The following is a 115,343-nucleotide window of genomic DNA, read 5'->3' on the forward strand; positions in this document are numbered from 1 at the left end:
GCAGGAGGACTATGCGCACTATCCGCTGGCCGACCTCCAGAAATTCGCCGGCCTGCCGCCCGGCGTGCCGCTCTTCGACAGCCTGCTGATCTTCCAGAACTATCCGGTGGAAGAAGCGCTGGCCGATGCGCTGCCCGGCCTGCGGATCGGCGCCTTCCAGGTGTCCGATCCGAACAATTACCCGCTGACGCTGGTCGTGACGCCGGGCAAGCGCCTGTCGCTGCAGGTGCTGTACGACGACGGCCGGTTCGATCGCGACACGATCGTCCGCCTGCTGCGCCATGTCGAGACCCTGCTCACCGGCCTGGCCGGCGCGGACGATCGGCCGAACCGCAGCGTTGCGCTGCTCACCGCCGCCGAGCGGGACGCCCTCCTGCGCGGCTGGAACGACACGTGCGCGCCGGTTCCGGCCGACCGGACGCTGCCCGAACTGATCGAGGCCGTCGCCGCCGCGCATCCGGAGCGCATCGCGGTGCGCTGCGGCACGGAGGTTCGCACCTATCGGGCGCTCGTCGAAGGCGCGAACCGGATCGCCGCGCGGCTTCTGCACACGGCGACGCTGCAGACGGACGACCGGATCGCCGTCTGGATGCCGCGCTCGCCGCTGATGCTGGAAACGATCCTGGCGATCTGGAAGTGCGGCGCGGCGTACGTTCCGGTCGATCCGGCCTATCCGGCCCAGCGGGTCGAGACCCTGCTGACGCTGGCCCGGCCGGCCATCATCGTCGGCACGGACTGCCGGCCGCCGCCGGCGCTTGCGTCGATCCCGCTGGTCGATCCCGCCCGCCTGCCCGCCCGTCAGGATGCCGAAGCGCCGACGCCGCGCTGCCGGCCCGCGGACCTCGCCTACGTGATCTTCACGTCGGGTTCGACCGGCCAGCCGAAGGGCGCGATGGTCGAACATCGCGGCATGCTCAATCACGTGCTCGCGATGGCGCGCCGGGTCGGGCTCGACGCGCGGAGCGCGGTCGCCCAGACCGCTTCGCACTGCTCCGATATTTCGATCTGGCAGTGCTTCGCGGCGCTGGCGTCGGGCGGCACGACGGTGATCTACCCCGATGCCGTGATCCTCGAGCCCGCACGCCTGATCGACAGCCTGCACCGCGACCGCATCACGGCGATGCAATTCGTGCCGTCCTATCTCGCGACCTTCCTCGGCGAACTGGAACGGCACGCGGCACCGGCCTTCCCGCACCTCGACACGCTGCTGACGATCGGCGAAACGCTGCAGCCCGCCACCGCGCAAGCGTGGTTCCGCCTGAATCCGGCGGTCCGGCTCATCAACGCGTACGGGCCGACCGAAGCGTCGGACTCGGTCGCGCATTACGGCATGACACGCGCGCCGGATCGGCCGGCGATTCCGATCGGCCGGCCAATCGAGAACCTGCGCCTCTACGTCGTGGACGCCGACATGAATCCGTGCCCGGCCGGCGTCAAGGGCGAGATCTGCATCGGCGGCGTCGGCGTCGGGCGCGGCTACCTGTTCGACGAAGCCCGCACGCGGGCGGTGTTCCGCGACGATCCGTTCAGTCCGGAACCGGGCGCGCGCCTGTATCGCACCGGCGACATCGGCTGCTTCGACGCGGACGGCAATCTCCACTTCTTCGGCCGCCGCGACTTCCAGGTCAAGATCCGTGGCTATCGCATCGAGCTCGGGGAAATCGAAGCCGCGCTGACCGGTCTCGCGGGCATCTCCCACGCCGTCGTGGTCGCCCGCGAAACGTCGGATGCCGAAATGACCCTGTGCGCCTACGCGTCGGGAACCGGCTGGACGCCCCCACGCGTGCGCGACGCACTGCGCGACACGCTGCCGGCGCATATGGTGCCCGACACCGTGATGCTGCTGCCGGCGCTGCCCGTCATGCCGAACGGCAAGGTCAACCGCGCCGCGCTGCCGCTCCCCGATGCCGCGTCGGTGCCCGACGGCGTGCCGGCCGAACCGCGCACGCCGGTCGAAGCGGCGCTGCTGCGCCTCTTCGCCGAGGTGCTCGGCCGCCGGCCGAACGGCGTCGACGCCGATTTCTTCGAGCAGGGCGGCCAAAGCCTCAAGGCGATCCAGCTGGTCAGCCGGATCCGGCGCGAACTGAAACGGGACGTCACGGTCGCCGACATCTTCCATGCGCCGACGCCGCGCGCGCTCGCGCGGAAGCTGGCTGCCATGCCCGCCGACGGCGCCGACCACGACGACGCGATCATCCCGGCGCTGGCCGTGCAACCGTCCTACGCGGTGTCTCGCGCACAGAAGCGGATCTGGCTCGCCAGCCGCGGCGCGGATCCGTCCACGTACAACATGGCGGGCGCGCTGCAACTGGACGGCGCCGTCGACACGGCGCGCCTCGTCCGTGCGTTCGACCTGCTGGTCGATCGCCACGAGAGCCTGCGCACCGTGTTCGCGATGATCGAAGGCGAGTTGCGGCAACGCATCCTCAGCCGCGAAGCCTCCGGCTTCCGGGTCGAGCAGCGCGATCTCGCGGACGATGCCGGGCCGCAGGCGATCGATGCGCTGATTCGCGCGGCAGGCGAGCAGCCGTTCGATCTCGCGTCGGGGCCGCTGTTTCGCGTCACGCTGGTGCGGCTCTCGCCGGTGAAGCACCTGCTGCTGCTGAACATGCACCACGTGATCTCGGATGCGTGGTCGATCCGCGTGCTGACCGACGACCTGCACGCGCTGTATGCCGGACACGACCTGCCGCCGCTGTCGATCCAGTATCGCGACTACGCCGCATGGCACAACGCGAGCCTCGCGGGTCCGCGTGCCGCCGCGCATCGCGCGTACTGGCTCGCGCAACTGGCGGCGCCGCTGCCCCGCCTGCAACTGGCATCCGACTTCCCGCGTCCCGAGCGGCCCGGTCATGCCGGGCAGGCACTCGAAGTCGAACTGCCGGCGCCGCACGCGGCGGAACTCGCGACGCTGGCCCGCGCGCACCATACGTCGCTCCATGCGGTGCTGCTGGCGTCGTTCTGCGTGCTGATGCACCGCTATACGGGGCGTGAGGACATCGTCATCGGCAGCGTGTCGGCCGGGCGCGACAGCGAGCCGCTCGAATCGCAGATCGGCGTGTATCTCAACACCGTCGTGCTGCGCGTGCCGGTGCGGGCATCCTCGACCGTCGCCGACGTGATCGACGGCGTGGCGACAGCCTCCGCGCAAGCGCTGGAGCATGCGTCCTATCCGTTCGACGTGTTGCTGGAAGACCTGAAGATCCGCACCCCGGCGGGCCATTTTCCGATCTTCGACATTCAGGTGAACCACGTGTCGATGCCGGCGCCGCAGCCCGGCCTGCGCATCACGGACATCTCACCGGCGGACACGACGGCCAAGTTCGACCTGTCCTTCCAGGTCGTGGAAAGCGAAGGCCGGCACCTGATCCAGTTCATCTACAACACGCACCTGTTCCGCCCGTCGACCATCGCCACGATGCGCGATCGACTGCTCGCGATCCACGACGTCTTCCGCCGCGACCCAGCCACGCCGGTCGATCGCATCCCGCTCTCCGGCGAGGCCCCCGCCGCCGGCCCACGGGCCCGGGTCGGCCTGCGCCTGAAGCGCGCGCCCGAGGTCACGGCCGACGACGCGCTCGAGGAGAAGACGTGATGCGGATCGTCCCGAGTTCGAGCGGCGCGCGCCGTGCGCGCCGCTTCGGGTTGTTTCAGGTGAACAAAACGTTTCAAGGAGTGTCCTGTGCAAGACAATAACGTGCTGGTCACCGACCATCGCTATGCCTCCACCGCGCGTTTCTGGCGCGAAAGCCTTTCCCGGGTCGCCGGCGTCTACCGGATCGCGGCGTACGCCCCGAATCAGCAACCGGGTCGCCCGCTGTCCCGCACGGTGCGGCTCACGCCCGCGTCGCTCGACCTGTTGCGGCGCATCGGCGACGGCGAGCTTGCCGAGTTCGCCGTCACGACGGCGGGCATTGCGTTCCTGCTCTGGAAATACTTCCGGATTCCGGTCACGGTGCTCGGCACGCCGGCGCTGGCCGCGCATCCGTCGGCCCAGGCTGCCACCGTGCCGCTGATCATCGAGGTCCGTCCCGACGAGCGCGTCGAGGACTACCTGTCGCGCGTGGCCGCGATCGTGGAAGACAGCTACGCCGAGCCTCACTTCCCGCTTGAAACGCTCGTGCGCAACGAAAAGGACATGGCGCTCGCGCAGCTCACGAAAGTCGCGCTGGCGGACGATCGGGTGCATCACGCACCGACCGGCCGGGACGACGACCTGCAGTTGCATCTGCGGCTCGCGCGCGGCGAAATCGAGCTTCGTTACAGCGCCGCCATCGAGCCTTTCATCGTCGACGGTTTCGCCGGCAGCCTCGGCGCGGTGCTGGAGGCATTCGAACACCTCGACACGCCCGTCGGCGACATCGCATCGGCCCCGCCGGAAGAGGGCCCGCTGCTGGCCGCCTTCAACGAAACCGCGACGACCGGCCCCAGCCACCCGACGGTCGTCGCCATGTTCGAAGCGCAGGTCGCCCGCACGCCGACGGCGCCGGCCCTGGTCACCGACAGTGCGCTGATGACCTACGCCGACCTGAACGCCCGGGCCAACAGCCTCGCGCATCAATTGCGCGAGCACCACGGCGTCGGGCCGGAATCGCTGGTCGGCATCATGCTCGACCGTTCCGAATGGATGATCGTCGCGATTCTCGGCATCCTGAAGGCGGGGGCGGCGTTCGTTCCGCTGGACCCGGCGTATCCGGCCGAGCGGATCAATCACATCCTCGGCGACACCGGCCTGTCGCTGCTGGTGACCCAATCGAATCAGCTCGCGCAGTGGTATGAGTTCTCCGGCGTGACGCTGCTGCTGGACCAGGAGCTCCCCGGCTGGACGCCGCGGCCGGACAACCCGCCGTACCGTGCCGAACCGGCGCACCTCGCCTACGTGCTCTACACGTCCGGCTCGACCGGGAAACCCAAGGGCTGCCTGCTCGAACACCGGAACCTGGCCCACTACATCGCGTGGGCCGCCGCGTATTACTTTCCGGAAAGCACGACCGGCAGTTTCGGACTGTACAGCTCGCTCTGCTTCGATTTCACGCTCACCAACCTCTTCTGCCCGCTGGTGCGCGGCAAGACGCTGCGCATCTATCCGCAGTCGGAGAGCATCGACACCATCCTGGCCCGGATGTTCCAGCCCGGCAGCGGCGTCGACACCCTCAAGCTCACGCCCACCCACATTCACCTGCTGGAATACATGAACCTGGCGCGCTCCGGCGTGCGCAAGGTGATCGTGGGCGGCGAGGAACTGACGCCCCAGCACATCGCCACGCTGCGCAAGATCGATCCCGCGATCGAGATCTACAACGAGTACGGCCCTACCGAGGCGACGGTCGGCTGCATCGTCGAGCGCGTCGAGCACGCGCCGTCGACGGTGCTGATCGGCCGGCCCATCGCCGACACCCGCGTGTACATGCTCGACGACGCGCTGCGGCCGGTTCCGCTCGGCGTGCCCGGGGAAATCTGCCTTGCCGGCGCGGGCCTCGCGCGCGGCTACCACCAGCGGCCCGACGTCACCGCCGCGAAATTCGTCGAGCATCCGTTCCCCGGCGAAGCGCGCCTCTATCGCACCGGCGACATCGGCCGGTGGCTGCCCGACGGACGAATCCAGTGCTACGGACGCATCGACCACCAGGTCAAGATCCGCGGGCACCGTGTCGAACTCGGCGAGATCGAGGCCGCGATTGCCGCGCACGAGGATGTCGTCGGCGCGGCGGTCATGCTGCGCGAATCCGCCCACGGGGTGCGCAAGCTGGCGGCCTACGTCAAGGGCGCGCCGAGCCTGAACGTGCCGGACCTGCGGGCCTATCTGGCCGGGAAGCTGCCGGACTACATGGTCCCGTCCGACATCATCCCGATCGCCGAATTTCCGCTCAACGCCAACGGCAAGCTGGATCGCCCGGCGCTGCTGGCGCTGGAGCCCAACGCCGCGTCCGACGACGCCCGTCTCGACGCCGCCGCGCTCGACGCCACGCCGATTCAGCTCGAGCTGGTGCGTATCTGGCGCGACGTGCTCGACAATCCGGCCGTCGATCTCACCGGCCGCTTCTTCGACTACGGCGGCGATTCGCTGCAAGCCATGCAGCTGGTCTCGCGGATCTGGAGCAGCTTCTCCGTCGAGATCGGCATCGACGCGATCTTCGAACTCCAGACCATCAGCGCGGTGTCCGACCTGATCGAAGCGTCGTCGCCGCACGCCGGTTCGACGGCCGGCGCCATCGTGCCCCGCTCGCGCGCGAACGACCTGCCGCTGTCCTTTCCGCAGCAGCGGCTGTGGTTCCTCGCGCAACTGGAAGGCCCGTCTGCCACCTACAACATCTCGAGCGCGCTGCGCTTCGACGGCGAACTGGACATCGCGCGCCTGCAGGCCGCCGTGTCCGAGATCAGCCGGCGTCACGAGATCCTGCGCACGACGTTTCCCGCCGTTGACGGCCGCGGCGTTCAACGCATCGCGCCGCCGGCGCCGGTCGCGCTCGACGTCGTCGACGTCGCCAGCGAATCCGACACGCTCGCGCGGCTCGCGGAGGAAGCCGACCGCCCGTTCGATCTCGCCGCCGGCCCGCTCTATCGCGTCGTGCTGTATCGCGTCCATGAGCGCCTGCACGTCTTCGGCATCGTGATGCATCACATCGTTTCCGATGCGTGGTCGTCAGGCATCCTGATCGGCGAGCTGGCCGCGCTCTATGCCGGCGAGTCGCTGCCGGAACTGGCGGTCCAGTACGCGGACTACGCGGTGTGGCAGCACGAACGCCTGGCGTCCGCCGACACGCATCGGGAACTGGCGCTCCTGAGCGCCGCGCTGGCCGATGCGCCGGACCTGATCGAGCTGCCCACCGACCGCCCGCGGCCCGCCATCCAGCAGTTCCGCGGCGCGGTGCTGCCGTTCCAGCTGGACGGCGAACGCGCCGACGGCCTGCGCGCGATTGCCCGCGCGTCCGGCACCAGCACGTTCATGGTCGTGCTCGCCGCGTATGCGCTGCTTCTGTCGCGATACAGCAACCAGCAGGACCTCGTCATCGGCTCCCCGATCGCCAACCGGCGTTCCAGCATGACCGAGCCGCTGATCGGCTTCTTCGCGAACATGCTCGCGCTGCGCGTGGACCTGTCCGGCAATCCGACCTTCGGCGAACTGCTGGCGCGCGTGAAGCGCGTCGCGCTGGACGGCTACAGCCGCCAGGAAATTCCGTTCGAGCAGGTGGTGGATTCGCTCGCGCTCGAACGCAACCTGAGCCGCACGCCGGTGTTCCAGGTCGTGTTCGCGTACGAGAAAGCGCCGTCCGAGGCGGTGAGCTTCCCCGGTCTCGTGGCCACGCCGGTGTCGGTCGAGACCCACACCGCGAAGTTCGACCTCACGCTGCATGTGCAGGATGCCGACGACGGCCTCGCGGGCTCGCTGGAATACAACCTCGACCTGTTCGACGCCGCCACGATCGATCGCATGGCGGAGCACTTCCGCACGCTCGTCGATGCCGTGATCGCCGATCCGGACGCGCCGCTCGGCGCGCTGCCGTTGACGAGCGACGCGGAGCGGAACCGGGTGACGGTCGAGTGGAACCGCACCGACACGGATTTCGGCGACGCCGCCGCGCAACCGCTGCATCGGTTGTTCGAACAGCAGGTCGAGCGCACGCCGGATGCCGTCGCTGCCGTCTTCGATGACGTTTCGCTCACCTACGCCGAACTCAACCTGCGCGCCAACCGCCTCGCCCATCACCTCATCGCGCTCGGCGTCGGCCCCGATGCGCTCGTCGGCGTCGCGATGGAGCGCTCCCTCGACATGAGCGTCGCATTGCTCGCGGTCCTCAAGGCCGGCGGCGCCTACGTCCCCGTCGACCCCGACTACCCCGCCGAGCGCGTGCGCTTCATGATCGACCACGCGCAGTTGCGCTGGCTTCTCACCCAGCAGCATCTGCGCGACGCGCTGCCCGAGACCGACGCACACGTGATCGTCGTCGATACCGACTCGCTCGACCTCGATGCCGCGGCGACGTCCAACCCCGCGCCCGCGCTCAACGGCGACAACCTCGCCTACATGATCTACACGTCCGGCTCGACCGGCCGGCCCAAGGGCGCGCTCAACACCCATCGCGCGATCACCAACCGCATCCTCTGGATGCAGCACGCCTACGCGCTCGGTGCTGACGATACGGTGCTGCAGAAGACCCCCTTCAGCTTCGACGTCTCGGTCTGGGAACTCTTCTGGCCGCTCGTCACCGGTGCGCGCCTCGTGTTCGCCCGCCCCGGCGGCCAGCGCGAGACCGATTATCTGGTCGACCTCATCGAGCGCGAACGCATCACCACGATCCATTTCGTGCCGTCGATGCTGCGTGCGTTCCTCGACCATCCCGACCTGGACGCGCACTGCGCGTCGCTGCGCCGCGTCGTGTGCAGCGGCGAGGCGTTGCCCCACGACCTGCAGCAGCGCTGCCTCGAGCGCCTGGACGTCAAGCTGTACAACCTCTACGGCCCGACCGAGGCCGCCGTCGACGTGACCGCGTGGGAGTGCCGCCGCGACGATCCGCACCGCATCGTCCCGATCGGCCGGCCGATCGCCAACACCCGCCTCTACATCGTCGACGCGCAGATGCAGCCCACGCCGATCGGCGTGCCAGGCGAACTGCTGATCGGCGGCACGCCGGTCGGGCGCGGCTATCACGGCGAACCCGAGCTGAGCGCCGAAAAGTTCATCGCCGACCCGTTCTCCGCCGACCCGCTCGCGCGCCTCTACCGCACCGGCGATCTCGCGCGCTACCGGCCCGACGGCAACATCGAGTTCCTCGGCCGCATCGATCACCAGATCAAGCTGCGCGGCCTGCGCATCGAACCCGGTGAAATCGAGGCCGCGCTGCGCACGCATCCGTCGGTCGACGACTGCGTCGTGATCGCGAAAACCGCAGGAGCCCGAACGTTCCTGATCGCCTATGTCGCGACCGCCGCGCGGGACATCGCCGGTCTGCGCGATTATCTGGGCGGCAAGCTCGCCGACTACATGGTGCCGTCGCAGTTCGTCGTCCTTGCATCGTTGCCGATGCTGCCCAACGGCAAGATCAACCGCAAGGCGCTGCCCGCGCCGGCCGACGGGGTCAACGTGGTCAACGTGGCCCAGCCGCACGCGCCCGCCGTCACGCCCCGGGAAATCCTGCTGGCGTCGATCTGGCAAGACGTGCTGCAGCTGCCTTCCGTCGGCATCCACGACAATTTCTTCGAACTCGGCGGCGACTCCATCCTGAGCATCCAGGTGATCGCGCGCGCCAATCAGGCGGGGCTGCGCGTGACGGCGAAGCAGCTGTTCCAGCATCAGACGATCGCACAGCTGGCCGCCGCGCCCGAGGAGCGGGCAGCCTACGTGCCGACCCTGAGCCCGCTGGGCGATGCGCCGCTCACGCCGGTGCAGCACTGGTTCTTCGACCAGGAGATCGACGCGCCGTCGCACTTCAATCAAACGGTCCTGATCCAGGTGCCGGCGGATCTCGACGCATCGCGGCTCGCCGACGCGTTCCGGCAAGTCTACGAACATCACGACGCGTTGCGACTGCGTTTCTCGCACGATGCGGGCCGCTGGACCCAGCACGTCGTCGCCGGCGGCGAGATGCCGGTGCTCTTTGCGAAACAGGTGATTGCCGGCGACGCCGGCGAGCGCCTGGCGGCGATGCGCGCCGCCGCCGCTGACGCGGAGCGCGGCATCGACATCACGTATGGCCCGTTGCTGGCCGCCCGGCTCTTCTGCGTGGCCGGCGAACCGCTCGCCCGCCTGTTCGTGTCGATCCATCACCTGGCGGTGGACGGCGTGTCGTGGCGCGTGCTCCTCGAGGACTTGCATGCCGCCTACCACGGCCAGCCGTTGCCCGCGAAAACGACGTCGTTCCGCGAATGGGCGCTGCATCTGCAGCAACTGGCCCGGTCGCCGGCCATCGGCGACGAAGCGCGACTGTGGCAAGCGCTCCTCGCGCAACCCGTCGAGCCGATGCCGCTTGACTATCCGGCCGCAGGTGCGCCCAACAATGTGGCCAACAACGCGGTCGGCGACGCGTCGTCCGTTTCATTCGAGCTGGACGAAGCCGACACCACCGCGTTGCTGCGCCGGCTGCCACGGGCCTACGACACTCGCATCAACGACGTCCTGCTCATCGCGCTCGCGCAAGCCTGCAGCATGGTCACCGGCAACGCCCGCACGCGGATCGATCTCGAGAGTCACGGCCGCCACGTATCGGATGCGCCGCTCGACCTCACCCGGACGGTGGGCTGGTTCACGTCCATCCACCCCGTCGTGCTCGACGCCGACGCGATGCACACGCCGGAGCAAGCGCTGCGCGCCGCGCGCCAGCAGCTGCGCCGGATTCCGGCCGACGGTCTCGGTTATGCGCTGCTCCGCTACCTGAGCCCCGACGCCGCCGTGCGCGACAGTCTCGCCGCGTTGCCGCAGGCCGATATCCTCTTCAACTATCACGGGCAGCTCGATACCGTGTTGCAGCAATCCGACGGCTGGCGCCCGGCGGCCGAAGACCTCGGTTCGCTGCGTGCCGGGCGGTCGCAGCGCACGCACGCGTTCGAGATCGTCGCCGCCGTGGTCGACGGCAAGCTTCAGGTGGACTGGCGCTATGGCGAGCGGCTCCACCGGCGGCAGACGGTCGAGAACCTGGCCGCGCACTTCAGGGACCGGTTGCTCGGCTTCGCGGCGTCGGTCCCCGACACCGCAGCCGACGACATCGACGAGAGCTACCCGCTCTCGTCGCTGCAGCAGGGCATCCTGTTCCATTCGCTGTACGACCTGGATCCTGCCGCCTATTTCCAGCAGTTCAGCTTCGTCGTCAGCGGCCCGCTCCAGGTGCCGGCGCTCCGGCAGGCGTGGGCCCATGCGCTCGCGCGCCATGCCGTTCTGCGCACCGCGTTCGCATGGGCCGATCGCGACCAGCCCGTCCAGACCGTGCTGCACACGGTCGAGCTGCCGTGGACAGTGCTTGACTGGCGGCACCGCGATGCGTCCCGCCGCGCTCAGGACTTCGATGCGTTCCTCGCCGACGACCGCAAGCGCGGCTTCGATCTGCAGCGGGCGCCGCTGTTCCGCTGCACGCTGATCCAGGAAACCGACACGCGCCATCGCTTCTGCTGGAGCGCGCACCACATCATCCTCGACGGCTGGAGCACCGCGACCCTGATGAAGGAGGTGTTCGACGACTACCTGTCGCTCGCCCGCACCGGCACGCCCGCGGTCGCGGCGTCGGTGCCGGGATACCGCGCGTACATCGACTGGCTCGCGCGTCATCCGCGCGCCGCCGACGAAGCCTGGTGGCGCGCCGAGCTGGCCGGCTTCCGTGCCGCCACGCCGATCGCGGCCAGCCCGGCCCGGCAGACGACCGGCGACGCCGCGCGGCAGGACAAGCGCCGAACCCAGCAATTCCTGCTGGACGAGGCGCTGACCGCGCGGCTGCACGCGCTCACGCGCACGCATCGCGTCACCCTCAACGTGCTGATCCGCGCGGTCTGGGCGTTGGTGCTGCGGCGCCACGCCGGAACGGACGACGTCGTCTTCGGCGTCACCGTGTCCGGTCGGCCGCCGCTGCTCGACGGCGTCGAGTCGATCGTGGGGCTGTTCATCAACACGCTGCCGCTGCGCCTGCGTATCGCGCCGGAGCGGCCCTTCATCGAATGGCTGGCAGAGGTTCACGCGGCCCAAACGGCGATGGAGCCGCACTCGTACAGCTCGCTGGTCGACATCCAGTCGTGGAGCGAAGTGCCCGCCCGCGACAGCCTGTTCGACAGCCTGCTGGTTTTCGAGAACTTCCCGGTTGCCGCCGCCCCCGATCTCGGGCCGGACGACATCGAGATCCTCGACACCCGCGCGTTCGCGGAATCGAACTACCCGCTGACCCTCACCGTACACCCGGACGCGCGCATCGGCTTCCATATTTCGCACGATGCGCACCGCGTCGCGCCGGATGTCGTGCGGCAGATGCTCGACACCCTGCGCGCGTTGCTGGAACGATTCGCCGACGACCCGACCCGGCTGACCGGCCAGCTCGCCGATCCGCCGGCCGCCGACGGCCAGCCGGGCGCGCCGCGCGGGGCAGCCGGGCCGACGATCGAAGCCGCCGCCGGTGCGGCCACGACGGCACGCGCCGTCGCGCCCACCGCGGACGAACGCACGTTGCTGGAGATCTGGCAGCGGATCTTCAAACGGGACGACATCGCGGTCACCGACAACTATTTCGACCTCGGCGGCCACTCGATCATCGCGATCCAGCTGATGGCCCATGTCGAGAAGGCGTTCGATCGCCGGCTGCCGATTTCCTGTCTCTTCGAGAATCCGACGATCGAGAAACTGGCGGCGGCGCTCGCCGCGAAAGAACCGTCCGCGCCTGCCGGCGGACTCGTGCCGATTCGCGACGGCGGCCCCGCCGCGCCGCTCTTCCTGCTGCCGGGCGCCGGCGGGAACGTGGTCTACTTCCATCCGCTCGCGCACCACCTGAGCGGCGCCCACGCGATTCACGGGCTGGAAGCGCTCGGCCTCGACGGCGCGTGCGAGCCGCTCACCCGCGTGGAAGACATCGCGACCCGTCATGTCGAACGCATCTGGCCGCTGGTGGGCGCGGGTCCGTACTACCTCGCGGGCCATTCGTTCGGCGCGCACGTGGCGCTGGAGATGAGCCGGCAACTGGTCGCCAAGGGCGCCGACGTGAAGCTGCTGGCGATCCTCGACGCGTCCGCGCCCATCGACAGCCCGGCCGCCATGTACTGGCAGGACTGGGACGACACCGAATGGCTGGTCGCGATCGCCCACGAAATCGGCACCTTCCTCGGCGCCGACCTCCAGGTGACGCGAGCCGACCTCGTCCCGCTCGATCCCGACGGCCAGGCCGACTTGATCCTCGCGCGGATCGGCGACCGCGGCAGCTGGTTCGCGGACGCCGGGCCCGACCGCCTGCGCGCGTACCTGCGCGTCTATCAGGCCAACTTCAAGTCGCACTACGCGCCGCACGCCACGCCGCTGCCCGTGCCGATCGCGTTGTTCCGCAGCACCGAGCACGATCCCGACGACTACGCGCCGTCGCCCGAGATCGCGCAGCTTCGCCTGGACCCGGCCTGGGGATGGTCCCGCTTCTCGACGCTCCCCGTCGCGGTGACGGACGTCCCCGGCGACCACCTGACCATGCTGCTCGATCCGCATGCCGGCGCCCTCGCCGCCCATGTCAATTCGTTCCTGGAAAAACAACCCTCATGAAACTGAAATCAACGCCGACGATCGACAACACTTTCGCCCGCAAGGTCTGCATCAACCTGGACCGGCGTCCCGACCGCTGGGAAGCGATGCAACGAAAATTCGCAGAGCAGAACATCCTCACGGTGGAACGGCTGTCCGCCGTCGATGCAAAACAGGTGAGCGTGCCGGAATCGTTGAGCCACATGCGTCCGCAGGACTACGGCTGCACGATGAGCCATCTCGCCGCGGTGAAACAGGCGAAGGCCGCCGGCGCGAGCGAAGTCCTGATCTTCGAGGACGACGCGTTCTTCGACGCCGAGTTCGCCGCGCGCTTCCCCGAGTTCATCGCGCAAGTGCCGGACGACTGGCACATGCTGTTCCTGGGCGCGTATCACTTCACGCCGCCCATTCCCGTCGCGCCGAACATCGTCAAGGCCGTGGAGACGCTCACCGCGCACGCGTACGTCGTCAGGGACTCGCTTTACGACGCGTTCATCGCGATCAACGAAAACCCGCCGGCGATCAACGACCGCAACAACCTCGTGCTGCAGCAGACGTTCAATTGCTACTGCTTCGAGCCGAACCTGGTCGGACAGGAGTCCGGCTACTCCGACATCATGGACGAAGTGATGCCGGAAAAGCCGCTGACCTATTCGATGCCCATTCCGGACGGCTGGTGACGCCTGCCGCCCCGTGCTCGCCGCGAACCCTCACTCGACAGGCCATTGAACCTCATGCAAACCACCACCGTTGACCTCGAAGCGGCGTTCGTACAGGCCGCGCTGGATGCGCTTCACCGGGACTGCAAGCTCGGCGACGCGATTTCACTGGCTTACGGGAAATGCGAATCGACCGCCGGCGTGATCGACCTGATTTTTCCGTTGATCACGAAGAAACTGCGGATCGACTACATCCTCATGTACAGCATCGAAAGCAATCCCCGCACGCTCCTGCAATTTCTTCGGCAGGTCGAGTCGCGGCTGGCACGGAACGAAAACTGGACGGCTGCCTCGGTCGAGGCCGCGTTGCGGAGCGTGGCCGATTCGACGGACAGCGTCGGCTGGGCGCGTGCGCAGCGCCTGCTGAAGTGCTGCATCCTGTTTTCCGATTCGCCGCTGGGCATCGTGGAAAGCATCACGTTCCTGGGCCGGCACGAAACCTCGTCGAGGTTGAGATCAGCGGCAAGCAATGTCGAACTCAGCCACCTGATCAACTGAGACCTATTGGCCATTCATGGATTCCGCTCAAAGCAAATCGCCGCCCTGGCATTCCGCCGTCACCCTGATGTGGCGCAGTCATCCCTGGCTGACGCTGGGCACGGTCCTGACGGGCCTCGTCAGCGGCATCGCGTCGATCGTGGGCGTCGGGTTGATCAGCACCGTGCTGCACGACCCGTCCGATCGACAGACGCTGCTGCTGATGTTCATCGCGGTGAACGTCATCGCGGTGGTCTGCAGGAGCGGCGCGGCCGTGATGCCGTCCTATGCGTGCATGAAGGTCATGACGAGATTGCGCGTCAACCTGTGCAAAAGGATCCTGGCGACCCCGCTCGACGAAATCGACCGACGCGGCGCCCCCCATGTGCTGACCATGCTGACGCAGGACATTCCGCAACTGAGCCAGACGCTGCTCACCATCCCGACGATCATCGTTCAATCCGTCGTGCTGATCTGCAGCATCGTCTATCTCGCCTATCTCTCGTGGATCGTTTTCGCGTCGACGATGATCCTGACCCTCGTCGGCCTCGTGCTTTACCTGTTCTTCTATCGGAAGGCGGTCAATTTCACGGAGCGGGTTCGCGATGAATTCGTCCAGTTCAACGAATACACGCATGGCCTCGTGTTCGGCATCAAGGAACTCAAGCTCAACCGGGCGAGGCGCCGCTGGTTCACCCGGGCCGCGATCGAATTGTCATCGAAGCGCGTGGCGGGATTCAACTACATCGAACGCTTCTGGTTCATGAGCGGCGACAGCATCGGCCAGATCACCGTCGCGGTGCTGCTCGGCTTCCTGTTGTTCGGCGTGCCTTCGCTCGGCGTCGTGGATCCGTCCGTCCTCACGGCGAGCATCCTGGCCGTGCTCTACATGATGGGGCCCTTGACCATGCTGATCAATATCCTGCCGGTGGTGGCCGAAGGCAAGACCGCGCTCGCCCGGCTGGCGGAATTCGGTTTCCTGATCGACGACACGCAGGACGCACGCAATGAGCCGCCCGTTCCGGGCGCCGTGGCATCCCCATCGCCGAAGTCATGGAAGGTCATCGAGTTGAACGAGGTGACGATGAACTACCGCGACAATGAATCGTCGGCCGACTTCGTGCTCGGCCCCATCAACATGACGATTCATGCCGGAGAACTCGTCTATGTGATCGGCGGCAACGGCAGCGGCAAGAGCACGTTGGGCAAGGTCCTCAGCGGCCTCTATGCGCCGACCGGCGGCACCATTTCCCTCGACGGAACAGTCATCGACGACGATGCCCGGGAACGCTACCGAAACCTGTTTTCCGCCGTCTTCACCGATTTCCATTTGTTCAATCGCATCATCGGGCCGGATCGCGGCAATGACAGCATCGAGCTTGCCCGGAAGTACCTCGACACCCTGAAGCTGGCGGACAAGATCGAGATTTCCGGCCGCACCTACTCGACCACCCGCGCGCTCTCGACCGGGCAACGCAAGCGCCTGGCGCTGCTTTGCGCGTACATCGAGGATCGTCCGATTTACATCCTGGACGAATGGGCCGCCGATCAGGATCCGGTCTTCAAGCGATTTTTCTATGAGGTGCTGGTTCCCGACCTGAAATCCCGCGGGAAATGCGTCGTCATCATTACCCACGACGATCAGTACTTCAAGCTGGCGGACCGGGTCATTCGCCTCGATAGCGGCCGCATCTTCTCCGATACGGCCGTGTGCGCCGTCCCGGCCGAAGCCGCCGGATGAGCCGCGATCCTGATGGGGACACGATGCGCGCCGTCCGTCGCAGACGGGCGGAACGCTCGCCGTGCGCCGTACCGGATTCGACGACCGGCGATGCGTCTGTCCCGGCAAACCGTTACAGACGCATTCGCACGCGGGTGTTTAAATCACGTCGGCATCCATGCGCGCACGCGCAGCTTCAACGTCTCATCAGGAATCCTTTCATGGAGTTCAGCAGATTGTTCGCACACGTCGGCGAAGCGATCTCGAGCAGCGGGAGCCGACGTTTCCCCCGAATGATGTACAACCTGATCGCCGCGGCGGTCCCCGTCGACGAGATCCGCATTGCGGAGCTGGCGGTCGACGACTCACCTGACGGCCATCCCGCGGTGCGCAGCCTCGGCGCGGTCGGCGCGGCGCTCGCGAAGGCCGGCGTGGCCGCTGCCTGTTGCGGGCCGCAGATGCCGCCGCGCCCGGGGGCGAGCCCCCTGCACGTCGACGACACGCTCGCCGGCCACGGCCCGATCCACGCGCAACTCGACCGCTTCATCGTCATGCAGGCGGCGGTCGTGTCGCCGCGTTACGCGCAATTTCACCTCGTGACCCGCAAGCGGGGCCACTGTTACGTGATCTCGTTGTATCGCACCTGTACGTTCGACGATTTCTCGCCGCAGGAGCGGACCTTCCTCAAGGAACTCTCGCACGTGCTGTTTCCGATCGTCGAGAGCCATGTCGCGGCGCTCGATTCGACGCCGCCGCCCGCCCAGGTGACGCTCGCCGCGCCGCCGGCGACGCAATCGGGCCGGGAGCGCGTGGCGCGGCGGTTCGCCGAGCGTCTGCGGCAAGCGGGCGTCAAGCTGTCCACGCGCGAGATCGAGGCATGCACGGCGCTGCTGGCCGGCGACACGGTGCCCGCCATCGCCATGCGTTTCGCGCTGCGCGAAAGCACCGTCGAGACCTACCTGAAGCGGGCCGCCGTCAAGTTGGGCTTCAGCGGGCGTCATGGCCTGACGCGCTGGATGCTCGACGAGACGGCCGGGGCCGCGACGGAAGCGGGCGGGGACGGCATGCGAAGCGTGCGGCGCGACTACGCGTCGCCGCGCATCGGAACCTGAGGGCTCTCGGCCCGAACGGGCCCATCCGGCGGCGCGGCGCGCGTCAGGTGCGGCCCGCCAGGCACTTCAGCGTGCGCGACGCCGACGCAGGCGCAGGCGACGCGCGAAACTCCATGGGACGACTGCCGCCGGTTTCCATCTCGCGTCGCACGTCGGCAATCTAGCCGGCGCCGCAACCCGCGCTGCCGCACCCGGTGACATCGTCGTCATCGCCCGCGACGACTCGCGTCGGCGCGGGCGCGTGCGGCAGCCATCCCGGCCAGTCGGCCGGCGGCGTGCGTCGCACGTCGGCGGCATGTCGGCGTCACGCCGCCGACGCGCACGGGACGGAATCGTCGATCATCCATTTCGTGAGCCCGTGCCGGCCGCTGATGCCGAGCTTCACCGCGGCGCGCTTGATGTACGTCTCGACCGTACTTTCCTTCACACCGAGCTCGCCGGCCATTTCGCGCAGCATCTTGCCCGCGAGCAGGCCGAGGCATACTTCGTTTTCACGCGCCGACAGCACGACCCGCGCGCGCGCGAGCCGCGATTCGAACTCATGGCGCAGCGCGTCGACGCCGGGCAAGCCTGCCGTCGCACCGGGCGCCGTCACGCATTCGAGCGTGCCGTGCCGACGCGTCGACGCATGCCACTCGACGAGCGGCAGCAGCGTATCGGCGAAATTCTTCAGGAACGACATCTCCTGCAACGAGAAGTCGCGATGCGATGCCGTGCGATGCAGCGAGATCACGTAGCGGCGATTCGCCTTGCCCGACACGAGATGGCACTGAAATCCGCCGCCCGGCCCGCGCGGCGGCGCGACGTCGCCGCCATTGCCACGCCGCAACAGCGGATTGATGTGAATGAGCTGCCGGTCGCAGGCCGCCAGAATCCGGTTCAACGGCGGATGCGCGGCCGGTTCCCGCTCGCCGTGCGCGGCCGGCGCGCCGCGCCCGTCGCCGCCCGGCGCGCCGAACGCGCCGAGCGATTGCACGCGGACGACTTCGCCCGCCGGCTCGTCGAGCGTCCATTCAGTCATCCGGGTGATCGCGAGCGGAATCGATTCGACCAGCAATGCATGCATGTCGGATGCGAACCGCTCACTGCCGGCGCTCGAAATCACCTTCCCGAGCTTCGAGAACATCTGACTCTCCTTGTTGTGCGTGCTTGAGGACCTGGCGCCACGCCGGCGCGCGCGAGCCGGCACGGTTGGCGCGGCGCGCGTCGGGTCGCGCTGTGTCGCACGCGTTATCAGGCGGGCAACGCGCGCCGCCGGCGCGCGATCCGGAACACGCCATGCGCGTACGAACGATCGTCAGGCACGGCGAGCGCCGCCGCGTCACCGACGATCGAACCGACCGATGACGAACGGGAAACCGGCACGATGTTTCCTCCGTATCGAACCGCGCGAGGCGGCGGGCGTCGCATCGATGGACGTTCATGACGGGCGACGCTGCCAGCAGCCGAAACGTCCATTTCGGTCGATGCGCGTGGCGGGACGAAAACGCGCCGCCGCCGGACGTGCTGAAGACCTGAATCGGACAACCCGGCGCCGGCTCGAAGCAGGCGCGCTCCCGGCGAATTCAACGAAAAATCGCGATCAAAAAGCGAAACGATTCTTTCCATTGAATTTGGTCCATGTATATCCCAGCCGCGTATGATAGCGATGATTTAAGACATTTGCAGTTAACCCGACATCCATTTTTTAAAACCACATCGCCCGCTAACCGGAAATCGATCAATCCGCAAGCCACTCATCGTCATTATTATCAACGCACGAATAAATCAACCTCCGTTTACCACGAACTTTGGTAATAATCGCCCCGGCGACGCATACCACGAATTTTCATCCGGAAGCGCCATTCGAGAGAGGAATTGTCGGATTTCACCCGTACCCTGCTTATCGATCTGGTTTCAAGTCATATCTTCCGGAAGTTATTTCGATTCGCTCAACAATCGATTCAATATGCGCGGCGGCGAAGCATAATTTCCGCTCCAAGCCCACGGTTGCGGGTCTCCGAGACCGGTGTTGCAAAATACCCACAAAGGACGAAGCCATTTTCCGCCATAAAATTTCCATATTAAATGACTCGAAATTCGTCAACTCCGCGGCTTGTCACCCGATAGATAAATTGTTACGCTTTCGACCGAAATATACGACACACCTTCAATCAACCTTGAATTGCGGCCGGGTTTATTTAAAAAATCGAAACATGGCGATTAATATTCACGTGAAGTCATCTTTTATCGATCGCCACGGCTAGCGCTTCGCCGCACGCGATTCCGTCGAATTTCCCTATCCGCTCGTCGACAGAACAGGCCGACGGCCAATTGCAGCAATCTCCCGGCGGCTTTTCGATTTCCTTTTAGACGCCCGTGGCGATGCGCGGTCGCGCATTGCCGAACGCATCGTTATTTTTCAATCCTGCCCGACCCGAGCGCGACGCTTCCCGAGCGTCACGCCTGCATCGATTGCCACACCAGTCTCAACGCGTCATTTGTCGTCTTTCCAATCTTCAAAACAATGCCGAAAAATTGGAGCACACCATGAGTCACGACTTCCGAGACGAACCTGCGCCGCGTCGCGCCTTCCTGGCCGACATGGCGAAGCTCGCGGCGGCCGGCATCGTCACCGGCTGGACACCGCTCTACCAGATCGCGGCACACGCGCGGACGGCCGGCGACACGCCGCCCGGCTTCCCGGCCGACATCCCGCTTTACAAGCAGGCGTTCCAGAACTGGAGCGGCGAGATCGCCGTGCAGGACGTATGGACCGCCGCGCCGCGCTCCGCCGACGACGTCGTCGCGACCGTCAACTGGGCGCGCGCGAACGGCTACCGGATACGCCCGCGCGGCTACATGCACAACTGGTCGCCGCTGACGCTGGACCCGGGCGCCGGCGCCGCGAACCTCGTGCTGCTCGATACGACGAAGTCGCTGACGGCCGTCTCCGTCGACACGTCCGCACGTCCGGCGCGCGTCACCGCCCAGACAGGCGTCTCGCTGGAGTCGTTGCTCGCGACGCTCGAGCAATATGGCCTCGGCGTGATTGCCGCGCCGGCACCGGGCGACATCACGCTCGGCGGCGCGCTCGCGATCGATGCACACGGCACCGCCGTGCCGGCGGCCGGTGAAACCCTGCAGCCGGGCCATACCTGGGGCTCGCTGAGCAATCTCGTGGTCGCGCTCACCGCGGTCGTGTTCGATCCGGCCCGGCAGCAATACGTGCTGCGCCGGTTCGAGCGCGGCGATCCCGAGATCGGCGCGTTCCTCGCGCACATCGGGCGGGCGTTCGTCGTCGAAGTCACGCTGACGGCCGGCCCGAACCAGCGGCTGCGCTGCCAGAGCTACGTCGATATTCCGGCATCCGAACTGTTTGCGCCGGCCGGCTCGACGGGCCGCACGATCGCGTCGTTTCTCGATCGCTCGGGCCGGGTGGAAGCCATCTGGTTCCCGTTCACGACCAAGCCGTGGCTCAAGGTCTGGACGCCGACGCCCAGCAAGCCGCTCCTGTCGCGCGCCGTCACGCAGCCGTACAACTATCCGTTCTCCGATTCGATCTCGCAGACCATCTCGGATCTCGTCAAGCGGATCGTGATCGGTGGCGAAGGCGCGTTGACGCCGCTGTTCGGCCAGACGCAGCTCGCCATCACGACGGCCGGTCTCGCACTCACCCTCAGCGGGGACATCTGGGGCTGGTCGCGCACCGTGCTGCAGTACATCCGGCCGACGACGCTGCGCGTCACCGCGAACGGCTACGCGGTGCTGGCGCGGCGCGCCGACGTGCAGCGCGTGATCAGCGAATTCGTGCAGTTCTATCAGAACCGCGTCGACGCGTACAAGGCGCGCAACGCGTATCCGATGAACGGTCCCGTCGAGATCCGCGTCACCGGTCTCGACAAGCCGGCCGATGCCGGCGCGGGCGCGGCCGTGCCGGCGTTGTCCGCGCTCAAGCCGCGCCCCGACCGGCCGGAATGGGATACCGCCGTGTGGTTCGACATCCTAACGTTGCCGGGCACGCCGGGCGCCGATCGCTTCTATCGCGAGATCGAGCAATGGATGCTCGCGAACTACACCGGCTCGTATGCGACGGTGCGCCCCGAATGGTCGAAGGGCTGGGCCTATACCGACACGGCCGCCTGGCAAGACGACACGATGCTCACCACCACGATTCCGAACCTGCATCGTGAAGGCCAGCCGGCGTCGAGCAGCTGGGATACGGCGCGCGCGACCCTCGAACGCTACGACCCGCACCGGATCTTCCGGTCGCCGCTGCTCGACCGGCTGATGCCGTAGGGAGCCCGGCGGAAGCCGGCTGCCATGGCCGCCACGGAACGGATGACGATGCGCGAACCGTGCAGGTTCGCCAGGTCATTCAGGATGTGGCGGCCGGCAGGCTGGAACCGTGGCGAGCGGCGGCACGGCTGAATCGACGACCCGACAGGCTCGCCTGCGGATCGCCAGGCCGCGGCGGGAGCACGGCCTCGAAGCGCTCCGGCCAATGCACGACTGTCGAAGCGATTGCCGGATGCGGCGCGTGATTCGACAACGGCTCCGCGCAAAACCGCGTCGGCACCCCTGTCACACTGCCATCGGTCGATCGTCAAAAGGCGACCGGTCGGCCGCAGCCGGCCGCCCCTCCCCGCCTTACGCCGCGGCCGCTTCCGCCCACGGCGGCCGGAAATCCAGCCCGAGATGCTCGCTGATCGCGGCGTCGAGCCGCTCCACCGCATCCCGCTCGATACGCGTGATGCCCGGATGCCAGATGTCGACGAGCAGGCAAACCCGCGGCTCGTTGCTGTCGTTCCAGCTTTCGTGCTCGAACGTATCGTCGAAAATGATCGCGCGCCCGTCCGGCCACTCGCGAATCTCGTCGCCGACGCGCAGCCGCGAGCCGCGCGGCACGATCAGCGGAAGCTGGCAGGTCAGCTTGAGATTCGTCGTGTCCGTATGCGGCGGAATCCGCGTCCCGCCCTGGATCACCGAAAAGATGAAGGCGCCGCTCGGGCTGAGGAAGTCCTGCACCTGCCGCATCAGCGCCGCGGTGCGCGGGCAGCGGCGGCAATTCTCCTCGACCTCGGGCTCGCCCTTGCGCCTGAAATAGAACGACCCCCAGTCGTTGCGCCGGATCGACTCGAAACGCCCTGCCACCTGCTCTTCGTACGGCAGCAGCATCGGCGTGGTCACCTGGGCGAGAAACTCCTCGCGCAGCACGTCGACCGACGCCTCGAGCGTCGACGTGAACGCCTCGAGCGCCGGATAATCGGACGCCTCGTACCACGGCTTGCCGTCCAGCCCCGGGAAATAGAACAGCAGCGGCCGCTGATGTTTCGGCAACGCGGGCAGCGGAACCCGCCCCGTGTTGATGTCGACGAACTCGATCACGCGTTCGAGCTCCGCTGTCCCGTACTGCGACACGAGCGCCTCCAGCGTCTCGTGAATCGCGATGCGCATCTCCTGTTTCAAAGTCGATCTCCTTGGCTATCGTGGGGTGACAAACACAAAAATTGCCGCTTCCGCATGACGCATCACACATGAATCGAAACGGTGCGCCCGGCCTACGCGCGCGCCGTCGTCTTCGCCTCCTCCATCGGGTCGGCGGCCCAGCCGCCGATCGACGCGCCGTACCCGGCCGCCGCCGCGACCAGCACGCCGACGCCGCACCACACCGCCTGCACGCCCCACTGGCTGACCAGGTAGCCGAGCAGGATCGACGCGATCATGCTGCCGAGCTGGAACACCAGCGAAAAGAACGAGACGGCGCGCGATCGCAACGCATCGGGCGTCCGGTGATGCAGCACCGCGTTGACCACCGCGCCGGCGATGCCGAGAAACAGCGCGACCCCGCTCAGCACGGCGCCGAACGCGACCACGTGATTCGCCCAGCGCGTCAGTACGAGGCTCGCGGCGAGCCCGGCGAACGGCAGCGACACGGCGAGCGCCGGCCGTGCGGCGCAATGCTTCATCACGCGATACGACACCCAGCCGCCCGCGCCCTTGACGACCAGCATCAGCGTGAGGAACAGGCCGAACGCCCAGGTCGCGCCATGCATCGGCACGAGCGTCTTCAGCACCACCGGCCAGTAGCTCTCCAGCACCGACACGACGCCGCCGAGCAGCATGCAGAGCAGGATCAGCGGCCGCACCGCGCCGCCATGCCACGCGAAGCGCACCAGTTCGCGCAGATCGTCGCGCATCCGGCCGGCCGGCGCGGGCTCGGGCGGCGCCTGCTCCGCCTCGGCGAAAAACCACGACGTCAGGCCCAGCAGCACGATGAACAGGCCGCATGCGAGCGCCAGGCCGATCCGGTACGGGTTGTCGAACAGCCGGCTGCCGATCAGGTCCGGGAGCACGCCGCCGACCAGCGACATGCTCGCCAGCCCGAGCGCGGAGGCCAGCTCCGCGCGGCCGAGAAAATAAGGAATCCGGTTCGTCTCGCCATGCTCGCGCAGCAGGCCGACATACCACGCGTCGACGGTGCCGGAACTCATCGCGCGCGCGACGCCGAAGCTCGCCGCGGCGAGGTACAGCACCGGCTTCTGGCTGAAGCACAGCATCAGCGCGCAGCCGATGCTGTTCATCAGCAGCGAGACGCGATAGGTCCGGATCCGGCCCACGCGGTCGGCCATCGCGCCGAACGGCAGTTCCAGCGCGATGGTCGACAGGCTGAACACCGCCGCGTAAAGCCCGATCTCGAACAGCGTGAAATGGCTGTGCAGCAGGAACAACGTGACGACCGGCAGCACGAGGCCGAAGGTGCCCCACAACGCCGCCTGCTGCAGGCAGTACCGCAGGTGGACGGTCATCGGCCGTCCTTGCCGCCGGACTCGAGCAGCAGGTACTCGCCGTCTTCCGAGCTGCCGGCGCCGATCTCGACGAAGCCGCACGCGGCATAGAACGCCAGCGCCGGCACGTTGGCGCGCAGGCACTTGAGCCGGTAACGCGTGGCCGGCCAGCCCGGCAACGCGCGCAGCAGCGCCCGGCCGATGCCGCTCCGGTGGTGCGACCGGTGCACGTGCAGGTGATGGATGAAATGGTCGGGCTCCCAGACCGACACGAAGCCGGCGAGTCGCCCGCGGTCGTCCTCGGCGACCCTCAGCCGCTCGCCTTCCGTCTGGGCCTCGAAATCGGCCAGCTGGAACGTGCCGGCCGGCTGCCAGACGAAGGTCTCGCGGCGCGAGCGCAGGAACAGTTCGCACAGGGCCGGCGTATCGGCGGCCACGGCGTCACGTACGATGATCTTCATGATGCGCTTACCTCGCGGCAGTCGTGGTTGCCGGGCCCGTACAGCCCGGCAGGCTCGCCATCACGTCGGCGACGAAACGTTCGGTATCCCAACTGTGGTCCACCGTCGCGCCCAGCCGCGTGATGACCGCGCGGCACGACGGCACGATCACCACCAGCTGGTGATTGAAGCCGTCCATCATCATCAGGTCCGCCGGCAGCGACGGAAACCGGCGCGCGCCGCCGACGCCGGCGTTCAGCCACAGATGCGCGCCGAGCCGGCCGTCGTGCCGCGCCGCCTGGGGCGTCGCCATGAAGCGCACCCAGTCCGGCTCGACGATGCGCGTGCCGCGCCACACGCCTTGCTGCAGGATCAACTGGCCGAGCTTCGACCAGTCCCGCGCCGACGCCAGCATGTAGCTGCCGCCGACCAGCGTGCCCGACGCGTCGGGCTCCATCATCGCGGTGCGGATGCCGAGCGGCTCGAACAGCCGCGCCCGCGCGAACGGCACGATGTCGAGCGGCCGCGGCGAGATCGCGCGCGCGACGATCTTCGCGACCAGCACGCTGCCGCCGCTCTGGTAGTCCACCTCGCGGCCGGGCGCGACCTTCAGCGGCCGGCTCGCGACGAAGCGCGCCATGTCGGTCGACTGGTACAGCATCTTCGTCGTGTCCGAGCCGGGCAGATAGCCTTCCTGGTAATCCAGCCCGCTCGTCCATTGCAGCAGGTTGCGCAACTGGATCGCCTGGCGCGGATCGCCGGGTTGCGCCCAGTCGTCCAGCAGGTGATCCTGCGTGAGCGTCAGCTTGCCGTCGCGGGCCAGCACGCCCGCCAGCAACGCGGTGACGCTTTTCGTCATCGACCAGCCGAGCAACGGGGTGTGGGCCGTGACGCCCGGCGCGTACCGCTCGCCGACGAGCTTGCCGTCCTGCCGCACGACCACGGCCAGCGTGTTGCGCAGCGACGCGGGCGACGGCTCCGCCATCGCGCGATCCAGCACGGCGCTCAGCGCCGGCAGCGGATCGGCCGGCGCGACATCGTCGGCGTTGCCGTAGTGGTCGACGTAGCCGGCATCGGCCGCGGCGGGCGGCAGCGCGAGGCCGCGGCCATCCGCGCGCAATGCGTCGATCGCGCCGGCCGGCGCGATCGTGCAGCCGAGGCCCGGCCGGTACAGCGCGACCGTCGAACGCAACACGCCGAGCCCGGCGGCCTCGACGGTCTGTCGCGCACGGTCGATCCGGTACGTGACGAAGTTGAACAACGGATTGATCGGCTTGACTTCGCGCGCGAACAGCGCACGTGCATCGCCGTCGCCGCCGGCGAGCACGCGCACGCACAGGTAGTGCGACGCGTAGCCGGTGGCGGCGGGCAGCGCCCAATACAGCAGGCCCGCGGCAATCACCAGCAACAGCACGGCCGTGGCGGCGAGCATCTTGAAGGCGGCAGCGACACGGGACGGATGACGATCCGGCATGGGAGTGGGTTCCTGGTTCGACGATTCGACGAGACGAGACGACACGAAACGATGCGGGCGGCCGCGCGGCCGCCCACGCTCAGAGGATGATTTCCTTCTTCAGGTACAGCCGCTCGGACTGGATGTCGTGCGCGTGACAGCGGGCGATCAGCTTGTCCGATTCGACGATCGGCAGCGACGTCGGCGCGTATTCGATGCTGGAGATGAACTTGAGCCACGGCTCCGCGCCCATCGCATAGACGAACACCTGGCGCGGCGCGAAGCATTCGACCAGCGGCCACGCGCGCGCGCAGTCGGAGCCGTTCAGCCGGCGGTTCTGGTCGAACTGCCGCCCGAGCGGCTCGTTCAGGAGCGCGCCGTACAGCCAGGACATCGGCGCGCCTTCGCATTCCATGCCGATGAACAGCGTGCCGATCCGGCCGATGCGCCGCGCGATGCGCTGGTACAGCTCCGGCTGCAGGTTGTTCGAGTCGGCCGCGAACAGCATGCTCTTGCCGTCCACCTTCAGCGCGAACGCCATCTTCGCGGCGATATGCAGATCGCCGTGCTCGCCGAGGAACGGCAGCGCCACGATCTCGCCGCCGGGCACGGGCACGCTGTCCAGCTCGCCGACTTCGACCACCCGCTCGAACCCGCACGCCTCGAGCGCGAGCCGGATCGACGGGTCCTGCAGGAACCCGCCGTGGCTGCGCGGCACCACCAGCGTGCCGATCCGGTGCCGCAGCTGCAGCAGGCTCTCGAGCACGATGTGATCCTGGTGGTTGTGGGTCAGCAGCACGTAGTCGATGCGCTCGGGCAGATCCGCGAACGTGAACGGATCGTCGCCCTGGCCGAGCGGATAGCCGACGATCGGATCGGTCAGCAGCGAAAATTCCGCGGTCTCGACCAGCACCGTCGCATGGTTGAAGTAGCGCACCCGCACCGGCTGCCCCGCACGCGCCGGCGCCGACGGCGGGCGCGGCGGCGGCGCGTCGGTGAACCAGGTTTCGAGCGCCGCGCGCCGCTCGGCACCGCCCTCCGCGTGAACCAGCAGGCGATCGATCAGGTCCGGCGCGGCGCCCGCGTGGCGGGCCGCGAACAGTTCGTCGTACAGCACGTCGCGGAATGGCAGGCGGATCTGCACCATGTGCTCGTCGGGAAAGCGCGGCGTGCTGAGCATGAAGCTCCGGTCGTCGCTGGTCGCGAGGAAGCCGTTCACGCTCTGCAGCGCGTCGAGATAGCCGGCGCTGTCGTACAGCAGCCGCTCGAACAGCCGGTACGACGCGTGGCCGCGCAGGTCGTAGCCCAGCTCGACGACACCCTTCAACGGCTCGGGCACCCGCGCATACAGCGGCGACAGCGTGTCGCCGCCCCCTTCCCGCGCGAGCAGCTCGTCGAGCTCGCGCAGCGCGTCCGCCAGCGCCAGCAGCGGCGCGGCGCGCGTGCGGGTGTCGCGGATCAGCGCGTCGACCGCCGGCACGAGCTCCCGGCCGCCGTTGAGGAACGGCCCGCCGGCCATCTTCGCGGCGGAACGCCGGTGCAGCTCGGGTGCGCGGATGAAGGATTCCATGATGCGCAGGTGCACCTGCTTCATCACCAGCGCGCAGGTCGCCGGCTGCAGCAGGAACGTCCACGCATACCACTGATTGACCAGCGGTTCGAAGACGACGTTCGGTTTCAGGTAGATCGGGGTCATGTCAGGAATGATCGTGTTCGACTACGGGAACGGCGGCGTCGGCGACGAGCGCGAGCGCAGCCTCCATGTGCTCGCGCCACCGGCGCAGCAACCGTTCGGCGGTGGCGCGCGTGTGCACGGTGTCGCTGTAACGGCACTCGAATGCGAGTTCGCCGTCGCCCGCGACGCAGACGAGGTTCAGCAGGTGCGAACGTTGGTCGGTCGCCGCGCGGTCCGCGCCCACCGCCTCGGGCGCGGCGGAGAACCACGCGGAAGGGCGCGCGGCGGCCGCCGAGACGAAATCGACGCTGACCTGCGGCTGCACGCAGCGCCGCCACGCGTCGGCATCGACGCCGGCGGGCGGCGGCACGTCCGCGCCGCCCAGCGCCGCCGGCGGCAGCGCGGCGAGCGCCGCCTCCCACGCGCGCAGCGCGGCGACGCCCGGCGCGCCGGCGTGCTGCGGCAACAGCAGCGGCACGTCGCAGACGAAGCAGCCGAGCGCGCGCTCGACCGCCGGCCCGTCGTCGAGCCAGTCGCGGCCGTGCCGGCCGAGATCGGCGACCACCGCGCCGCCCGCCCACTCGGTCAGCGCGCGCGCGGCCGCCGCGATGGCGACGGTGGCGGCTTTCACGCGCAGGCGCTGCGGCACGACGGTGAGCATCCGTCGCGCCGCGTCGCCCGTCAGCCGGTCGCGCACGACCTGCTGGCTGGCCTCCGCGTTGTCGCCGGGTGCCGCGTGCCGATCCCGCGGCAGCGCGACGTTGGCCGCCATCGACGCGAAGTACGCGGCGGCAATGCGCGCGTCCAGCGCACGCAGATAGGCCGGGTACGCGAGCGTCGGCGCGGCCAGTGCCGGCGTCCGGCCGTTCGCATGCGCCGCATATGCGTGGGCCAGGTCGTCCAGCAGCACCGCCCAGCCATGGCTGTCCGCCACCAGCCCGTGCACGACGAGCAGCAGCCGGTCGCCGGCCGCGCCGCACCGGTAGTGCGCGATCCACACCAGCGGCCCGTGCGCGAGATCGAAGCCCTGCTGCAGCGTCGCGCCGTGCGCGGCGATGAAGCGGGCCGCGTCGTCCGCCGTGCCGAGGTCGTGGCTGCTGAAGCAGCGCTGCACGGCGTCCGCGTCCGCCGGCGCGATGCGGCCCGCCAGCGCGTGGGCATCGAATACGCAGCGCAGCCCCGGGTGCGCGTCGAGCAGCGAGCGGAACGCGGCCCGCAGCGCGTCGGCGTCGAGCGGCTGTGCCGCCTGAACGAGCAGCGAGCGGTTCCAGTGGTGCGCGTGCGGGCGCTGCAACACGCGCCGCTGATACGGCGTCAACGGGAACCCGGACGCGTCGTCCGCCTCCGGCCGCACCGCCAGCGGTCGCAGGCAATCGGCCAGATCCGCGAGGGTCGAGGTCGAGAAGAAGTCCTGAGGATCGACCGTCCAGCCCGCCCGGTTCAGTTGCGCGACGGCGCGCAACACCAGGATGGAGTCGCCGCCGAGCCCGAAGTAGTTGTCGTCCCGGCCGATCCGGTCCAGCCGCAGCACGTCGCGCAGCACCGCCAGCAGCGCGCGCAGCGGCGGCGCTTCGTCGCCGTCCGCGGCTTCGTCGGGCAGCACCGCCGTCGACACCCACTGGCGGTCGATCTTGTCACCGGACGTCTTGGGCAGCGACGGCACGATGGCCAGCGCATGCGGCACCAGGTGCGCCGGCGCCACGCGGCGCAACGCACGCAGCCGCGCGCGCGCCGCATCGCGTGGCGTGGCCGGCGCATCCGACGCGTCGGGACCCACGACGATGAACGCCTCCACGCGCAGCGCCGGCGCATCGGGCCCGCTCGACAGCCGCACCGCCGCCTCGCGCACGCCGTCCTGGTCGAGCAGCAGCGCCTCCACCTCGGCCAGGTCGACGCGAATCCCGCGCACCTTGATCTGGCGATCGCTGCGGCCGAGGTAGACCAGCGCGCCGTCCGCGTCGCGACGCACGAGGTCGCCGGTGCGATACATGCGCGCGCCCGGCTGGCCGGCGAACGGATCGGGCAGGAAGGCGGCGGCCGTCTGCCCGGGCCGGCCCGGATAGCCGCTCGCGAGCGCACTGCCGCCCAGGTAGAGCTCGCCGCGGCACAGCGGCGGCACCGGTTGCAGGTGCGCGTCGAGCACATAGGCGGTGGTGCCCGGCAGCGGCGCGCCGATCGGCACGTCGCGTTCGTCCGGGCGCGCGGCGGCCGGCACGTCGTGCACGACGGACGTGATCACGCTTTCCGTCAGCCCGTACGCGTTCATCAGCGCCACGCGGCCGCCCGTCACGGCGCGCCATGCCTGCACCGCCGCGAGCGGCACCGTCTCGCTGCCCGTCACGACCAGGCGCAGCCGCGCCGGCAGCGCGGCCTCGCCGAGCCGGATCGCACGCACCCATTCGCGCCAGAACGACGCGGGCAGGTTGAGCACGGTCGCGCGCCCCGCATCGAGCAGGTCGCTGAACGCACCGAGCGTCGGCCATGCCGCGCGATCGAGCAACAGCAGGCAGGCGCCGGCGGACAGCGTCGTGAAAATCTCCTCGATCGACACGTCGAACACGAGCGACGAGAACTGCACGACGCGATCGTCGGCGGTCATCCGATACGCGGCGCACAGCGCCTGGATCTTGTGCGCGACGGCCCGATGACTGACGTCGACGCCCTTCGGCACGCCGGTCGAACCGGACGTGAACAGCGTATAGGCGGCCTGCTGCGGATCGATGCACGCGGGCAGCGCGCCGGCGGGCGCGTCGCCCAGCGCGGCGAACGCGATCGCCGCGCATCCGGGCCATGCCGGCGCCGGCGCCGTGGCGTCGTGCACGAGCAGCACCGGCGCCGCCTGCGACAGGATCGCGTGCTGACGTGCGGCCGGCGCGGCGGGATCGAGCGGCAGGTAGGTCGCCCCGGCGCGCAGCACGCCGAGCAGCGCCACCAGTGCGTCGAGCCCCGTCGGCAAGCACAGCGCGACGCGGTCGCCGGTGCGCACGCCGTGCGCGAGCAGCGCGCCCGCGACCCGGTCCACCCGGGCCCGCAGCGCCCCGTAGCTGAGCGTCTCGTGCGCGGTGGCGACCGCGGGCGCGGCGTTGCCGGCCGTCAGCGTGCCCGACAGCAGCGACACGAGGTCGGACGCCGCCCGCGCAGGCGCGCCGGCGGTGCCGGACGCCGCCTGCCATGCCTGCCGCTGCGCGGCCGACAGCACGCCCGCGTCGCCCAGCGGCGCATCGTCCGGCAGCGTCAGCAGCAGGTCCAGCGCCGCGTGGAACTGTTCGACCACCTCGTCCGCCTCGCCTCGCTCCAGCACGCCGTCGCGTGTCAGCAGCACGCCGCCGTAGCCTGCGCCGTCGCGATGCAGGTTCATCGTCAGGTCGTATTCGGTTTCCGTTTCCGGCGTGTCCTCGAACGCGACGTCCAGCGCACCGATCCGCACATGGCGAACCGGCGCCTCCTGCATCGAGAACACCACCTGGAACAGCGGCGTCAGCGACGCGTCGCGCGGGCCGGCGAAACGCTCGACCAGCTTTTCGAACGGATAGTCCTGATGCGCGTGCGCGGCCATCACGCAGTCGCGCACCCGTTCGATCCATGCGCGCGTGCTGCTGGCCGCCGGGAACGCCACGCGCAATGCGAGCAGGTTGACGAAAAAGCCGACGAGCTCTTCGGTGCGGCTCGACGCGCGGTTGGCGACCGGCGAGCCGACCACCAGGTCGCGCTGCCCCGTGCGCCGCGACAGCATCAGCAGGAACGCGGACAGGAACACGACGTACGGCGTCGTCCGCAAGCGCCGCGCCAGCGCGTCGACCTGTGCGGCGCGCCCGGCGTCCACCGCGACGCGGCCGCTGTGCGCGAGGCGCCCGGGCGTGCGCGCGCGGCGTCGGTCGCCGCCGAGGTCGAGCACCGGCGCGCCGTCCAGGTGCGCCCAGAACGCCTCGTGCGCCGCGTCGTGCCCGGCGGCGAACCGCGCCGCCTGCTCCTCGCTGTAGTCCGCGTAGTCCCACGCGGGCGGCGCGGCCTCCGGCGCGCGCCCCTGGCTCGCCGCGCCGTACAGCGACGCGAGATCCTGCGCGATCAGCCGGAACGACCAGCCATCGACGACGATGTGATGGAACGACATCAACAGGCACGCTCGGCGCGGCCCGAGTTCGAGTAGCCGCGCGCGGAACAGCGGCGGCCGCGCGAGATCGAACGGCTCCGCCCGCAGCGCGTCGCGATGCTGCGCGATGAACGCGCGCAGCGCGTCGTCCGTGTCGTCCGTGTCGCCGGTGTACGCATGGATCGACAGCGCGACCGCCGCGTCGGCGTGCACGTGCTGCTCGCCGCCGCCGTCCGGCCCCTCGTGGAACGACGTACGCAGCACCGGATGGCGCGCGACCAGCCCGTCGAGCGCCGCGTGCAGCGCGGCGCGGTCGACGTCGCCGTGCAGATGTAGGCATTGCGGCAGGTGGAAGACCGAACCGCCCATGCCGAGCCGTTCGAGCGTCCACAGCCGGCGCTGCTGGAACGACATCGGCGCGCGGCGCGGCCCGGCGGCCGGCCGGCCAGCCGGCGTCGTTGCCGCCCGCTCGGCGGGCTGCGCGGGTGCCGCCTGCATGCGAATCGCGCAGGCCAGCCCGTCGATCGTCGGCGCACTGAAGAACGCCTCGAGCGTCAGCTCCGCATTCAGTCGCTCGTGAATCCGCGCGAGCACGCGCCCGGCCAGCAGCGAATCGCCGCCCAGCGCGAAGAAGTCGTCGGTCGGCGTGATCCGCTCATGGCCGAGGCATTCCGTCCAGATGCGCGTCAGCGCATGCCGCACGTCGTCGGTTTCGACCGCTGCGGCGCGCGGGGTGTCGACCGCAACCGGTGCAGCAACCGGTGCAACGGCCGGCGCCTGCGGCTGCGCGCGCTCGATGGGGCCGCCCTGCTGGGCCGGCAGCCAGTGGCGCGTGCGCTCGAACGGATAGCCCGGCAACGGCAGCCGCTTGCGGCGCTCGCCCGCGTACGCGTCGCGGCGCGTCAGCCGCGCGCCCTTCGCCCACAGCCGGCCGTAGCCGGCGAGCAAGGTCGCCATCGTGCGCGGCGCGCGCTCCGTGAAGCTTGCCAGCACCGCGTCGGCCGGCGCGCAGCGATGCGCGCGCACCAGCGCCGCCAGCACGTCGCGCGGGCCGATCTCGACCCACAGCGCGTCGCCCAGCGCCGCCAGCGTCCGCACACCCGCCGAAAAACGCACGGTGCCGAGCACGTGCGCGGCCCAGTACGCGGGATCGGTGGCGCGCTGCGCATCCAGCAGCGTGCCGTCGAGGTTGGAGATCATCGGGATGCGCGGCGCGCGCAGCGTCATCGTCGCGGCATGCGCGTGCACGCGCGCGGCCGCGTCGGCCATCATCGGCGAATGGAACGCATGCGACGACGCGAGCGGCGCATGCGCGACCCCCGCGTCGTGCAGGTGCGCCGCGAACGCGTCAACCGCGTCCACCGGGCCGGACACCACGCACTGCAGCGGCCCGTTGACCGCCGCGACGGCGAGCGTCGGCGGCAGCTGCGCGGCCAGTTCGTCCTCCGCGATCGATACCGACAGCATCGCGCCGGCCGGCTGCGCCTGCATCGCCGCCGCGCGCGCCGCCACGAGGCCGACCGCGTCGTCGAGCGAGAACACGCCCGCGCAGCACGCGGCGACCAGTTCGCCGAGGCTGTGGCCGATCAGGTAGTCCGGCGTCACCCCCAGCGCCGCCCACGCCTGATACAGCGCGTACTCGTACGCGAACAGCAGCGGCTGGACCAGCGCCGTATCGGTGGTGCTCGCGTCGCCCAGCAGGTACGGTTCGAGCGCCAGCCCGGCCGCCCCCGCGAACCGCCCGCACACGTCGTCGAGCGCGGCGCGGAACACCGGGTGCTCGCGATGCAGGTCGCGCGCCATCCCGGCGGCCTGCGCGCCCTGCCCGGTGAACAGGAAAATCACCGGGCGCGCGGGCGGCGCGTCGCCGGTGGCCGGCCACCCGCCCGCGGCCAGCGCGTCGAGCGCCGTGTCGCGCGACTCGGCGACCACGAACGCACGGCACGCGTGGTCCTGTCGGGCGGCCTGCAGCGTATGCGCGACGTCGGCCAGCGCCCATTCAGGGTGGCGGCGCCACGCGGCGGCTAGGCGGTCCGCCGCGCGCCGCAGCCCGTCCGGCGTGGCGGCGGACAGCCGCAGGCAATGCGCGGCGGCGGCCGTCGGCGCATCCGCCTCGGGCGGCGCGGCTTCCAGGATCACGTGCGCATTGGTCCCGCCGATGCCGAACGAGCTGACGGCCGCGCGGCGCGGCGTGCCGCCGTCCGGCCAGTCGGCCGCTTCCGCCGTGAGGCGGAAGGCCGCGTCGTCGAGTTCGAGCAGCGGGTTGGGCGTGTCGAAGTGCAGCGTGCCCGGCACCGTGCCGCGTTCGAGCGCGAGCGCCGCCTTGATCACGCCCGCGAGCCCCGCCGCGCTGTCCAGGTGCCCGACGCTCGTCTTGACCGCGCCGAGCAGGCGCGGGGCGCGGGCCGGGTGCTGGCCGTAGGTCGCCTTCAGCGCGGCCATTTCGATCGGATCGCCGAGCAGCGTGCCGGTGCCGTGCGTCTCGACATAGCCGACCGATGCGGCGTCCACGCCCGCATCCGCCAGCGCGGCGCGGATCACCCGTGCCTGGCCCGCAGGGCTCGGCGCGGTGTAGCCGGCCTTGTCGTGGCCGTCGTTGTTGATCGCGGAGCCCTTGACGACCGCATACACGTGATCGCCGTCGCGGCGCGCACGATCGAGCCGCTTCAGCACCACCGCACCCGCGCCGCTGCCCTCGACGGTGCCGCTCGCGGCCGCGTCGAACGCGCGGCAATAGCCGTCCGCGGAAAAGATCCCGCCGGTGCGGTGCAGGTAGCCCGGCACGCCGTCGACGCCGATCGACGCCGCGCCCGCGAGCGCGAGTTCGCAGTCGCCCTGCGCGACCGCGCGCGCGGCCATGTGCAGCGCGACCAGCGACGTCGAGCATGCGGTGTTCAGCGTGACCGCGGGGCCGGTGAGGTTCAGCCGGTAGGCGATCTGCGTCGCGGGCTGGTTCAGCACGTTGATCTGGTACAAGCCGAGCGCGTCGACCGCGTCGCGGTTGCCGAGCACGTGGTTCGCGAGGTACTGGCTCGCGCCCACGCCGACGTAGACGCCCACGTCGCGCGCGAGCCCGGGCCCGGCATAACCGGCGTCCTCGAGCGCGCGGTAGCTTTCCTCCATCAGCTTGCGCTGCTGCGGATCCATGATCTCGGCTTCGCGCGGCGTATAGCCGAAGAACGCGGCGTCGAAACAGTCCGGATCACGAATCAACCCGCGCGCGGCGACGAAGCGCGGATTGCCGAGCAGGTCGTCCGGCACGCCGAGCGCGCGCAGCCGCGCGTCGTCGAGCCGGGTGATGCCGTCCTCGCCCGCGAGCAGCATGCGCCAGAACTGCTCGACGTCGTCCGCGCCCGACACGGCCGCGCTCATCCCGATGATCGCGACGTCGCGGCTGTCGACGGGCGATGCGCTCGCGGCTGCGGCCGCGCCGTCGGCATCCGCATCGGCCGACGACGCGCCGGACGCGGACAGCCAGCCGGCCAGCGCGCGAATCGTCGTGTAGCGGAACAGGTGATCGATGTCGACATCGCGGCCGAATTCGCGACGCAGCCGCGCCTGGCACTGGATCAACGCGAGCGAGTGGCCGCCGGCGTCGAAGAAGTTGGTGTCCGGATCGATCTCGGCGAGGCCGAGCACGTCGCGCCAGATCGCCGCGACCGCGCCCTCGGCATCGCCGGGCGTGCGGGGTGCGGGGCCGGCGGAATCGGTGGCGCCCGCCGCGTCGAGCGGCCAGTCGGCCAGCCGGAGACGATCGATCTTGCCGCTGCCGGTCATCGGCATCGCGTCGAGCACGACGATCCGGTCGGGCACCATGTACGGCGGCAGCGCCTGTTGCGCATGCGCCTTCAGCGCGCCGTCCGGCAGCGCGCCCGCCGCCTGCACGAACGCGCAGAGCACGGCGCCCGCGCTCCCCGAACGCGCGAGCACCGCGACCTTGGCGACCCCCGGATGGCGGCCCAGTACCGATTCGACTTCGCCCGTCTCGATGCGGAAGCCGCGCACCTTGACCTGCTGATCGTCGCGGCCCACGAATTCGAGGTCGCCGTGCCGATCGAAGCGGGCCAGGTCGCCGGTGCGATACAGCACGCGATCCGCATCGCCGGTCGCGTACGGATTCGGCACGAAGCGCTCCGCGCTCAGCTCGGGCCGGTTCAGGTAGCCCGACGCCAGCGCGCGCCCGGACAGGTAAAGCTCGCCGGTCACGCCGATCGGCAGCCGTGCGAGATCGGGCGCGAGGATATGCGTGCCGACGTCGCCCACCGCGCGGCCGATCAACACGGGGCCGCTCGCGCAGCGCCATACGGTTGCGTAGATGCTGGCCTCGGTCGGGCCGTAGGCGTTGAACAGCGGCGCATGCGGCAGCACGCGCGCCGCCAGCTCGACGGTCGCCGGCAGCAGCGGCTCGCCGGCGGCGAACACCGCGCGCAGCGGGCTCGCCGCGCCGGCGTCGAGCGACTGCAGGAACAGGTGCAGCATCGACGGCACGAAATTGACTACCGTCACGCGATGCTGCTCGATCGCGCGCTGCAGGTAGCGCGGATCGTACTGGCCGTCCGGCCGCGCAATCACGATCGCCGCGCCCTTCATCAACGGCCACAGCATTTCGGTGAGCGAAACGTCGAACGATTGCGCGGTCTTCCACAGCACGCGGTCGCCCGCGGCCAGCGGATACGTGCGGGCGAGCGCGTCGAACAGCGCGAGTATGCCCTCCTGGCGGCACAGCACGCCCTTCGGCGTCCCGGTCGAGCCGGACGTATAAAGGATATAGGCCGGGTCGCCGGGGCTGACGCGCGGCGCGGCGGCCAACGCGGCCGGGCCCGCTTCCGCCAGCGCCGCCTGCTCGACGAAGCGCGCGCCGCACGCGCGCAGGCAGGCGGGCGCGGCGGCATCGCCGACGATCGCCGCCGGACGCGCGTCATCCACCATGAAGCGATGGCGCGCTTCCGGCAACGCGGGATCGAGCGGCAGATACACGGCGCCGATCCGGAACAGCGCGAGCACGGTCCGCAGCGTCGCCGCCGTGCGGCCCGCGCACACCGCCACGACGTCGCCCTGCCGCACGCCCAGCGCGACGAGCGCAGCGGCGTGCCGGTCGCACTGCTCGAGCAGCGCCGCATAGGTCGTTTCGCCCGCGTCGTCGATCAGCGCGACGGCGTCCGGCGCGGCGGCCGCGCACGCGGCGAGGCGCTCGCCGACGCTCGCGCCGGCCGGCCGCCCCGGCTTCGGCGCCGCCCAGTCGTCGAGCCGCGCGAGCGTGGCAGGCAGCAACCACGCTGCGGCGGGTGCGCCGGCAAGCCGCCGCAGCGCTTCGTGCTGCGCGTGCGCGATGTCTTCCGCGTCGGCGCGCCGCAGGCTGTCGGCCCGGTAGCCGACGATGCAACGCAGCCGCTGGTCGCTCGCGGAGACGGAAAAATCGACCTGCACCGGAAAGCTGTTGACCGCATGGCCGTCGCGGCCCGCGAGCATCCGCACGTCCGCGTCGTCCAGCTCGCGCAGCACGTGGAAGCTCGTGAAATTGAACAGCACCTCACCCAGCTCGATCCCGCCGTTGTCCTGCCGGATCTGCTGCGACGGATAGAAGCGGTGCCGGAAAATGCCCGACTCGATCTCGAACACCTGCCGCACCTGCGCGACGGGCGATGCCGCGCCGTCGAGCGCCGCGCGCACCGGCACCGAATTCAGGAACAGCCCGACCGCACGCGCCGCATGCTCGGTCTCGGGCCGCACGTGCGTCACCATCGACGTCAGCACGTCGCCCCGCCCGCTCAGCGCCTGCAGCGCGCGCAGGTGGGCAGCGAGCAGCACGCTCTTGAGCGGCACGTTCGCGTCGCGCGCGAGCGCGCGCAGCGCCGCCTCCAGCTCGGCGGAGACCTCGACCTCCAGGTAATCCACCCGTTCGTCCGCCGCGTCGCCTGGCAGCGGCGCGCGGCGCAGCGACAGCGCCTGCGCGCCGTCGAGCTGGCCGCGCCAGAAATCGCGCTGGGCCGGATCGGCGAGCGCGGCCTGTTCCAGTTCGATGAAATCCCGGTAACCGGCCTGCACCGGCTCGTCGTCCCGCGGATTCCGCGGGCCCGTCAGGCCCGCCGTGTAGAGCCGGATGAATTCGGCGGTCAGCGCGGCCTCGCTCCAGCCGTCGAGTATCGCGTGATGGAAGCTCCACACCAGCTTGAAGCGCTGCGCCGCCAGCTTGAACACGAAGCAGCGAAACAGCGGCGCGGCGGCGATGTCGAACGCGGCGAACCGCTCGCCGTCCATGAACGCGGTGATCCGGGCGGCCTGCGCCGCCGCGTCGAGCGCGGTCAGGTCGGTGACCGTCAGCGGAATGCGCGCCGTGTCGAACACGAGCTGCAGCGGCACGCTGAACCCCTCCATCCGCAGCGCGGTGCGCAACGCCGGATGGCGGGCCGACAGCCGGTCGAGCGCATGGGCAAGGCACGCTTCGTCGTACGCATACGCGAGCTCGTAGCCGATCACGTCGTGGTACACGCTCGAACGCGCGTGGCGCAGGCCGTGATAGAGCATCCCCAGTTGCAGGCGGCTGAGCGGATACGCGTCGACGACGCCGGCCGGCAGCCGCGCGCGGTCCGCTTCGCTCGTCAGCGGCGCCCGGGCCACGGCGGCCTCGGCCGGCGCAACTGCAACGGCGCCCGCCCCCGCGCCGCGCTGGCGCTCGATGTGCTCGCCCAGCGTCCGCACGCTCTGGTGGACGAACAGGTCCTGGATCTCGAATTCGAGCCCGTGGCGCTGCGCCTGCGCCTTCAGCCGGATCGCCAGCAGCGAATCGCCGCCGAGATCGAAGAAGCCGTCGTCGAGGCCGAACCCGCTGCGGCCGAGCACGTCTTCCCACAGCGTGCGCAGCACGCGCTGCGTGTCCGTCAGCGTCTCGGGCGCCGCGTCGACGGGCGCTTCGGCCGGCGTGAGCCGCGCGAGCGCGGCCCGGTCCACCTTGCCGTTCGCCGTCAGCGGAATGTGCGGCACCGCGTGGAAGCGCGCCGGCACCAGATGATCCGGCAGCGACGCCCGCAGCTGCGCGCGCAGGCCGGCTTCGTCCGGCACGTCCGCGCCCGTGCCCGGGCTTGCGGTCCAGTACGCGACGAGCTGCTTGTCGCCCTGCGGCGTCGCATCGACCGTCACGACGGCGGCTTGCACGCCGCGGCACGCGGCCAGCGCCGCCTCGATTTCCGCCGGCTCGATCCGGTAGCCGCGCAGCTTCACCTGCCGGTCGCGCCGGCCGAGGTAATGCAGCGCGCCGTCATGCGCCCAGTAGCCGACGTCGCCGCTGCGGTACATGCGGGCGCCCGGCTCGCCGCCATGCGGATCGGGCACGAACGCGGCCGCGGTCAGGTCCGGCCGGTTCGCGTAGCCGTGCGCGACGCCGGGCCCCGCGATGTAGAGGTCACCCGCCGCGCCGGCCGGCAGCGGATTCAGGTCGTCGTCGAGCACATACACCGACGTGCCCTGGATCGGCATGCCGATCGGCACCGTGCGCCCGGCCGCCAGCGCGCCGCGCACCGGGTACGCGGTGGCGAAGGTCGTGGTCTCGGTCGGCCCGTAGCCGTTGACCACCTGGCCGTGTTCCAGCAGCGCGCGGGCGCGCGCCACGTGCGGCAGCGACAGCACGTCGCCGCCGCAGACGAGGTAGCGCAGCTGCCGCAGCGCGTCCGGCGCGTGATCGACCATCGCCGCGAACAGGCCGCTCGTCAGCCACAGAATCGTCACGCCCGCGTCGACCAGCAACGGCCCGAGCTGGTCGAGCGACGCGTCGCGCCCGACCGGCACGACGAGCGACGCGCCGTTCAGGAGCGCGGTCCAGATCTCGAACGTCGACGCGTCGAATGCCGTCGGCGCGAACTGGAGGAACACGTCGTCCGGCGTCACGTCGAGATAGGCCGGCCGGTAGGCGAGCCGCAGGATCGCCTGTTGCGGCACGATGACGCCCTTCGGACGATCGGTGGTGCCCGACGTGTACATCAGGTACGCCGGCATCTGCGCCGGCAGCCCGCTCGCGACGAACGCGCCGTCGCGCGCGGCGATCTCGTCGTCGTGGTCCTCGAGGACGATCAGGTTCAGATAGCCGTCGCGCAGCGCATCGGTGCGCGCCACCACGTCCTCGCGCGTGACGATCACGCTCGCCTGGCTGTCGTCGATCAGGAATCGCAGCCGCTCCGCCGGATAGCGGCTGTCGAGCGGCACATACGCGCAGCCCGCGTTGAGCACCGCCAGCATCGCGACGATCAGCTCCGCGCCCGGCTCGAGGCACAGGCCGACGGTCGAGCCCGGCGACACGCCGAGATCGCGCAAGTGATCCGCCAGCCGGTTCGCGCGGATGTTCAGTGCGTGGTAGTCGAGCGTCGCGTCGCCGTGGCGGATCGCCGTGCGGCCCGGATGCTGCCGCGCGAGCGCGTCGATCACCGCGCCGATCGAGTCGGGCAGCGGCTGGCCGAGCGGCCGGCTCTGCCAGCCGCGCAGCGCGTCGAGCGTGGCCGCGTCGCCGCGCGCGAGCGTGCCGAACGGCGCGTCCGGCTGCGCGGTCAGCGCGTCGAGGTACTGCGCGTAGGTGCGCGACAGCCGCTCGATATCGGCGGCCTCGAACAGATCGGTGCGGAACACCGTGCAGCAGCGCACGCCGTCGGACGTCAGCTCGGCGAACAGCGTCAGGTCGAACTGCGCGTAGCGGTACAGGTCGTCGCGCACCGTCATCGCCGGCATCCCGGCCGGCGTCGCCGGCTCGGCGGCGCCGGGCACCGCGCCTTTCGTGTCCTGCAGCACGAAGTTGACCTGGAACAGCGGGCTGCGCGCGGCATCGCGCGCGACGCCGACCTGCTCGACCACCTGGTCGAACGACACCGCCTGATGCCGCAGCGCGTCGGCGACGGTGTCGCGCTCGCGCTCGACCAGCGCGGCGAACGTGGCGCAGCCTTGCCGCGCGGTGCGCAACGCGAGCAGGTTCGCGAAGAAGCCGACGATGCGCTCGCTGCCCGGATGCACGCGGTTCGACGCGGTCGTGCCGATGCAGAAGTCGTCCTGGCCGGCGTAGTCGCCGAGCAGGCACCGCCATGCGGCCAGCATCACGGTGAACAGCGTGCCGCCCTGCCGGCGCGCCAGCGCCTCGGCCCGCGCGCGCACGGCGGCGGGAATCGTGAAGAACACCAGTTCGCCGTCGTGCGCGCGCCGCGGCGGGCGCGGCAGCGCGAACGGCAATTCGAGCGTCGTCGCGCCGGCCAGCCGGCCCTGCCAGTAGGCGAGGCTCGGCGCGCTGTCCGCGGCGCCGCGCGCCTGCTGCCACAGCGCATAGTCCGCATAGTGCGGCTCGTCGTCGGCCGGCGGCTCGAGCTCGCGGCCCGCCAGCCGCGCCGCGTAGGCGCGCCACCAGTCGGCCAGCATCAGTTCCAGCGACCACCCGTCGACGATCAGGTGATGGGCGGTCAGCACGAGAATCTGCCGGGCGTCGCCGACACGATGCAGCGACACGCGCAGCAGCGGCCCGTGCGCCAGGTCGAACGGCTGCGCGATTTCGGCGGTGATCGCGCGGGCGATGTCCGCGTCGGTCGCGCCCGCCGCATGATGATGGACGGGCAGCGCCGGATCGAGCTCGGGGTGCACACGCTGGTACAAGCCGCCGTCGCGCGCGTCGAACGTCGTGCGCAGCGCCTCGTGCCGCGCGACCACGTCGCACAGCGCCGCCCGCAACGCCGCTTCGTCGAGCGTGCCCGCGATCTCCAGCACGTGCGGCACGTGGAAATGGCCAGCGCCGCCGCTGATCGCCATCTGCACCCACATCCGCACCTGTTCCGCCGACGCGGGCAGGTCCGCCGGCCGCGCCTGGCGGGTAATCGCGTCGCGGCTGCCCGCGCCACGCTGCCTGCCGAACGCTTCGAGCAATTGGCGACGCTTGTTTTCGGTGGAATCGTTATGCGACATCAAACCAGCTCTCCCGACGATGAAAACAGTGTGAGTAGTTCGTCCATGTCGTCCGGCGCGAGGCGATCGAGCAGCGCGTCGAGGCGGTCCTCCCGCTGGGCCTTCTGGCCGAGCGCGACCAGCACCTGGGCGCTGAACCGGTCGAGCTGCGGTGCGCCGAACAGCAGCGGCGGCGACAGCAGCAGCCCGTAGCGCCCATTCAGACGCGCGATCAGCTGGATCGCCTGCACGGAGCTGCCGCCGAGCATGAAGAAGTGATCGTCCGGCCCGATGTCGGCGACGTCGAGCACGGCCGACCACTCGGCGGCGACCTCGGCCTGGAACGGTGTCTTGGCGCGCACCTCGGCGCCGCGCGCGCGCGTCTCGAGCGCCGCGTCGGCGAGCTGGGCCAGGCGCTTGCGGTCGATCTTGCCGGCCGGCAGCAGCGCGATGCGCTCCACCACGTCGATGCGCGCCGGACGCATCGATTCGGGCAGCCGCGCGGCCAGCTCCGTGTGCAGCGCGTCCACCGGCCAGCTGTCCCACCCCGCGGCCGGCTCGACGAACGCATGCAGCAGCCGCACGCGCCCGTGCACCCGCACCGGCACCACCGCGCACTGCGCGATGCCCGGCAGCGCCAGCAGGCACGCCTCGATCTCGCGCAGTTCGATCCGGTTGCCGTTGAGCTTGACCTGCTCGTCGCGCCGGCCGAGGTAATGCAGTTCACCGTGCTCGCCGAACATCGCGATGTCGCCGGTGCGGTACATGCGCGCGCCCGCACGGCCCGCGTACGGATCGGGCACGAAGCTCGCCGCGGTGAGATCCGGGCGGCCGACATACCCTTGCGCGAGCCCCGCGCCGCCGATGTACAGCTCGCCCGCGCGGCCGGGCGCGCAGGGCTCGAGGCCCGCGTCCAGCACGTACAGCGACACGTTGTCGATCGGCCGGCCGATCGGCACGCCGGCGCGCGCGTGGGCCTCGCCCGGCGCGCAATGCCACACGCTCACGTCGATCGCCGCCTCGGTCGGCCCGTACAGGTTGGCGAGCCGCACGCCCGGCAGCAGCCGGTGGAAGCGCTCGGCCTGCTCGGCGAGCAGCGCCTCGCCGCTGCAGACGACCAGCGCGAGATCCGGGAAGCGCTGCCCGGGCACCGCGTCCAGGAACGCGTTCAGCATCGACGGCACGAAGTGCGCGACCGCGATGCGCGCGTGGCGCAGCAGCGCCGCCAGCCCGGCCGGGTCCTTGTGCAGCTCCGGCGGCGCGATCACCAGCGCATGCCCGCTCTGCAGCGTCCACAGGAATTCCCAGACCGACACGTCGAAAAAGTACGGCGTCTTCTGCAGCACGCGCACCGGCGCGGCGTCGGCGAGCAGCGAGCCGTGCCAGTCGAGCCGGTTGACCAGCGCGCGATGCGTGTTGGCGACGCCCTTCGGCGCGCCGGTGGAGCCGGACGTGTAGATCACGTAAGCGATCCCGTCCGGGTGCAGGCGCCGCGCCGGCAGCGGCTCGGCGGCGAGCCACGCCGCCCGGTCGTCCAGCGCCTGCCGCGCGGCCGGCCCGGCAGGCAGGCGCGCCAGCAGGTGCCGCTGCGTGAGCAGCAGCGCGAGCCCGGCATCGTCGACGATGCGCCGCAGCCGCTCCGGCGGCGCGGCGGGATCGAGCGGCACGTAGGCCGCGCCCGCGCGCAGCACCGCGACGATCGCCAGCACCATTTCCGTCGAGCGCTCGCAGCACAGCCCGACGAGGGCCCCCGGCGTCACGCCGCGCGCCGCGAGAAAACCCGCAAGCCGGGCCGACAGCGCATCCAGTTCGCGATAGGTCAGCTGCTCCGCGCCGAACTGGACGGCCGGCGCATCCGGCGTCGCGGCGCACTGCGCGGCGAAGCGGGCCGGCCAGTCCGTCGCGTCGAGCGGGCGCGCGGGCCCGTGCCAGTAACACGCGAGCCGCGCGCGCTGCTCCGGCGCCAGCAGGTCGACCGCGAGCGCGGGCTGCGCATCGTCGTCCAGGTACGCGCGCAGCAGCCGGCCGAAGGACGCGGCGAACTCGCCGATCCGCGCCGCCGGCACGCGGCCCGTGTCGTATTCGAGATTCACGTGCAGGCCGTCGGGCGTCAGCTGATACGCGAAGTTCAGGTCGAACGGCCGCTCGGCGGCGACCGCCGGCAGCAATTCCGCTTGCACGCCGTGGAAGGCGAGCGGGGCGTCCTGCACGAAGAACGCTTCCGTCACGCCGACGTTGAAGACGGGCGCATCGGCCAGCGAGCGCGTGCGCCGCAGCGCCGTGACGAGGTCGGTCAGCGACAGCTGCTGATGGCACTTGGCCTCCGCACGCTGGGCGGTGGTGCGCGCGACGATGTCGATGAACGTGTCGCCCTGCCGCAGCGAAAAGATCATCGGCAGGTTGTTCACGAAGCATCCGCTCGCATCGCGAAAACCCGGCGAGCGCATGTTGACGGGATAGGTCACGACCAGCTCGCGCACGTCCTGCCAGCGGGCCAGCGCGATCGCGAACAGGCTCGACAGCACGAGAAACGGCGTCGAGCGGCTCGCGCGGGCACGCGCGCGCAGCCGGCGCGTGATGTCCGCGTCGAAGCGCAGCCGGTGGATGCGCCCCTCGCCCGGAGCGGCCGATGCCGCTGCCGATGCCGATGCCGCTGCCGCCGCCTCGAACTCGAGCCCGAGCGGCGCGTGCGCCAGCGCGCCGAGCCAATAGGCGAGGTCGTCGTCGTAGCGCGGCGACGCGCGGTACGCGGCTTCGAACGCGAGCTGCTCGCCGAGACCGCGCAACGTGCGGGCGGGCGCCGGGCCCACGCCGAGCGCGTGGTTGTACAGCGCCGTCAGCTGCTGGTTGATGTACACCGCCGAAAACGCATCGGAGATGATGTGCGGAAAGCTGAGCACGAGCCGGTGCACGTCGGTCTCCTCGCGCAACAGCGCGAAGCGAAACAGCGGCGCGTCGTCGAGCGCGAACACGTGCGCCGCGCGCGCGGCGATCCATGCGTCGGCCTCGGCGGCGTCCAGCGCCGGCGCCGCCCGCGCGTCGCGGTAGTCGAGCGCGACCGTCATGCGGTCGTGCACGTCCCGCACCACGCCGGCATCGCCCATCCGGAACGTGCTGCGGCATCCTTCGTCATGCTCGTGGACGAACGCATCCAGCGCGCGCCGCAGCGCGTCGCGATCCAGCGGACCCGACAGGCGGTAGACGAGCGCGGTCGTGTAGGCCGACGAGTGCGGATTGAGCTGCCACTCGAGCCAGAAGCGGTACTGATAGGCTGAAAGCGAAGTGGTACGCATGGTAGCCCCTGTCTGGATGCATGAAGGACGTGAAGGACACGAAGGACGGCGCGGCGGGTCGCGCCCGGCGCGCCGCGCGTCAACGGACCGCGTGGCCCGCGACGTCCGGTGCCGCGAAGTGTTCGGCGATGCAGTGGCGCAGCCGCGGCCCGAACACGGCGGCGATGTCGTCGGCCGAGTACGGCGCGATGGCGTCGTCGATGCCGAGCGTGCGATCCACCTCCTGCTGGAGCCGTGTGAAGATCCGCTGCGCGGCGCGCTCGTCGTGCAGGTACGTATTGAGCGCGTCCGCCGTCGCCCGCGCCGCCGCCGCGTCGAGCCCGTGCGCCGCGAACGCGTCGGCCGACCATGCGCCAGCGTCGCGCGGCGCATCGCGCATCGCGTCGATCTCCGCCAGCAGCGCCGGCCCGTGCGCGCCGAGCGTGGCCACGCATATCCGGTCCGCCGCGGCGACGAGCTGGTTCAGCCCGGCCGTCATCTGGCGCAGCACCGTCCCCGCCGGCCATTGCCGCGCACGCGCGATCTCGGCCTCGTCGCCCTGCAGCAGCATCGCCAGATCCTCGCGGGCGATTTCGTGCGCGAGCGGGCTCGTGTGTTCGGTGGACCAGTCCTCGAAGCGCGCCAGCGCGTCGCGGAACGCGTGCGTGCGCGCGTGCCCGGGCACCGCGTCGAGCGCGACGATCAGCGCGCGCAACTGCTGCGCCGCGCGCACCGCGAACAGGTATTTTTCGGCTTCGAGCTTCAGGAACGCCGCCGCGTAGCGGTAGAAGCCCGGCTCGGCCGCGCTCGCTTCGGCGCCCGCCAGCGGCGCCGGCTCGATCATCGCGCGATAGGCCTGCTCGACCATCGTCTGCGGCCCCGCGCACACCGAGTTGCGGCCGACGAGCAGGCCCGCCGCCTCGGCGACCAGGTAATACGCGTCGCTGGCGAGACACGGCGCGGCCGGATCGCCGCCCGACGCCATCCGCTTGATCAGCGAGATATGCACGATCCGGTGCATGCCGAGCGAGATCCGGTAGATGATCGACGGCACGACCGGAATGGCATCCGGGTCGGCCGGCTGCTCGCGCCGGCGGATCAGGTACGCGGGCAGCAGCTGGCACAGCTTGCTGATGAACCACAGGTCGAGCATCGACACCGCGCCGTCGTGGCCGCGCAGGCGGCAATACCCGTCGCGCAGCGTCGAGATGGTCGGCAGCACCAGGTGCCAGTGGTTCGCGAACTGCCGCAGCGACGAGATGTTCATCGGCAGCGCGTGATGAAACCGGCTGCCCTCGTACTCGCAGCGCGCGGCTTCGATCTCGATGCCGTCGCGCGCGTCGGCCGGCGCGATCTCCTCGCCGAGCGGGCGAAAGAAGCTGTCGCGATACGCGACCATCGAGCCCAGCATCGAGCGCCAGTAGAACTCCGGTTTGTCGAGCGCGCGCGGCCCGTGATAGCCGGTCGCGTACAGCGCATCGATGACGGTGAAATCAAACTCGTTCTGCATCATGGCTTCCTGGAGAGACACGGCCGCCGGCGCGGCGGCCCGATAGAACGAACGGCGTGGCGCCGGCGCGTCAGCGCGGCATCGACATCGGCTTGCCGGCCGTGCCAGCCGCGCGGCCCCACCGGCGCGCGAGCGCCTGCCACAGGCTCGCGAGCTCGACCCGGCAGAAGGTCCGCACGGCGCGGGGCGACCACCACCAGTAATTCACGTTGATCGAATCGCTCAGCGATTCCACGTAGTGCCACCAGCCGGGCGGCAGGTACAGCACCTCGCCCGCCTCCAGCACGAAGTCGTGGCGCGGCGCCGACTGCACGCGCGGAAACCGCACCGGGTCTGGATCGCTCATGTCCACCGGGCTGAAGATCACCGGCAGGTCGCGGCGCTGCCGGTAATACACGTTGGCGGACTGCCCGGGCGCGAACAGCACCCAGCGCTTGCGGCCGTACACCTGCACGTTCAGGTTCTCGTGCCGGTCGAAATGCATCGGCGACGAGATCCCGGCGGGGCCGAGCCAGAAGCCCGGCCGCAACACCAGCCTGCGCCGCAGCCAGTGCGGCATCCAGCCGGGAAAGCCGTGCTGCTCGTGCAGCGGCGCGATGTCGTCCTTCAACGCCGGCGCCGTCGAATAGATCGCCGCGTAGGTGATGTACGCCGTGCGGGCGCTGCCCTGCGCCTGCATCGCCCGGATCGTTGCGCCCAGGCGTGCGGTCTCGTAGCGGCGCGCGCCCAGGTACAGGTCCGGCTGCGTCGGCGTCGGCGACAGCTGCGAGGTCTCCACCGTGATCTCGTGCTCGCCGTAGCGCTCGACGAAGAAATCCGGCGTCCAGCGCGTGCGCGCGGGCCAGGCTTCGATGAAGCCTTCCAGCACGGCCGGATGCTTCAGTCCGGCCAGAACGTCGCGCATGCTGCGGCTGCCGTCATAGCGAATCCGCGGCATCGGCACAATCTTGCTGCCAGTCATCGTGGGGCTCCTGTCGACGGGAAGAAAATCAGGACACCTGCCAGTCGCCGTGGTGACGCAGCACGTCTCCGGGCAGCCAGCGAATCACGCGGGTGGCGCCGCCGAGTGCGCCGATGCGCGCGTCGATCTGGTCAAGCGTGTCGGCTTCCGCAGGCTCGCCGTTGATCCAGCCGATGTCGCCGATCTCGGTGGCGATGCCGCAGAACCCGTTCGCATACGGCGCGAACGCGCGCGCGCCGGCGCGTGCGCAGAGCTCGCCGATGCCGTCCGGGCCGAGCGTGATGGACGGGCCGTCGCCCGCCTCCGCGATGCGCGGCAGGCGTTGCAGCTCGGTCATCGGCAGCACCATCCAGAACGTGAACAGGCCCTGCCAGAACGGCGCCTTGCGCAGTTCGCGGCAGCAGCTCAGGACCAGGTCGGGCCGGCCGCGACGGGCGACCGACTGGTCGATCACGTCCATCACCGAGCCCTTCGCATCCTCGCCGCTGTCGACAAGCAGGATCACCGAGAACTGCGGCGTCGTGACCCGGTAGCAATTGCCCCAGTTGCGCACGTCGTGCGGCGGCACGGCCGCGCCGATGGTCGGCTGCTCGCCGTAGAACGGCAGGATGTCGATCTCGATGTCGCCGATCCGCACCGTCTCGCCCCAGCCGGGCGCGAGCACCGTCTGCCCGACGTCACGCAGCGACTGCTGCATGTCGTCCTGCGCCAGCAGCGATGCGACCGGGATGCGCGGCACGATGACGGGCACCGAACCGTCGCCGCCGTGCCGCAGGATCGTCGGGACATGCCAGTGGTCGAGATGGCCATGCGTGACGAGCATGCCGTCGATCCGCAGGCCCAGGTTGGACGGCGCGCGATCGAGATCGGGCAGGCCGACGTTGCCACCGATCGCGAGGCTGATCGGGTCGGTCAACAGGCGGGTGGTGTCGGAGGCGATCAGCAGCGACGCGTGTTCGAGCCGCTGGATGCCCGGGCCGTCGAACGCCGGCCACGCCAGCGCCGCGTCGCCCTCGGGCCGTTCGCAGCCGAGCAGGCGGGGATCGGCGTACAGCGCGGACAGCGGCTGCCAGTGGTTGCGCTGCAGCGCGTCGCGCAGCGCGTTCGCGAGTTGCGGCACGTCGCCGGCGGCAGTGTCGAGCACGATCGGCTCGCCGTGCCGCGGCGCGAGCGCGAGCGTCCAGCGGTCGCGCTGCTGATGCAGATCGTAGAGCAGCGCGCGGCTCGCGATGCAGCCGCCGGCCGCCACCGAATCCGGATCGAACAGCTCCTCCAGGAACGGATAGCGCGCAATCGCGTCGCGCAACAGCGCGGCGCAGGCGGCCGGCTCGAATTTCGCTGCCATGAATTGCTGCATGAGCGCGTCCTGCTGCTCGATCAGCCGGCCCAGGTCATGCGCGCGCGAAGCCAGAATGCCTGTATTGAGGAAGACCCCCAGGCGATCATCGACAGACATGGTGTGTTTACCCTCGGATTCTCTCGGCGAAACGCTGCATGCGCCCACGCCCCGTCACCGGGCCGCGAGAGGCTGCATCGCTCCTTTATCTTTTATTGCGCCGTGCGTGGCGCGACGCATCGACCGTCAGGCCGACAGCGCGACCCGGACGCTCAATGGCCGCATGTCGGTCCAGTTGGCGTTGATCCATTCGAGACAGGCGTCCCGGGTTCCCGACGGGCCCGCCGCCCGCCAGCCGTCCGGCACGAGCTTGTCGTCCGGCCAGATCGCGTATTGTTCCTCGTGATTGACGACCACCTTGAAAATGGTGTCGTGGTTCGGCATTTCGGCTTCCATGTCTCTCTCGTTTCAATAATCGATCAAGCGTGTCACACGCATAACATGATTCGATATTTCTATAAAAACAGCATGCCCAGCCATGCCAGGCAACGATGCAAGCACTTTGAAATCGAAGCGAGCAGACTTTACCATAAGCCATCCGAAAACAATTACATTTCTATTGAATAAAAACAAAGTAAATCATAAGCGGCGCCGGCCAATAATCCCGCCCATTGTTTATAAATATGTGAATTGATGACAAACAATCTGCCCTTTCGATTAAATCGATAATCGGCTTAATTGTTTGAATATTTTGTATGGTGCGTTTTTAAAGCGGAGTCCCGACGCATGGCCTTGCTACCCAGTACCCTCACCATCCCGCGCGAGCGCCCGACGGCCCGGCACCGGCTGCTGGTGTTCCATCACGCGTGCGGCGCGGCGGCCAATTACTACCGGTGGGCGGCGTCCTTCCCGGACGATATCGAGGTCTGGCTGATCGAACTGCCCGGTCGCGGCAAAAGCCTGGGCACGCGTGCGATCGATACGTTATCCGAACTGATCGACTTCCTGCGGGCCCTCCGGCCGCTGCTGCCGCGCGACTACGCGGTGTTCGGCCACAGCATGGGGGCGCTGATCGCGTACTGTTTCGCGCGCGACATGGCGCAACTGGGGCATCCGCCCGTCTGGCTCGGTGCGTCCGGCACGGACGCGCCGTTCTACCCGCATCGCCACGTGCCGCTTGATGGCGCGCCGGTGCACCGGCGCAACGACGCGGACATCGTCGACTATGTCGTGTCGCTCGGCGGCACGCCGCGCGAAGTGGCCGAGCACGACGCGCTCCGGGCAATGCTGCTGAAGCTGGCCAAGGCGGATTTCCGCGTGATCGAGGCGTGCTTCCCGCTGCCGTCCGCAACGGCGCTGCCCTGCCCCGTCACGGTCTTCTCGGGCCGCGACGACACGTTGCTGAGCCCCGCCGGGCAGCGCGACTGGTTGCGCGCATCACGGCACACGGTCACCTTCCGCGCGTTCGACGGCGGGCACTTCTATCTGTTGGAAAACCCCGCCGTCGTTCAGCACGCGATCGGCGAGGCGCTGGCCGATGCGGTGCGATGCGACACCGCCGAGGCGTCGGCCGGCCCGTGCCGCTGACGTCGACGCGTGCGGTGATGCCGGCAGTCGCGCTGGCGCCCGGGCGGTCACGCGCCACGACGCATGCATCACGCGGCGCCGTCTTGCCCCTTCGGGAACACGCCGCGGCTCATCGCGTCGAGCTGCCGGCCGATCTCCGCGCGTAATTCGGCGGAGATCTCGAGGCTGTCGAGCAGTTTCGAAATCCACAGCCCGTCGGCGGCGAGCCGGCAGATCATCAGCGTCGCGGCCTGCTCGAGCGGCACGGGGTCCGGCCGCGTCCATTCCCGCATCGGCACCGACCAGCGCGCGCGCGTGTCCTGATCGGTAATCATCGACGCGACCAGCACGCGCAGCACGTCGGTGCTCGCGACCGAATGCGACTCGTCGAGCACCGCGTGCATGTAGGCCCGCGCCACCGCGCCGGCGCCTTCGGCATCCGCCGCCACCCGCGCGGCCATCTGCGCGGCGAACCGCTCGGTCGCCTGGCCGAACAGCGCATCCAGCAGCCCCTGCTTGTTCGCGAAGTGATACTGCAGCGCGCCTTTCGTCACGCCGGCCCGCTCGGCCACCGCATCGAGCGTCAACGCGGCCACGCCGTGATGTGTCGCGATTTCCGATGCAGCCGCCAGCAGCTGCGCACGCACCTGATCCGGCGCTTTTTTACGACGCACGCCGGCGGTGGGGACGGCCGGCGCCGCTGCGGCTTCAGGCGCCCGCGCACCGGCCGTTCCAGCCGGTTCGACGGGCGCGGACGCATCGTGCGGCGCGGGTTCGAGGTGTTTTTTCATGGTGCGGATGGTAGCACCCGGCGTCTCGATATAAACATTCCGGCCGGATGGTATGATCCGCCGCATGACTACACCGACCTCCTCCCCCTGGTCCGCGCTCGACACCGCCATCGCCCGTGGACGCGACGCCCTGGTGCGTCTCCAGCAGCCTGACGGCAGCTGGTGTTTCGAACTCGAATCCGACGCGACGATCACCGCGGAATACATCCTGATGATGCATTTCATGGACAAGATCGACGACATCCGCCAGGAGAAGATGGCGCGCTACCTGCGCGCGAACCAGCGGCTCGACACGCATGGCGGCTGGGCGCTGTACGTCGACGGCGATCCGGACGTGTCGTGCAGCGTGAAGGCGTACTTCGCGCTGAAGGCGGCCGGCGACAGCGAACATGCGCCGCACATGGTCCGCGCGCGCGACGCGATCCTGAAGCTCGGCGGCGCGGCCCGCGCGAACGTGTTCACGCGCATCCTGCTCGCGACGTTCGGCCAGGTGCCGTGGCGCGCGACGCCGTTCATGCCGATCGAATTCGTGCTGTTCCCGAAGTGGGTGCCGATCTCGATGTACAAGGTCGCGTACTGGGCGCGCACGACGATGGTGCCGCTGCTGGTGCTGTGCTCGCTGAAGGCGCGCGCGCGCAATCCGCGCAACGTCTCGATCCGCGAGCTGTTCGTCACGCCGCCGGACGAGGAACGCCGGTACTTCCCGCCCGCGCGCGGCATGCGCCGGCTGTTCCTCGCGCTCGACCGCACGGTGCGCCATGTCGAACCGCTGATGCCGAAGGGCCTGCGGCAGCGCGCGATCCGCCACGCCGAGGCGTGGTGCGCGGAGCGCATGAACGGCGAGGACGGGCTCGGCGGCATTTTCCCGCCGATCGTGTATGCCAACCAGATGATGCAGGTGCTCGGCTACCCGGACGACCATCCGCTGCGGCGCGATTGCGACAACGCGCTGGAGAAGCTGCTGGTCACGCGGCCGGACGGCAGCATGTATTGCCAGCCGTGCCTGTCGCCGGTGTGGGATACCGCGTGGAGCACGATGGCGCTCGAGCAGGCACGCGGCGTGGCGGTGGCGGAAGACGGCGAGCCGGGCGACGCACGGCGCGCGCTCGACGAACGCATCGCACGCGCGTACGACTGGCTGGCCGAACGCCAGGTGAACGACCTGCGCGGCGACTGGATCGAGAACGCGCCGGCCGAGGTCCAGCCGGGCGGATGGGCGTTCCAGTACGCGAACCCGTACTACCCCGACATAGACGATACGGCGGTCGTCACCGCGATGCTCGATCGCCGCGGCCGCACGCATGCCAACGCGGACGGCACGAACCCGTATGCGCCGCGCGTCGCACGCGCGCTCGACTGGATGCGCGGGCTGCAGTCGCGCAACGGCGGCTTCGCGGCATTCGACGCCGACTGCGACCGCCTGTACCTGAACGCGATCCCGTTCGCCGACCACGGCGCGCTGCTAGATCCGCCGACCGAGGACGTGTCGGGCCGCGTGCTGCTGTGCTTCGGCGTGACGAAACGGGCGGACGAACGCGCGTCGGTCGCGCGCTGCATCGACTACGTGAAGCGCACGCAGCAGCCCGACGGCAGTTGGTGGGGCCGCTGGGGCACGAACTACATCTACGGGACGTGGAGCGTGCTGGCCGGCCTCGCGCTCGCCGGCGAGGACAAGTCGCAGCCGTATATCGCACGCGCGATCGAATGGCTGCGCTCACGGCAGCATGCGGACGGCGGCTGGGGCGAGACGAACGACAGCTACATCGACCCGAAGCTGGGCGGCACCAATGGCGGCGAGAGCACGTCGAACTTCACCGCGTGGGCGCTGCTCGCGCAGATGGCGTTCGGCGACTGCGAATCCGATTCGGTGAAGCGCGGCATCGCGTATCTGCTGTCGGTCCAGCAGGAAGACGGCTTCTGGTGGCACCGCTCGCACAACGCGCCGGGCTTTCCGCGCATCTTCTACCTGAAGTATCACGGCTATACCGCGTACTTCCCGCTGTGGGCGCTCGCGCGCTATCGGCGGCTGGCGGGCGCGGCGGCCGCGCGAGCGTCGGCCGCGCACGGTGCGACGGCCGTCAAGGCAGCGGCCACGGTTCTCGCCTGAGCGGTAACGTGACGGCGCAACGCCGTCACACGAAGCCCTCTTCGACCAGTGTGCAGCCATGCGCCGTGATCTCGTGCCGCTGGCCCGAGCCGCCGACCACGCGGCTCCAGCTCTTCGACACGAGCATGGCCGCGGCGCCGTCGGCGTGCAGCGCATAGCCGAAGCCGCCATACATGCCCGGCACGCCGAACCATACGCTGTCGGCCCGCGCGTCGAGTTCCAGCAGCGGTTCGAGTTCGGGCAGGCGCAGCGCATCGACGCGCAGGTGTGCGATGCGGCCGAGCATCATCGCGTGGAAGTGGCGCTGGATGTCGCGCAGCGTTTCGTCGGGCACGAAGCGTCGCGGCTGCGGCGTCAGCAGATCGATCAGGTGCCGATGCCCGCGCTGCGCGGCGATATCGACCGGGCGCGCGCCGTCTGCATCGCGCAGCATGCGCCACGCGCCGAGCTGCAACAGTTCGACGACGACCGCTTGCGGCGCGCCGCCGTAGGCAGCCTGGTGCAGCGGCGTATAAAGCGACGTCCCGCCAAGCCGTGTCGCGTTGACGAGCTTGTGCTCCTTTGCAATGCAGTCGAGCATCGTCGCCCAGTCGCCGTTGCGCGCCGCATCGGCCAACGCGTGCCGGCTCGCGACCTGCGCGTCGTCGAGCACATCGGCGCCCGTGATTCCATCCCATGTGATGCCCAACCGTTTTCTCCTTTCGCCTCTCGCGCATCCAGCCGGCGCGTCGTCCGCTCATCATAAGCGTTCGCCACGGCCGTGCGCGCGCGACACGAGAGGCGGCGCCGGCAACCGCCCAACCCGCCCGCAAGTATGGAATCATGCGAACGCGCCGTCGGCGCGTTCATTTCACTTCGACTCAGGATGCCAGCCGTGCTCGACATTTCCACCATCACCGATGCCTTCGCCCCGAATAGCGAACCCGTGCAATACCGCGTGCCGCCCGAGAAGCTGCTGGCAGGCGACCCGCTGCAGACGCTCACGCCCGGCTTCACGAGCCCGTGCGGCCGCTTCTCGACCGGCATCTGGGAAAGCACGCCTGGCCGCTGGCGGGTCGCATACACCGAAGCGGAATACTGCGAGATCCTGGCAGGCACGTCGGTGATCACCGATGAGGACGGCAACGCGAAAACCCTGCGTGCCGGCCATCGCTTCGTCATTCCGCCGGGCTTTCGCGGCACGTGGGAAGTCGTCGAGCGCACGCGGAAAATCTTCGTCGCCTACGAAGCGCAGCCGACGGAATGAGCCGCACCGGCCCCGGCGTCGGAAACGTTACCGCCGGCCGTCGAGCGCGCCGAGGATCCCGTACGCGGCCTTCACGCGGTCCTCGTTCGGATAGCTGCGGTTCGCGAGCATCACGATCGCGATCCGCTTCGACGGGACGAACGCGACATAGGTGCTGAAGCCGTTGGTCGAGCCCGTCTTGTTGATCCACGTATCCGCGCTCGGCGCCAGCGGCGGCTTGATCGCGGCGGCCGGCAACCCGTCGCGCAACATCTTCATCGAGTTGCCTTCGAGCAGCGTCGGCAGCGCGACCGGATACGGGTACTGCTCCCAGATCAGGTCCTGCGTCAGCGGCCCCGCGCGGAAATAGCCGGTGTGCGTGCGTTCGAGCGCGCGCTGCAGGCGCGGCGCGGTTTCGATCAGCCCCATGTTCGCCTGGACGAAGCGCAGCAGGTCGGCCGCCGTGGTCCGCACGCCGTAGGCCGGCTGCCACAGCATGCCGTCCGTCATCCGGATCGGCTTGCCGTCCTGCGTATAGCCCTGCGCATAGTCGGCCTGGCGTACTTCCGGCACGTTGATGTACGTGTGCGTCATCCCGAGCGCGGGAAAGAGCCGCTGCTCCATCAGCACCGCGAAATCCTTGTGCATCGCCTTCGCGGTGAGCCACCCGAGCATGCCGACCGACACGTTCGAATACGTACGATACGTACCCGGCGCGTGCGCGGGCCGCCACGCACCGAGATAGCGGATCAGGCCCGCGTCGTCGCGGATGCTGTCCGGCACCTGCACGGGCAGGCCGCCGGACGTGTGCGTGCCGAGATCGCGCAGCGTCACGACACCGAACGGCTTGCCCTGCAGCGCGGGCAGGTACTTGCCCACCGGGTCGGCCAGCGACAGTTCGCCGCCCTCCTGCGCGTCGGCCGCGAGTGTCGCGGTCAGCGTCTTGCTGACGGAGCCGATTTCGAACAGCGTATCGCCGGTGACGGGCTTGCCCGATTGCGCCGACATCACGCCGTAGTCGAACACGTAGGGCTTGCCGTCGGCGATGACGCCGATCGCCATGCCGGGAATCGCGTACTGCTTCATCAACGGCGCGATGTGGCGGGTGACGGTGTCGCGGAGCGCGTCCTGGGTGACGGCGGCCGCGCGGCCGGCCGTGGCGGTGGCGCACGCGGCGACGAGCAGGGTCGCGGCGAAGCGTGTCGCGTTGAATCGCATGGTGGCGGTTCCTTCGAGTTCTGATGGTTGCGTGGACAACGGATCCGGCCATGCCGTGCGGTAGTCGCAGTGGCCGGCCTGCCGAAGCAGGACTATCCGCTGTCGATCCGCCGCCAACAATCGACGATATGTTGCGCGAGCCGAAAGAAAAACTTATGAGATACGCGAAGGACTGCTTTGACCTGATGCCATTCCCGAGCCGCTCGTCGTTTTGCCGGAAAAACCTGTCGGTTTTAACAGCATGCAATCCGGCGGCCGAATCGCACCGCATCGAAAATCGGTGAAAAAGAGATAAGTCTCGTCAGATCCCCATGCGCTGGCGCATCGCGCGATTGATTCGCCCGCGCGGATCGCAGTAGACTCGCGGAAGCAAAAAATAAGATCCATCCTGAGAGAAACAATGAATCGCCATTCGCTGATCGCCTGCTCCCGCGTCATGGGTTGTCGCCCGGTCGCGTGATTTTCACGCATCGACCGCTCCGCAGCGGGTACACGCCACGCCGCCGCGCGCCACTCGCGCGCCCGTTCGCCGCATCGCCCGCCAGCCTAAAGAACCGCCAGGGTCCCGCGCGCATGGCCCGCGCACGCCCTGCCTGACCGGAGAGCAACCCCGTGACCGAAACCGTGGCCGCGTCCGCCTATCGGCCGCGCGATGTCGTCAATGCGCCCGACATCAAGGCGGCCATCGCCCGCCGCAGCGCCGAGCGCGGCGATCCGGCCGACATCCGCGCGTGGCTCGGCAACCACTTCTTCCGCTGGGTCGTCGGCGCGTTCGAGCAGGCGCAGCCGCTCGATTCGATTGCCGACTATCGCGCGCTCGCCGGCGCCGACCGGCCGGCGCCCGACTGGCTCGTGCGCCGGTTCCGTCCGCAACCGGCCTCCGGCGCGGCGGCCGACTCGGCGCCGCTGCCGGCCGTCGAGCCCAAGCCGCTCTACTTCATCGATCCCGAGCACATGCTGCTGACCGACCGCGAGCGCGTGCTGGTCGAATTCCTGCGCTCGCGCGCCGGCACGCGGCTCGCGCAGAAGCTGCAGCGCATCACGTGCGCCATGGCGCTCGACATGTGGGAGCGCGAGCACCAGCGCATGCAGGCGCGTCGCGACAAGGGCTGGGTGCCGAGCAGCGGCCTCGCGCTGCGTGAGGTGCTGCGCACGCCGAACGGGATCGTGTTCGAATTCGCGGGCGATCATGCGGCGCTGCGCGAGGAACTCGCCTACGAGTCGTACTACATGCAGCACTGCCTGGGCCAGTTCGCGGATCGCCGCCGGCTGCGCGGCGGCTACGGCGAACAGTACGCGCAAGCCGCGCAGGAGGGCCGGCTGCGCCTGTTCACGCTGCGCGGCGCGGGCAACCAGCCGCACGTGACGATCAGCCTGCAGGTGACCGGCAACGGCCTGCGCATCGACCAGATCAAGGGCAAGCAGAATCGCCATCCGGTGCGCCGCTACGCCGACGACGTCCGCCAGTTCCTGCGCGCGCTCGCGCCGCGCGGCGAGCGGCATCCCGATTGCGAAGGCATGGGGCTCGTGTTCGAACCGGACACGCCGGGCGCGGGCACCGGCGAATGGACCTTCGTCACCGACGTGCGCTCGCCCGACCATCTGCTGAGCGTGATGAGCGAGAACTTCCACCTGATCGAGCACTTCCCGCAGCCGCCGGCCGTGCTGCAATGGCTGCTGCTGCGCAACGCGCCCCATGCGCTCGGCCAGCTTCGGCAAATCGACCCGGCCGTAGCAGCGGCCGCGCGCCACGCATTGCCGGCCGATGCGCTGCCGGCCGCGCGAGCGCCCGGCGGCGCACCGCCGGCAGCCACCGCGTTCGAGATCGAAGGCATCGCGATCGATCCCGCGCTGTGCGCGACGTTCGCGTTGCCTGCGCCGGCAGACGGGAGCGCGCCATGCTGAAATGGCTGATCGGCGCAGCCGTGCTGTGGGTCGTGTGGTACGTGTGGCGGTCGGTCCGGGTCGCCGCGCGGATGGTGCGCGAAGTCGATGCCGACCAGGTCGCGGGCGCCGACGCCGCGGTCACGGTCCGGCAGACCGCCGCCGTCAAGCTCGCCCAATCGCTGGCCGAGCAGGCGCCGCCGAACCGCCGCCGCTGGTCGCTTGCACTCGCCGACATCCTGCTGATCCGCAACGGGTTGCGCTGCGATTGCGACGCGCTCGTGTACGCACTGCCCGACGCGCAGCGCAACAAGCTCGCCGCCCAGCTGCGACGCGAACTCGACCTGCCGGCCGACCTGCCCGAGTGGCAGGTCGTGCAGCGCGTGCCGGCCATCCTCGCCGGCTGGATACGCGGCGTCGGCCGCTCGCACGAAGGCTTCTACGAACAGCTCGCGGCCGAAGGCCGCGTGCGCGATGCGCTGGCGTTCGATTGCGCGCGCACCGCGTTTCTCGTGCGCTGCATCGCATTGCTCGGCTGGGCGTCCGAACAGCATGCGTGGGTGGTATTGCTGCTCAATGCCCAGCGCGCGCAGGACAGCTTCGACAGCTGGGAAGACTTCGGGCTCGCATATGCACGCGCGCGCCAGCACTGGCTGCGCGGCAGCGGCCAGGACGGCCCCGCGTCGTCGCGTGCGACCCAGGAAGTGCGCGAGCACCTGCGCAATCCGTCCGGAAACTGGCTTTCACTGCCGTGGAAGCGCTACCGCATCTTCGATCCCCAACCCGTTTCGTCATGACCGCCGACACCGACATGTCCTCCGTTTCCGCCGACCTGATTCCGCCCGCGAAATCCCGCTGGTTCATCTGCGACGTCGACGCGCTGCTGCGCGCAGGCGAGTTTGCCGCGCTCGACACGCAGCTCGATGCCGCGCTCGCCGCCAGCTTCGCCGACCGCACCGCCGAAGCGCGGTACGTCGACGCACTGCCGGCCGACGTGCAACCCTGCATCGAAGCCGGCGCCGAAGGCCTCGCGCGCCTGCGCGCATGGCAGGCCGCGAATCCGCGCTCCGCGCATGCGTGGCTGTGCGAAGCGCACTACTGGCACCACTGGGCGTACGAGTATCGCGGCGGCGGCTGGGCCGAGACGGTGACCGAAGCCGGCTGGATCGGCGCGCATGCGTGCGCGGCGCTGACGATCGTCGCGGCGCTGCGCGCGCTGGTGCTCGCGCCGACGATGTGGAGCGCGCCGAAGGTGATCTTCACGAGCGTGTCGTCGTTCGGCGAGCCCGAGTGGCTCACGCAGCTCGTGCGCGAGCGCCGCTGGCCCGTCACCGAACTGCACCTGAACGTCGGCGCCGAAGACGAAGCCACGCGCGCCGAACTGCAGCGCATGCTCGTGCGCTCGGGATTGAATCCCGACCAGCCGGTCGCCTGCCCGGCGGAATTTCCCGACGCGCTGCCCGGCCCCGTCCCGGGCAAGAAGCTGCGCAAGGAAAAGTGGTACTGGATGGAGGCGACGCTGCATATCCACCCGACCCAGTACTTCTCGATGCGCACGTTCATCTGGTACATGCAGCCGCGCTGGGGCGGCTCGCACGACCACGTCCGCGCCTTCATCGATTCCGATGCGTGCGCGCATCTCGACGCGGTCGAGAAGGACCGGCTGCGCCACGAGATCTGGCGCGACGAGTACTACGGCGAGACGCTGGATTCGGATGACGACGACGACACCGTACGCCGCGCGATGACCGCGACGCTCGCCCGCGCGAACGCCGCGCTGCATCCGTATCACCGCTGGGAGACACTGCACTGGCTCGCGCGCAGTCACTTCATGCGCAACGAAGACGAACAGGCATACGTGCGGCTCCAGGAAGCCGAGCGCCACGGACCGATCGACGACAACCGCGCGATGGCGATGGGTTTGCGGCTGATGCTCGCCCTCGATCCGCATGGCGACTGGCTGACCGGCGCGATCGAGCGTGCGTCGGACGCACGCGCCTGCACGGCGGCGATGATCCTGCGCGGCTACGCGCATCGCACCGGCACGTTCGGCTTCGCCCAGGACGACGCGCGCGGCGCTGCATGGCTGGAAGCCGCGCGCCTGAACGAACCCGGCTCGCTCGCGTGGAACCAGCTCGCCACCGCGATGGAGGATGAAAACCGGCGCCCGGCCGATGCCTTTGCAATCTGCCAGCTCGGCTACGAGGCGGGCGGCAATTCATGCGGCTACCTGCTCGGCTGCTTCTACAGGGACGGCACGCATGTCGAGGCCGACCCGTACCGCGCCGCCCACTTCTTCCGCGAGTCGATGGAGGCCGGCGGCAACGTGGCCGCTTATAAACTGGGATACACGTACCACCACATCGGCCAGACCAGCACGGATCGGGCCGAGCGCGCGCGCATGCAGGTCGAGGCCGTCGAGGCCGCGCGCAAGGCGCACGAGATGGGGCATACGGACGCGCTCGAGAGCATGCTGATGTTCATCAGCGACATCGAGGATCACGCGTCGCGCCATCGCTATCTCGACGAACTGCGCCAGCATGCCGAAGCCGGCCATCCCGCCGCGATGGCCACGCTGTCGTTCTGCCTCGCCGACATCGGCGACAAGTCGCTCTACGACTATCGCGAAGGCGTGCGCTGGATCATGGGCGCCCAGGCGATCGCACCGGACGACGAGTTCGTGCGCACCATCACGCGCATCAGCTACGAGGACGGCATGCTCTCGAGGCTGCGGTTCAAGATGCAGCGCAAGCAGATCAAGGCGCACGAGATTCCCGGCGCCGACAACGCGATGGTCTGAACCCCGGGCGGCAAATGCGCGCGCCCGGGGCCGGGCCGCGCGCGCCGTCCGAATCTCGACCGGACGGTCAGCCCGTGGTCGTCCCGCGCATTACCCCGGCAGCCGGTCGAGAAACGCCAGCATCGCCGCGTTGAACCGCTCGGGCCGCTGCAGCGGCGCGAAATGGCTCACGCCGGGCAGGGTCGTCAGCGTCGCGCCCGGAATCGTGCGCGCCAGGTACGCCGCGTGCTCGGGCCGGATGAATTCGTCGTGCTCGCCCAGCACGATCGTCACCGGCACGGCGATCGCCGCGAGATCCTGCGCGCGGTAATCCGGTTGCGTGCGCATCATTTCGCTGACCGCCGCGACGAACGCGTCGAACTGGTCCGGCGTCGCGGACAATGCTGCGTAGTCCTTGCGGTGCCGCGCGAAGCAGCGGTCGAGCAGCGGGCTCGGCACGATCTCCTTCGTCCCGCCCGGGTCCATGTTGCACGCGAAGAAGAACACGCCGGCCGCCCGTTCCGGCGCGCGGTCGGCCAGCACGAGCGCGATGCACGCGCCGTCGCTCCAGCCGACGAAGCGCGCGCGGTCGACGTGCAGCGCGTCGAGGACCGCCAGCACGTCCGAGGCCATGCGTTCGTAGGAATAGGGTTGCGCGTCGCGCGTGCTGCGGCCGTGGCCGCGGCTGTCGATCACGATCGCGCGGTAGCCGGCCGCGAGCAGCGCCGGCACCTGGTTGCCCCAGTTGCCGCCGTGGCCGAGGCCGCCGTGCAGCAGCACGACCGCCGGGCCATGGCCGAACGACGCGTGCCAGATGCGCGCGCCGTCGTGTTCCAGCCATCCTTGCTCATCGGCCGCCGGCAGCGGCGTGCCACCTTGCGATTCGAAGCGGGCGAGGTCGTCGTCGTTGAATTCCGCATGCATCGTTCAGCCGTCCTGTCGAGGGAGACGTGCTCGCGATTGTAATGCGTGCGGCCGACGCGGCCGCGACCGGTCAGGCCTGCGTCGACACCAGCCCGCCCGCCTGCGAGCCGCCCGATTTCTGGATCGCCGCCGCGAGTTGCGAGATCGCGGTCGAAAGCGCCCCCGAGATCGCGCTGGCTTGCGCGCTCAGCGACTGCTGTTCGATCGCCGCGGCCGGGTCGTCCTTCGCGCGCTGGCTCGCGCTCGCGATCTGCTGCTCCAGTGCCGCGAGCTGCTTCTGCAGCCGCTCGATCAGCGCCTTCAACTGGCTGACCGCCGGGTCCGACGACGCGCCCGATGCGCCGAGCGTCTGGCCGGTGGCGCCGGTCGAATCCTTCGTGCCGGCGGTGCCGGTCGCGTCGGCCGTGCCGGTGGTGCCGGTGGTGCTCGTGGCGTCGCCGGTGGACGACGTCGCGGCGGGCTTGGTTGCGCTCGCGCTGCTGTCGGCCAGCGGGGATCGCGTCGTCGTGGAGAAGTCGATCTGCATGGTGTCGGTCCGTGTGTTGGGAGGCGTCGTGACGGAGGAGGAAACGCCTTCCAGATTGTTTACGGCATTCGTCACACGAAACTTGAGTATCGGGGCCGGACTGATTTAGCCGAAGATCGACCGGTTTAGCCACGAAAGGGCCAGATTGACGGCCCGGCGGCGCTGGTAAAATCGCGGCTTCGCCAGCGGGATTCGTGCGCCAATCGCCTCCGGGCACCAGCGCGCAACGCCGCCGGCCTCGACTCCCGCCCTTCCGGGCGCGGCACGCGGCACGTGCCGGCGCCGCGGTCGCGGCTGCGCGGGTCGCCTTTTTCGTCCGCCGGTGCCCCGCTCGCCCTGTCGAGCGGCGAGCGCCATGCGGCGCGCACGCACTTCATCACGTATTCGAGGAACACACGATGGCCCGCATCGGCGCCTTCTGCATCACGACGTGGCTTGCCGCCGCGATTCTCTACTTCGGCCAGCACTCCGTCGCGATGATCGTATTGAGCGGTGTCGTCGTATTCGGCGGGTTCGATCTGCTGCGCCCGTAAGCGCGCGGGCTCGACACGTTTCCCGATCCGTCACGGCAAGCCTGCCTGAAGCGAACGCCGCGGGCTTTCAACCCGGCGCCTCACCGGCTCGCTCCCGCTTGGCGCGCCCTCACGCAGCCCACACCCCCGTCAGCAGGCCGCGAACGTCGGCACCGCCGGCGCGACCGCCAGCGCGCGCTCGTTGAACACGACCGGCACGCCGCCGAGCCCCAGCCGGCAGTTCGGGCGATCGAGCCGCCACCCGTCGACGCGCAGCGCGACGCGCGACACCGGCGCGCCGCCCGCATGCGGCAGGTCGATCGTGATCTGCCGCTTCCCGCCGGGTAGCAGGTTCAGGTAGTTGTCGCTGTAGAACGCCGGTAGCACACGCGCGCCGGTCGACGGATCGAATACCTGCAGGTGCGTCATCAGCGCGACGGCGGCGCCGAGGTTCGCGACGTCGACCGTGATGCGCGTCGTCGCATCGTCGGCCTCGGCCGACGATGCGTGGACGGACACGGCCGCGCCCGGCATCGTGTCGAGCGACGTGTATGCGTCGTCGCCCCCGTCGCGCTGCCGCCAGTAGACGTTCTCGGCCAGCATAGTGCCGCCCGAATCGGTCAGCGCGAGCGCGACGATGCACACGTCCGACTTCGCGGCGGCCAGCGCCGACGCGAGGTTCGCCACCACGCGATACGACGCCTTCGCGACGCCGCCGACATCCGCGCTCGTCCGGCTGCTCAGCGTGCCATCGAGGTTGTACACGCGCATCTCGACGCGGCCGGTGACGGCCGCCGCCGTGTGATTCGCGATCGTCACGTCGGCCGTGCTCGCATCGAGAATCGCATTGACGCGACGGCACCCGTGCCGCACCGCGAAGAACGACGCGTGCGCGTCGAGATCGTGGCTGTACATCTGCCACACGAAGCTCGGCTGCGCGGGGTTCGTCATCCACATGATCACGCCGGTCGCCGGCGACGTGATCTTCCCGGCCACCGGGCCGATCATCACGGCCGCGTTCGCCTCGTAGATCGAGCGGATGCATTCGTAGTTCATCATCTGCGCCTTGCGCACGAAATCCGCGAGATTCCGGATCGCGCCGTAGCGCAGCGCCGTCATCGCGATGTAGCCGGCGCCGCCCTGCTTGCCGACCGCCGGGTAGTACGCGCCGTTGCCGTTCATGTCGCGATCGGCCCAGAAGTCGTCGGGACATTCGTACGAGGCGGGCGGCAGCATCGCTTCGACACATTCGAGCGTCGGGATCGAATGCGAACCGACTTCGTTGTGAAACGCGACCGACGTCGTGCCGTAGCCGCGGCTGAACGCGGCCTGCGGCGAGGCCCAGTTGTACGGCCCGCCTGACGAATAGCCGTTCACCGCGCCGGCGCCCGTATCGCCGGCCGAACTCGTGAGGCACAGGCGCTGCGGGTCCAGCTCGGCGACGAGCGCGTCGAGCCCCTTGACGAGTGCCGGCGGCGGCGCACCTTCGTTGCCGCCGCACCAGAGCAGGATCGACGGTCGATGACGGTGGCGTGCGATCAAGTCGCGGATATTGTCGAGATCGCGCGGCACGTTGGCCGGGCCCGACCCGTCTCCTTCGGTCGAGAAAAAGAAATCCTGCCAGACGAGGATCCCGTAGCGGTCGCATGCGTCGAAGAAATCGTCGCTCGTGCTCTGCCCGTTCCAGTTGCGAATCAGGTTGAGGTTCGCATCGCGATGGAGCCGAACCTGGTGGAACAGCCGCGCGCGCGGAATGCGTTTCAGCGCTTCGTCGAGCCCCCAGTTGCCGCCCATTACAAGGATCGGCAGGCCGTTGACCGTGATGCTCAACTGCTTGTCCATGCCGATGTCGCGCGCATAGTCGATGCGGCGCAGGCCGATGTTCAGCGTGCGCTCGTCCGACAGCAGGCGCCCGACCTTGACGCCGACCGTCACCGCATGAAGCGTCGGTTCGCCGTACCCGTTCGGCCACCACAGGCGCGGTTGCCTGATCGACAACGCCGCGATCTCCGACGACGTGAGCGACACCTTCGTCGTCGTGCCCGACGCGGGAATCGCGATGTCGTGGCTGAACGGCGCGCCGTTGCCGATCGTGCCGACGAGCGTCGCGACGAGATCGGCGCCCGAGCCATTGTCCAGTTCGAGATCGAGCCGCAGCTCGGCGCGCGACAGGTCGGCGGACAGCGTATGCGCGACGTGGATCGCCGCGATGCGCACCGCGCCGGTCGTGAACCAGGTCACCGGCTGCCAGATGCCGAGCTCGCGATCGGGGATCGTCGGCAGCCAGTCCCAGCCCGCCGAGCAGAAGAACGTCGGCCCGTTCTTCAGCGTGACGCCGGTCGGGCCGCCGTTGCGCCCGCCACGCGTGACGCCGCTCTGGTAGCTCGGCAGCAGCGGCCCTTCGGAGAACTCCAGCTTGACCACGCGCACCGCGAGATGGGCCGCGCCACCCGCCTGCGGCACGAGCCGCGAGATGTCGAACGCGCCCTGCTTGAACGCGCCTTCCAGCCGGCCGACGAGCGCGCCGTTCAGCCAGACCTCGGCGCAGTAGTTGACGCCGCCGAAGCGCAGCCACAGGCGCTGCCCCGGCTGCCGCGCCGGCGCCGCGAAGGTCGTCCGGTACCAGTAGTCGGTGTCTTTCAGCGTATCGGGAAGGGTGTCGGTGACGATGCGGCCGTAGAACGGATCGGGATACCTGCCGTTGACGATCATGCTGTTCAGCACGGTGCCGGGCACCGTTGCCGGCGCCATGCCCGTCACGCCGGCCGCGCCCGACAGTTGCGCCCCGCTCACGCCCGGCAGGCTGCTCGCCGATGCGAACGTCCAGTTCGTCGCGAGTTCCTGCGTGGCCAGCAGGCTGCGCGCCGGGTCGGTCGGCATGCCCGGCACGGTCGGTGTGACCGTCGCGGGACCGTCGGCGCCCGGCGTGCCGGCGGCGCCCGCTGCCGGATCGATATCGCCGTTGCAGCCGGCGAGCCAGCTCGTACCGGCGAGTGCTGCGCTGTAAGACAGGAATTTCCGGCGCGATGTCGATTGCATGGTGTCGTGCTCCCGGATGGCGTCGTCTCGACGGGCGCGCAGGGTGGCCCCTGCGCGTCGTGCCCGCTTGGGTTTATCGCGCGCCGGCCTCGCGCATGCGCATCGCCGCTGCCGACCCGCCGGCCGTCATCTGCGTGTAGTCCGCGTTCGGCCCGGACGGCGGCGTCAGGTTATCGGCGGCCGCCCATTGCGTCGGCGTCGCGGACAGCGCGTAGCGCATCGTGCCGCCATTGGCGATCTTGCCCAGCGGCAGCCATGACCCCGCGTAGTCCGCGCCATTGACCTTCAGCGACTGGACATACGCAAACGACGGGCGCCCCGCGCTGTCCATCGTGACCTGCTTGTCGCTTTCGAGCCGCAGCGTCTTGCCGTTGCCGAACCACACCGTGATCCCGCTGAACTGCGGCGTGGACAATGCCAGCCCCGCTTCCGACGGAATGACCGGAAACATGCCGAGCGCCGCCCACACGTACCAGCTCGACGTCGCGCCCATGTCGTCGTTGCCCGGCAACCCGTCGCGGGCGGTCGTGAACGCCTTCGACATGATGATCGGGAGAACGTACTGTGCGCCGCTCGGCTGCCCGGCCCAGTTGTACCCCCACGGCGACTGGAACGACGGTTCGTTGCCGATGTACAGGGTGTTCGACGATTCGCCGCCGTTCAGGCTGCCGGAGGACGGCACGGTCGAGAACGGCGTCGTGATCGCAAACAGGTTGTTCAGCCGCGTGACGGCCGCCTGCTTGCCGCCGATCGCGTCGATCAGCGCGCTCCAGTCCTGTGCGAAGGTCCAGAAGTAGTTCGGCTCCGTCGATTCGTGGAACGCGCCCTGCACCAGCGTGCCCAGCGTGCCGGGCGCCGAGCCGGCCGGCGGCGCGTTGCGCGCGGCGATCACCTTGTTCGTGTAGTCGAAGATGTTGCGCCACCACCCGGCCCGCGTGTACAGCGTGCCGATGGTGTCCGGCGTCACGCCGACCGACGGCGCGTTCAGCACGCTGGCGGGCAGCGCCTGCAGGAACGCGGCCGCGGAGCGGTCGCTCAGCACGCGCTCGATGGTCGCCGACGACGAGTGACCGTCATCGCTCTGCGACAGGTAGTGGGCCGTCAGGAAATTGGCCAGGCCCGCCGCGCTCGTGCGATCGTTGCACGCGCTGGACGGATCGAACACCGACTGCTTCGTCAGGTGGGCGGCCGACACCAGGTCGAAATCGGTCGCGCCGAACTTGTACGCGCCGGCAATCACGTTCAGCGCGTTGTCGCCCGCCATCGGCGTCGAGTCGTCGCTGCCGTCGACCCAGTGCGGGAACGCGCCGCACTGCAACCCGTCGACGACGAGCGACTGCATCATGTCGCTCGATTCCTTCGGGGCGAGCAGCGCCAGCAGCTGCGCCTGCGACCGGTACGTGTCCCACAGCGAAAAGCCCGTGTAGTGGTTGCCCGCACCGCCCTGCGATCCGTCGGCACGCCGGAATGCGTAGTCACTGACCTTCGCCGTCGCACGCGCCGGGATGGTGCCGGTCTGGTCGACCGACTTCGGATAGCTGCCATCCGCGTTCCTGGGCTGGCGCATGCTGCGGAATTCACCGTTCGTGTCGCTGTAGAGCGTCGGCGTGCCGAACACGCGATAGAGCGCGGTGTAGAACTTCATCAGGTTCGCCTTCTGCGTCGCATTCAGCGATGCGGGCGTCGCGGCCTGGTCGATCTGGATCGTGTTGAGCCGGTCGTTCCACAGGCCGGACGCGTTCTTGCGTGCGTCGTCGAACGCGACCTTCTCACCTTCCGCTTTCAGGTTCGCCTGCGCGTTCTGGACGCTGACGGACGAGACCCCGACTTTCACGGTGACGGTTCGGTCCGCGTCGGTCAGGTCGAACTGCAGCGTCGCCGCGCCGTTGCTGGCGGTATTCACCGCGGAGGTGCCCGCCTGCTTGCGCAGCGGCTTGTCGAAGGTCGCGTAGAAATACACGGGCGCATTCCATACCGTGCCGTACGGCGTGCAGAACGCCGGGGCCACGGCCTGCCCGCTCATCGACTTGCCGTCGCTCGCGAGCGCCAGCGCGACGTGGTTCGCGGTGACCTTCGTGCTGCCCGAATCGCTGTTGCCGTTCAGCTTCGCGTCGATCGAGAAGAAGCCCTTGTCCTTGTTCGTGTACGTGAAGCGCGCGATGCCGGCGCGCGCGGTCGCGCTCAGCTCCGTCACGATGCCGTTCGCGAGACGCACCTTGTAGTACCCGGGTTCGGCCGTTTCATCCGCGTAGCGGTACCCGATGCCGATCGGCCGGCCGCCCGATGCCACGGCCGTCGCCGCGTCGGTCGGCAGCATCGCGACCGCGCCCTGCCCCGGACACCCGACGCCGCTCAGGTGCGTCACGCTGAAGAAGTCGATGGTGCCGCCCGCCCCGCCCGACGACAGGTAGCCGCCCGAGCCGTTGAAGTCGTAGCGCGGCGTGTTCGGCCCGAAATTCACCATCCCGAACGGCACCATCGCGCCCGGGCTCACGTTGCCCGCGTAGCCGGAATCCGCGTTGACCTGCGTGCCGATCAACGGATTGACGAACTGCGTCAACGCCATGTCGGTGCGCTTCGGCGGGGCCGGTTGATCCGGCCGGGAAGGTTGCGACGGCCCCGCCGTCGGCGGGACGGTCGACGGCGTGTCGCCTGCGCCGTTGCTGGCCGTCTGGACACCGTTCACGTCGTCGCCGCCGCACGCGGCCAATGCCGCGCAAGCCAGTGCGGCGACGAGCAAGAGTCGTGGATTTTTCATTGTTTCGTTTAGTACCGTTAATTAAAACGATTGATCCGGCGCCGATGATCATCCGGCACGCCGCCCGGCTTGCGGCCCGGCGCGGCACATCGATGCCGCGCGGCGTGGCGTCGGCTACCCCCCCAAACGACGTCACGCTGACTTTCAGATGCGAACACCCGGCGACGGTCGTTGCCGCCGCAACCGTCGCCTCCACCGCCCTGCCTTCTGGAACGTCACAGGCTTCCCAGGGGCTTACAGTGCCGCAACGACTGTTTATTCACTACAAGAAGTTTCCCGAATTTTCAGTTTGTTTAACTAAACAATCCGGCGTTAAGTGGCTTTGGGTACAAAGTTCCGCCATTGTTGCGTTGCAACGGCGGCGCACAGGAGGTGTGCTTTGACGGGCGCCCGGCGAATCCGGGCGCCGCATGAACTGGCGGAATGGAACGAATGAATGAATGAACGCCGTGCGCGTCAGCGCGGCAACGTCCTCAACGAAGACGGCCCGCCCGTCAGCGCGATCCGCTTGCCCGTATCGTGCAGCTTGCCACCTTCGACCGAATAGAGCGCCAGTTGCCGTTCGACGTTGAACTGCACGATCACGTGCCGGCTGTCGGCGGTGAACACGATGCCTTGCGCGGCTTCTCCGCCGGGCAACTCGCTCACCTTCACGGCCTGCCCGTTGCGGATCTCGAACAGCAGCACCTTGCCGATCTTGTGACGGCCCGGGTTGTCGGCCGTCAGGTTCGAGCCGTCCATCGCCTGCACGGCGATCCACTTGCCGTTCGGCGAGATCGCGACGCCTTCCGGCAACGACGGCACCGTCAGGTACTGGACCGTGCGGAACGGCACGCGCGACACGTCGATCAGCGCGACGGTATCGGCGTCGCCCGCCAGCGTGCCCGTATAGCCCGGCAGCCCCGCGAGCCCGACGTTGCTGACGACCGCCCAGCGGTTGTCGCTCGACACGTCGATCGTGTAAGGCGCGACGCCGGTGCTCAGGCGCGACCCGCTGTCGGTCACCTTGCCGTCGTCGACGTTCAGCACCGCGATGCCCTGCTCGTCGCGCAACGACACGAGCGCATGCTTGCCGTCATGAGTGAAGCTGATCCCGGCCAGCCGCTTCTTGCCGATCTTCAGGTTGCCGTCGAGCGCCACGTTCGTGCCGTCGATGCGCAGGATCGACACGCTGCCGTCGACGTTCGCGACCAGCGCGAGCTTGCCCGAGCGGTCGATCGCGATCCCTTGCGGATGCGTGCCGAGCTCGATGCGCGTGATCGACGGCGGCGCGGCGTCGAGATTCACGACCTGCAGGAACGTGTCGAACACGAGCTGCTTCGCGGCCGTGTCGTAGCGCGTCGGCGCGCCGACGAGCGCGAGCTTCGCGTCCGGCGCGATCGCGACGGCCTGCGGCGGCCCCTGGATGCCGTTCTCGACGTCGACCTGCAATGCGACCTTCGGCGGGAACGTGCTGGCGTCGAGCAGCGTCAGCGTGTCGGCGGGCGGCGAGGCCAGATAGGTGTCGCGGCCCTCGACGCGCTGGTACTTGCCGTCGTTGCCGGACACGATCCAGTCGGCGGCGTGGGCAGCAACGGCCGTCGTGGCGAGGGTCAGCGCGGCGAGCAGGCGCGCGCTGCGCGGACGAAAAGGATTCGAATGCATGTCGGTCGATTCTCCGGATCGGTTGCGGACACAATGGATGGCATCGACCCTGCTGCTCGACGGGTCGGTGCCATCGCATGATGCCCGAAAGCCGGCAAATCCGGCGTCTCGCGCCCGGTCCGTTTCCGTCACGCCATCCGTCGCGCGCCGGACGACGGCCATTCGCCCACCTCGTCGAGCGGATACACGGGCCGCGCCAGCCGCTCGTAACGGAACAGCCCGTAGTCCGAACCCGTCACGCCGCGGCTGTCGCACTCGACCAGCGCGGCCGCGATCGGCACGAACACCGGCCGGCAATACATCCGCGACTTCAGCAGCAGGAAGCGCGCGCGGCGCGGATCGACGCCGACGCTCTCGAACACGCCGAGATCCCACGGCTCCTGCGTGCGCTCGGTGATGACGAGCGTGGCCGCGCCGATGTCGAGCACGGCCGTGCGGCCCATGTATGCGCGCTGGCCCGTGTAAGTGGGCCCCGTGATCACGTATTCGCCGTCGGTGAGCGCGCGCACGACGCCGGTCGCGCGAAACGGCTCGCGCCGCACGCCGCCGTGTGACGGCAGGCGGTTGCCGATCGATACCGTGACAGTCGCGCCGACACCCGCGTCGATCAGCGCCGCGACAGCCTGCGGGTCGCACAACGGCCCGCTGACAATCCCGTCGAGCCCGCGCGCGAGCGCGGCCTCGAGCAGGTCCATCGTGTCGCACGGGCCGCCCGACATACAGTTGTCGCCGTGATCGAGCATCAGCACGGGGCGATCCGCGCCGCGCGCGAGCGCCGCGGCCTGCGCCACCGATTCGGCGAGCGGCGCGCTGCGATAGACGAAATCGTCGCGCGCGTCCCAGATCTGCCGTGCGATGCGCTCGGCCACGGCGTCGGCGGTGGCCCGGTCGCCATCGGCCACCACCACCACGCTGATGCACGGCGCGGGAATGTCCGCGAGCGAGAAGCCGGGCAGCACCGAAACCGCGAGCATCCCGTCGGCCTCGGCCGCGCGCGCGGCCTCCACCGCGCGCCGCATCGCGCCTTCCGCGCTCGCGCTGCGCAGCGTCGACGTCATCAGCGGCGGCTGCCGCCACGCGAGTACCGGCCGCGCGCGGCCATGGAGCCGGTCGAGCAGCACGCGCGCCGCATGCTCGCCCGTCTCGACCATATCGACGTGCGGGTAAGTCTTGAAACTGACGATCACGTCCGCGTGATCGATCATCTTCTGCGTGACGTTCGCATGCAGGTCGAGCGCGACCGCGATCGGCGCGTTGGGCAGAGCCGCGCGCACGCGCTCGAGCAGATCGCCCTCGCCGTCCGCGCTCTGCTCGGCGACCATCGCGCCGTGCAGGTCGAGCATCACCGCGTCGCAGCCGGGCGCGGCCGCGACGATCGCGTCGCAGATCGCCGCATACGCGTCGGCCGCGACCGGCCCGCTCGGGTTCGCGGCCGCCGATACGGGCGTCACGATCTCGGCGCCTTCGCGTTCGGCCGCGTCGAGGAACGCAGCCATCGCGGTACGCATCCCGCGATTCGCGCGATACGCGTCGTCGCCCCAGTCGGGGCCGTCGCGGCCGAACGCGGCAAGCGGCGTCGGCACCGGCGAGAACGTGTTGGTCTCGTGGTTCATCCGCGCGATCAGGATTTTCATCGTGCGCGGCCCTCCGCGATCCCGGCAGCGCCGAGCATCGCGTGCAGCAACACGTTGCAGCCGGCCTCCAGATGCGCGGGATCGGCCTCCTCGATCTCGTTGTGGCTGATCCCGTCCTTGCACGGCACGAAGATCATCGCGGTCGGCGCCACGCGCGCGAGATACACGGCGTCGTGGCCCGCCCCGCTGATCACGTTCATCGACGACAACCCGAGCGCGCGCGCGCCCGCACGCACCTGCTCGACCAGCGTCGCGTCGAACGGCTGCGGCGGGAAGTACACGACCTGCTCGACGTCGATTGGCATGCCGGCCGCTGCGCCCAGGTCGGCGCACGCCGCACGCAGCTCGGCATCCATCGTCGCAAGCGTCGCATCGTCGGCTGCGCGCAGGTCGACGGTCAGCGTCACGCGGCCCGGAATCACGTTGCGCGAATTCGGGTGCACGTCGACCCAGCCGACCGTGCCGCGCCCATGCGGCGGATGCGCGCACGCGATGTCGTTCACCTTGCGCACCAGATCGGACGCGACGAGCAGCGCGTCACGTCGCAGCGCCATCGGCGTCGGGCCCGCGTGCGCCTCCATGCCGTGCACGGTCACGTCGTACCAGCGCTGCCCGAGCGCGCCCTCGACCACGCCGATCGTCGTGTCGTGCGCCTCCAGCACCGGGCCCTGCTCGATATGCGCTTCGAAATACGCGCCGACCGGATGCGCGCCGCGCCCGTCGTTTGCATCGCCCGCATAGCCGATCGCGGCCAGCGCGTCGCGCACCGACACGCCGTCTCGGTCGCATTGAGCGAGCGCATGGTCGAGCGTGAACGCGCCCGCGAACACGCCGGAACCCATCATCACGGGCACGAAGCGCGAACCTTCCTCGTTGGTCCACACCGCGACCTCGAGCGGCGCCCGCGTGCGCACGCCCGCATCGTCAAGCGTGCGCAGCACTTCGAGGCCCGCGAGCACGCCGTAGTTGCCGTCGAACTTGCCGCCGGTCGGCTGCGTGTCGATGTGGCTGCCCGTCGTCACGGGCGGCAGGTCGTCGCGTTCGCCCGCGCGCCGTGCGAAGATGTTGCCGATCGCGTCGACGCGCACCGTGCAGCCGATTTCCTTCGTCCACGCGGTGAACAGGTCGCGCGCCTCGCGATCGAGTTCGGTGAGCGCGAGGCGGCACACGCCCCCTTTGTCGGTCGCGCCGATCCGCGCAAGACGCATCAGGCTGTCCCACAGCCGTGCGCCGTCGACGCGCAAGCCGGACGCCGCGACGCCCGGTGTCGAATCCTGAACTTGCATCGATGGAATTCCTCGCAATGAAAGGGCGCGGCGCTTACGCGACACCGACGCCCAGGTAACGGTCCTTCACCTCGTGATCGGCCGCGAACGCCGCGTTGCTGCCTTCGTAGACGATCACGCCCTGTTCGATCACGAAGTGGCGGTCGGCGAGCTGCGTGCACACTTCGAGGTTCTGTTCGACGAGCAGGATCGCCACGCCGGCCGCCTTGATCTGCTTCAGCTGCTCGACGATCTCCTCGACGATCACCGGCGCGAGCCCTTCCACCGGCTCGTCGAGCATCAGCAGCCGCGGGTGGTTCATCAGCGCGCGGCCGATCGCGAGCATCTGCTGCTCGCCGCCCGACAACTGCGCGCCGCCGTTGCGGCGGCGCTCCTTCAGGCGCGGGAAGATCCGGTAGATGTCGTCGAGCTGCCACGGTGAATCGCGGCGCGCACCGAGCCGCAGGTTCTCCTCGACCGACAGCAGGCGGAAAATCCCGCGATGCTCCGGCACGAAGCACAGGCCGCGCGCGGCGATCCGGTGCGCGGGCTGCCCGGACACCGGCCGGCCCGCGAACGTCACCGTGCCGCCGGTCGGCGCGACGACGCCCGCGACCGTCTTGAGCGTCGTCGACTTGCCCGCGCCGTTGCGGCCGAGCAGCGTCACCGTCTCGCCTTCGTTCACGTTCAGCGAAATGCCCTGCAGGATGTGGCTCTTGCCGTAGCAGGCATGAACGTCCTTCACGTCGAGCATCATGCGCGGCCTCCCGTGATCATGTTGCCGAGATACGCGCTGCGCACGCGCTCATCGCCGCGAATCGCGTCCGGCTTGCCTTCGACCAGCACGCGGCCCTGCTGCATCACCGTAATCGTGTCCGAGATGTCCATCACGATGCCCATGTTGTGTTCGATCAGCACGACCGTGTAGTCGTCTCGCAGGCCGCGGATCAGTGCCTTCATGTCGTCGAGGTCGTCGATCCCCATGCCCGACGTCGGCTCGTCGAGAAAGATCGCGCGCGGTCGCGCCGCCAGCGCCATCCCGACCTCAAGCCGGCGCTGCTGGCCGTGCGACAGCACGCCCGCCGCCGTATCGGCGAAGCGCTGCAGGCCGAGCCGCTCGAGCACGTCGTCGACGATGCCGTCGTGCGCGAGCGCACCGCGCGGCGCCGCCCACGGATTCAGCGCGCGCCGCGCTTCGACGCCCTGCGCGGCGACGCGCAGGTTCTCGCGCACGCTCAGGTTCGGAAACAGGCTCGTCACCTGGAACGAGCGCGCGATGCCGCGCCGCACGCGCTTGTGATCGGGTTCGCGCGACACGTCGTGACCGTCGAACAGGATCGAGCCCGACGTGATCGGCAGCGTGCCCGTCAACGTATGGAACAGTGTCGTCTTGCCGGCGCCGTTCGGCCCGATCACCGAATGCACGGTGCGCGGCATGATCCGCAGATCGACGCCGCCCAGCGCCGTGAACTTACCGTAGCGCTTGACGATGCCGCTCGCCTCGAGAATCGCTTCGCTCATTGCTGCTCCCCGGTCGTCGTCGCCGTCCGTGCACCGCGCCGCAGCGACACCGCGACGTGTTCACCCAGTCCCCACAACCCGCGCTGCATGAACAGGCTGACCGCGATCAGCACGAGGCCGAGCAGCAGCAGCCAGCGCGGCCACAGCGTCGACAGCCAGTCCGCGAACAGCACGTAGAACGCCGCGCCGAGCACCGACGCGAACAGGTTGCCCGTGCCGCCGATCACCGTCATCACGAGGATCATCTCGCTCGTGTGATAGTCGATGTTCGACAGCGGCGCGATGCCCGTCATCAACGCGTGCAGCGCACCGGCCAAACCCGTGACCGCACCCGACAGCACGAACGCCGCGAGCTTGAAGCGCTTCACGTCGTAGCCGGCCGCCGCCGCGCGCGCTTCGTTGTCGCGGATCGCGAGCAGCGTACGGCCGAACACGGAGCGCGACACGCGCAACAACAGCCAGAACACCGCGACGAACAGCACCGCGACGAAGCAGTAGTAGCGCCACGGTGAATCGAGCGAGACGAGCGGATGCCCGAACAGGGACAGCGCGGGGCGCGGGATGTCGAGCAGCCCGTTGTCGCCGCCCGTGAGGTCCGGCGTCGTATAGGCGAGAAAGTAGAACAGCTGCCCGAACGCGAGCGTCAGCATCACGAAATAAGTGCCGCGCTGCCGGATCGAGAACCAGCCGACGAGCGCGGCCGCGACGGCACCGAGCACGGTGGCTGCCACCAGCGCGGCAGTCACCGATGCGACGCCGTGCGTCAGCACCAGCCCCGCCGCGTAGCTGCCGAGCCCGAAGAAGATGCCCTGCCCGAACGACAGCAGCCCCGTGTAGCCGAGCAGCAGGTTGCAGCCGAGCGCGGCGAGCGCGAACACCAGCACCTCGGTCGCGAGCGAGCCCGAGCTCAGCGCAACCGGCAGCGCGCACACGACGGCCACCGCGAGCCAGCCTTCCGGCCGCTGCCATGCGCCGCGCCACGGCCGCGGGCGTGACGAGGCCGCCGTCCCGGGCGGCAGCGGTTTCGACGATTCGATCATGCGGCCCTCCCCAGCAACCCGTTCGGACGCAACAGCAGCACGGCCGCCATCGCGACATAGATCATCAGCCGCGCCCCTTCCGGCCACAGCGTGCTCATCAGGCTCTGCACGATGCCGACCAGCAGCCCGCCGACCAGCGCCCCGAGAAAATTCCCCATCCCGCCGACGACGACCACGACGAACGCGACGCCGAGCGCCTCGATGCCCATGAACGGGTCGACGCCGCGGATCGGTGCGGCGAGCACGCCCGCGAGCGCGGCCGTCGCCGCGCCGAGCGCGAACACGAGGCTGAACACGCGCGTCACGTTGATGCCGAGCAGCGACACCATCTCCGTCGATTCGCTGCCCGCGCGCACCGTGCTGCCGAGCCGCGTGCCTTCGAGCACCCACCACAGGAGCGCGGCGAGCACGGCCGTGAACGCGATCACGAACAGCCGGTATTTCGGGTAGACGAAGCCGCCCCAGATCACGACGCCGTTCAGCGCGTCGGGCGGCGGCACGTTGTCGCCGAGCGGGCCCCACGCGAGGATCGCGCACTCCTGCAGCACGAGCGCGAGCCCGACCGTCGCGAGGATGTGGAATTCGTGCTGCTGCGCGTACACATGACGCAGCACGAGCTTTTCGACGCTCCACGCGAACGCGCCGACGACGAGCGGCACGACCGCGAGCGCGACCCAGAAATTCGCCGACCATTGCAGCGCCTGGTAGCAGAGATACGCACCGAGCAGGTAGAACGCACCGTGAGCGAAGTTCACGAAGCGCAGCAGGCCGAACACGATCGACAGGCCGACGGCGAGCAGGAAATACAGCATGCCCACGCCGATGCCGTTGACGATCTGCAGCAGATAGACGTTCATGGCTTCCGTGTCAGAAAGGAAGGTAACGGACGTCCGCGGCGCGCGACGGCCGCGGACGCATGCACTGCGTCACGCGAGCTTGCAGCTCGTCTTGTCGACCGGCAGGAACGACTGGCCCGAACTGACGATGTCGGCGTAGTCGTCCGCGTTCTTCATCCGGCTCTTCGGCTTGCCCTTCAGCAGGTAGTAGTTCTTCAGCACCTGGTGATCGCCCTTGCGGATTTCCTCCGGGCCCGTGAGGCCGTCGTACTTCATGCCCTCCATCGCCGCGACCACCTTCTTCGGATCGGCGCTGCCGGCCTTCACCATCGCATCGACCAGGATCTTCGAGCAGATGTAGGAACCCGCGAGGCTGTAGTTCGGGTTCGCCTTGAACGTGGCGTTCGCGCGCTTCACGAGGTCGCGATTCAGCGGCGAATCGATGCCGTGCCAGTACTGCGCGCCGAAATACACGCCGTCGCAGATGTCGGGCCCGAGCGCCTCGAACTGCTCGAGGCCCGATGCCCACGCGAGCAGGATCGTGCAGTTGCGCTTCATCCCGAAGCTGACGGCCTGGCGCAGCGTGTCCGACGACTGCGAGCCGAAGTTCAGGATCAGCAGCACGTCCGGCTGCGCGGCCGCCGCGTTCGTCAGGTAGCCGCTGAACTCCTTCTCGGCGAGCGAGTGGTAGCTGTTGCCGACATGCTCGATGCCCTTTTCCTTGAAGATCGCCTTCGCGGCCGACAGCAGGCCCTCGCCGAACACGTATTGCGGCGTGATCGTGTACCAGCGCTTCGCCTTCGGCAGCATCTGGGTCAACGGGCGCACCGTCTGCTCGATCGCGCCGAAGGTCGGCACCGACCAGCGGAACGTCGCGGCGTTGCAATCCTTGCCGGTGATCTCGTCCGCGCCGGCCGTCGTGATGAACACGCCGCCCGCCTTCTGGACTTCCTTGCCCATCGCCAGCGACTCGGACGACAGGATGCCGCCCGCGAAGAAACGCACGCCCTTCTGCTGCGCGATCTCCTGCACGCGCCGCACGGCGGTCGCGGGCTTGCCCTCGGTGTCGAGCGCCGTGTAGGCGAGCGGCGCGCCAAGCACCTTGCCGTACTGCTGGACGACGAGCTGCATGCCGAGATCGGCGTACTTGCCGTTGGCCGCGAACGGCCCCGACATCGGCACCGGGCATGCGAGCTGGATGGACGAACCCTGCGCGAACGCGGCGCGGGACGACATGCTGCCGAGCGCACCCGGCACGGCCGACAGCGCGGCCAGTTTCAACAGTTCTCGGCGATTCAAGTTGACGCTCCTGATAAAGGGGGACACACGCGATGCGACCGACTGCCAAACCGTGCCCACGCCCTGCAGGATGCGCGCCGCCGGTTGATCCTATTTATCATGATAAATAGAATGAACCCGATGCTAGAGTTGATCAAAATTGGTGTCAATCAGGCAAAATTCCGTACCCGCGCCGGAACGGATCGTCGACGATGACGCGGCGCGGAGTCAGACAAAGGAGTCGTGAAGATGGTCATGGACCGAGCCAGGGCGGGCCTCGCGGTCGAAATCAAGCAGCCGAAGCGGGCCGACCTCGTCGCCGAGGAGATCAAGCGGCTGATTACCGAGAAGGACCTGAAGCCGGGCGATCGCCTGCCGCGCGAAGCCGAGCTGCAGCAGCTCTATGCCGTGAGCAAGAGCACGATCCGCGAGGCGCTGAAGTCGCTCGAGGTGCAAGGGCTGATCAAGGTCACCACGGGGCCGTCCGGCGGCGGGATGGTCGTCGAGGTGCCGCTCGACCGCACGCTGCAGCTGCTGCAGAACTACCTGTTCTTCAAGGACGTGACGATCGACGACATCTACACCGTGCGCAAGCTGCTCGAACCCGAGCTGGCGGCCGGTGCCGTGCCGCATCTGGGCGAGCGCGACTTCGCGGCGCTGGAGGCGAACATCGCGTGCTGCGACGGCGCGTCGGGCGTGCACGACCGCGGGCACATGCTGCGCCAGCGCCAGGAGGACACGACGTTCCACGACATCCTCGCGGCCGCGAACCCGAACCCGTTCCTGCGCTTCAGCTGCGAGCTGATCAACGAGATGATCCGGCAGCTGATCGAATTTCGGAACGATACGCCGCTCGTGGAGCACAAGCGCTTCGGCGAAGCGAACGTGTCGATCCACAAGGCGATCCTGCAGGCCGCGCGCGAGCGCGATGCCGAGCGCGTCCGGGCGCTGATGGTCGAGCACATGACCGAGGCGCCCAAGCATGTGAAGCGGATGAAGGGCAAGCTGCGCGGGCGGTTGATCCTCGATTCCGAGATCCGCCGGCGGGCCGCCGCGCCCGTTGCGGGATCCGATGCGGGCGCAACGGATCCCGACGAGGACTGATTGCCGGCAAGCGCGGCGTCGGCGCGACGCCGCGTGCTTCGCAGCGCACGGGAAGTTTCAGCCACGCGGTAACTGCCGAAACCGTGCGTGGCCGTGGCGGCCGGCCGCCGCGAGCGGCGCAGGCAATCGCGCACGCGCGCCGCGAATCACCCGGGCGGGCGCCGCATCGTACGGATGCTCACGCGTACCCCGTCGTGCCCTTCGTCTCCAGATACTCGACGAGGCCGAACTCCGCATACTCGCGGCCGTTGCCGGAGCGCTTGTAGCCGCCGAACGGCGCGGCCGGATTCCATGCCGGGTAGTTGATGTGGACGTTGCCGACCCGCAACCGCGCCGCCACTCTGCGCGCACGCTCGATATCCTTCGTCTGCACGTAGGCCGCGAGCCCGTAGACCGAATCGTTCGCGAGCGCGATGGCTTCTTCTTCGGTGCGGTAGGTCATGATCGCCAGCACCGGCCCGAAGATTTCCTCACGCGCGATCGTCATGTCCGGCGTGACGTTCGAGAAAACCGTCGGCCGCACGTAGAACCCGTCACCAAGCCCGTCCGGACGCCCCGGCCCGCCGGCGACGAGCGTCGCGCCCTCCTCGATCCCGAGCCGGATGAAGTGCTGGATACGGTCGAACTGCGTGCGGCTGACCACCGGCCCGATACCGGTTTCCGCCGAACGCGGATCGCCGACGACCGTGCGCTCCGCCTCCCGCCGCGCGGCCTGCTCGGCCAGCGCCAGATGATCGGCATGCACGAGCATGCGCGTCGGCGCATTGCACGACTGGCCGCTGTTGCCGAAGCAGCTGCGCGCGCCGCCTGTGACCGCATCCTCGATATCGGCATCGGGCAGGATCAGGTTCGGGCTCTTGCTGCCGAGTTCCTGGTGCACGCGCTTCACGGTATCGGCGGCGGCCTTCGCGACCTCGACGCCCGCGCGCGTCGAACCCGTGAACGACACCATGTCGACATCCGGATTCCGCGACAGCGCGTCGCCCACTTCGTGCCCGTAGCCGTGCACGAGGTTGAACACGCCGGGCGGCACGCCGGCTTCGTGCAGGATCTCCGCGAACAGGATCGCGCTGAACGGCGCGATCTCGCTCGGCTTGAGCACCATCGTGCAGCCGGCCGCGAGCGCCGGCGCGACCTTGCACACGATCTGGTTGATCGGCCAGTTCCACGGCGTGATCAGCGCGCACACGCCGATCGGCTCGTGCGACACCAGCAGCGAATCAGTCTGCGTGCTGAAACGGAACGACTGCAGCGCGCGGATCGTCTGTTCGAGGTGCGCGGTGCCGACCGCGGCCTGCGCCGCGCGCGCGAAGGCGATCGGCGCACCCATCTCCTGGCTGATCGTCTGCGCCACCTCCTCGTAGCGGCGCTGGTAGATCTCGAGCACGCGCCGCAGCAGCGCGACGCGCTCGTCCACCGGCCAGCGCGAATACGTGTCGAAAGCCTGCTTCGCCGCGCCGACCGCGCGGTCGACGTCGGCCGCGCCGCCGATCCTGAGCTGCGCATATGGCCGTGCAGTGGCCGGGTCGATCACGTCGATCGATCGTGCGTCGGCCGGATCGAGCCACTGGCCGTCGATATAGGACTGTTGTGACGTTCTCATCGAGTGCTCCTGAAATGAAGGCCGCCCCGCTCAGCGCGTCGCCCGCGCAAAGCTGTCGACGAGGATATCGCGGATCTTCGCGACGAACCACACGATCTCGTCGCGCGACATCACGAGCGGCGGCGAGAACTGTACGATCGGCGTGCCTTCGTGATCGACGCCCGCGCGGCACAGCAGCCCCGCGTCGAAGATCGCGGGGGCGAGCAGCGTCGACACGAACGCCTGCGCGCTGATGCCGGCCGCCCAGCGGCGCGCGGCCTTGTCGGTCACGAGTTCGAGCGAATAGTGATAGCCGTCGCCGCGCACGTCGCCGACGCACGGCAGTTCGAGCAGGCCGTCGAGCGTCTGGCGGAACACCGCTTCATTGCTGCGGACGTTCTCGAGCACGCCTTCGCGCTCCATGATCGCGAGGTTCGCGAGCGCGGCCGTGCACGCGACCGGGTGGCCGCCGTAGGTCGCGCCGTGCAGGAACATCTGCTGCGGGCCGTCGAGCACCGTGTCGACCACCGCATCGCTCGCGATCACGCCGCCGAGCGGCACGTAGCCCGACGCGATGCCTTTCGCGAACGTGATGATGTCCGGCTTCAGCCCGTAGCGCGCGGAGCCGAAATATTCGCCGAGCCGGCCGAACCCGCAGATCACTTCGTCGGCGACGAGCAGCACGCCGTGCCGGTCGCAGATGTCGCGCAGCCCGGCCGCATAGCCGGCCGGCGGCGTCAGGCTGCCGCCCGCATTCTGCAGCGGCTCGACGACGATCGCGGCGACGGTATCCGGCCCTTCCTGCACGATCAGCGATTCGATCTCGTCGAGCAGGTGGCGCGTGAACTGCGCTTCCGTCTCGCCCGCCGGGCGGCCGTAGCGCTTCGTATTGCCCACGTGCCGCACGCCCGACATCAGTGGCTCGAAATGCTTGCGGAAGTTCGTCATCCCGTTCAGCGCGAGCGCGCCGAACGACGTGCCGTGATACGCGACGCGCCGCGCGATGAACTTGCGCCGCTGCGGCTCGCCGCGCGACTGGTGATACTGGCGCACCAGCTTGATCGCCGATTCGTTCGACTCCGAGCCGCTCGACGTGAAGAACACGCGGTTCAGCCCGTCCGGCGCGAGCGCCGCGAGCTTGTGCGCAAGCTTGATCGCCGGCTCGTGGCCCACCCCCCAGTTGGTCGCGAACGGCAGCCGCACCATCTGCTCGCGGATCGCGTCGCCGATTTCCGCGCCGTGGCTGTAGCCGACCTGCACGCAGTACAGCCCGGCCAGCCCGTCGAAGTAGCGCTTGCCATTGCGGTCGACGAGCCAGCAGCCCTCGCCGCGGTCGAACACGGTCAGCGCGTGGTCGCGATACGCATCGGCGTGCGTGAAATGCATCAGCAGGTGGCGTTTGCCGATGGCCTGCAGGTCCGCATCGAGATTGACGTCAACAGCGTTCATGGATGATTCCTCCTTCAGGGTTTCAGAGCCGGCGGCCGGCAGTCGGCCACCGGTCATTCAATTCATCGACAGCGTCGGCGCCGGGCGCGTGAAGCCGCGCGTGAGCCACACGAGCTGGCAGAGTCCGAGCACGAGCCAGCCGGTGCCGACGTAGAACGTCTGGCGCGACAGGCCCGACCAGAGCCACACGTTCATCGCGAAACCGATCGCCGGCATCGCGCCGAACGTGATCCAGCCACCGAGGCGGCGATGCTCGGGCCGGCACAGATAGCTGCGCATCACGCACAGGTTCACCACCGCGAACGCGACGAGCGCACCGAAGCTGATCATCGTCGACGCGAGATCGAGCGTGATGAACAACGCGGACAGCGACACGATGCCGACCGCGAGCGTCGCGCGCACCGGCGTGCGCAACCGTGCATGCAGGTGGCCGAAGACGCGTTCGGGCAGCACGCGGTCGCGGCCCATCGCGAACAGCACGCGCGTCACGCTCGCCTGGCCCGCCATCGCGCTCGCGAAGCAGCCGGCCACGTACACCGCGACGAAGAACGCCGACAGCGTGCCGCCGCCGATGCGCCGCATCAGTTCGAGGCTGGCCGAATCGAGATCCTTGAATGCGTGCCAGTCGGGAAACACCACTTGCCCGACGTACGCGACCAGCATGAACAGCACGCCGCTCGCCAGCGTGCAGAGCAGGATCGCGCGCGGCACCGTGCGCTTCGGCTCGCGTGTCTCCTCCGACAGCGTGGTGACCGCATCGAAGCCGAGGAACGACAGGCACAGGATCGCGGAGCCGGCGAAGATCGCGCGCGCATCGCCCGACGACGGCAGCGCGACGGCCATCGACAACCCTTCGCCCGACGCGACCCGCGCGGAAGCGATGAAGAAGATCGCGATGAACACGAGCTGGCTCGCGATCAGGATCAGGTTCACGCGATTGACGAGCCGGATGCCGACGATGTTCAGCCCGGTGATCAGCACGATGCTGCCGACGATCCACACGCTGGCCGGCACGCCCGGGAAGATCTGCTTCATGTAGATGCCGATCGCGAGGTAGCTGATCATCGGGATGAACAGGTAGTCCATCAGCAACGCCCAGCCGACCATGAAGCCGGCCGACGTGCCGAAGTTGCGGCTCGCGAACGTATAGGCCGACCCGGCGCTCGGCATCAGCCGCGCCATGTGGCCGTAGCTGCGCGCGGTAAACAGCATCGCGACCAGCGTGACCGCATACGCGGCGGTCAGGTGCCCGTTGGTCTCGCTCGTGACGATCCCGTAAGTCGTGAACACCGTCATCGGCAGCATGTACGCGAGGCCGAAGATCACCAGCGTCGCGAGCCCGAGCAGGTGCGGCTTGCGGTGCGGGTCCGCGTCGCCTCGCATCGCGTGCGCGCCGACGTCATGCGTCGCGGCGGCTGATGCGTATCGACCTGGGCTGTCGTTGTCCATGCTGTCCTCACGTGGGTGGCGTTCACGGCTTCAACACTCGTTCGCCCGGCACGGCCGGCGGCGTACGGCTGGGAGAAAGTGTGGTGCGCCAAAAAATCGGCCACGAATGAGAAAAGCGGACGTAATCAGGGGATATTTCCGGACACGCCGCCGTGCGGCGCGCCCGCGAGCCATGCATGCTGCTGTGCGGCACTGGCGTTTTGCGGACATTCCGGCTATGTTCTACGCGACCCCGTCGCCTCTTCAGCACCATGAACAGCCGCCCCCATCCAGACCAGAGCCGGGCCGAGCGCAGCCTGCGCTCGTCGCTCGGCCTCGCACGCCCGGCCGGGCGCCAGGAGGACATTCCCGCCACCGTCCACGCGATCGCGGTCGCGCTGGACGAGTGCCGCGTGCGGCATATCGACGGCGCCGCGCTGCTCGACGGCACGGGGCTCGGCGCGGACGAAGTCGCGTCGCCGAACCTGCACGTGAATCGCGGCCAGGAGCAGCGCTGCTTCCACAACCTGCTGCAGTGCAGCGGCGTGCCGTCGATCGGGCTGTCGATCGGCGCGCGGCTGCACGTATCGACGCTCGGCCTCGCCGGCTACGCGATGCTGATCAGCGGCTCGGTGATGCAGGCATTCCGGTGCATGGGCCAGTTTCCGCTGTTCATGGGGCTGTATTTCGATGTGCGTATCGATACGCACGCGGACGGCATGAGCGTGACGATCGGCCGTTACAACGGCGAGCCCGATCTCGAGGTGTTCCAGGTCGACATGTGCCTGTCGAGCCTGCGGCTGATCGTGTCCGATCTCGTCGGCAAGCCGGTCTGGCCCGAGCAGGTGCAGCTCGCGCGCCGCACGCCGCGCAATGCGGCCGACTACACGCGCCACTTCGGCTGCAAGGTCGTGTTCAATGCGGGCGACAACCGGCTCGTGTTCACGTCGGTGAACGGCACCGAGATGCCACTGCTCGCGAACGAAGTCAGCTTCAATGCGCTGCATGGCCAGTGCGAGGCGCTCGAACGGCAGTGGGCCGCGTCGGTCGGCACGCGCTTCGCCGATCGCGCGAGGGAGCTGATGGCGCGCGACCTCGCGCGCTTCAAGTCGATGACGTCGCTCGCGAATGCCCTGCACCTGACGGAGCGCACGCTGCGCCGGCGGCTCGACAAGGACGGCCTCACGTTCCAGTCGCTGCTCGACGACGTGCGCCGCGACGAAGCAGTGCGGATGCTCGACGATCCCGAGCTGACGGTCGCGGCCATCGCGGAACGGCTCGGCTACAGCGAGCCGCGCAGCTTTCGTCATGCGTATCGACGCTGGACCGGCAGGGCGCCGCGCGCCGATCAGGACGGCAGCGAATAGGCCCGGCGCGCGTGGAGACATGGTGGTGCGTGACAGTCGGGCACGACGCCGGGGCGCACGCGAAACCCGCTTCAAGTTGACGGCCCCACTCATCGATTCGGAATTCGAATCATTTTCCGTACGCGTGATCCTTCCCCGCTTCATCGCCACCGCGCGATCGTCGGCACGCAATCCCGATCGCTCCCCAAGGTAGACGCGATCATTCGATTACTCTATACTCGGCCCAACTTCATCACAAAATGCATGATCTCGTGTGCAACGTGATGTCATTTCGCAATTCGTTGCGCATGCATCCGTTTCGCCACGTCAAGGGGGCCTCCGGCTCCAGCGGCAGGTGTCACGCCCGCCGCATCCATGCCGTCCTCACGGGGCGGTGCCCTGCTCGAACGCGCCTCGCCATGACGGCGCCGCCGGGCTGAACATGACAATCAGACGAACGCGGCATTGCGTTCACTCGACCGCCAGTCGCACCTCGTTGCGGCCGGCATGACTGTTTCCGTCAGTTCAAATCGCGGCCATGCCGGGATCACGAACTTCCATCGCGGCGCCATCCGGCGTCCACGCGGCGCGCGCCCGTGCGTGTGTCGCACCGAGATTGAGGGGGTGTATCTTCATGACTCGACGCACTGTCCAGCTGGTGGGCAGCCTGATCGCCATCGTCGCCATCGCCTGGGCGCTCGCCCGCGGCATCGGCGCCGACACATTCAGCCAGCGCGCGGACGATCTCGCGTACTACGCGGGCCAGCACATGCTGCTGGTCGTCTATTCGATGGCGCTCGCGATCGCCGTGGGCGTGCCGGCCGGCGTGCTGCTGAGCCGGCCGCGCTTCCAGCATCAGGCCGAGCGCTTCATGCAGGTCTTCAACATCGGCAACACGATCCCGTCGCTCGCCGTGCTCGCCATCGCGCTCGGCATCTTCGGCATAGGCAACGTGCCCGCGATCGTCGCGCTGTTCCTCGCATCGCTGCTGCCCATCACGCGCAATGCCTACGAAGGCATGAAGAACGTGCCGGCCGCACTGCGCGAAGCCGCCAAGGGCATCGGCATGACGGGCTGGCAATCGCTCGTGCGCGTGGAGTTGCCCAATGCGCTGCCGATCATCGTCGGCGGCGTGCGCACCGCGCTGGCGATCAACGTCGGCACGGCCCCGCTCGCCTACCTGATCGGCGCGGACAGTCTCGGCTCGCTGATTTTCCCCGGCATCTATCTCGACAACCAGCCGCTGCTGCTGCTCGGCGCGTCGCTCACCGCGATCCTCGCGCTCGTGCTGGACGGCCTCGTCGCGGCCGGCAGCCGCCATTGGCTCGCCCGCCACGGAGGTGCCGCATGACGCTCCACCGCACCATTCGATCGTTCGCGCGCCTGTGCGCCGTCGCCGCGTTGTGCGTGGCGGCGAGCGCACCGGCCTGCGCGGCGAAGCTCGTGCTGGGCGCGAAGAACTTCACCGAGCAATACGTGCTGGCGGAACTCACCGCGCAATACCTGCGCGCGCGCGGCTACGACGTGGAAGTCCGCTCGGGCCTCGGCAGCACGCTCGTGCGCAGCGCGCTGGAGAACGGCCAGTTCGATCTCATGTGGGATTACACGGGCACCGCCGCGCTCGTCTACAACAAGATCGACGACAAGCTGTCGCCCGACGAAATGTACCGGCGCGTCAAGGCGCTCGACGTGCCGCGCGGGCTCGTCTGGCTCGACGCGTCGCCGCTCAACGACACCTACGCGATCGGCCTGCCCAGCCCGCTCGCGCAGGCCACCGGCATCCGGACCGTCTCGCAGCTCGCCGAGCACCTGAAGACCGACCCGGCCGCGAAGCACTACGTGTTCGGGATGGACGCCGAATTCGCGAATCGCCCCGACGGGCTGAAGCCGCTGCTCGCCGCCTACGGCATGCAGTTCAGCCGCGCGCAGCTCAAGCAGATGGACCCGGGGCTCGTCTACACGGCGCTGCACAACAACCAGCTGAAGATCGGCCTCGTCTACACGACCGACGGGCGCGTGAAGGGCTTCGGCATCGTGCCGCTCGAGGACGACAAGCACTTCTTCCCGCCGTACAACGCGACGCCCGTGGTGCGCAAGGGCACGCTCGATCGCAATCCGAAACTTGCGACGCAGCTCAATGCGCTGTCGGCCGCGCTCGACAACGACGTGATGCAGGCGATGGCCAAGGAGGTCGACCTCGACGGCAAGTCGCCGCGCGACGTCGCCGACGCGTTCCTGCGCACGCACAAGCTGCCTTGAAGGAGAACCGATGAACGTATTCGACTATCTCGCGTCGAGCTGGCCCGAACTGCTGCAGCTCACGTTGCAGCACATCTGGCTGGTCGGCATCGCCGTAGGCTGCGCGATCGTGGCCGGCGTACCGCTCGGCATCCTGATCAATCGCCATGACTGGCTTGCCGGGCCGCTGCTCGGCGTCGCGACCGTCGTGCTCACGCTGCCGTCCATCGCGCTGTTCGGCCTGATGATCCCGCTCTTCTCGCGCTTCGGCCAGGGGATCGGCGCCACCCCCGCGATCACCGCCGTGTTCCTGTACTCGCTGCTGCCGATCATGCGCAACACGTACCTCGCGTTGCACAACGTCGATGCGGGCATCAAGGAAGCCGGCACCGGCATCGGCATGACGTCGTGGCAGCGCCTGCGGCTCGTCGACCTGCCGCTCGCGGTGCCCGTGATTCTCGCGGGCGTGCGCACCGCCGTCGTGATGAACATCGGCGTGATGACGATCGCCGCCGTGGTCGGCGCGGGCGGGCTCGGCACGCTGATCCTGCGCGCCATCGGCCAGAGCAGCATGATGAAACTGCTGGTGGGCGCGGTGCTCGTGAGCCTGCTCGCGATCGTCGCCGACCGGCTCCTGCAGAGGCTGCAGCGAGCATTGACACCGAAGGGAGTCCAGAAGACATGATCGAACTCGACAAACTGACCAAGACCTTCACGCGCAAGGACGGCCAGGCCGTGCGCGCCGTCGACGCCGTGAGCCTCTCGGTGGCCGAGGGGGAAATCTGCGTGTTCCTCGGCCCGTCGGGCTGCGGCAAGACCACCACGCTCAAGATGATCAACCGGCTCATCGCCCCCACATCCGGCCGCGTGCTGATCAACGGCGAGGATACGGCGCAGCTGAACGAGGTCGACCTGCGGCGCCACATCGGCTACGTGATCCAGCAGATCGGGTTGTTCCCGAACATGACGATCGAGGAAAACATCACCGTCGTGCCGCGCCTGCTGGGCTGGGACAAGAAGCGCTGCGCCGAGCGCGCGCGCGACCTGATGGCGATGGTCGCGCTCGATCCGAAGCTGTACCTGAAACGCTATCCGCGCGAGCTGTCGGGCGGGCAGCAGCAGCGGATCGGCGTGATTCGCGCGCTGGCCGCCGATCCGCCCGTGCTGCTGATGGACGAACCGTTCGGCGCGGTCGATCCGATCAATCGCGAATCGATCCAGAACGAGTTTTTCCAGATGCAGCGGCAACTGAACAAGACCGTGATCATGGTGAGCCACGATATCGACGAAGCGATCAAGCTGGGCGATCGCATCGCCGTGTTCCGGCGCGGCCAGCTCGTGCAATACGATCACCCCGACACGCTGCTCGCCCGGCCGCGCGACGAATTCGTCGCGCAGTTCGTGGGCCAGGACAGCACGCTCAAGCGCCTGCTGCTCGTGAAGGCCGGCGACGCCGCCACGCAGCCCGAAACGGCCCGGGTCGATACGCCGCTCGCACACGCGCTCGCCGTGATGGACGAAACCGACTGCCGCTACCTGACCGTGCTCGACGACGCGGGCCGCGCGCTCGGCTACGTGACGCGCCGCGCGGCGCGCACCGGCAGCGGCGTGTGCGGCGAGCGCGTGACGCCCTTCCCGGCCGGTGTCGCGGCGGACGACAACCTGCGCATCGTGCTGTCGAAGATGTACCAGTACAGCGCGTCGTGGATGCCGGTGCTCGACCCCGACGGCGCGTGGCTCGGCGAGATCACGCAGGACTCGATCGCCGCGTACCTCAGCTCGGGCCGCTCGCGCCGGCAGACGGGCCAGCCGCCCGGCAGCCCGGCCGATGCGGTCGCGGCAAGCGCCACGCACTGATTCGTCTCCGTGCCGGTGCAGCGTCGCATCGGCACGGGCAAGCGAATCGATACCGTGCGCGAGGGAAAAAAGCGTGCGGTCAGGCCCGGCGATCGAACGCCGCCTGACCCGCCTTCAACTGAAAACCGTCAAACCGGCACCGGCGAGCGGACGCCATTTCCATCATCCGTGTTTCCCGCAGACGTAATCCATGACCAGCGTCTGAATGGAGTCGCGCTCGACATACCGGTAATCATCCGAATTTTCGCGAGATATGTAGACCTCGCCCGGCTGCGCTCCGGCCATGCTGGTCTTGCCCATCGCCCAGGTCTTGTTCTCGCAGTCGAACGACCAATCGGAAACGACGCGCTTCACCGGAAACGGCGCCGAGTAACGGCGCGGCTCGGCATAAACGATCTTGACCGTCACCCACGAATTGAGCGGATGACGCTCGACGGAAGCGGGATCCACATAGAGCGCGATAGCCGGGCCGGGGCCAAGCGTGATCCAGCTCTCGGCCCATGCCCCGCTTGCGACGAGCGCAAGGGATGCACCCGCAATCCAGCGTCTTTTCATTTTCATTCCTCGAATCCGGCTCGGTGAATTCCGGCGGCCTGATTCTACTTTCTCCGGTTGCGTGACGTGCGCGATTCGAACCGGATCATTCACCGACTTCAAATCATTTCGCCCAATCGCCATCCGGTCACACCTATCGAGCGCGTATAGAAAAATCCGAGCGCCGAATGCATCGCGAATTGCATGAATTCGACTCGCGTAGAATGCCCGCAATAATCGAACATCAAGCCGAGCGGGCCGCCCTTCCATTCCACTCGCACCGGCGCAACGCGAACAAGACAACACGGACACGACCCGTGGCATCCGTAAACGGCGCCGCCCCGACCGCGCGCCCTTGCGACGATCGCCCGCCGACGAAGCCTCCATGAGCAAACCGATCCTGTACCTCCTCGCCGGTAACGGCAGCGCGGCCGACTGGTGGGACGATGCGCTGCCCCACTTCCGGCATTACCAGCCTGTGCCGCTGGAACTGCCGGGTTTCGGCGACAACCCCGCGCCGCCCTGCGAGGATCTCGCCGCCTATGCGCAAGCGCTGCTCGACATGACCGAGCCGGGCCACGCGATCATGGCGGTCGGCGTGAACGCGCTGCTGGTGCTGCACGCGTTGCAGCGACGCCCCGGCCACTTCAGCCGCAGCGTGCTGCTCGCGCCCGTTGGCGCATTTCTGTGGGAACGGCGCCTGCCGAAACTGATGGCGCCGAAGCCGCTGCGCAAGACCATCCACTGGTTGCTCGCGCACTACCCGACGCTGTTCGCCCGCAAGTTCTCGAACCTGACGTGGACACGCGCACAGTACCGCCGCATGGGCGCCGGCTATGCGCGCTGCCGTGCGTTCCTGCCGCACTGGGATCTCGTGCGTGCCGATACCGCGCTGCCGCTGCTCGAGTGGGTCGCCGATCGCATCGAACTCGTGTGGGGCGACCAGGACAACGTGCTCGGCGTGCGCCAGGCCGCCGCGTGGTCGGCCATCCTCGCGCGCGCCGACCTCACCGTCACGCTGCAGGCCGGCTGGGGACACTATCCGTGGATCGACGCGCCGGCGGCATTCGTGCACTGGCTCGAAGCGGGCGATGCCGGCTTCGTCGCGCATACCAAGGGCGGGCGCCTGGCGCTGGCCACGATGGCTGGCCTGCCCGTGCCGCCCGCGCTGTCGCTGACCCGCGCCGACGATCCGCGCCTGCCCGGCTTTCTCGCGAGCCAGCCCGATGCCGAGTGGGCGGTCCGCTCGTCGAGCCACGGTGAAGACCAGGCCGATGCGGCCAACGCCGGCCTGCATACGACGTTCCTGCGCGTACCGGCCGCGCAGGCGGCCGCGCGCGTGGCCGAGTTGCTCAATGGCGGCCTCGAGGAAGCGGTCGTGCAGCGCTTCATCACGCCCGTGCTGTCGGGCGTCGCGTTCGTGCGGCATCTGGCGGTCGAAGTCGAATGGGTGGAAGGCCACCTCGAAACGCTCGCCGACGGGCAGGCCAGCCCGCAACGCGCGATCCTGTCGCGGCTCGGCGAGCCCTGGCAGCGCGGTACGTTCCCCACCGCGCACGGCCTGAGCGCGCCGCAGCTGTGGACCTTCCTGCAACGCGTGCTGCACGCGTTCCACTACGTGCCGGGCGACGTCGAATGGGCATGGGACGGCCGGCAGCTGTGGCTGCTGCAGTACCGTCCGATCAGCAGCTACGGCTGGCATCGCCACCTGACCGCCGCGAACATCGCCGAGATCCTGCCGCCGCAGCCGAGCCGGCTGGTCGAGTACGCGCAACGACGCGCGGCCGGCAGCATCCCGGCGATCATGGCGCGCTGGGATGCCCGCGTACTGCAGGATAACGAACCATTCACCGCGCTCTATGGCGGCGCGTCGTACATCAACAACGACCTGTTCCTCGCCCGCCTCGCCGACTGGGGCGTGTCGGCCGGCAACTACAGCGGCGAGATCGGCGGCGCGACGCCGCCGCTGCGCTGGCGCCCGCTGCGGCTGCTGGGTTCGCTGCCGGTGTTCTGGCGCATGCTGCGCGTCGCGCGCGGACATCTGCCGACGCTCGAACGCGGCTTGCAGCGCTTCGACCAGGAACTCGCGACGCTCGTCGAGCAGCACGCCGACGGCCAGCAACTGGCCGACTGGTTCACGCGCTTCTACGTGTTCGTCGTGCAGGGCAACCTGTGCATCGCGTCATCGCTGGCCAGCAGCGGCGGCGCACTGTGGGGCCGTCCGCCGACCGCATACGGCCAGCTCGACGACAGCCCGCATCGCCTGCCGTGGGAAACCGATCCGGGCACCACGCGGCCCATGCCTACCGACCTCCCGCTGCAGGCGTTTCCCGACTGGCCGCTGCCGGTTCGCGTGCTCCACACGCTCGGCGCGCCCGGCATGCGCGGCTGGTATCTGCAGGTGCGCGAGTGGTATCGCGACAATCTGATGCGCGTGTTCTTCCGGCTGCATCATGCGATGCCGGCCGCCGATCGCGGCACGTGGTTCGCGCCGCATCCCGAGCGCCGCGAACGCAACGGCAGCTTCTGGCAGGACGGCGGCGAAGGCACCGACGAGGCGGCCGGCTTCATGATCTATCCGGGTCACACGCAAGGCGTGCTCGGCCACGACATCCTGCTGGAAGACACGCTCGATCCGGGCCGGCACGCGCAGTACCAGGCCGCGCGCGCCGTGATCGCGCGCATGGGGGGCCGACTGTCGCACGGCGCGACACTGCTGCGCGAACTGCGCAAGCCGTCGGCCGTGCTGCCGCGCGTCGATGCGGCGTGGATCGGGCGCGAGGTGCGGCTCAGCGACGGCCGGCTGACGCTGGTCGAATAAACAGGATGCGGTTGCCGTACGCCCGAGCCTGACCTGCGTGCGGGTCAGCGCACCGGCGTGCGGACGACTCCGTCGACCTTCAGCGTGCGCCGGTCGTGCGCGGCTTCGTATTCGACCGTCTGCGCGGGCGTGACGGCGCCGTACGAACGGCCGTTCACATAGACGGTGCCGTCCCGCAGCTCGACCCGGTCGCCGTTGACCGTCGCGGTGGCCCGCTCGCCCTGCAGCACGGCGCCCGAGCAGCCGGCGGTCGAAAAGCTGCGTACCGACGTGCCCGGCATCGCGGCGACACCGCCCGGGTCCGCCGCATGCGCCGCGCTGCACGGCGGCGCATCCATGCTGCCGGCCGCGTGGGCCACGCCCGCGCTGATGCCGCATCCGGCAAGCAATGCAATCGTCATCGGCTTCAGAGGGTTCATGGTGAGCTCCGTTGTCCGCCGCCGCGGATCGATGGCCAGCCGACGCCCGTGCGCGCATGGCAGGCAGGCCGGATGCACCCAGTATGCGTCCGGTTCGCGGCACGCCGCCATCCGCGTCAGTACCACTCGTCGCCGCCCCGGCTCGCTCCGACACCGGCCCCCCCGGAAACACCTCCCGCAGTGCGACCCGTCCCCATGAAAATCCGCCTTGATCAAGTTGCGACCCGCAACTATTATTGATTGCGATCCGCAACCTTTCCAGGCCACCCATGGACCTCATCGACGCGCCCGCCAAGCCTCGCGAAGCCACGATCCTCGAGCTGCGCGACTTCTCCCGCAAACTGGTTCGCGAGCTCGGCTTCATGCGCGCGACGCTGGCCGACAGCGACTGGGCGCCGTCGGCCGTCCACGCGATCCTCGAGATCGGGATGGCGCCCGGCATCAACGCCCGCGATCTCGGCAACATCCTGCGGCTGGACAAATCGAACACGAGCCGGCAACTCGCGCGGCTCGAGGCGGCCGGGGTCGTCGAGCGGCGCGTGTCGAGCGACGATGCGCGCGCGATCGAGCTGTACCTGACCGCCGAAGGGAAAAAGCTCCAGAAGAGAATCGACACGTTCGCGACGGACCAGGTATCGAATGCGTTGCGCCGCATGGTGCCCGCCGACCAGCAGGCGCTGCTGCGCTCGCTCGCGCTGTATGCCGATGCGCTCGCACAGGACAACGCCGCGAAAGCGCCCGCCGCCGCGCTCGATGCGCCAGCGATCCGAGAAGGTTACCAACCGGGCTGCATCGGCGATATAACGAGCCTTCACGCCCGCTTTTATTCGGAACACTGGGGCTTCGGTGCCTTTTTCGAAAAACGCGTGGCGACCGAGCTGGCCGAGTTCGCCGGTGCGCTACCGGCCGACGGCAAGGCGCTTTGGCTATGCCAGGAAGACGGGCGGACACTCGCGTCGCTCGCGATCGACGGCGATCCGGCAACCGGCATCGCGCATCTGCGCTGGTTCATCGTGAACGACGCGCTGCGCGGGTCGGGCATCGGCCGCCGGCTCATGACGGAAGCCATGCGCTTCGTCGACGCGCAGCGGTTTCGCGAAACCTACCTGTGGACGTTCAAGGGGCTGGACTCGGCGCGCCATCTGTACGAGTCGTTCGGTTTTGCGTTGACCAGCGAATTCGCGGGCACGCATTGGGGAACCGAGGTGGTCGAGCAGCGCTTCAGCCGGCCGGGGCCATCGGGCGATTGAGGGGCGACGGGACGGCTGCGTCGCGCTACCCCATCCCGACGAGCGAATCGAAGACGTTCCTGATCCACGTCTTGACGTCACCCCAGGCGACTGCTTTCTTCCTGAGCATGCTTGTCAGAAACACGATCGACCACGCGACGGCCAAGGCCAGGGCGACGCATACGCTAAAAAATGAAAATGTGCTCATTAAAATCGTACGAGCCGATCGGCTGCAATCAGGACGACCTGCCGGGATTACATCGGGATTTGCGGCAGACCACGTCGTCGCAACCGGATGAACGCCTCACTCTCGATGTAAAAGACGAACGTGCAGGATAACTGCACGCGAGCGACCACACGGCACGCGGCCGGCGCATCACTTGATGCGCTGCACGCGCACGATGCCCCAGACGAGTATCGCGGTAACGACGGCGGTCACCCCGATCGCGAGCCAGATCGACTTGGTCGTGACCCACGTCCCGATGAATGCGGCGGCAAAGAGGCAGGCCGCGCCCCATTCGAGCACATTGTCCAGCCGGTTTCTCGATCGATAGCGTGGCTTGCCGGACGGATCGCGCGGGATCGGTGCCGCCCGCCGCGCGCGCGGCGCGCAAGCGGGAAACGCTTCGACCAGCGCACGGCTCGGCCACGGGTGCGTATCGGCATGCGCGTCGCCAGATCCCGTCACTCGCCAGACGGCGTCGGCATCCGGCGCGCGACGCAGTTCCTGGATCTCGCGGGCCAGGCCGGCATCGGGATCCTTCTGCCGCTCCAGCAACGCGACCTGCGCAAGTTCGGTTGCAAATGCGTCCGTGGTATCACTCACGTCCGGCAATCCGCTCGTGCGAATCAGCACGAATTCACCGAACGCGGTGGCGACGTAGTCGACGAATGCATCGTAGATCGAACGGTAGCGCGCGCCGAGCAGATCGACGAGGTTGCCCCGGCGCGCGGCTGCGCGCGCCAGCGCGCTCGCCTTCGTCGTGACCAGATACGGATAGCGCGCGTCGCGCTCCTCGGGCGTCGCACCTTCCAGATATTCGTCGAGCTCGTCAGCCTGGTCTTCCGGGTCGAAATCGTCGATGCGATACGCGAAGCGCACGTCGTCGGGCCCGAACAGCACGCGCCAGAACAGCGGAATGACCGCGTTCGCTTCGAGCGACGGGCCGCCCGCCGCGAAATAGGCATTCAATTCGCCTTGGCGCCCTTCAGGCATGCGCGGCCACGGCGGGCTCTCGAGAAACACGGGATGGGACATAACGCGGGCCCCCCAGTCGGGATGATCGGATGGTTGTCTTTTTCGGAACGACTTTCACCAACGCACGACAGGCCGACGCATTCTGTCCGACTTTACAAACCTTGTCACCCCGGTCTTTCGACTGGCTTTCCGATGATCGTTCGCGGCGATCCGGGCGGCAAACCGTCGAATAGTCCCATCACTTCGCGTACGTCATGGCCGGCACAAGCAGCCCTGCTTGCGCGATTTTCCCGTCATCATCTGGATATACAAAAATGTCCGTTCGTCCGTTGCCAGCCACGACAGGCACAGCAGTTCCGCCATCGTCCGCAGATGTCGCAGAAAGTTGGCACTCGACCTCACCAGGTATCCGAATCTCGCGCACGCCGCCGCGACCGGGCGCGTGCGCGGCCATCTTCAGTGTCCGCGTCTCGAGAATGTGATCGTCGCGCGCTACGCGCCGAGGCGCTCAGTCGACCGCCGGAATCCATGCGGCGGTCGCCGCGCCGCTCGCGCGGAACGCCGGAAACTTCGCGGCGAGTTCGGCCACGGTATGAATGTCGTTCTTCACGAGATCGTCACGCGTGATCAGCGTCGGCTTCACTGCGATGCGCGCGCCCGGGTCCTGCCCTGCGACCAGCAGCGCGGCGGCCCGCACCGACACCGCGCCGACGACCGCCGGATTGGTCGCGGCCGTCGCGACCCACGCGCTGTTCGGCGCGCGGATGGCCTCGATGTCGGCCGTCGACACGTCCGCGCTGTAGATGCGGATTTTCGACGAGAGCCGGGCCTCGTCCGCCGCGAGCTTCGCGCCGCGCGCGAACTCGTCGTACGGCGCGAACACGACGCGAATGTCGGGATTCGCGCGATACACGGCCGCCGCCTGGTTCGCGACCGATTGCGCGATCGGATTGTCGACGGTGCCCCAGCGCGCCTTCTCCTGCACCTTCGGGTGCGCATGCTTGAAATCGCGCCACGCGGCATCGCGCCGGTCGAGCGGCGCGAATCCGGCCACGTACACGTACCCGGCCGCGAACGCGTCGCCGTTGTCCTTCACGGCCTGATCCAGCAGCAGGTTCGCCAGGTCGCGATCGTTCTGCTCGATCTGCGGCACCTTCGGATTGGCGAGATCGACGTCGAACGCGACAACCTTGATGCCTTTGTCCAGCGCGCGCTGAACGACGTCCTTCAGCGATTCCGGCAAACCGTGATTGACGATGATCGCAGACACGCCGATGCTGATCGCCTGCTGAATCTGCTCACGCTGCTCGGCTGCGTCCTGCCGGCCTTCGTAGATGCGCAGGTCGACGCCGAGCGCCCGTGCCTGCTTCTGCGCGCCGGCTTCGTAGGCCTGGAAGAAATCGCCGGTCGACAGGTAGTTGACGAGCGCGATCTTCACGCCGCCCTTGTCGAACGGCGCAGGCGCCCCCTTGAGCGGACCGGCGTGGGCCGTGGGCACACCGAACACGAGCGCGGTGCCCAGCACGAGTGCACCGAGTTTCAGTTCGATACGCGACTTTCGGCGAAGCAACGAGCGCATGGCGTGTCTGTCTCCACATAGGACGATATCGGCTCAATCTATCAGCGCACCACGCGAATTCAAACCGACCGATTCAGCAATGGATATTATTTTGGATAACAAACCGTCCTGCGTGAAGATTCTCCGAACCGTGGGAGCCCGATCCTGGTCTCGGCGACCTCACGCGTCACGCCCGGGCATCGGTACGGCGACCGATGCCGAACGTAAATGCAAGGGCCAGCACGAGCAGGACGCCCTTGATGAAATCCTGCATGTAGTAGGGTGCGTTCAGCATCGTGAGCCCGTTGAGCAGCACGCCGACGAACACCGCCCCGACGACCGTGCCGAATACGTTGGGCCGCTTCGCGCCCCACACCGCGTAACCGATCAGCGCCGCCGCCACCGCATCGAGCAGCAGCGAGTGGCCCGCGCTCACGTCGCCGCGGCCGACCCGCGCGGCGATCAGCACGCCGCCCAGCGACGCGATCGCGCCCGACACGACATACGCGGCGACGCGGTAGCGCGCGGCCGGCGCGCCGGCCAGCCGCGCGGCCGTTTCGTTGCCGCCGATCGCATAGATCACGCGGCCCCAGCGCGTCGCTTCCATCGTGATGCAGGCCAGCACCGTCACCGCCGCGAGCAGCAGGACCGGCAGCGGTACGACGTCGAACACGCGCAACCGGCCGAGCGCGAGAAACGCATCGGGGAACACGCCCGTCGCGTCCGTGCCGTCGGGCAGCACGGAGCCGGTCGCGAGCGAACGGCCGCCGGTCGGGATCAACTGCAGGCCGGCCAGCAGGAACAGCGTGCCGAGCGTCGCGAGCTGGTCGGGTACGCGCAGCCGCGTGATCAGCAAGCCGTTGAACAAGCCGGCGGCCACGCCAAGCACGACGCAGGCGAGCACGGCCGCCCATGCGCTGCCGTGCCAGACCACCAGCACGTAGCTCGCGGCCATTTGCGCGGTCGCGGCCACGCTGCCGACCGACAGGTCGAAGCCGCCGGCCGCGAGCGTGACCGTCACGCCGATGCCGAGCAACGCGACGATCGACACCGCCTGCAGGATGCTGAACAGATTGTCGACGTTCAGGAACGCCGGCTCCCTGAGCGCGAACACGACCACGAGGACGCCCAGCACGAGCAGGATGCCCGTCCGTTCAAGCACATCGCGGATGCGCGCCGGCCCGGGGCGCGACGACCGTTCGACGGATGCGGCATGGCGGACAGCGGAAGAAGTCACGGGTTTCATGAGCAGGCACGCACGATGGAAGAAGGGGGAGGCGGGCAATCCAGCGTCGCGCGATCGAACCGCACGATACGATCGGCGATCTCGGCCGCTTCCTCGAGATCGCTGACGAACACGATCGTCGTGCGCTCATGCGCATGACGCCGCAGCGTATCGACGATATCGGCGCGCGCGCCCGCATCGATGCCCTGGAACGGCTCGTCGAGCAGCAACAGCCGCGCCGGCTCGGCGTGCCAGCGCGCGAGCACGACCTTCTGCTGGTTGCCGCCCGACAGGTGGGCGACGCGATCGTCGGGCCCGTCGCAGCGAATGCCGAACCGCGCGATCGCCGTCGCGGCCGCCGTGCGTTCGCGCGCCCGGCGCACCGCGCCGCTCGCGAACCAGCGCGACAGGAACGGAAAGCCGATCGTGCCCGCGATCGACGCGAACGGAACGCTGTCGGGAAACAACGACGTACGCCAGCGGTCCTCGCCGGCCAGGAATACGCCGGCGCGAATCGCGTCGGCCGGCGAACGTGGCCGCCACGGCCGCCCGTCGAGCGTCATCTCGCCGGCCGCCGCCCGCACCGCGCCGAAGATCGTCCGCGCGAAGCGCGATTTGCCGCCGCCGACGGGGCCCGCGACCGCGACGATCTCGCCGCGCCGGACATCGAGGTCGAACGGTGTACTGGTCGGCGTCAGCCGCATCTGCCGCACGCTGAAACCTGGGCCTGAGCCTGAGCCTACCCCGGCTCCGGCCAGCCCGGCACGCTCCGGCGCCGGTGCACGCGTACGCGGCAACGGCCGGCCGATCATCGTTTCCACCGCGGCGTCGAAATCGATCGGCGCGGCCAGGTCGGCGACGATCCGCCCGTCGCGGACGATCGCCGCGCGATCGGCGATGCGGCGCAAATCGCCGAGCCGATGCGACACCAGCAGGATGGCGACGCCGTCGCGGCGCAACGCGTCCACCAGCACGAACAGCCGCTCGGCCTCCGCCGCCGACAGGCTGGCGGTCGGCTCGTCGAGAATCAGCAACGATGGCTGCCCGGCCAGCGCACGCGCCAAAGTCACGCGCTGCTGGTCGGCCAGCGACAGCGAGGCGAGCGGTGCGGCCAGGTCGACGTCGAGCCCGACCCGCGCGGCGAGCGATCGCGCCGCCGCGCGCCGTGCGGCCGGCGGCGCGCGCCACGGCGAGGCCGGGTCGCACAGCCGGTCGAGCAGCAGGTTGTCGGCGATCGACAGCGTCGGCACGACGGCGTCGGCCACCGACTGGTGCACGGTCGCGACGCCGAGTCGCTTGGCCGCGTGCGGCGACGCCGGCCGATAGGGTTCGCCGCGCAGCGTCAGCGTGCCGCCGTCCGCTTGCAGCGCGCCGCTCAGGATCTTGACGAAGGTCGACTTGCCCGCGCCGTTCGCGCCCATCAACGCGACGACTTCGCCGGCGCCGATCGACAGGTCGAGCGCCGCCAGCGCGACGGTCGCGTCGAAGCGCTTCGCGACGCCCGTGGCGCTCAGGACAGGCGGTAACGTCGATCGATGGGGCCGATCGTCGCGCGTCACGTCCATCGTCTCGTTCGTCGCGCTATTCATACCGAAGATTCCGGACGGCGCGATGCGGTTGCAGGAGAAACAGGTCGTCGTGGGTCATGTCACGCAACTCCACTGAGGGTCGTCCGGTATTGATCGGCTCGTCAGCCCGCTTCCGGCACCGGAAACCGGAACGAAGCGCCATAGGCGGTGTCGGGCAGGCGGTCCCTTCCGCTCAGCCGTGAACGGAAGGTGCCGCTCGCCGGCGTCGCTCGGTAAAGACCGCGCTTTTTCAGTTCCGGCACGATCAGTTCGGCGAAATCGTCGAGCGTACCCGGGCTGATGAGCGGATTGAGCATGTAGCCGCTCGTCGTCGATTGCCGCGCATGCTCGGCGAGCTGGTCGGCGACTTCGTCGGGCGAGCCGACGAGGATCAGGTCGGTGCCGCGCGTGACATTCGCGAACTTGCGCCGCACGTCGCCGGCGGTGAGCGGCTTGCCGCTGCCGTCCGGCCGCACCACGTAGGACGTGAGCCCTTCCGTTTGCGTCGTCAACGGCTCGTCGTCCGCATAGCGATCGATGTCGATGCCGGTATCGCCCGCATAGCTGACGAGTTGAGCCTGCAGGTGATAGTGCTGCTGCAGCGCGTGGTACTTCTCCTTCGCGTCGGCCGACGAACGCGCCGTCACGATCCGCAGCACCGTGAGCGCCTTCACATCCTCCGCTGCCCGGCCGTTTCCGACCGCCAGCCGCCGGATTTCATCGAGGCCGGTGCGAATCTCGTGCGGATTCGACTTCGCGACGAACACCACCTCAGCGTGCTTCGCCGCGAACTCACGCCCGCGCCCGGACCAGCCGGCCTGGATCAGCACCGGCGAGCGCTGCGGCGACGGCGCACAGACGTGCGGGCCACGCACGCGATAATGCGCGCCTTCGTGCGCGATCGGCCGCACACGGTCGCCGCGCGCGTAGCGCGGCTCGCGCTTGTCGGCGACGACCGCGTCGTCCGCCCAGCTCCCTTCCCACAGCTTGTAGGCCACGTCGAGAAACTCCTCCGCACGTGCGTAGCGTTCGTCGTGGCCGATCATCCGGTCGAGCCCGAAGTTGCGCGCCGCGCTCGTCAGATAGGAGGTCACGATGTTCCAGCCGATCCGGCCGTTGCTCAGGTGGTCGAGCGTGCTGAAGCGCCGCGCGAGCGCGAATGGATGTTCATACGTCGTGCTCGCGGTCACCCCGAACGCGAGCCGCTCGGTCTGCGCGACGAGCGCCGGAATCAGCATCATCGGATCGTTCGCGGGCGCCTCGACCGCCCACTGGACCGCCGCGTCGGCCGACCCGCCATGGACGTCATACAGGCCGAGCACGTCCGCGAAGAACAGCATGTCGAGATCGGCCTGTTCGGCCGTACGCGCGAGGTTCGACCAGAACGCGAGCGTGTTCGCGCGCAGCCGTTCGTCGGCGGGATGGGTCCACAGGCTCGGCGCACCGCCGCAGCCGACGCTGGCCTGTTCGTAAAGGGAAAACAGCAAGGGGCGAGGATCGGACATCGTCGTGTTCAGTGCAAAAGCAGGCATCAGTTGGGTGCCGCCCACGCGCCGGACGATGCGCGGCGGCGCCGTGCGGGCGGGCGATCGTCGGGCTCGCGCGTCAGGTAGCGGTTGAGGTGTTTCTCGAGACGGGCGGCGGGAATCGTCAGCAGCGCGACCAGCACGACATAGACGATCGCCGCGCCCGCGAGCGGCTCATAAACGCGCAAGGTTTCAAAACGAAGCGTATTGGCCGTCCCCATCACGTCGAACACCGTGACGGTCGACGCGAGAACGGTCGACTTCAGCAGCAGGATCGCTTCGCCGGTGAGCGCCGGCAGCGCGAGTCGCCACGCACGCGGACCGACGATCCGGCGCAGTACACCCGCCCGCGTCATTCCGTATGCAAAGCCGGCCTCGATCTCGCCGGCCGGCACCCCGGCAATCGCGCCGCGCAGGATCGTCGCGACATAGGCGCCCTCGTTCACGCTCAACGCGACGACCGCATACCAGAACGCGTCGCGCAACAGCGGCGACGCCCAGCTGTCGCGCATCCATTCGCGCGGGACGATCTGGCCGAAGCCGTAATACAGCAGATAAAGCTGCACCAGCAGCGGTGTACCGCGAACCAGCGTGATCCAGCCGCGCGCGGGCCAGCGGCAGGGTGCGTGACGCGAACCCGCCGCCAGCGCGAGCGGAATGCCGATCACCACGCTGGCGATACCCGACAACAGCAGCAACGCCAGGGTCTTCGGCACCGCGGCGAGCAGCTTCGGCATCACCGTGTCGAGCAGGAACGTCAGCGAAAAACTCATGCGCAGGCGCGCCTCGTACCACGATTCACGTAACGTTCGAGCATCGCGAAAAGGCCCGTCGACGCGACGCTCAACAACAGGAACAGCGCGGCCGTGACCAGGTAAAAGAAAACGTAATGCCGCGTCGCACCGGCGGCGAGCTGGCTCGCCTTCAGCAGATCCGTGAAAGACCCGAGCACGCTGATGAACGACGCATCCTTGGTCGCGTTCAGCCACACGTTGCCGACGCCCGGCAGCGCGAGCCGCGCCGCAACCGGAAGCCGGATGCGGGTCAACGTTTGCCACGGGCTCATTCCGTACGCGTGCGCGGCCTCGATCTGCCCGACCGGCACGTTGACGAGCGCCGCGCGGAAGATGTCGGTCAGATAGGCGCCCTGGATGAAGCCGAGCGACAACGCGGCCACGATGAACGGATCGAATGCGAAGCCGTCGGGCACCAGGCCGCTGCCGTGCAACGCGGACTCGAGCGCAGGTGCGACCGCATAGAACGCGAGCAGCAGGCACAACAGTTCGGGCAGCGCGCGCACGAGTGTCGTGTAGAGCCGTGCCAGCCACGCGAGCGGGGCGTGCCGCGACAGCTTGCCGAGCGCGCCCGCGATGCCGAGCAGCGTCCCGGCGCAGAACGACGCAGACGCGACGCCGAGCGTCAGTGCGAACGCGCCGGCGAAGATGCGCCCGTAACCGCCGTCGCCGAACGCAAGCAATGCCAGCAGCGAATCGTCCGCGGTCATCGGCTCAGCGACCCTTCTCGATCGTACCCTTCAGGTTCGGATAGCGTGCGGTGATCGCATCCCACGTGCCGTCCTGCTGCAGTTGCGCGATCACGGTCGACAACCGGCCGCGCCATGCATCGCCTTGACGCACGCCCGCGCCGATGCCGAGACCCAGCACGGGGTTGTCCGCGCAGGTGGCCTTGACCTCGAAATCCTTGCCGTCACGCGACGACAGGAAGGCCGTGAACAAGCCCTTCGCTTCCTGCACGTAATCGACCCGGCCCGAGACCAGATCCGCGAGCGCGTTGTCGAATTTATCGAACGCCTTGATCTGGGCGTCGCGCTTGAAACGTGCATCGAGGAACGCCGAGAAGTTCGTGCCCGCCTCCACGCCGATCACGCGATCCTTGAAGGTGGCCGGCACCGCGCAATCGACGCGGCGCCGATCGCTTTTTGCGCCGACGAAAACCGTCGGCGACTCATAATAAGCACGACTGAAGTCGATCGCCTTCTGCCGTTCGCCGGTGATCGTCATCGACGACCAGATCACGTCGATCTTGCGGTTCTGCAGCGCGGGGATCAGCCCGTCCCATGCGATGTCGGTGAGTTCGCAACGTACATTGAGCTTGCTGCATGCCGCGTCGAGCAGGTCGACCTCCCAGCCCTTCCACTTGCCGGTGGCATCCTTCGAGAAGAACGGCGGGTACGACTCGGCGTCGATGCCGACGCGCAGCGTCGGTTGCGCCGCGTGGGCGGCCGGCAAAAGACCGATTACGAACAGCGCGGCCGCGGCGCGGCGGACCGTTGAGTGCATCAAGCGATTCATTTGGCAGACTTCTCGGATAACGTCGACATCGCCGGTGTCGCTCCGGCATCGGGATGCGTGACTTTAGTGCCTGCCGATGCGTGTACCAAATGGTTATTTTTTCGATGGATATCTGATCGGAAGATATGCCGCTGCCCTACGTGCCTGAGGCCTGGACTACTCAAACCGTCGGCCTCGAATTCCGGCGTCTCTTGATTCCGGAGAACGCCGGGGCGACGGCCCCTCAACCGACGAACTTCGCGTCCACACCGCTTCGCACCACGAGATCGAAACGCTCGGGGCGGATATGGAATACCGTGGATTCGCACGTGCGGCCATCCGACAGGCGCGACGTACGCCGCAATACGAGCAATGGCGCGTGCAAGGCAATCCGGAGGTGCGCTGCGACCTCCATCGGAGAACCAATGGCCGTGACCGACATGTCCGCATCCGTGATGCGCCAGCCCAGCACGCCCTCGAGTACCTCGTAGGTCGACATTTGCCGCGCCTGCTCGAAGGTGACGATTCCGGCATCGGGCAGCAGGCAGATCTGCGCGAGCGCGATGGGCTCGTCGTCGACCCAGTGCAGGCGTTCGAGATAGATGCAGCGCGTCACGTCGGTCGAGAACGCGTGTCGAAGGCCCGTCTTGTGCGAAACGGCTTTCGCCGACGGGCGACAGGCCGACGCGTTCGCGCCCGACCTGGCCCACCTTGTCACCGGGGGCTTTCGACGGCCTTTCCGACGCTCGCCCGGTGACGATCGCGGCAGAAAACCGTCGAATATTCTCATCACTTCGAGTCGGTCACCCACCCTCGCCATCACACCCGAACGCGTTCATCGGCCTTCGAACGCCTAGGGAAAATCCGGAGACATCCTTACAGCGATTTACCTGATGATTCATGGAAGCGTCATGTTGCGGCGATTCAGGTGTCCGCCAAGCTTTCAATTCGCGTCACGAAACCGATGCCGCCGCGCGGCGCATGCGATGACCGAAACCTGAAACGGCAGCCACCGGCGAATCGTCAGGTGTTCAATACTTTCAACAACCCGGTCGAGAGTAATCGTGAGATTCCGTGGCCCGCTGGTGCGGTGGAGACGAGGCGATGCGCGAAACCTGCGCGCTACGATCGCGTCCTCCGACGACAGTGGCGGCGGCCCAAGCCCTCGCCTGCCGCTGTCGATCTACACCATCCTGTCCCGCCGCTCCGTTCGCCGCCACAACGCCGTCGCCGCGCGTGCGTACGTCGCGATCCATACCGACGACGTGGCATCGCTACTGCCTTAGCGCCCCGCCACTTTCCCTGACTCCGTTCGACCCATTCGCCGTGTCAACCGACCGGTGACGGGATCGGCTCGCACTGCGTTTCCTTGCAAGCGGGCTCCTGATCGAACGGACTCCTGATCGCCGTGCACCACGCTCGCTCGCCGCGAGCGACGGTCGCGCACGCCCGCTTCATCCGATGAACCATCGCGCCACGACCCGCGCCTCGCGGCTCGACACGCGCACCGAAATGGAAGACTCCGTCATGCGAATCCGCACGCTTCGCCGCGCCCTTGCGACCGCCGCCATCCTGTCTGCCGCCGCGGCTGCCGGCACGATCGCCCACGCGGCCGGCGAACTGAACATCTACAACTGGTCCGACTACATCGCGCCGGACACGATCCCGACCTTCCAGAAGCAGACGGGCCTGCACGTCCGCTACGACAACTACGACAGCGACGACACGCTGCAGGCAAAGCTGATGTCGGGGAATTCCGGCTACGACGTCGTCGTGCCGACGTCGAACTACATGGCCAAGCAGATCCAGGCGAGCGTCTACCAGCCGCTCGACAAGTCGAAGCTGCCGAACCTCGCGAACCTCGATCCGCTGCTGATGAAGATGGTTGCCGATGCCGATCCGGGCAACCGGTACGGCGTGCCGTGGGCGTACGGCACCGACGGCATCGGCTACAACGTGCAGGCCGTGAAGAAGGCGCTCGGCGACAAGGCGCCGGTCGACAGCTGGGCGCTGGTGTTCGATCCGGCCAACATGGCGAAGCTGAAGAGTTGCGGCGTGTCGTTCCTCGACCAGGCCGTCGACGTGTTCGCGGCCACGCTGCAGTACATGGGCAGGGATCCGAACAGCACGAACCCGGCCGACTACCGCGCCGCGTACGAGGTGCTGAAGAAGGTGCGCCCGTACATCACGCAGTTCAACTCGTCGGGCTACATCAACGATCTCGCGAACAACGACCTGTGCGTGGCGTTCGGCTATTCGGGCGACGTCGGCATCGCGCACCGTCGTGCCGCCGAAGCGAAGCGCCCGTACGAGATCGGCTTCGCGAACCCGAAGGAAGGCGGGCTGCTGTGGTTCGACATGATGGTGATCCCGAAGGACGCACCGAACCGCGACGCGGCATTGAAGTGGATCAACTACGTGCAGGATCCGAAGGTCAACGCCGGCATCACCAACGCGGTGTTCTATCCGACCGCGAACAAGGCCGCGCGCCAGTACGTGAAGCCCGCGATCGCGCGCGATACGTCGGTCTATCCGCCCGACGAGGTGCTGAGCAAGATGACGCTGCTCAAGCCGATGCCGCCGGAGATTCGCCGGCTGCAGAACCGGCTGTGGGCGCAGTTGAAGACGGGGCGCTGAACCGCGCGCCGCGGTAACGCATCGTGCCGCCGGCGGCTTGCGCGCGCCGGCGCCACGCCGTCGCCTCGAAACCGGGGACATCGCGTGCCAGCGGGCCCGCCCTGCCACGCGCGCATCGCAACGACAGTAGTCGAACCGGTCGCGCGAACTATCGCAACGCCTGCTCCGCCGAAAACGCGTGTTCCACGAAGCGGATCACGTCGTCGAGCGACGACGTGCATGTGGCCCCCGCCGCGAGCTCGCGAAACGCACCGTCCGGCCCGAGGCAGATGAGCGGCTTGCGCCAGCGCCGCGCGAGCGCGATCTCCTCGGCCGTGCCGTGGCCGCCCGGCAGCGCGACGATCAGGTCGCTGCTCAGCACGTTCACGTAGTTGCGGTTGATCGTATCCGGGGCGGCGCCCGGCTCGCGGCGCGGCAGCGGCGTGAGGATCGGGATGTCGACGAACGGATGCGGATAGCCGTCGAGCGGCACGAAGCCCGCGAGCGGATCGGCCTGCGTCGGCAGGATGCCGATCGACCGGCCGGCCCGCCCCGGCACGCCGGCGAACGCGCGCGCGACCGCCAGCATCACGCCCTGCCCGCCGCCCGTCAGCAGGTTGAAACCGGCCTGCGCGAGCCAGGCGCCGAGCGGCTCCGAAAACGCGAGCCACGGCTCCTTGCCCGAGCCCATCACGCCGATCGTCTTGTTCTTCTGTTGCATCGAAATTTTCAGTGAAGTCGTTGGTCGTTGGGTGGTGCGCGATGGTCGCGCTCATTCGAGCTCGACGCCCTTGAGCTCGGGAATCAGGAACAGCGTCGCGACCATGTCGAGCACGTACAGGCCGGCGAGCAGCGCGATGGCCGTCTGGAACGAGTAGTGCGCGGCCAGCGCGCCGACCGCGACCGGGCCGAAGCCGCCGACCGCGCGGCCGATGTTCCACAGCACGTTCTGCGCAGTGGCGCGTGCGGCCGTCGGATAGCCTTCCGACATCAGCGTCCCGTAGCCGCCGACCATCCCGTTGACGAACATGCCCATCAGCGCCCCGGCCCACAGCATCGCGGTCGGATCCGACAGCCGCGCATACGCGAGGACCGTCACGACCGCGCCGAGCTGGTACAGCAGGAACGTCGGCTTGCGCCCGATGCGGTCGGCCAGTTGCCCGAACACCCAGACGCCGATCATCATCCCGACGACCGTCGCCGCGGTCCACAGCCCCGACTTCGTCAGCGAGAAGCCCATCTGTTTCGACAGGAAGGTCGGCAGCCAGATCATGATCCCGTAGTAGCCGAAGTTCTGGACCGAGCACAGGATCACGATGCCGACGCTCGTGCGCGCGGTGCGGCCGTCCGCGACGAGCAGGCGGAACGCGTTGGCCTTCGGCTGCGCTGCGCGTTGCACGAACGCTTCAGGCTCGTGCAGCCTGTTGCGCATCGCCCACGCGAGCAGCGCGGGCAGCACGCCGACCACGAACATCCCGCGCCAGCCGATGTGCTGCAGCAGGAATGGCGTCAGCAGGGCCGCCAGCAATACGCCGGCCTGCCAGCCGAGCGCGACGTAGCACGACACGCGTGCGCGTTTGCTCGCCGGCCACGCTTCCGCCGCGAGCGCCATGCCGATCCCGAACTCGCCGCCGAGCCCGATGCCCGCGATGGTGCGGTACACGAGCAGATCCTCGAAGCCCTGGGCGAACGCGCACAGCCCGGTGAAGATCGCGAACAGCAGGATCGTCCAGGTCAGCACGCGCACCCGCCCGTACCGGTCGCTCAATGCACCGAACAGGATACCGCCCGCGACGGCGCCGATCAGCGTCCACGTGACCAGCGCGCCGCCCTGCCCGGGCGTCAGATGCAGCGCCGCCGTGATCGCCGGCAGCATGAAGCCGAGGATCAGCAGGTCGAAGCCGTCCATCGCATAGCCGATCGCCGATCCGGCCAGCGCTTTCCACGCGTACGCGCCGACCTGCTCCACGCGCGGGGCCGGCGGGCCGCCGAGCGTCGAAGATTCTATGTTTGCTGCCATGGTGTCCTGCCACGATTGTCCGGCGACATTTTAAAGCCTGTGCCCGTGAGCGACGGGCCGGCAGCCTCCCCGGTGACGATGGTTCGCGCGTGCGGCGGCGCCCGCTTGCAGGACGGCGAGCGGGAATTGGCGGGGAATGAACGGGAGGGAAAAACGGCGATCCGGTGTCGGCGGCGAAGCCGGTGATGTCGCGGTCAGGCCGGACACCGGATGAAACACAGCATGAAGGCGGCGTGTTACCGGCCGGCCCGCTGGCGCGAACCGGACGGCGCCGGGCGGCCTCGCGGCCCGGCCGGCATCAGCCTTGATCGTCGCCGGGCCACCAGGTCTTGGCCTCGCGGTCGACGGCGAGCGTATCGAGATCCTTGCCTTCGAGCCATTTCGGGCGCGGGCCGCGGCCCGACCACGAGCGGCCGGTCGACGGATCGTAGTACTTGGCAGGCGCCTTGCGTTTTCGCTGAACGATGTAACCGAGCGCGCTCAGCACTTCCTGCTGCGAAATTCCCAAAAGCTCGACCTGTTCCTTGAATGCCGCGAGCGCGGCCTGCTTCTCCTTCTGCTTCGCATCCGACAGCTTGATGTTCAGGTCCCGAAGTTGTGCTTCGAGTTCCTGCAGGGCCTGGGTCATGTATTCATCCTCTTTGGGCATGTTTTCGCAAAAAGCTCCGATGGCGGAACCTACCATGAAGTTCCGCCGATGGGGGCTGTCAAATGTCTGAATCGTTTGCCGGAGCCGGCATGGCTTGCGCGATACGCACTAAACGACGCCGCGCGTCAATCAATGGCAGACAGGACCGGGCCGGCAACGCGCAGCCCGCCATGGTCGAAGGCACGGCGAACGGCTGCGGCAAGTAAGCGTCGCACCATGGCACTGGCGCGGCATGGCGCGAATGATAGCAGTGCTCGGCGTCGTGTTGCAGAAGTCGTCGGCCGGCGTCGATGCGGATACGTCGGATTACTGGCCGACGTCGCGGGCGTCCCACTGGATCCGGTCGAACAGCGCGCGCAGCTTCGCGCCGCGCGCCGCGTTCAGCGCGGCCGCATGCGCGACACGCCCGGCGAGATGCGCGCGAAAGTCCGGGTGCGCATCGCGATTCTGCGACGCCGGGCCGCTGCGGATGCAGTTGGTCAGGATGGCCTTCAGGAGATCGAACGCATCGCGCGCCAGGTTCGGATGACGATTGACGACCACGCCGGCCAGTTGCTGCCGCGTACCGCGCCGCATCACGCGCGTCTTGCGCAGTTGCAGCGCAAAGCCTTCCTCGAGCGCGATCGCGGCGACCCGGATCTGCAGCCGTTCGACCTCGCGCGCCAGCGTGCCGCCGCCGGAGAAGGCGAGATCGTCGGCATAGCGCGTGTAGGTTGCACCGAGCGAACGCGCGAGCGCGGCGAGCCGCATGTCGAACCGGAACGCGCTCAGGTTCGCCAGCGCCGGCGACGTGGGCGCGCCCTGCGGCAGATGCCGCTCTCGATAACGCTGGCGGCCGATCCAGTCGAACCGGTCGCGCAGGTCCGGCGCGAGCAGCCGTGCGGACGGCACGCGGTTGGTGCACAGCCCGGTGAGCATGCGCGCGACTTCGACCGGGTACCCGAGCGTGACGAACAGCGCGTGCACGCGGGCGGCGCGTATCGATACGAAGAAATCCGCGAGATCGAACCGGACGACGACGTCGCGATCCGCATGGGGCGCCGCGAACGACACGATCCCGTGCCCCTTGCGAAAGCCGTGTACCGCACCATGCGGCGCGATGCGATCGAGCAGCCCGTGCAGGATGCGGCGCTGGGCTTCGCGCAGCCGGCCTTTCGGGATTTCGACGAGGCGGCTGCCGCCGCTGCGCTTGTCGTGCGCCACGTACGTGTAGTGATGCAACGGCGTGGCGCTGCTGCGCGCGTCGACGCGCCAGTGGTCGGACAGCCAGTCGAGCGCCGGCGCGCTCACGCCGAGCCAGCCGGCCAGATCGCCGGGCGTCGCCCATTGCGGCACGTCGCAGCCGGCGAGCGGCGCCGGCAAGGGTTGCTGGACGGGGGGACGCCGTATGACGCGGATCACGGCCGGCCGATCCTCGCGATACCAGGCGCGCACGAACGCGGCCGCATCGGCCAGAACCGCCGCAAGCACGTCGATGTCGACGTCGTCCCAGTTCGCGCCGAAGCGGGCGAGCGCGACGTCCGCGCATTCGTGCGCCCACGGCTGCGCGCCGCCTAGCACGGCAGCCATACGCGCGATGACGCCACCGCGCTCGGGCGTCCCGGCGAGCATCGCCTCGGCAATCGTGCGGGTGGTATCGCGCAGGGATGAATGCATGGAGAAAGATGGGCGGGACGATGAGCCAACGTGACTGGTGCTGCGAGGGGAGGCGTTACGCCACGCGCAACCCGGCCCCTTGCGACGCATCGGGGTGTCAATCTCATCCACGGGGTAGCCCCGTAGTCCTGGAACATCGGCTGCCTGTTCCGGGCGTGTGCTTGACCCACCGGCCCGCGATGCGACTTTAATGGCCGCGAACGCGGCGTGTCAAACCGGGTGGCGATCCGGCGCCGCGGCGGCGCGCCGGATCGCGACGCGCAACCTACGCGTGCCGGGAAAACAGTTCGCGGTACGCGATCGGCGCGACGCCGACGCCGGCCATGTTGTTCAGCATCGTGGCCCAGGTCGCGTTGTCGACGCTGACCGGAAACGACCGCACGCGGTTGGCGAGCAGCCAGAAGGTGCGCGTCATGCCGTTGCTCATCGCGACTTCGTACCCGCTTCCCTCGAGCCTTAGCCGACCGGCGGCAGCGCCACCGGTTCGACGCGGCCGGCCCGGAACGCGGCGGCGGCCGACGCGTATTTGCTGTCGAGCGGCATGATGCGGCGCGGCACACAGTCCTGCGAATTCAGCTGCGGAAACGCCGGGCTCGTGCCGAGCCACAGGCCGTAGAACCTTTGAGCGTCGAGATGCACGACGAAGCGCTCCGTTTCGGCGGGCGTTGCCGCCATGTAGCAGTCGGCCTGGCCGGGAACGACGACGCGCCACGTCGCGCGCTGCGCGCTCAGGTCGACCAGCTCGCTCGGCAGCGGCCGCGGCTGGATGGGAGACGGTCGTCCCGCTTCGCGCAGGTCGCGTGCGCGATCGAGTCCGATACGAAGACGTGTCAGCATGGGCCCTCTCTTTCTCTCGTGATTTGTTCGAATGCGTCAGGGGGCGGGCGATTACATCGTCACGTGTTCGCAATCCGTGGGCCCGGCGTCCTAACGCCCCCGGTGTGTTCGGGAACTGGCGCAGTGTAGCGTCTTTCCGGGTCGGCAAGAATCAACTCGGCCGGCGCCGACTGCAGTATCGACGGACCTGCGCTGCGCAGTTCAAGCACCGGACGAACCCCACGCTCGAATGCTCGAACCCTCATGAACGCCCATGCGCTTCACCTGCCACGCCATCAACCAGAGAATCAATATTCGTCGCCGATTATCTGAATATCGAAACAATCAAAAACAATAACAACAGACCGCAGAATTCAATAAAATCAAATTCAAACAAAAAATTATCGAATTCGATCAACGATAAATTAATACGATTGGCGCCCTCAAAATCAAATAAATAGTCTGTGTTGTGCGCCGCAACACCGTGATTCAAAGATCAACGAGATACGGAGGCGCAGCACGAATCGCTTCATTCGTGCTTTGTCGCAAAGTTTCCACCTTGTCAGGCCACCGTTGATTTCCAGGCATTTGTGAATCAGCAATCCGGAAAGGCATACCTGTCTTCCCGGACGTGACCGACGTCGTCAGATCGCATTAATTCATTCAATACCAAAGGAAAGTCATGAAGAAGATTGCAACCGTGCTGTTTTCAGCACTGATGCTCGCCTCCACGTGCGCGTCCGCCCAGGCGCTTTGCAAGGCCGGCAAGATCGACAAGATCGAAACCGACGCCACCGGCAACCTGCTGGTGACCATCAACGACGGCATCTACTCGTTCAGCGCAAAGGAAGTTTATTCAATTATTTACCAGGCCTATTCAGAAAACAGGAATCTGTTTATCTACGGAAACAATTGTGCGAATGGCTCGCCGGCAACCCGCTTTGCCATTCGTTAATCGACCTTAACGCTCGACGATTATCAATACGTGGAGCACGGGGCTGGATTGACGTTCCGAATCCGGTGCCATCGCGGGCCGTGGTGTCGGCGCTGCGCGTCATGACACCACACCCGCGGGTCGCCCCACCCCCGTTCCGGAATCCATGGAGCAGCCGCGCTTGCCGCGACGAGCCAAACGTTGCCCGGTATTTTTCACCCCGACCACCTCCGGCGCCCGCAAGGACAGCGCCGACCCGCATCGCGACGGCCATCGTGCTCAATCGGCGAGCGCGATGTCGCGAACGTGGGCCGAATCGAATGTCTTCACGCGCCACCCCGGCGAACGCAGAATGCCTGCGATCGCGGGACACTACCGCAGAAACGGCGCCAGCGCGTCGGAAGCTTCGGAGAACCGCTGCTCGAGGAAGTCGAGCAACGTGCGCACGCGCGGCGCCATATAAAGCGTGCGTTGAAACAGCGCGTTCACGGGCACGTCCGGGCAGCGCCACTCCTGCAGGAGCAGCTTGAGCCGCCCGGCCTGAAGATCGGCGCCGATGTCCCAGATCGATTTCATGGCCACCCCTCGCCCCTCGACCGCCCATTCGCGGGCAAGCGAACCATCGTTGGTCTGACGGGAACGGTCGAGCGGCGCGGTGAACGACGCGGTCTCCCCGTCGCGCGTGAAACGCCAGTTGTTCGCCACGCCGGCCGCCGAAGAAAGGACGATGCATCGATGCTCACGCAAATCGTCGGGATGGCTCGGCATGCCGTGCTCGGCGATGTAGTCGGGCGACGCGCAAAGCGCGCGGCGATTGTCGGCCATGCGCTTGGCGACCATCGAGCTGTCCGCCGGCACGCCGAACCGGATCGCGAGATCGATATCGTCCTGCAGCAGGTGTGACAGTGAATCCGAGAGCACGAGCGAGAGCGTGACGTTCGGATGGCGTTCGTTGAATGCGTCGAGCCAGCGACGCAGCACGGTGCGCCCGAAATCGGAGGTAGCCGATACACGCAACGCCCCGCTCACCGATGCACGTCCGGCCTGCAACGCCGCACGCGCATCCTCCAGCGTTTGCAGCGCATGCTGGCAATGTACAAGATACAGACGGCCCTCATCCGTGAGGCGCAGCTTGCGGGTCGAACGCTCGAACAGCTGCGTGCGGAGTTCTCCCTCGAGCTTGACGAGCCGGGCGCTCGCCGCCGCGGGGGACAGTCCGAGCTTTCTGCCGGCCGCCGAAAGACTGCCCTGGCTTGCTGCTTCGACGAAAAGGCGAATGTCACCGAGATTGTCCATGGTCGCGTCGCGCGAAAGGAATGTTGGGGTGTGCCGCGCGATGCGCCGCGCGGACCGGGCATGGTAACGCGATGCGGACGGACGAGGAAAAGGCCGATCGGCAGGATCGGCCCCCGGGCCCGCTTACTTGGCGACCACGCCGAGCTGTTGCAGGAACGTCAGGTTGTCTTCGAGATGCCAGTTGTCGGTGATCTTGCCGTCGCGAATGCGATAGATGTCCGTGGCGATGAAGTCGACCACCTGCCCCTTGCCCTGCACGCCGTTGAAGGTGCCGGTGAAGTGACCGGTGAAGTGCAGATGGGTGACGACGCGGTCGCCGGCGACGATCATCTGTTCGACGTCGGCGTGAACGTCCGGCACGGCGCGATGGAAGCCTTTCGATGCAGCCAGCGGCCCGGCGATGCCCTGCGGCCGACCGGCGGGCAAGGTGCGGTCCGTGAAATCGGCCGCCAGCGCCTCGCGGGCCTGGGCCTCGTCGCCCGTGCTCCAGAAGGTGTCGTAAAGACGTGCCGCGCGAATCTGTTGCTCGGCCTGCTGCTTCGAGAGGTTCTTGTCGACGATCAGCGTTTTCGGCTGCACGAGATCGTCGCCGGTCGCGGCGACGGCAGGCAACGCGGCAGCAGCGGTGGCTGCGGCCAGCGCGATGCGGGAAACGGAGGAAAGGACGGTGCGGGTTTTCATGACGGGCTCCTTGAGGGTGTACGCGATGCTCGATGAACGGATTGGATCCGGCAGTGGTGCGACTTGGGTCATTCAGGCTGGAAAGCGGGCGGTGCGATTCGCTTGCGCGGTCTCGCGTCGATCAAGCCGGGACGCGAAAGCGGTCACCGCAATCGCCATCAGCGTCATCGCGGCGGCCACGAGCGGCAGCGTGTCGAGTGCCTGCCCGTGCGAAAGCGCCATGCCGCCGAGCCACGCCCCCATCGCATTCCCCACGTTGAACGCGCCGATGTTGAGCGTCGATGCTAGGTTCGGTGCGCTCGCGGCCTTGCTCAGCACGCGCATCTGCAGGCCCGGGACCGTCGCAAATGCCGCGACGCCCCAGACGAAGATCGTCAGGACCGATGCCACGGGGTGATGCATGGTGCGGCTGAACACCACCATGATCGCGACCAGCACGACGAACACGCCCGTCAGCGCCCGCATCACGCCGCGATCAGCAAGCTTGCCGCCGAGCGCATTGCCGATGGCGAGACCGATGCCGAACAGCACGAGAATCTTCGTCACGCCGCTCGGCGCGAATCCGCTCGCCTGCTCGAGCACGGGGGTGATGTAGGTGAACACCACGAACATGCCGCCAAAGCCGAGCACGGTCATCAACAGTGCGAGCCAAACCTGCGGGTGCTTGAGCACGCCTACTTCGTGCGCAAGGCTCGCGGGTGGCGCTTCGAGCGTGTTCGGCACGAGCGCCACGAGGGCCAGCGCGGCGAGCACGCCTGCGCCGGCGACGGACCAGAATGCGGCACGCCAGCCGAGCATCTGGCCGATGAAGGTGCCGAGCGGCACGCCGAGCACGTTGGCGAGCGCAAGACCGGTAAACATCAATGCGACGGCACTCGCGCGCTTGTCCTGCGGCACGAGCGACGCGGCAACGACCGACCCGATGCCGAAGAAGGAGCCATGCGCGAACGACGTGACGACGCGGGCGATCATGAGGCTCGTGTAGCCCGGCGCGACCGCGCACAGAACATTGCCGACGATGAAGATTCCCATCAGCAGCAGAAGCGCCCACTTGCGCGGCATACGGCTCGTGAGGACGGCGAGCAGCGGCGCGCCCACGGCGACGCCCAGCGCATAGCCGCTCACGAGCAGCCCCGCCGACGGGATGGAAACGGAAAGCGACTGCGCGACATCGGGCAGGATGCCCATGATGACGAATTCCGTGGTGCCGATCGCAAAAGCGCTCAGGGCCAGCGCGAGAATGGGAAGTGGCATGGCTGTCTCCGGGAAAGCGGCGAAGCCGCAGTGGATGTGCAGCCATTCTGCTTGCCACCGTGTGGATTGATAATTGGCCTCCGTCTTAAATGATTTTCAAGCCAGACAAGAAAATCAACGCAAGGGGCGGCGCGTGCCTGATCAGCACTCCATCATTCGTCGCCGGTCAACGCGTCGATCAGCGCGCGCACGCGAGCCCGGCGTCACGAGATTGACGAACAGCGGCGCGGGGCGACAGGTCGGCAACACTTCAACGAGCGTGCCGCTGCGCAGGTGGGGTTTGGCGAGAAACGCGGGGAACTTGTTCGAGGCCCGCGCCAAGCGCGGCAGCTTCGGCGAGCGCTTCACCGTGGTTGATGCGGAAGCGGGACTCGATGGGCAACGCGACCGTTCGCCCGTGTTCGACGAACTCGAGTGGCCGGTCGCGGCCCCGTGGTTGGTATGCGAAACGCAATGAGGCGATGCTTCCACAAATCGTCAACCGCACGAATCGTCGGGTTGGCCGTCAGGGAATCCGGATGCGTGCACAGGATCGGCGCCGCTTCGTCGATGCGACGGGCGACAAGCGAAGAGGCGTCGAGCGCCTTCGCACGAGCGCACCGGTGCGAAGGCGCTCGGGCAACCCGCTAGATCGTCTCGCTTTCGCGCACCGTAATCGGGCTTTGCAGCACGAACCGCGCAATGTCGTCCTTGCGCATGAATGCAACGCCGGGATGGCTCTTTGCATGACGCAGGAACGCGTCCCATGCACGCGTCATCTGCGGCGTGCCGCTGATACGGTCATGCGCGCTGATCGACATCATGCGCCGACGCGTACCCGCTTCCTCGTACAACTGATCAAAATCGAACTTGATCTGTTCGAGGAACTTGTCCG

General features: G+C 68.6%; 80 protein-coding genes (2 of these 80 running past the window's edge). 27 read left to right on the plus strand and 53 right to left on the minus strand.

The window, feature by feature from the left end; genetic code table 11:
• The 6 genes from CFB43_RS36470 to CFB43_RS36495 all read left to right on the plus strand — a co-directional run.
• On the plus strand, window positions 1-3,595 hold the final stretch of the coding sequence (locus CFB43_RS36470; RefSeq protein ID WP_089498889.1) for a non-ribosomal peptide synthetase. The gene continues 5,495 nt to the left of window position 1, outside the view; only the last 3,595 of its 9,090 coding nucleotides appear in the window; its start codon lies beyond the left edge, outside the window; it ends in the stop codon at window positions 3,593-3,595.
• An 87-nt stretch (window positions 3,596-3,682) separates the two neighbouring features.
• Window positions 3,683-13,213 carry an amino acid adenylation domain-containing protein gene (locus CFB43_RS36475; RefSeq protein WP_089498890.1) on the plus strand — a complete coding sequence of 3,177 codons (9,531 nt, stop codon included), beginning with the start codon at window positions 3,683-3,685 and terminating at the stop codon, window positions 13,211-13,213.
• Window positions 13,210-13,872 (plus strand): glycosyltransferase family 25 protein, encoded by a 663-nt coding sequence (locus CFB43_RS36480; RefSeq protein ID WP_226205096.1) that lies wholly within the window; start codon window positions 13,210-13,212, stop codon window positions 13,870-13,872. The genes CFB43_RS36475 and CFB43_RS36480 overlap by 4 nt, the downstream gene beginning before the upstream one ends.
• Window positions 13,873-13,926: 54 nt before the next feature.
• Window positions 13,927-14,409 carry a hypothetical protein gene (locus tag CFB43_RS36485; protein WP_089498891.1) on the plus strand — a complete coding sequence of 161 codons (483 nt, stop codon included), beginning with the start codon at window positions 13,927-13,929 and terminating at the stop codon, window positions 14,407-14,409.
• A gap of 16 nt (window positions 14,410-14,425) precedes the next feature.
• Window positions 14,426-16,129: a cyclic peptide export ABC transporter gene (locus CFB43_RS36490; protein ID WP_089498892.1), complete on the plus strand. Its 1,704-nt coding sequence runs from the start codon at window positions 14,426-14,428 to the stop codon at window positions 16,127-16,129.
• The gene (locus CFB43_RS36495) at window positions 16,126-17,220 is read left to right on the plus strand and encodes a helix-turn-helix transcriptional regulator (RefSeq protein WP_256990201.1); all 1,095 of its coding nucleotides are present in this window, start codon (window positions 16,126-16,128) and stop codon (window positions 17,218-17,220) included. The genes CFB43_RS36490 and CFB43_RS36495 overlap by 4 nt, the downstream gene beginning before the upstream one ends.
• A 304-nt stretch (window positions 17,221-17,524) precedes the next feature.
• On the opposite strand, the gene CFB43_RS36500 is transcribed toward CFB43_RS36495, so the two are convergent.
• Together CFB43_RS36500 and CFB43_RS39085 are read right to left on the minus strand one after the other, a co-directional pair.
• Window positions 17,525-18,346, minus strand: coding sequence for a helix-turn-helix domain-containing protein (locus CFB43_RS36500; protein ID WP_089498894.1), 822 nt, complete (start codon window positions 18,344-18,346; stop codon window positions 17,525-17,527).
• 107 nt (window positions 18,347-18,453) lie between these two features.
• On the minus strand, window positions 18,454-18,585 hold the full coding sequence (locus tag CFB43_RS39085) for a hypothetical protein (RefSeq protein ID WP_256990202.1): 132 nt from the start codon (window positions 18,583-18,585) through the stop codon (window positions 18,454-18,456).
• A 1,164-nt stretch (window positions 18,586-19,749) separates the two neighbouring features.
• On the opposite strand from CFB43_RS39085, the gene CFB43_RS36505 reads away from it, so the two are divergent.
• Complete coding sequence (locus CFB43_RS36505; protein ID WP_089498895.1) at window positions 19,750-21,498, plus strand: cholesterol oxidase substrate-binding domain-containing protein; 1,749 nt, start codon at window positions 19,750-19,752, stop codon at window positions 21,496-21,498.
• 351 nt (window positions 21,499-21,849) lie between these two features.
• Here the strand turns inward: CFB43_RS36505 and CFB43_RS36510 are convergent, their stop codons facing one another.
• The 11 genes from CFB43_RS36510 to CFB43_RS36560 all read right to left on the minus strand — a co-directional run bounded on the left by CFB43_RS36510 (window position 21,850) and on the right by CFB43_RS36560 (window position 49,083).
• Complete coding sequence (locus CFB43_RS36510; RefSeq protein ID WP_089498896.1) at window positions 21,850-22,668, minus strand: aspartyl/asparaginyl beta-hydroxylase domain-containing protein; 819 nt, start codon at window positions 22,666-22,668, stop codon at window positions 21,850-21,852.
• Between the two features lie 92 nt (window positions 22,669-22,760).
• Window positions 22,761-24,008 (minus strand): MFS transporter, encoded by a 1,248-nt coding sequence (locus tag CFB43_RS36515; RefSeq protein WP_089498897.1) that lies wholly within the window; start codon window positions 24,006-24,008, stop codon window positions 22,761-22,763.
• Window positions 24,005-24,448, minus strand: a complete 444-nt coding sequence (locus CFB43_RS36520) for a GNAT family N-acetyltransferase (protein WP_089498898.1) — start codon at window positions 24,446-24,448, stop codon at window positions 24,005-24,007. The genes CFB43_RS36515 and CFB43_RS36520 overlap by 4 nt, the downstream gene beginning before the upstream one ends.
• Before the next feature lie 7 nt (window positions 24,449-24,455).
• A complete protein-coding gene (locus CFB43_RS36525; RefSeq protein ID WP_089498899.1) occupies window positions 24,456-25,901 on the minus strand; it encodes a serine hydrolase domain-containing protein in 1,446 nt (481 codons plus the stop codon).
• Between the two features lie 79 nt (window positions 25,902-25,980).
• A complete protein-coding gene (locus CFB43_RS36530) occupies window positions 25,981-27,576 on the minus strand; it encodes an MBL fold metallo-hydrolase (protein WP_256990203.1) in 1,596 nt (531 codons plus the stop codon).
• Window position 27,577: 1 nt separating this feature from the next.
• Entirely contained in the window at window positions 27,578-41,569 is a 13,992-nt protein-coding gene (locus CFB43_RS36535; RefSeq protein WP_089498901.1) for a hybrid non-ribosomal peptide synthetase/type I polyketide synthase, read from the minus strand.
• Window positions 41,569-44,841 carry a non-ribosomal peptide synthetase gene (locus CFB43_RS36540; RefSeq protein ID WP_089498902.1) on the minus strand — a complete coding sequence of 1,091 codons (3,273 nt, stop codon included), beginning with the start codon at window positions 44,839-44,841 and terminating at the stop codon, window positions 41,569-41,571. The genes CFB43_RS36535 and CFB43_RS36540 overlap by 1 nt, the downstream gene beginning before the upstream one ends.
• A gap of 79 nt (window positions 44,842-44,920) precedes the next feature.
• A complete protein-coding gene (locus CFB43_RS36545; RefSeq protein WP_089498903.1) occupies window positions 44,921-46,330 on the minus strand; it encodes a hypothetical protein in 1,410 nt (469 codons plus the stop codon).
• Window positions 46,331-46,400: 70 nt separating this feature from the next.
• Window positions 46,401-47,291: a cupin-like domain-containing protein gene (locus CFB43_RS36550; RefSeq protein ID WP_089476359.1), complete on the minus strand. Its 891-nt coding sequence runs from the start codon at window positions 47,289-47,291 to the stop codon at window positions 46,401-46,403.
• Window positions 47,292-47,319: 28 nt separating this feature from the next.
• Entirely contained in the window at window positions 47,320-48,747 is a 1,428-nt protein-coding gene (locus CFB43_RS36555; protein ID WP_089498904.1) for an MBL fold metallo-hydrolase, read from the minus strand.
• Between the two features lie 126 nt (window positions 48,748-48,873).
• Window positions 48,874-49,083 (minus strand): MbtH family protein, encoded by a 210-nt coding sequence (locus CFB43_RS36560; RefSeq protein WP_089476361.1) that lies wholly within the window; start codon window positions 49,081-49,083, stop codon window positions 48,874-48,876.
• A gap of 330 nt (window positions 49,084-49,413) precedes the next feature.
• Here CFB43_RS36560 and CFB43_RS36565 point away from each other — a divergent pair, with 330 nt between their 5' ends.
• Window positions 49,414-50,214, plus strand: coding sequence for a thioesterase II family protein (locus tag CFB43_RS36565; protein ID WP_089498905.1), 801 nt, complete (start codon window positions 49,414-49,416; stop codon window positions 50,212-50,214).
• A 68-nt stretch (window positions 50,215-50,282) separates the two neighbouring features.
• Here CFB43_RS36565 and CFB43_RS36570 read toward each other — a convergent pair whose 3' ends face one another.
• Window positions 50,283-50,984: a TetR/AcrR family transcriptional regulator gene (locus CFB43_RS36570; protein WP_089498906.1), complete on the minus strand. Its 702-nt coding sequence runs from the start codon at window positions 50,982-50,984 to the stop codon at window positions 50,283-50,285.
• Between the two features lie 52 nt (window positions 50,985-51,036).
• Between CFB43_RS36570 and shc the strand changes: the two genes are divergently transcribed.
• Window positions 51,037-53,091, plus strand: coding sequence for a squalene--hopene cyclase (shc, locus tag CFB43_RS36575; protein ID WP_089498907.1), 2,055 nt, complete (start codon window positions 51,037-51,039; stop codon window positions 53,089-53,091).
• A 25-nt stretch (window positions 53,092-53,116) separates the two neighbouring features.
• Here shc and CFB43_RS36580 read toward each other — a convergent pair whose 3' ends face one another.
• Complete coding sequence (locus CFB43_RS36580) at window positions 53,117-53,779, minus strand: ankyrin repeat domain-containing protein (protein WP_089498908.1); 663 nt, start codon at window positions 53,777-53,779, stop codon at window positions 53,117-53,119.
• A gap of 186 nt (window positions 53,780-53,965) precedes the next feature.
• On the opposite strand from CFB43_RS36580, the gene CFB43_RS36585 reads away from it, so the two are divergent.
• Window positions 53,966-54,337, plus strand: a complete 372-nt coding sequence (locus CFB43_RS36585) for a cupin domain-containing protein (RefSeq protein WP_373452575.1) — start codon at window positions 53,966-53,968, stop codon at window positions 54,335-54,337.
• Between the two features lie 27 nt (window positions 54,338-54,364).
• Here the strand turns inward: CFB43_RS36585 and ampC are convergent, their stop codons facing one another.
• Both ampC and CFB43_RS38270 read right to left on the minus strand, forming a co-directional pair.
• Complete coding sequence (gene ampC, locus CFB43_RS36590) at window positions 54,365-55,534, minus strand: class C beta-lactamase (protein ID WP_089498910.1); 1,170 nt, start codon at window positions 55,532-55,534, stop codon at window positions 54,365-54,367.
• A 153-nt stretch (window positions 55,535-55,687) separates the two neighbouring features.
• Window positions 55,688-56,005 (minus strand): hypothetical protein, encoded by a 318-nt coding sequence (locus CFB43_RS38270; protein WP_144023185.1) that lies wholly within the window; start codon window positions 56,003-56,005, stop codon window positions 55,688-55,690.
• A 141-nt stretch (window positions 56,006-56,146) separates the two neighbouring features.
• On the opposite strand from CFB43_RS38270, the gene CFB43_RS36595 reads away from it, so the two are divergent.
• From CFB43_RS36595 to CFB43_RS36605, 3 genes are read left to right on the plus strand one after another with little or no spacing between them, the layout of a single operon-like run.
• Entirely contained in the window at window positions 56,147-57,439 is a 1,293-nt protein-coding gene (locus CFB43_RS36595) for a hypothetical protein (RefSeq protein WP_089498911.1), read from the plus strand.
• Window positions 57,433-58,215 carry a DUF1266 domain-containing protein gene (locus tag CFB43_RS36600; RefSeq protein WP_089498912.1) on the plus strand — a complete coding sequence of 261 codons (783 nt, stop codon included), beginning with the start codon at window positions 57,433-57,435 and terminating at the stop codon, window positions 58,213-58,215. The genes CFB43_RS36595 and CFB43_RS36600 overlap by 7 nt, the downstream gene beginning before the upstream one ends.
• 14 nt (window positions 58,216-58,229) lie before the next feature.
• Window positions 58,230-60,218 (plus strand): DUF4034 domain-containing protein, encoded by a 1,989-nt coding sequence (locus tag CFB43_RS36605; RefSeq protein WP_256990204.1) that lies wholly within the window; start codon window positions 58,230-58,232, stop codon window positions 60,216-60,218.
• A gap of 90 nt (window positions 60,219-60,308) precedes the next feature.
• Here the strand turns inward: CFB43_RS36605 and CFB43_RS36610 are convergent, their stop codons facing one another.
• A complete protein-coding gene (locus tag CFB43_RS36610) occupies window positions 60,309-61,121 on the minus strand; it encodes an alpha/beta fold hydrolase (RefSeq protein ID WP_089498914.1) in 813 nt (270 codons plus the stop codon).
• Window positions 61,122-61,191: 70 nt separating this feature from the next.
• The gene (locus CFB43_RS36615) at window positions 61,192-61,647 is read right to left on the minus strand and encodes a hypothetical protein (RefSeq protein WP_089498915.1); all 456 of its coding nucleotides are present in this window, start codon (window positions 61,645-61,647) and stop codon (window positions 61,192-61,194) included.
• A 398-nt stretch (window positions 61,648-62,045) separates the two neighbouring features.
• Between CFB43_RS36615 and CFB43_RS39090 the strand changes: the two genes are divergently transcribed.
• Window positions 62,046-62,180, plus strand: coding sequence for a hypothetical protein (locus tag CFB43_RS39090; RefSeq protein WP_006767081.1), 135 nt, complete (start codon window positions 62,046-62,048; stop codon window positions 62,178-62,180).
• A 129-nt stretch (window positions 62,181-62,309) separates the two neighbouring features.
• Here CFB43_RS39090 and CFB43_RS36625 read toward each other — a convergent pair whose 3' ends face one another.
• Window positions 62,310-65,198 carry a glycoside hydrolase family 2 protein gene (locus tag CFB43_RS36625; RefSeq protein WP_089498916.1) on the minus strand — a complete coding sequence of 963 codons (2,889 nt, stop codon included), beginning with the start codon at window positions 65,196-65,198 and terminating at the stop codon, window positions 62,310-62,312.
• Window positions 65,199-65,271: 73 nt separating this feature from the next.
• The gene (locus tag CFB43_RS36630) at window positions 65,272-67,956 is read right to left on the minus strand and encodes a glycoside hydrolase domain-containing protein (RefSeq protein WP_089498917.1); all 2,685 of its coding nucleotides are present in this window, start codon (window positions 67,954-67,956) and stop codon (window positions 65,272-65,274) included.
• On the opposite strand from CFB43_RS36630, the gene CFB43_RS38275 reads away from it, so the two are divergent.
• Window positions 67,944-68,339, plus strand: coding sequence for a hypothetical protein (locus CFB43_RS38275; protein ID WP_144023186.1), 396 nt, complete (start codon window positions 67,944-67,946; stop codon window positions 68,337-68,339). The genes CFB43_RS36630 and CFB43_RS38275 overlap by 13 nt on opposite strands.
• Window positions 68,340-68,412: 73 nt before the next feature.
• Here the strand turns inward: CFB43_RS38275 and CFB43_RS36635 are convergent, their stop codons facing one another.
• The 8 genes from CFB43_RS36635 to CFB43_RS36670 all read right to left on the minus strand — a co-directional run bounded on the left by CFB43_RS36635 (window position 68,413) and on the right by CFB43_RS36670 (window position 77,195).
• Entirely contained in the window at window positions 68,413-69,600 is a 1,188-nt protein-coding gene (locus tag CFB43_RS36635) for a beta-propeller fold lactonase family protein (protein ID WP_089498918.1), read from the minus strand.
• Between the two features lie 128 nt (window positions 69,601-69,728).
• A complete protein-coding gene (locus CFB43_RS36640) occupies window positions 69,729-71,234 on the minus strand; it encodes a M81 family metallopeptidase (RefSeq protein ID WP_089498919.1) in 1,506 nt (501 codons plus the stop codon).
• On the minus strand, window positions 71,231-72,520 hold the full coding sequence (locus tag CFB43_RS36645; RefSeq protein WP_089498920.1) for a Zn-dependent hydrolase: 1,290 nt from the start codon (window positions 72,518-72,520) through the stop codon (window positions 71,231-71,233). The genes CFB43_RS36640 and CFB43_RS36645 overlap by 4 nt, the downstream gene beginning before the upstream one ends.
• 34 nt (window positions 72,521-72,554) lie before the next feature.
• Complete coding sequence (locus tag CFB43_RS36650) at window positions 72,555-73,256, minus strand: ABC transporter ATP-binding protein (protein ID WP_089498921.1); 702 nt, start codon at window positions 73,254-73,256, stop codon at window positions 72,555-72,557.
• Window positions 73,253-74,020, minus strand: coding sequence for an ABC transporter ATP-binding protein (locus CFB43_RS36655; RefSeq protein WP_089498922.1), 768 nt, complete (start codon window positions 74,018-74,020; stop codon window positions 73,253-73,255). The genes CFB43_RS36650 and CFB43_RS36655 overlap by 4 nt, the downstream gene beginning before the upstream one ends.
• A complete protein-coding gene (locus CFB43_RS36660; protein ID WP_089498923.1) occupies window positions 74,017-75,060 on the minus strand; it encodes a branched-chain amino acid ABC transporter permease in 1,044 nt (347 codons plus the stop codon). Before CFB43_RS36660 ends, CFB43_RS36655 begins: the two co-directional genes overlap by 4 nt.
• Window positions 75,057-75,917, minus strand: coding sequence for a branched-chain amino acid ABC transporter permease (locus CFB43_RS36665; RefSeq protein WP_089459596.1), 861 nt, complete (start codon window positions 75,915-75,917; stop codon window positions 75,057-75,059). The genes CFB43_RS36660 and CFB43_RS36665 overlap by 4 nt, the downstream gene beginning before the upstream one ends.
• Window positions 75,918-75,986: 69 nt before the next feature.
• A complete protein-coding gene (locus tag CFB43_RS36670) occupies window positions 75,987-77,195 on the minus strand; it encodes an ABC transporter substrate-binding protein (RefSeq protein ID WP_089498924.1) in 1,209 nt (402 codons plus the stop codon).
• 228 nt (window positions 77,196-77,423) lie between these two features.
• On the opposite strand from CFB43_RS36670, the gene CFB43_RS36675 reads away from it, so the two are divergent.
• The gene (locus CFB43_RS36675) at window positions 77,424-78,278 is read left to right on the plus strand and encodes a FadR/GntR family transcriptional regulator (protein WP_089430150.1); all 855 of its coding nucleotides are present in this window, start codon (window positions 77,424-77,426) and stop codon (window positions 78,276-78,278) included.
• Between the two features lie 178 nt (window positions 78,279-78,456).
• On the opposite strand, the gene CFB43_RS36680 is transcribed toward CFB43_RS36675, so the two are convergent.
• The 3 genes from CFB43_RS36680 to CFB43_RS36690 are packed head-to-tail and all read right to left on the minus strand — an operon-like array spanning window position 78,457 to window position 82,758.
• Window positions 78,457-79,881, minus strand: a complete 1,425-nt coding sequence (locus tag CFB43_RS36680; RefSeq protein ID WP_089498925.1) for an aldehyde dehydrogenase family protein — start codon at window positions 79,879-79,881, stop codon at window positions 78,457-78,459.
• A 30-nt stretch (window positions 79,882-79,911) separates the two neighbouring features.
• Complete coding sequence (locus CFB43_RS36685) at window positions 79,912-81,309, minus strand: aspartate aminotransferase family protein (protein WP_089498926.1); 1,398 nt, start codon at window positions 81,307-81,309, stop codon at window positions 79,912-79,914.
• Window positions 81,310-81,366: 57 nt separating this feature from the next.
• Window positions 81,367-82,758: an APC family permease gene (locus CFB43_RS36690; RefSeq protein ID WP_089498927.1), complete on the minus strand. Its 1,392-nt coding sequence runs from the start codon at window positions 82,756-82,758 to the stop codon at window positions 81,367-81,369.
• Between the two features lie 251 nt (window positions 82,759-83,009).
• On the opposite strand from CFB43_RS36690, the gene CFB43_RS36695 reads away from it, so the two are divergent.
• The 5 genes from CFB43_RS36695 to CFB43_RS36725 all read left to right on the plus strand — a co-directional run bounded on the left by CFB43_RS36695 (window position 83,010) and on the right by CFB43_RS36725 (window position 88,178).
• Entirely contained in the window at window positions 83,010-84,104 is a 1,095-nt protein-coding gene (locus CFB43_RS36695) for an AraC family transcriptional regulator (protein WP_089498928.1), read from the plus strand.
• Between the two features lie 613 nt (window positions 84,105-84,717).
• Window positions 84,718-85,434 carry an ABC transporter permease gene (locus tag CFB43_RS36710; RefSeq protein ID WP_089498929.1) on the plus strand — a complete coding sequence of 239 codons (717 nt, stop codon included), beginning with the start codon at window positions 84,718-84,720 and terminating at the stop codon, window positions 85,432-85,434.
• On the plus strand, window positions 85,431-86,342 hold the full coding sequence (locus CFB43_RS36715; protein WP_089498930.1) for a glycine betaine ABC transporter substrate-binding protein: 912 nt from the start codon (window positions 85,431-85,433) through the stop codon (window positions 86,340-86,342). The genes CFB43_RS36710 and CFB43_RS36715 overlap by 4 nt, the downstream gene beginning before the upstream one ends.
• 10 nt (window positions 86,343-86,352) lie before the next feature.
• Window positions 86,353-87,006, plus strand: a complete 654-nt coding sequence (locus CFB43_RS36720) for an ABC transporter permease (protein ID WP_089498931.1) — start codon at window positions 86,353-86,355, stop codon at window positions 87,004-87,006.
• A complete protein-coding gene (locus CFB43_RS36725; RefSeq protein ID WP_089498932.1) occupies window positions 87,003-88,178 on the plus strand; it encodes an ABC transporter ATP-binding protein in 1,176 nt (391 codons plus the stop codon). Before CFB43_RS36720 ends, CFB43_RS36725 begins: the two co-directional genes overlap by 4 nt.
• Window positions 88,179-88,340: 162 nt before the next feature.
• Here the strand turns inward: CFB43_RS36725 and CFB43_RS36730 are convergent, their stop codons facing one another.
• Window positions 88,341-88,739: a surface-adhesin E family protein gene (locus tag CFB43_RS36730; RefSeq protein ID WP_089498933.1), complete on the minus strand. Its 399-nt coding sequence runs from the start codon at window positions 88,737-88,739 to the stop codon at window positions 88,341-88,343.
• 358 nt (window positions 88,740-89,097) lie between these two features.
• Between CFB43_RS36730 and CFB43_RS36735 the strand changes: the two genes are divergently transcribed.
• On the plus strand, window positions 89,098-91,533 hold the full coding sequence (locus CFB43_RS36735) for a PEP-utilizing enzyme (protein ID WP_089498934.1): 2,436 nt from the start codon (window positions 89,098-89,100) through the stop codon (window positions 91,531-91,533).
• A gap of 44 nt (window positions 91,534-91,577) precedes the next feature.
• Here the strand turns inward: CFB43_RS36735 and CFB43_RS36740 are convergent, their stop codons facing one another.
• Window positions 91,578-91,952, minus strand: a complete 375-nt coding sequence (locus CFB43_RS36740) for a sugar ABC transporter ATPase (protein WP_089498935.1) — start codon at window positions 91,950-91,952, stop codon at window positions 91,578-91,580.
• A gap of 269 nt (window positions 91,953-92,221) precedes the next feature.
• On the opposite strand from CFB43_RS36740, the gene CFB43_RS36745 reads away from it, so the two are divergent.
• The gene (locus tag CFB43_RS36745; RefSeq protein ID WP_089498936.1) at window positions 92,222-93,202 is read left to right on the plus strand and encodes a bifunctional helix-turn-helix transcriptional regulator/GNAT family N-acetyltransferase; all 981 of its coding nucleotides are present in this window, start codon (window positions 92,222-92,224) and stop codon (window positions 93,200-93,202) included.
• A gap of 355 nt (window positions 93,203-93,557) precedes the next feature.
• On the opposite strand, the gene CFB43_RS36750 is transcribed toward CFB43_RS36745, so the two are convergent.
• The 9 genes from CFB43_RS36750 to CFB43_RS39095 form a co-directional block, all read right to left on the minus strand.
• Window positions 93,558-94,439 (minus strand): hypothetical protein, encoded by an 882-nt coding sequence (locus tag CFB43_RS36750; RefSeq protein ID WP_089498937.1) that lies wholly within the window; start codon window positions 94,437-94,439, stop codon window positions 93,558-93,560.
• 448 nt (window positions 94,440-94,887) lie between these two features.
• Window positions 94,888-95,958 carry a substrate-binding domain-containing protein gene (locus tag CFB43_RS36755; protein ID WP_089498938.1) on the minus strand — a complete coding sequence of 357 codons (1,071 nt, stop codon included), beginning with the start codon at window positions 95,956-95,958 and terminating at the stop codon, window positions 94,888-94,890.
• A 166-nt stretch (window positions 95,959-96,124) separates the two neighbouring features.
• The gene (locus CFB43_RS36760) at window positions 96,125-97,183 is read right to left on the minus strand and encodes an ABC transporter permease (protein WP_089498939.1); all 1,059 of its coding nucleotides are present in this window, start codon (window positions 97,181-97,183) and stop codon (window positions 96,125-96,127) included.
• Window positions 97,180-98,751 carry a sugar ABC transporter ATP-binding protein gene (locus tag CFB43_RS36765; RefSeq protein WP_089498940.1) on the minus strand — a complete coding sequence of 524 codons (1,572 nt, stop codon included), beginning with the start codon at window positions 98,749-98,751 and terminating at the stop codon, window positions 97,180-97,182. Before CFB43_RS36765 ends, CFB43_RS36760 begins: the two co-directional genes overlap by 4 nt.
• 101 nt (window positions 98,752-98,852) lie before the next feature.
• Window positions 98,853-100,235, minus strand: coding sequence for an LLM class flavin-dependent oxidoreductase (locus CFB43_RS36770; RefSeq protein WP_089499082.1), 1,383 nt, complete (start codon window positions 100,233-100,235; stop codon window positions 98,853-98,855).
• Window positions 100,236-100,261: 26 nt separating this feature from the next.
• Window positions 100,262-101,029: an ABC transporter permease gene (locus CFB43_RS36775; protein WP_089498941.1), complete on the minus strand. Its 768-nt coding sequence runs from the start codon at window positions 101,027-101,029 to the stop codon at window positions 100,262-100,264.
• Window positions 101,026-101,760 (minus strand): ABC transporter permease, encoded by a 735-nt coding sequence (locus tag CFB43_RS36780; RefSeq protein WP_089498942.1) that lies wholly within the window; start codon window positions 101,758-101,760, stop codon window positions 101,026-101,028. The genes CFB43_RS36775 and CFB43_RS36780 overlap by 4 nt, the downstream gene beginning before the upstream one ends.
• A 4-nt stretch (window positions 101,761-101,764) precedes the next feature.
• Entirely contained in the window at window positions 101,765-102,568 is an 804-nt protein-coding gene (locus tag CFB43_RS36785) for a transporter substrate-binding domain-containing protein (protein ID WP_089498943.1), read from the minus strand.
• Between the two features lie 223 nt (window positions 102,569-102,791).
• Entirely contained in the window at window positions 102,792-103,163 is a 372-nt protein-coding gene (locus CFB43_RS39095; protein ID WP_256990206.1) for a UTRA domain-containing protein, read from the minus strand.
• Window positions 103,164-103,632: 469 nt separating this feature from the next.
• Here CFB43_RS39095 and CFB43_RS39100 point away from each other — a divergent pair, with 469 nt between their 5' ends.
• Both CFB43_RS39100 and CFB43_RS36800 read left to right on the plus strand, forming a co-directional pair.
• Complete coding sequence (locus tag CFB43_RS39100) at window positions 103,633-103,833, plus strand: hypothetical protein (protein WP_373452579.1); 201 nt, start codon at window positions 103,633-103,635, stop codon at window positions 103,831-103,833.
• Window positions 103,834-104,074: 241 nt separating this feature from the next.
• A complete protein-coding gene (locus tag CFB43_RS36800) occupies window positions 104,075-105,184 on the plus strand; it encodes a polyamine ABC transporter substrate-binding protein (RefSeq protein ID WP_089499083.1) in 1,110 nt (369 codons plus the stop codon).
• Between the two features lie 148 nt (window positions 105,185-105,332).
• On the opposite strand, the gene CFB43_RS36805 is transcribed toward CFB43_RS36800, so the two are convergent.
• From CFB43_RS36805 to CFB43_RS36830, 6 genes are all read right to left on the minus strand, one after another.
• On the minus strand, window positions 105,333-105,884 hold the full coding sequence (locus CFB43_RS36805) for a DNA-binding protein (RefSeq protein ID WP_089498945.1): 552 nt from the start codon (window positions 105,882-105,884) through the stop codon (window positions 105,333-105,335).
• 51 nt (window positions 105,885-105,935) lie between these two features.
• On the minus strand, window positions 105,936-107,183 hold the full coding sequence (locus CFB43_RS36810; protein WP_089498946.1) for an MFS transporter: 1,248 nt from the start codon (window positions 107,181-107,183) through the stop codon (window positions 105,936-105,938).
• Window positions 107,184-107,481: 298 nt separating this feature from the next.
• Window positions 107,482-107,811: an H-NS histone family protein gene (locus tag CFB43_RS36815; RefSeq protein WP_089498947.1), complete on the minus strand. Its 330-nt coding sequence runs from the start codon at window positions 107,809-107,811 to the stop codon at window positions 107,482-107,484.
• Between the two features lie 327 nt (window positions 107,812-108,138).
• Window positions 108,139-109,488 (minus strand): reverse transcriptase family protein, encoded by a 1,350-nt coding sequence (locus tag CFB43_RS36825; protein WP_089498948.1) that lies wholly within the window; start codon window positions 109,486-109,488, stop codon window positions 108,139-108,141.
• Window positions 109,489-109,753: 265 nt separating this feature from the next.
• Window positions 109,754-109,915: a plasmid fertility inhibition factor family protein gene (locus CFB43_RS39105; RefSeq protein ID WP_256990207.1), complete on the minus strand. Its 162-nt coding sequence runs from the start codon at window positions 109,913-109,915 to the stop codon at window positions 109,754-109,756.
• Window positions 109,916-109,944: 29 nt separating this feature from the next.
• Window positions 109,945-110,325: a hypothetical protein gene (locus tag CFB43_RS36830; protein ID WP_256990208.1), complete on the minus strand. Its 381-nt coding sequence runs from the start codon at window positions 110,323-110,325 to the stop codon at window positions 109,945-109,947.
• 661 nt (window positions 110,326-110,986) lie between these two features.
• On the opposite strand from CFB43_RS36830, the gene CFB43_RS36835 reads away from it, so the two are divergent.
• The gene (locus CFB43_RS36835; protein ID WP_089498949.1) at window positions 110,987-111,259 is read left to right on the plus strand and encodes a hypothetical protein; all 273 of its coding nucleotides are present in this window, start codon (window positions 110,987-110,989) and stop codon (window positions 111,257-111,259) included.
• Window positions 111,260-111,610: 351 nt separating this feature from the next.
• On the opposite strand, the gene CFB43_RS36840 is transcribed toward CFB43_RS36835, so the two are convergent.
• The 3 genes from CFB43_RS36840 to CFB43_RS36850 all read right to left on the minus strand — a co-directional run bounded on the left by CFB43_RS36840 (window position 111,611) and on the right by CFB43_RS36850 (window position 114,469).
• Entirely contained in the window at window positions 111,611-112,534 is a 924-nt protein-coding gene (locus CFB43_RS36840; RefSeq protein ID WP_089498950.1) for a LysR family transcriptional regulator, read from the minus strand.
• A 123-nt stretch (window positions 112,535-112,657) separates the two neighbouring features.
• On the minus strand, window positions 112,658-113,215 hold the full coding sequence (locus CFB43_RS36845) for an ester cyclase (RefSeq protein WP_089498951.1): 558 nt from the start codon (window positions 113,213-113,215) through the stop codon (window positions 112,658-112,660).
• A gap of 72 nt (window positions 113,216-113,287) precedes the next feature.
• A complete protein-coding gene (locus CFB43_RS36850; protein WP_089498952.1) occupies window positions 113,288-114,469 on the minus strand; it encodes an MFS transporter in 1,182 nt (393 codons plus the stop codon).
• Window positions 114,470-114,542: 73 nt separating this feature from the next.
• On the opposite strand from CFB43_RS36850, the gene CFB43_RS38280 reads away from it, so the two are divergent.
• The gene (locus CFB43_RS38280; protein WP_144023188.1) at window positions 114,543-114,926 is read left to right on the plus strand and encodes a hypothetical protein; all 384 of its coding nucleotides are present in this window, start codon (window positions 114,543-114,545) and stop codon (window positions 114,924-114,926) included.
• Window positions 114,927-115,095: 169 nt separating this feature from the next.
• On the opposite strand, the gene CFB43_RS36855 is transcribed toward CFB43_RS38280, so the two are convergent.
• A protein-coding gene (locus tag CFB43_RS36855; RefSeq protein ID WP_373452580.1) for a polysaccharide deacetylase family protein crosses the window boundary here: on the minus strand, window positions 115,096-115,343 show its final stretch. The gene runs 793 nt beyond the window's last position; 248 of the gene's 1,041 nt are visible here — the last part of the coding sequence; its start codon lies beyond the right edge, outside the window — the gene reads right to left on this strand; it ends in the stop codon at window positions 115,096-115,098.

The sequence above is a fragment of the Burkholderia sp. AU15512 genome, from assembly GCF_002223325.1.
In the GTDB taxonomy this organism is placed as follows: Bacteria; Pseudomonadota; Gammaproteobacteria; order Burkholderiales; family Burkholderiaceae; genus Burkholderia.

What these genes read in the sequence shown, in the direction of transcription:
- CFB43_RS36480 (WP_226205096.1), top strand. Translation starts at nt 13,210, where the DNA reads ATGAAACTGAAATCAACGCCGACGATCGACAACACTTTCGCCCGCAAG.
- CFB43_RS36485 (WP_089498891.1), top strand. Translation starts at nt 13,927, where the DNA reads ATGCAAACCACCACCGTTGACCTCGAAGCGGCGTTCGTACAGGCCGCG.
- CFB43_RS36490 (WP_089498892.1), top strand. Translation starts at nt 14,426, where the DNA reads ATGGATTCCGCTCAAAGCAAATCGCCGCCCTGGCATTCCGCCGTCACC.
- CFB43_RS36495 (WP_256990201.1), top strand. Translation starts at nt 16,126, where the DNA reads ATGAGCCGCGATCCTGATGGGGACACGATGCGCGCCGTCCGTCGCAGA.
- CFB43_RS36500 (WP_089498894.1), bottom strand. Translation starts at nt 18,346, where the DNA reads ATGTTCTCGAAGCTCGGGAAGGTGATTTCGAGCGCCGGCAGTGAGCGG.
- CFB43_RS36505 (WP_089498895.1), top strand. Translation starts at nt 19,750, where the DNA reads ATGAGTCACGACTTCCGAGACGAACCTGCGCCGCGTCGCGCCTTCCTG.
- CFB43_RS36515 (WP_089498897.1), bottom strand. Translation starts at nt 24,008, where the DNA reads ATGACCGTCCACCTGCGGTACTGCCTGCAGCAGGCGGCGTTGTGGGGC.
- CFB43_RS36520 (WP_089498898.1), bottom strand. Translation starts at nt 24,448, where the DNA reads ATGAAGATCATCGTACGTGACGCCGTGGCCGCCGATACGCCGGCCCTG.
- CFB43_RS36525 (WP_089498899.1), bottom strand. Translation starts at nt 25,901, where the DNA reads ATGCCGGATCGTCATCCGTCCCGTGTCGCTGCCGCCTTCAAGATGCTC.
- CFB43_RS36530 (WP_256990203.1), bottom strand. Translation starts at nt 27,576, where the DNA reads ATGACCCCGATCTACCTGAAACCGAACGTCGTCTTCGAACCGCTGGTC.
- CFB43_RS36535 (WP_089498901.1), bottom strand. Translation starts at nt 41,569, where the DNA reads ATGTCGCATAACGATTCCACCGAAAACAAGCGTCGCCAATTGCTCGAA.
- CFB43_RS36540 (WP_089498902.1), bottom strand. Translation starts at nt 44,841, where the DNA reads ATGCGTACCACTTCGCTTTCAGCCTATCAGTACCGCTTCTGGCTCGAG.
- CFB43_RS36545 (WP_089498903.1), bottom strand. Translation starts at nt 46,330, where the DNA reads ATGCAGAACGAGTTTGATTTCACCGTCATCGATGCGCTGTACGCGACC.
- CFB43_RS36550 (WP_089476359.1), bottom strand. Translation starts at nt 47,291, where the DNA reads ATGACTGGCAGCAAGATTGTGCCGATGCCGCGGATTCGCTATGACGGC.
- CFB43_RS36555 (WP_089498904.1), bottom strand. Translation starts at nt 48,747, where the DNA reads ATGTCTGTCGATGATCGCCTGGGGGTCTTCCTCAATACAGGCATTCTG.
- CFB43_RS36560 (WP_089476361.1), bottom strand. Translation starts at nt 49,083, where the DNA reads ATGGAAGCCGAAATGCCGAACCACGACACCATTTTCAAGGTGGTCGTC.
- CFB43_RS36565 (WP_089498905.1), top strand. Translation starts at nt 49,414, where the DNA reads ATGGCCTTGCTACCCAGTACCCTCACCATCCCGCGCGAGCGCCCGACG.
- CFB43_RS36570 (WP_089498906.1), bottom strand. Translation starts at nt 50,984, where the DNA reads ATGAAAAAACACCTCGAACCCGCGCCGCACGATGCGTCCGCGCCCGTC.
- shc (WP_089498907.1), top strand. Translation starts at nt 51,037, where the DNA reads ATGATCCGCCGCATGACTACACCGACCTCCTCCCCCTGGTCCGCGCTC.
- ampC (WP_089498910.1), bottom strand. Translation starts at nt 55,534, where the DNA reads ATGCGATTCAACGCGACACGCTTCGCCGCGACCCTGCTCGTCGCCGCG.
- CFB43_RS38270 (WP_144023185.1), bottom strand. Translation starts at nt 56,005, where the DNA reads ATGCGTGAAAATCACGCGACCGGGCGACAACCCATGACGCGGGAGCAG.
- CFB43_RS36600 (WP_089498912.1), top strand. Translation starts at nt 57,433, where the DNA reads ATGCTGAAATGGCTGATCGGCGCAGCCGTGCTGTGGGTCGTGTGGTAC.
- CFB43_RS36605 (WP_256990204.1), top strand. Translation starts at nt 58,230, where the DNA reads ATGTCCTCCGTTTCCGCCGACCTGATTCCGCCCGCGAAATCCCGCTGG.
- CFB43_RS36610 (WP_089498914.1), bottom strand. Translation starts at nt 61,121, where the DNA reads ATGCATGCGGAATTCAACGACGACGACCTCGCCCGCTTCGAATCGCAA.
- CFB43_RS36615 (WP_089498915.1), bottom strand. Translation starts at nt 61,647, where the DNA reads ATGCAGATCGACTTCTCCACGACGACGCGATCCCCGCTGGCCGACAGC.
- CFB43_RS39090 (WP_006767081.1), top strand. Translation starts at nt 62,046, where the DNA reads ATGGCCCGCATCGGCGCCTTCTGCATCACGACGTGGCTTGCCGCCGCG.
- CFB43_RS36625 (WP_089498916.1), bottom strand. Translation starts at nt 65,198, where the DNA reads ATGCAATCGACATCGCGCCGGAAATTCCTGTCTTACAGCGCAGCACTC.
- CFB43_RS36630 (WP_089498917.1), bottom strand. Translation starts at nt 67,956, where the DNA reads ATGAAAAATCCACGACTCTTGCTCGTCGCCGCACTGGCTTGCGCGGCA.
- CFB43_RS36635 (WP_089498918.1), bottom strand. Translation starts at nt 69,600, where the DNA reads ATGCATTCGAATCCTTTTCGTCCGCGCAGCGCGCGCCTGCTCGCCGCG.
- CFB43_RS36640 (WP_089498919.1), bottom strand. Translation starts at nt 71,234, where the DNA reads ATGAAAATCCTGATCGCGCGGATGAACCACGAGACCAACACGTTCTCG.
- CFB43_RS36645 (WP_089498920.1), bottom strand. Translation starts at nt 72,520, where the DNA reads ATGCAAGTTCAGGATTCGACACCGGGCGTCGCGGCGTCCGGCTTGCGC.
- CFB43_RS36650 (WP_089498921.1), bottom strand. Translation starts at nt 73,256, where the DNA reads ATGATGCTCGACGTGAAGGACGTTCATGCCTGCTACGGCAAGAGCCAC.
- CFB43_RS36655 (WP_089498922.1), bottom strand. Translation starts at nt 74,020, where the DNA reads ATGAGCGAAGCGATTCTCGAGGCGAGCGGCATCGTCAAGCGCTACGGT.
- CFB43_RS36660 (WP_089498923.1), bottom strand. Translation starts at nt 75,060, where the DNA reads ATGATCGAATCGTCGAAACCGCTGCCGCCCGGGACGGCGGCCTCGTCA.
- CFB43_RS36665 (WP_089459596.1), bottom strand. Translation starts at nt 75,917, where the DNA reads ATGAACGTCTATCTGCTGCAGATCGTCAACGGCATCGGCGTGGGCATG.
- CFB43_RS36675 (WP_089430150.1), top strand. Translation starts at nt 77,424, where the DNA reads ATGGTCATGGACCGAGCCAGGGCGGGCCTCGCGGTCGAAATCAAGCAG.
- CFB43_RS36680 (WP_089498925.1), bottom strand. Translation starts at nt 79,881, where the DNA reads ATGAGAACGTCACAACAGTCCTATATCGACGGCCAGTGGCTCGATCCG.
- CFB43_RS36685 (WP_089498926.1), bottom strand. Translation starts at nt 81,309, where the DNA reads ATGAACGCTGTTGACGTCAATCTCGATGCGGACCTGCAGGCCATCGGC.
- CFB43_RS36690 (WP_089498927.1), bottom strand. Translation starts at nt 82,758, where the DNA reads ATGGACAACGACAGCCCAGGTCGATACGCATCAGCCGCCGCGACGCAT.
- CFB43_RS36695 (WP_089498928.1), top strand. Translation starts at nt 83,010, where the DNA reads ATGAACAGCCGCCCCCATCCAGACCAGAGCCGGGCCGAGCGCAGCCTG.
- CFB43_RS36710 (WP_089498929.1), top strand. Translation starts at nt 84,718, where the DNA reads ATGACTCGACGCACTGTCCAGCTGGTGGGCAGCCTGATCGCCATCGTC.
- CFB43_RS36715 (WP_089498930.1), top strand. Translation starts at nt 85,431, where the DNA reads ATGACGCTCCACCGCACCATTCGATCGTTCGCGCGCCTGTGCGCCGTC.
- CFB43_RS36720 (WP_089498931.1), top strand. Translation starts at nt 86,353, where the DNA reads ATGAACGTATTCGACTATCTCGCGTCGAGCTGGCCCGAACTGCTGCAG.
- CFB43_RS36725 (WP_089498932.1), top strand. Translation starts at nt 87,003, where the DNA reads ATGATCGAACTCGACAAACTGACCAAGACCTTCACGCGCAAGGACGGC.
- CFB43_RS36730 (WP_089498933.1), bottom strand. Translation starts at nt 88,739, where the DNA reads ATGAAAATGAAAAGACGCTGGATTGCGGGTGCATCCCTTGCGCTCGTC.
- CFB43_RS36735 (WP_089498934.1), top strand. Translation starts at nt 89,098, where the DNA reads ATGAGCAAACCGATCCTGTACCTCCTCGCCGGTAACGGCAGCGCGGCC.
- CFB43_RS36740 (WP_089498935.1), bottom strand. Translation starts at nt 91,952, where the DNA reads ATGAACCCTCTGAAGCCGATGACGATTGCATTGCTTGCCGGATGCGGC.
- CFB43_RS36745 (WP_089498936.1), top strand. Translation starts at nt 92,222, where the DNA reads ATGGACCTCATCGACGCGCCCGCCAAGCCTCGCGAAGCCACGATCCTC.
- CFB43_RS36750 (WP_089498937.1), bottom strand. Translation starts at nt 94,439, where the DNA reads ATGTCCCATCCCGTGTTTCTCGAGAGCCCGCCGTGGCCGCGCATGCCT.
- CFB43_RS36755 (WP_089498938.1), bottom strand. Translation starts at nt 95,958, where the DNA reads ATGCGCTCGTTGCTTCGCCGAAAGTCGCGTATCGAACTGAAACTCGGT.
- CFB43_RS36760 (WP_089498939.1), bottom strand. Translation starts at nt 97,183, where the DNA reads ATGAAACCCGTGACTTCTTCCGCTGTCCGCCATGCCGCATCCGTCGAA.
- CFB43_RS36765 (WP_089498940.1), bottom strand. Translation starts at nt 98,751, where the DNA reads ATGAATAGCGCGACGAACGAGACGATGGACGTGACGCGCGACGATCGG.
- CFB43_RS36770 (WP_089499082.1), bottom strand. Translation starts at nt 100,235, where the DNA reads ATGTCCGATCCTCGCCCCTTGCTGTTTTCCCTTTACGAACAGGCCAGC.
- CFB43_RS36775 (WP_089498941.1), bottom strand. Translation starts at nt 101,029, where the DNA reads ATGAGTTTTTCGCTGACGTTCCTGCTCGACACGGTGATGCCGAAGCTG.
- CFB43_RS36780 (WP_089498942.1), bottom strand. Translation starts at nt 101,760, where the DNA reads ATGACCGCGGACGATTCGCTGCTGGCATTGCTTGCGTTCGGCGACGGC.
- CFB43_RS36785 (WP_089498943.1), bottom strand. Translation starts at nt 102,568, where the DNA reads ATGAATCGCTTGATGCACTCAACGGTCCGCCGCGCCGCGGCCGCGCTG.
- CFB43_RS36800 (WP_089499083.1), top strand. Translation starts at nt 104,075, where the DNA reads ATGCGAATCCGCACGCTTCGCCGCGCCCTTGCGACCGCCGCCATCCTG.
- CFB43_RS36805 (WP_089498945.1), bottom strand. Translation starts at nt 105,884, where the DNA reads ATGCAACAGAAGAACAAGACGATCGGCGTGATGGGCTCGGGCAAGGAG.
- CFB43_RS36810 (WP_089498946.1), bottom strand. Translation starts at nt 107,183, where the DNA reads ATGGCAGCAAACATAGAATCTTCGACGCTCGGCGGCCCGCCGGCCCCG.
- CFB43_RS36815 (WP_089498947.1), bottom strand. Translation starts at nt 107,811, where the DNA reads ATGACCCAGGCCCTGCAGGAACTCGAAGCACAACTTCGGGACCTGAAC.
- CFB43_RS36825 (WP_089498948.1), bottom strand. Translation starts at nt 109,488, where the DNA reads ATGCATTCATCCCTGCGCGATACCACCCGCACGATTGCCGAGGCGATG.
- CFB43_RS39105 (WP_256990207.1), bottom strand. Translation starts at nt 109,915, where the DNA reads ATGAGCAACGGCATGACGCGCACCTTCTGGCTGCTCGCCAACCGCGTG.
- CFB43_RS36830 (WP_256990208.1), bottom strand. Translation starts at nt 110,325, where the DNA reads ATGCTGACACGTCTTCGTATCGGACTCGATCGCGCACGCGACCTGCGC.
- CFB43_RS36835 (WP_089498949.1), top strand. Translation starts at nt 110,987, where the DNA reads ATGAAGAAGATTGCAACCGTGCTGTTTTCAGCACTGATGCTCGCCTCC.
- CFB43_RS36840 (WP_089498950.1), bottom strand. Translation starts at nt 112,534, where the DNA reads ATGGACAATCTCGGTGACATTCGCCTTTTCGTCGAAGCAGCAAGCCAG.
- CFB43_RS36845 (WP_089498951.1), bottom strand. Translation starts at nt 113,215, where the DNA reads ATGAAAACCCGCACCGTCCTTTCCTCCGTTTCCCGCATCGCGCTGGCC.
- CFB43_RS36850 (WP_089498952.1), bottom strand. Translation starts at nt 114,469, where the DNA reads ATGCCACTTCCCATTCTCGCGCTGGCCCTGAGCGCTTTTGCGATCGGC.